This is a genomic window from Frondihabitans sp. PhB161 (genome assembly GCF_003814635.1).
In the GTDB taxonomy this organism is placed as follows: Bacteria; Actinomycetota; Actinomycetes; order Actinomycetales; family Microbacteriaceae; genus Frondihabitans.
Window position 1 is genome coordinate 1,525,187 of the sequence record NZ_RKQW01000001.1, and the last position, 112,303, is coordinate 1,637,489.

Consider the following 112,303-nt stretch of genomic DNA (forward strand, 5'->3'; position numbering starts at 1 on the left):
CCGCGCTCGCCGTTTCGAGCGGGACGAATGATGATGGACCGTGCCCTAGAGAGTTGAGTCATGCCTCGACTGTAAGACCCCATATTGGCCAAGTGGCCAAATGCCCCCAGCTCTGAGTGACCCCTCGGCATTTACCGGGCGAAAGCTCAGTTGGCCAACTGGCCACTACCTCGTATTCTCGATATATGACTGCTCCTCGCGAACACCGCCCGAGGAGCGAACGCCGCCAGCAGCTAATCGATGCCGCCGTGCTGGTCATGGCTGAGGAGGGTGTCGCAGCGGTCACTACGCGATCCGTCACGGGGCGCGCTGGTCTTCCTCATGGCTCGTTCGACTACTGCTTCGAGTCAAAGGCCGATCTGTTTTCGGCGATCCTTTCCCAAGAGATTCGCGTCACCATGACTGCGGCTTTCGATCCGCCAGCTGCAGCCGTGTCGGTCACCGAGCGAATCAGAGTCGGCCTCCAAGCACGTCTCGACCTCGTCACCGGCCGCCCCGACCATGCCCTCGCGTTGGCTGAGCTCTCCGCTTTCTCCTATCGCGACCCAGCCTTGAGCCACCTGATGCGATGGGAACAGGCGGAGTACTTACGCGAGGTGGCCCGCAATGTCGACGAATGGACGGCCGCGGCGAACATACGGTGGTCGGCTCCGACAGTGCAGGTTGCATCGCTGTTGATCGCCGTGGCTGACGGCATCGGTACCGCATGGCTCGCCGATCGCAACGACCAGGCGGCTCGCGACGCCGTCACCCTCGGGGCTAGGGCAATCGCCTCTCTTGTTGATACTGCTGAGCAGTAAGGCAGTGCCTGGAGCAGGGGGCTTCGGTTTCGTCTACTCAAGGCCGAAGTGGTGCAAGTAGTCACTTGGGCTGCCAGCCCCACCGAAAAAGATGACCTGGCTGAGTGCGCCGATGTCTCTCTGAAGGGCCCCGGCCGCCCTGAGCCCGTCGGACCTTGTTTGAGCGTTGCCGAACGGCGAGCCAGCGCGCTCCGTCAAGGCGCGCCATCGAATGATGGCCCTGGCTGTTCTCTCCCGACCGCCGGCTGACGCTGTTGTGATGCTCCGTGCGCGGCCACCGGTGTACTGCTCAACCGATGTTCCACGAGAATCAGCGGCCACGACGAGCGAGTCGCTCAGGTTGGGGAACAGGTCGACGCCTTCTCCGGCACCGCACCAGACGTGGGTCTCGTCTCCCAGTTCGTCCTGGACTCGAGCCGCGAGGTCGAAAGCCTCTGCGCGATGGTGGTCGTGTATCTCGGGGGAGGAAAAGTGGAATCCCGATCCGGCGATGGCGTCGAAGACGTCGTTCCAGACTTCGAGGTCACGGCGAAGGCCCGCGCTGAGCCCCAGCTCCCCTGCGTCGGCTAGCCCGATTTTGTCGTTTGAGAGGCGAAACCACAGGGGCGAGTCTTCGACCGAGTACTCCGCCATTACGAGAATGACCTGGCTCACCATGGATCGACATTAGCGTCGCTGGCCCTTATCCAGGGCTGAGGCGGATTCTCCACGGTTGGCGGGTGCAACCCGTCAGGCCGGGGCGCGGCGAAGACGTCGACCCAGCACGATAGCCCGTGCTGTGGCGAGGATGACGACGAAGGATCCGACGACCCCTACGACGAGGGCGGCAGTCGCCCCGATCGCCGGACCGGTCGTGCACGAGCTCTCGCCCTCACCCGGGGCGGCGTCGAGGCACGAGCCTCCCTGTAAGACGAACGCGAAGAAGACCGTGACGAGAGCGGCGAGGACTGCCGCGCTGATCCACCCGACGACCCTGGACATTCCCTCGGAAGTGTTCATGCCCGATCGTAGCTCTGGAGGGGAGTGAACGAGAGGAAGAGTGCGGTGCCCCGGATCCTGGGTTAGTTGCTGATTTGTTCCTGTGAAGCGCGACGAACGTGGCCGAGCGCCGCATCGATGAGGTTGCCGGCAGCTGTGGGGTCGACCCGGACGATGGCCATCGCGGCGAAGACGAGGCCGGTGCAAGTGGTGGCCAGAGTCTTCTGCTCGGCGGCGTCGAGATCGGCACGACGGGCGGCGACCCCGGTCGTGATCGCCGAGCGGAGACTGTCGCAGTAGGCAGCCACGACGGTTTGCAGGGCCTCCTCGCGCCCGAGGGGAGAGCCGGTCGCGTTGAGCAGCAGGCAGCCGTTGGCAGCGAGGGCTGTGTGCCCCTCCGTCATCGCGGCGCGGAGGCCGAGGAGGTAGGTCTCGAGAGCTCCAGTCTCGACGACCTCGGCGCGCAGAGGGGCGAGGCGGGGTCGGATGACCTCGTCGAGATAGCTCTCGACTGCCGCGTCGAACAGGCCGCGCTTGCTGCCGAACGAGTGATAGATGCTCGACCGGTTGAGGCCGGTGGCGCGCTCGAGGTCGGGCAGCGCGGTGTCTTCGTAGCCGTGATCCCAGAAGACCTGGCGCGCCGAACGAGCGACCTCGGCTTCGGTGAAGGTTCGAGTGCGACCCATGCTCTGCTCCTCGGGGTTGATCTGGACTGACCGTTTCAGTATATAGTGAAACGGTCAGTTCAAATCAGGAGGCTCTCGTGCTCGTCGTATCCATCGTGTTCGCGGCCCTGGCCGCTGCCCTGCACGTCTACATCTTCTGGATGGAGTCGCTCGCGTGGCGAGGTCCCCGAGCTCGCGCGACCTTCGGCCCGGCCACAGAGGCCGAGGTTGAAACGACGGCACCGCTCGCCTTCAATCAGGGCTTCTACAACCTGTTCCTCGCCGCGACCACCGTGATCGGCATCGTGTTCGCCCTCGCATCGTCGTCGGCGATCGGCGAGGCGCTGATCCTGGTCGGCACCGGCTCGATGCTCGCGGCAGCGCTCGTCCTGTTCGTCTCGACACCCGGCAAGCGCCGGGCTGCCGTCACTCAGGGCGCGTTCCCGCTGATCGCCGTCGTCACGACCTTGATTGCCCTGAACGTCTAGAAGCCCGACCCACCGTCCCATGAACACCCCACAGAAAGTCGAGAACGCCATGCGCGCAGTCATGCACCCCACATTCGGAGAGCCCTCCGAGATCCTCACGGTCGAAGAGGTCCCGACGCCTCAGCCCGGCCCCGGAGAGGTGCGCGTCCGCACCCTCCTGTCGCCGATTCACAACCACGACCTCTGGACGATCCGCGGCACCTACGGCTTCAAGCCCGAGCTCCCGGCCCGCACCGGCACCGAGGCCGTCGGCGTGATCGACGCCCTCGGCGAGGGCGTCACCGGCGTCGAGATCGGTCAGCGCGTCGCGACCGGCGGCACCTTCGGCGTGTGGGCCGAGTACTTCGTCGCCAAGGCGGCAGCGCTCCTGCCCGTCTCGGACGACATGTCCGACGAGGTCGCCGCACAGCTCGTCTCCATGCCCTTCAGTGCGATCAGCCTGCTCGAGTCGCTCGACCTCGCCGAGGATGACTGGCTCGTGCAGAACGCCGCCAACGGCGCAGTCGGCCGCCTCGTCGCCCAGCTCGGGGCTGCCCGCGGCATCAACGTGATCGGCCTCGTCCGCCGTGCCGAGGGCGTCGACGAGCTGAAGGCCCAGGGTATCGGCAACGTCGTGGCAACGGATTCGGCCGACTGGCGCGACCGCGTGAAGGCGATCGTCGGCGACGCCCGGATCCTTGCCGGTGTCGACTCGGTCGGTGGCCCCGCGAGTGGCGAGGTGCTGTCGCTGCTCAGCGAGAACGGCACCCTCGTCGTGTTCGGCGCAATGCAGTCGCCCGTCATGCAGATTTCGTCGGGCGACGTGATCTTCAAGCAGGCGACGGTCAAGGGCTTCTGGGGCAGCACAGTCAGCACGAGCATGCCGGCCGCCCAGCGCGGTGCGCTTCTCGCAGAGCTGGTGCGCAGGATCCAGGACTCCACGATCACCCTCCCCGTCGAGGCCACCTACTCGTTCGAAGAGGCCCGCCAGGCCGCCGCCGCGAACTTCACTCCCGGTCGCGCTGGCAAGATCCTGCTGCGTCCGTAGTCTGCTGCGCCCCTGAGTAAAGGCGCCACGAAAGCCGAACGGCCCGGGTCGATGAGACCCGGGCCGTTTCGCTTTTGTGTGATGTCAGTCGTCGGAGACGGTAATCGTCACGTCGATGTTGCCGCGGGTGGCGTTCGAGTACGGGCACACCTGGTGGGCTGCGTCGGCGAGAGCCTGTGCCTCGTCGTGCGGGAGCTCGGGAATGACGACCTCGAGGGTGACGGAGAGGACGAAGCCGCCCTCGCCGTTCGGGTGCACGCTGACCTGGCTGCCGACGGAGGTGTCGGAGATCGCGACCTTGCGCATGCGGGCGACACTCTGCAGAGCGGAGTGGAAGCAGGCAGCGTAGCCGGCGGCGAAGAGCTCTTCGGGGTTGGCAGCACCACCGGCGCCGCCCATCTCTTTGGGGATCGCGAGATCGAGGTCGACGGTGCCGCTGACCGTGGCGACGTGGCCGTTGCGGCCGGCGCCGGTCGAGAGTGCTTCGGCGGTGTAGATGCTGTCCATCAGGAGAGCCTTTCTGTGGGTGGTCGTGTTGCTCGAGTGGGTCGAACTCCGTTGTCCTCCACCCACCAGCGTGCCACGCGCACCACGGCACAGCGCACGGGTAGTTCGAAGCTAGAGGGAGACGAGACAACTCGAATGCCCGTCGTCGCCGCGATCAAGACAGGAGGAATGCTCGTGAATCATCCCTTTGGCTGATAGCCGAGCGCACCTTGCGGGTCTATCGTTCCGCAGCGGGGGATCTATTCCACCAGGGCGAGCATGACCGGCGACTCTGCAATACGGGATGCTGATGATCACTCTCCCGACGACAAGCCCACCGCCTCGATGACGAGGCGGCGGGCTTGTTCTGTTCCTGGGCGGCACCGACCGTGTTTCAGTCACCCGACCGTGTTTATTCGCGGTCCGGTGACGCTTTCGCGGTCGGTTCGGTGAGTCGCGAAGGGTTACCGAGGGCGGTCGAAGCGCGCACCCTCGGGCTTCGACGCGGTGGCGAGGTAGACGATGAGCAGAATCGGTCCGATCAGCGGGATGAGACCGAGGAAGAAGTACGGCCCGGGGTAGTTCGCATCGTGGAGGCGCCGCCAGGTGAGGGCGAGATACGGCAGGAGGAGCCCGAGACTGAGCACGACGAAAATGATCTGGAAGAGAACCTTGACGGCCGTGAAACCGGGGGGAGCCATCACGTTCTCGGCCATCGCCTGGTTGCCGAGCGAATTGGCGTTGATGACGCCGAAGATGATTCCGAGAATGCCGAAGATCGCGTACAGCACCACGACGACGAGCGAGTAGGCCAGAAAGAACCACCAGTATTCGCCCCGGCTGGCCCGCCCCGAGAAATCGGTGTACTTCGAGAACGGCCGCTTGACGGCGGCGAGAAGGCCGATTCCGTACCAGGGAGCCCAGAGCGGCGGCTCCTCGCCCGGCTTCGACGGCTGCGGCTGCGGCTGCTGACCTTGCCGTTCGGGCTTCCGGGAGCCGCGAGGCGGCAGGTGCGACGACATGGTGTTCCCCTCGAACGTGTCTGTCTTTCGGGCCCCTGGCGACGGTGTCGGCGCCCAGAGGTCAATCGGAGCCTAGCGATAAACCAAATGTCGGAGGCCCGGAGTACTCCTGGAGCATGACCGATGCGACCGATCCTCTCGCGAACCTCCACCTCGTGCCCCTGGCCGGCAGCGAGCGACCGCCTGCCCCGGGCGTGCGTCCGGCGGCACGGTCTGCGCGCACCGCCGACGAGATCGTCTGGGCAACACTCGTGCTGCGCCGTCGCAACGACGTTCCCGGTGCGCTGCTCAGCGGCGATCCGGTCGACGCCGCCACGTTCGCTGCCGAGCACGGCGCCGATCCGGCCGACGTCGACCTCGTCGTGGTGACGCTCCAGCCTCTCGGCGTGACCATCCTCGCGGCCGACGCAGCGAGCCGACGCGTACGCGTCTCAGGGCCGTCACGTGTGCTCCAAGCGGTCTTCGGCACTTCGCTCGAGATCGTCACGAGCGAGTCGCCCCAGCTCGGCGGCGATCCGGCCGGCGTGGCGGCACCGCGGGTCGAACACCGCCAGCGGTTCGGCTCGCTCAGCATTCCGGCCGCCCTCGACGGGATCGTCACAGCGGTGCTGGGGCTCGACGACAGGCCACAGGCACGGGCGCAATTCCGGTTCGAGCCCGCGGCTGCTGCCGGATCCTCGTTCACGCCCCTTGAGCTCGGCGATCTCTACGGTTTTCCCGAACAGACCGAAGGATCCCGCCAGACCATCGCCATCATCGAGCTCGGGGGCGGGTTCGCGCAGGCCGACCTCGACGCCTACTTTGCAGAGCTCGGCATCGAGGGGCCGAAGGTGACCGCGGTCGGAGTCGATGGCGCGACCAACGTGCCCGGCGGCGACCCGTCCGGCGCCGACGGCGAAGTGCTGCTCGACATCGAAGTCGCAGGGGCTCTCGCTCCGAAAGCCGACATCGTCGTCTACTTCGCGCCCAACACCGACGACGGCTTCGTCGACGCGGTGGCGACGGCCGCACACGCGACGCCGACTCCGACGGCCATGAGCATCAGCTGGGGCCAGAGCGAAGACCAGTGGACGGCGCAAGCGCGCGCAGCCTTCGACGACGCCCTCGTCGATGCGGCGGCACTCGGCGTGACCGTGACGGCCGCGGCAGGCGACAACGGCTCGAGCGACGGGGCGACCGATGGCGCCGACCACGTCGACTTCCCCGCCGCGAGCCCACACGTGCTGGCATGCGGCGGCACCAGCCTTCGCGCGAGCGGTTCGGCGATCGCGAGTGAGACCGTGTGGAACAACGGTGCTGGCCGCGGGGCCACCGGGGGCGGAGTCAGCCGAACGTTCGAGCGACCCGCCTGGCAGTCGGCGATCGTCGCGCCCGGGGGAGGGCGGGGCGTGCCCGACGTCGCCGGCAATGCCGACCCGGCGACCGGGTACGAGGTGCTGGTCGACGGCGTCCGCTCGGTGATCGGCGGTACCAGTGCCGTCGCTCCGCTCTACGCTGCGCTCGCGGCCCGACTCGCCGAGTCTCTCGGTGCGCCGCTCGGGCTCGTCCAGCCGAAGCTCTACGCGGCAGCCACGGCGTTCCGCGACATCACTGAGGGCGACAACGGCTCGTTCAGCGCCACACCGGGTTGGGACGCCTGCACCGGGCTCGGGTCGCCGAACGGACGGGCACTCCTGCAGGCGCTCAGCGGGGGCCCCGGAGAGCGCGGGCACTCCACCCAGGCGACGAATAGCATCGACGAATGACCGCCGCGAAGTCGACTCTGCTCATCCTCGGTGCATCGGGCGACCTCGCCGCCCGGCTCCTCATGCCCGGTCTGGGGGAGCTGCTCACCCACGAGCCGTCACGCCGAGTGCAGCTGATCGGGTCGGGTGTCGAAGACCTGACCGACGCCGAGTGGAAGAAGCGCGTGGGCGACTCGTTCGCGAGCTCAGGTTCTTCCGGCCCCTCCGTCGAAGCGGCCCTCGCGGCGACGACCTACATTCAGGCCGACGTGACGAGCGCCGACGGCTTGAAAACGCTTCTTGCCGCCTGCGACCACACCCCCGCGGTCTATTTCGCCCTCCCGCCGGCCATCACCGAGAAGGCCTGCCATCAGCTGGCCTCCCTCGAGCTGCCTAAGGGTCTCTCTCTGGCGCTCGAGAAGCCGTTCGGCACTGATGAGAAGAGCGCGATCGCGCTCAACGCCCTGTTGCTCACCCTCGTGCCCGAAGAGCGCATTCACCGCGTCGACCACTTCCTCGGTCGGGCCACCGTGCTCAACCTCCTCGGACTCCGGTTCGCCAACCGCCTCATCGAGCCGATGTTGACCAACCGCGATGTCGAGAGCATCGAGATCGTGTACGACGAGCAGCTCGCTCTTGAAAATCGCGCCCGCTATTACGACCACGCTGGCGCTCTGGTCGACATGATCCAGAGCCACCTCCTGCAGGTCATGGCCGTGTTGGTCATGGAGGCACCGGCGACTCTCGGTGCCGCCGACCTCCGCGATCAGAAGCAGCTCGCGCTCCGAGCCACCCACCTCTGGCACGACGACCCGACCACGAGCCGCCGCGCCCGCTACTCGGCCGGCACCATCGACGGTCGCAAGCTCCCCGCCTACAAAAACGAGGAGGGCGTCGACCCGTCGCTCGAGACCGAGACCCTCGCCGAGGTCGTCGTCGAGGTGCGCACCATGCGCTGGGCCGGCGTGCCGATCCGCCTCCGCTCCGGCAAGGCCCTGGCGTCGCATCGGCGCGAGATCCTGATCACGTTCAAGGCACCCGCCCACGTGCCGCCGGAGTTCCACACGCTCAAAACGGCCGACCGGCTCCGCATCTGCATCGCCCCCGACGTTATGAGCCTCGAGCTCAACGTGAACGGACCGGGCGACCCGTACGTCATCGACCGCGCCAGCCTCGAGGTCGACTTCAACCCCGGCGACCTGCCGGCCTACGGCGAAGTGCTCCAGGGGATCCTCGACGGCGATGCCTCGCTGTCGGTGCGGGGCGATGCGGCGGTCGAGGGCTGGCGGATCGTGGAGCCCGTGCTCGCGGCATGGCGCGACGGCTCGGTGCCTCTCGACGAGTACCGCGCCGGCAGCGACGGGCCGAAAGCGTGGCGCGCCTGACGGGTCGCCCCGAGCCCCTCTGCAAACGAGCTCCTTTGCAAATTTGAAGGAGATTTTCGCCGCGAGGCCCTCCGATCCGCCTCAGTTTTCGGTTTCAGCCCCGCTTCTCCTTCAAATTCGAAGGAGCGCCGCCGCCGTTGCTTGGGCGACGAAGCAAGCATCACAATGGTCAGATGGTCTTCGACAGCACCCCCTCCGCGCACCAATCCGCCCCGCTTCCGATTGCCCTCGTCACTGGCGCGTCGCGGGGGATCGGCCGCGCGATCGCCTTCGACCTGGGTCGAACGCACCACGTGATCGTGCAGGGGCGTGATCCCAGGGTGCTCGAGGAGTTGGCGGCGGAGCTGCCGTCCGCCTCCGTCTGGGCAGCCGCCCTCGACGGCGACGAACCGCTCGACGGGTTTCTCGCCGCCGGGCCGACCGGTTCGCTCGAGTCGCTCGACGTGCTGGTTCACTCGGCCGGCGTCATCGGCGGTTCGACGGTCGAGCTCACGCCGCGCGACGAGTGGCGTCGCATCCTCGAGGTCAACGTGGTCGCCGTCGCCGAGATCACGCGCCTCGCTCTTCCCGCCCTCCGTGCTGCGCAGGGAACGGTGATCGTCATCAACTCCGGGGCCGGATTCCGGTCATCGGCGGCCGGCAGCCTCTACGCCGCGAGCAAGTTCGCCGTCCGGGCCTTCGCCGACGGGCTTCGTGAGGAGGAGCGATCGAACGGTGTCCGTGTCAGTTCGGTGCATCCTGGGGCGGTCGACACCGATATGCAGCGCGAGATGCAGCAGTCCAAGGGCAACTCCTACGACGCAGAGAGCTACCTCGCTGTCAGCGACATCGCCGACGCGGTCCGTCTCGTGGTCGACCTGCCGCAGCGGGCCGTGGCCGAGACGGTCTCTGTCCGTCCGCTAGGACGAGGTTGACGCGTGGCGGAGACGTCGATGCCGAGCACGACCCCGACCCCCGTGCCAGCGCCGACCCCGGTGCCCGTGCCGTCGAGCTTCCTCCTCCTGCACGGCTACGAGAACCACCGCCCGCCGAGCCACTGGCAACGCTGGCTGTCGCTCGAGCTGACCGCGCGGGGCCACGACGTCCGCTACCCACAGCTCCCTGACCCCGATGCCCCCGACTTCGAGCGCTGGCGAGACGTCGCCCTCGCCAACCTCGCGACCCTCACCGAGGGCACGATCACGGTCATCACGCACAGCGCGTCGACGATGCTCTGGCTGCGCGAGCAGACATCCGGGACGGCCCCGCAAGTCGACCGGGTCGCCCTGGTGTCACCGGTGTCGGCGGACTTCTTGGAATCAGTACCCGAGCTCGCTGCCTTCGTCTGGCGCCCACCTGAAGGCGAGCACGAGGATCCTTCGGCTCGTCAGAGCGTCGGAGCCCCCGACGCGATCATCGTGGCGGGCGACGACGATCCGTACCGCCCCGAGGCGCTCGGCGCGGTTGCCGATGGGCTCGACGCACGGCAGATCGTGCTCGCGGGTGCGGGCCACGTCGTGCCCGCGACCGGTTTCGGGCCCTGGCCGGAGATGCTGGCCTGGTGCCTCGGAGAGCCTGCCTTCGACTGAACCGTCGCCGACGAGGGGGTGCCGGGCCGAGAGTGCCCGAATCGGGCCCTGGCCCGATGCGAGGCGTCCATTCGAGCACGCTCGGCCCGGCACGCCCGCGTCAAATCGGCAGAACCGAAGGATCCGGCCGCCCCGCCGCTCAGCTCACGTGCACGTCGGGCCGTCGGCCCCGATCGGACTCGGCCCGCCGCAACACCTCGCGCGTGACCGGTGCGACTTCGCCCACCCCGGTGATGAGGTAGCGCACCAGGTTGCGGAGCGGCGGAGCCTCGGTCCATTCGAAGTAGATGTCGGGTACGACGCCGGTGACGTCGCGAATTTCGAGCAGGATCGTGGCGATCGTGTTCGGCACGTTGCCGCTCCGCACCTTGAGTACCCGGTAGCCGTGGAGGCTGTGCCCGTGCACCTCGAGGTCTTCCTCGAAGTTGGAGGAGTCGTCGGGGTAGACCTCGAGGAAGATGATGGGCGACCGCATCGGGATGCCGCTGGCCCTCCGCTCATCGGCGAGTTTGGTCTTGTATTCGAGGCGACTTCCGTCGTCGGGTTCGTTGGCGACGATCCGGACGGCCCCGTATTCGTCGGCGTCTTCTTGCACGAACGACAGGGCGGCGTCGTCGAGCGACACGCTCGTGGCCCGCAGCTGGAACGAACGGCGCACCCGCGACAGCACGGATACGAGCAGCACGCCCACGATGAAGAGGGCGGCGATGCGCACACCCTCGGGCCGTTCGATCACGTTGAGCACGGTCGTATAGGCGAAGACGGCCACGACCACGCCGAACCCGATGGCACGTTTGCGCTGCTTCTTGTGGCGAGCAGAGAGGAACACCGCCACGGAAGCAGAGGTGATGAGCACGAGCACGCCGGTCGCGTAGGCGCCGCCCTGCGCGTCGACGTTCGCCTCGAAGACGATCGTGATGAGGAACGCGATCGCCGTGAACACGAGCACGAGGGGCCGCACGGCGGCTGCCCACTGCGGTGCCATGCCGTAGCGAGGGAGGTAGCGCGGCACGAGGTTGAGGAGGCCGGCCAGCGCCGAGGCCCCGGCGAACCACAGGATCGTGATCGTCGAGATGTCGTAGACCGTGCCGAAGCCGTTGCCGAGGTAGTCGTGGGCCAGGTAGGCGAGTGCGCGCCCGTTGGCGTCGCCTCCCGCCTGGAACTCTTTCTGCGGGATCAACAGCGTCGTGACGATGCTCGACGTGATGAGGAACGTGCTCATGATGATCGCCGCGGTCGTCAGGAGCCTCTTGGCACCCTTGATGCGGCCGAGGGGCCTCTCGGGGGTGTCGCCCGGCGCGCCCGAGATCTGCGGCATGACGGCGACGCCGGTCTCGAAACCGGAGAGGCCGAGCGCGAGCTTCGGGAACACGAGCAGCGAGATGCCGATGATCGCCAGGGGATTGGCGTGCTGCGTGGTCAGCGCCTGCCACCAGTTGTCGACCACCTGTGGGTTCTCGCCGATGTGCACGAACGAGACGATCACCACGACCGCGTTCAAGAGCAGGTAGATGGCGACGAGCACGACCGCGATGCCGATGGCCTCTTTGAAGCCGCGCAGGAACACCGCCGCCAGCAGCACGATCAAGAACAGCGTCAGCGGCACCTCCGCGCCGTGGAACCACTGCGGCGCGTAGGGGTTCTCGACCGCGTGGGCGGTGGCATCGGCGGCCGAGAGCGTCACGGTGATCATGAAGTCGGTCGCCGCGAAGCCGAGGAGGACGAGCACGAACAGCTTGCCGCCCCACCAGGGCAGAAGTCGCTCGAGCATGGCGATCGACCCGGACCCCTTGAAGCTCTCGCGGGCGACCCGTCGATAGACGGGCAATGCGCCGAGCAGCGTCAGGAGCACCAGCACGATCGTCGCGAAGGGCGAGAGGAGACCCGCTGCGACGGCGGCGATGGCCGGTTGATAGCCGAGTGTCGAGAAGTAGTCGACGCCGGTCAGGCACATGACCCGCCACCACGAGTGCGTCTTCTCCGGCTTCTCGGCGTGCGGGCCCGGGTGGCTGCCGGACTGCTGCGTCAGCCCGTCGAGCAGCCACGCTCGAAAGGAGTGTCGGGGAGCGTTTTTCAGAGCGTCGGGCTCGAGCGCGGAGCTCTGCCCGGTGCTGTCGGTGGTGGTCACGGATCAGGTCTACTCGACGTTGGTGGATTCGGGTGGTGACACGACCGGGGAAGCCTCGGCCCAGACCCCCGACGACCCGCGTCGATGGCTGTCGAGCAGGTGCGTGTCGACGATGCCGACGGCCTCCATCAGGGCGAACATCGTCGTCGGCCCGACGAAGCGAAACCCCTTCTTCTTCAACGCCTTCGACAGAGCCACCGACTCGGGTGAGGTCGTCGGCACCTCGGAGAACGTCGACGGCCTTGGAGTCTCGCTCGGGCTGAATGACCAGATGAACGCGCCGAGACCGCCCTCGTCTCGGAGGGCGAGGGTGGCCCGGGCGTTGTCGATGGTGGCGTCGATCTTCAGCCGGTTGCGCACGATGCCGGCATCGGCCATCAACCGGGCACGATCGTCGTCGTCGAACGTCGCGACGACCTCGGGGTCGAAGCCGCGAAAGGCGAGACGGAACGCGGGGCGCTTCTTGAGGATCGTCGCCCACGACAGCCCCGACTGGAAGGCCTCGAGGCTCAACCGCTCGAAGAGACCCTGCTCGTCGCGGATCGGCATGCCCCACTCGGTGTCGTAGTACGACTGCAGCAGCCCGTCGGTCGCTGCCCAGCGCGGCCGAGATAGCCCGTCGGCGCCCAGAATCACATCGGTCATGGCGCGAGTTTAGGGTCGACCACCGACGCCGCCCGATTTGCGCGGCCCTGCACTGCACGGTCTACTTGAGCCATGCGCGAATCGCCGCCCTCGGAGCTGTCTGCTCCGGTGGCGAACCCGGTCGCACCGCGTAACCTCAACCCGGTGGCGTCGAGGGTCGATCTGCACCAGCACCTCATGCCCCCGACGTTCGTCGAAGCGCTCCGGGCGCGTCAGACCCTGCCCCGACTCGTCGACGACTGGACCCTCCTCACCGAGGGCGAGTCGCCGTACTCGATCAATCCGTCCTCCCACGACGTCGAGAATCGAAGGATCCGCGAGCTCGCCGAAGGAAAAGGCGACGTGCTCGTGTCCTTGCCCGGCAACCTCCGCATCGAAGAGCTCCCGCACGACGACGCTCGCGACCTCATCGCCATCTGGCATCGGTCGGCCATCGCTCTCGGCGATCCGTTTCGCGTGTGGGCGGCGACCCCGCTCCTCCAATTCGACCTCGCCGGGCTCGAAGCGGTTCTCGCCGAGCCGCGGGTCGTGGGCCTGCAGATTCCGGCGACCAGTCTCGGATCCTCGTCTGACCTCGCTCGGCTCGAGCCGGCCTTGCGGCTCGTGGAGGCGGCCGGGAAACCCGTCCTCGTGCACCCGCGGCACGTCGTGGCCGCGCCCGTGCAGGGCGTTCCCGCCGCGTCGACCGCCCCTCGGGCCGAGCAGCTCAAGACGGCGTGGCAGGTCTGGTCGGACGGCGGTCACGAGCAGCACCCCGCACTGCGGATCGGCTTCATCGCTCTCGCCGGGCTGGCGCCCCTCGCGCAGGCGGCGGCAGCGACGCGTGGAGGCCGACCACCTAAGGCCGACCCCAACGTCTTCTACGAGACGAGCGCCTACGACGAGCGCGCGATCGACGCGATGGCCCGCATCGTCGGGGTGACGCCGCTCGTGCACGGGTCGGATCGGCCGTTCCGTCAGCCGCGCGATCCCGAGCTCGGACGTCGGTTCAACCACGCCGTCTTTTCGCGCAATCCGCGGGCGTTCCTGACCGGGCAGCCTGGCTGACGGGCGGTACTGCTGGCGGGCGGTTTTGCTTGCGGGCAGTCCGGGTGGCAGGCGGTACTGCTTGCGGGAGCCCCTCAGCGGGTCTCGAAGTCGGACGCTCCCGTGGGATCCTGCTCGTCGATTTCGACGCTGTCGACCCGCGCGCTCGATGGTCCGCCGTCGCGGAGCCAGGTCAGCAGCTTCTCGACGTCGTGGGGCTCGCCTTCGACCTCCACCTCGACCCGGCCGTCGGGGAGGTTGCGGACGAACCCTGCGACGCCGATGCGATCGGCTTCTCCTTCGGTCGAGAAGCGGAATCCCACGCCCTGGACAACGCCCGAGACGAGAGCGCGGCGACGAATGACATCGATCATTTCTCGACGGTAACCGACAGCCCGGCCGTTTGCCCGGCGGGCCGTCCGACATCCGGCGAGTCGAATGACAGAGGGTCCGGTTAGGGTGGGTGTGTTGGCGGTTGCCCCGCCAGCGCCCTGTGAGTGCTCATCGAGCACCTAGACAATCCGGGGCTGTGATGAGGCGGCTCCACCTTCACCCGAAGGAGTCGACTCATGTCTGACACCGCATCCATCCGCCTTCCCCGCACCGGCTCGATCGGCATTCGGCCCGCAAAGGCCAAGGCCCGTCGCGCCGAGCGTGCGGCTCGAACCGTTCGCGAACCTCGCTCACCCCGGGCAGCCTTCGTCGCCGGCACCTACGTGGTCGTCGACGCCGAGTACGCGGCACGCCCCGCCGGCACTTTCACCGGCGTGGCAAGCGACGCGCGAGCCGACGGCACGTTCGTGTCGGTCGACCAGGCTTTCGCGGGTCGTGTCGCCGGGTCGTACGTCGGCTAGCTGAGGCTTCGCCGGCAGCGCTTTCTGCTCGCTTGCGTCGCCCTCTCTTCGCGAGATGGCCGAACCTACCGCGGACCCACCGTCGCGGCCGGAGTTCGGGCCATCTCGCGAGACTGCGTGGGCGCGGCAGTCTCGACGTGCGTCAAATTTGATGCGGCGCGAAACGTCTCTGCGGGGGGGCCAACCTGCGCACGCGACCCCCACGGGCGGCGACCTCGCGTGAATCGCACAATCTCACAGCGCCGCGGCGCGCGAGGTTGGCCGATCCTCGTCGCCTCGCCCGCCCCTAGGGGTGGAGGTAAGCCAGGCCGCAGCCGAAGCACCCCCGGTTGGCCAAAGAACCCCCGGCTGCCAGGCCCGAACTGGCCATCCGGGGGTGCGTCACCAGCAGACGGGTCCGGGCCAGGCCGGGCCGGCTAGGCCAGGCCCGAACCGGGCTGGGCGGGCCCAACAGGCGGCCCGGACAACCCGAGCGATCAGCCCCGGCGCGACCGGCGTCGGTTGTGAACCACGAGAGCCGCACCGCCGAGCAGCAACAGCGCCCCGATGCCGAGGGGAACAGCCGCGTTGCTTCCGGTCTCAGCGAGCTCGGGCGCAGCAACCCCAGGATCCGCCCCAGCCCCGACCACAACCGGCGCCGCAGTGGCGGTCGGTGTGGGCGACGGCTGGGCGGTCGCGGGCGGCGTCGGTTCGATTGGCGGTGCGAGCGGATCCTCGATGGCTCCGCTCTGGGTCGGCGAAGTGAAGTCGCGTGTGATGGAGGCGTCGCCGTCGATCACGATGACGTACGGCTGGCCTGGGAGCAGGTCGGCCGTGAACGAACCGGTGTCGTCGGTGGTCGTGGTGGCCGTCGGCTCGTCGTCGCCCTCGCGAGTGATCTCGATCGGCGTGTTCGCGAGCGGTTCGCCGTCGTCGGACACGATCGTTCCGGTTGCCTCGACCGTGGGAATGGTGAACGCGAAGTCGAGGCGCGGCGTATCGGCGTCGAGCGTGTCGAGCGTGATCGGCTGGGCGGCGGCCGCACCCGGCGGCGTCTCGACCGAGACGGTGTAGCCGCTGGTCGATACGAGACCCGGAACGCTCCAGGATCCGTCGCCCCCGCTCGTCGTCGTCGCGACGATCGTGCCCGCGGCGTCGCGAATGGTCAGCGGTGCGTCGCCGTACGCAGCGCCGTTGACAGTGACCGTGCCGGAGGCCGCGAAGGTCTTCGTTGCAAACCAGGTTTGGTAGACGGGGAACCCGCTGCGCTGCTGGTAGCTGATCGTCAGCGTTTTGAGGGGCACGTTCGGGCTGAACCAGGCCGAGGCGCCCTCGGTGTCGGTTGCCGTCGCGTTGCCGATGAGCACGCCGGTCGCGGGGTTCCAGAACGGAACGTCGTTGAGGTTCGCGGAGTCGCACGACGGCCCCTGAGCGCGGTGGCAGTAGTTGTAGGTGCTCTGGAAACCGAGCCCGCTGAGGGGAACGGCGGCACCGGTCGCGTCGGTCGCCGTGACCGTCGCCTGGTCGGCATCGATGTCGCCGAGCACGAAGGACCAACCCGAGGCGGGCGTCGGCGTAGCGAAGGTGTAGGTCGTCACTGCGGGGGAGGTGGCGTTGTCGGCGCTCGGGCGCTGGTTGAGGTACGTCTCGCCTCGGCTGGATCCGTAGACGGTGCCGGGAGGTGTGGACGGCGCCTGCCAGGTGGAAGCACCCGAGACGGTCGTGGCCTGCCGAGACGTCGACGTGAAGGTGGTGTCGGGGAATCCGCCCGCAAGCGCCATCGTGCCCGTGTACGCGCGGGTCGAACCGGCGACGGTGAAAGTGCCCCAGGTGTTTGCTTCGGCGGCTGAGGCAGGAGCGGCCCCGACGAGAGCGAGTGTGAGAGCTGTCGCTGTCGCCGTCGCGAAGGCGAGTATCCGCCCCGTTGATCTGCCAGGTGTCGCTGTGATCATCGTATTTGCCTCACCGTTGAACCAGATTTATCGAGGCTAAATCACATCGGCCACTCGTGTTACGTGTTTTTCGCAGGGCAGACAAAGACGCCCGGTGCCAATAGGCTCCGGGCGTCGTCGAAATGGGTCGCTGTTGGGCGAGCCTCAGCGCTTCTTGACGTTCGAGACGGCGTCTTCGGAGTGCGACTTGCTCGAAGCCTTCTCCTTCTTGTCGAGACGCTTCTCTTTGAGGGAGCGAACGGCCGTCTTGGCCGTGCCTTTTTTCGCAGATTTCTCGGCCATGGTGGTGCCTCCTGTCGAAGCCGTGGCGGCTCCGTGGGCACCGAGGCTACGCGGTTTCCGGTCCGACCCCGGTCGGCGCAGGCCAATTGGCAGGTTGGGGCCGACCGTGTCGCAGTCGCATCGCCGGGGGCTCAGGCGTGATGCCCCGAGCGATGCGGCTTCGACGGCCACCAGAACGCATCCCGCAGGAGGAACACCAGCGCCGGCACGAGCACCGTGCGCACCACGAGGGTGTCGAGCAGCACGCCGATGCAGACGATCACGCCGATCTGGGTGAGCGCGACGACGGGTAGGACGCCCAGCACGGCGAAGACTGCCGCCAGCAGAATGCCCGCGCTCGTGATCACCGCACCGGTCGAGGCGAGAGCCCGAATCATTCCCTCCCTCGTGCCATGCAGGCCGGCCTCTTCTCGCGCTCTGGTCGTGAGGAAGATGTTGTAGTCGACGCCGAGAGCCACCAGGAAGAGGAAGGCGAAGAGGGTCACGTTCGAGTCGAGAGCATCGAAACCGAACACGTGCGTGAACAGGAACATCGAGGCGCCGAGGCTCGCGAAGAACGTAGCCAACACGCTGGCGATGAGGATCACCGGCGCGACGAGCGAGCGGAGCAGGATCAGGAGCACCACGAAGACGATGGCCAGAATGATCGGAATCACGAGGTCTTGATCGTGCTTGGCCGCGTTGTTCGTGTCGAGCGCGGTCGCGTCGCTGCCGCCGACGAGGCTCCTCGCTACCTGCCCACCGGCATCGGCGTAGGCCGTGCGGAGGGCCTCGACGCTGCGGAAGGCGGCGTCGCTCTCGGGTTCGGAGCTCAACGAGACGCTGATGCGAGTGAGACCGTCGTGTGCCTCGCCGAGCGTGGCTGATTCGACCCCGCGAGTGCCTTGGGCGATTGTCTCGGCCCGATCGGCCACGGCAGTCGGCGCGAGCACGGTCGTGCTGCTCGTGAGCCCCGCCGAGAACGACCGGTCGATCACGGTCTGCGCAGTGACGCTGTCGGGCTTCCCCAAAAGCTGCGCGGTCTGCGACAGTCCCACCGCATAGCCCGAGAGGCCGAGGCTGAGGACGCCGAGGCCCACAACCGCAGACACGGTCACGACGAGCGGGCGGCGCGACACCCGCCGCCCGAGGCCGGCCCAGAAGCCGTGGGTCTCTCGAGTTGTCAGGCCGCTAGCGCCAGCGCTAACGCGGGCACTGGAGCCCTCGGCCGCGCCCGTCGTGCCTGCGCGGTCGTCGGCGTGCTCACCGGCACGCGGTACGAACGGCCAGAAGAGCCCGCGACCGCAGACCACGAGAGCGGCGGGTAGCGCGATGAGCGCAAAGAGGATCGCGACGACGACGCCGACCGCACAGGCAAAGCCCAAGGCCCGGTTGTTCGAGAGAGACGCGAGCAGCAGCGTGATCAAGCTGAGGGCGACGGTCCCGCCGGATGCCGCGATCGCGGGCCCGGCGCTCGTGTACGCGGTCCGCATCGCGCGGAAGCGGTCGGGCGTGCGCGTGAGCTCTTCGCGGTAGCGGGCCACGAGGAGGAGGGCGTAGTTGGTGCCCGCTCCGAAGACGAGCACCGACAGGATTCCCGAGATCGACGCGTCCACAGTAAGGCCGAGGGGCTCGGCAAGGGCCCGCACGACGACGCCGGCGAGCCCGTCGGCGGCACCCACGACGGCGAGCGGGATGATCCACAGCACGGGGCTTCGGTACGTCACTATGAGGAGAACGGCGACCACGATCACGGTGACGAGTAGGAGGCGGAAGTCGGCTCCCGCGAAGCTGTTCGCGATGTCGTCTTGGAAGCCCACAGGCCCGGTCAGCTGCGTCGTCAGGCCGTTCGGCAGCCCGCGGGCAGCAGTGTCTCGCAGCTCGGTTGCGGCCGCCGAGACGTCTTTTTCGACTGTCGCGCTCGAGAGGGGTATCGCGACGAGAGCGGCCGTCCCGTCGTCGCTGAATTGAGGCCGAACCGCGTCGGGCACGGTCGAGCCACTCGCGAGAGCTGTTGCGCTGTCGGCAATGGCGGCCCGCTCTTGGGCGGTCAGGGTGGCCGCGCCATGCGAGTAGACCAGGATGCCCACGGTGGTGTCGGCCGACGGGAAGCCTTTCAGCAACTCTGCGACCTGGGCCGATTCGGCGGAGTCGGGGAGCCCGGAGGCGGGGAAGGAGTCGCTGGTCGGCTTCGGCAGGAAGGCGAACAGCAGCGCGACGGCGACGGCGGTCAGCGCGAGGACCAGCCACGAGGATCGGCGCGAACGGAAGGCGGAGGAGAGGCGACGGATGATTGTTCCTTAGATAAATGAAGTCTTAGTTACTAAGAGTTATAGTCCAATCGGCTAGATTGTGCAACGACGACGAAGAGAGGCGGTGGCGGTGCAGGGCCCACGCGATCACAGCAGCACAGACCAGGGCAGCACAGACGAGGGCAGCACCGACCAGGGCAGCAGCCCGGCCGAGCGCGCGATGCGCCGCGAGATGGTGTCGCGGCTCCAGGCGCTCACGGCCGACTCCCGCACAGTCGCGACGAACTTCTCCTCCGAGCACGGCCTCTCGTCGAATGACTTCGACGCTCTCCTCTTCGTCATGCAGCAGGAGCAGTCGGGTACGCCCGCCACCCCGGGGCGGATTGCCGACAACCTCGGCCTCACCTCCGGGGCCGCGACCGGTGTCATCGATCGGCTCGCCAAGCGGGGGCACGTCGAGCGTCGACGGGACGCGGAGGATCGACGCATCGTCCGGGTCCATTTCGCGCAGGCCGCTCGCGAGGTCGCCTCCGAGTTCTTCGCACCGCTGGGCGTGCTGACCGACGACGTCATGTCGCACTACTCGGCCGACGAATTGGCCCTGGTGAGTCGCTTCCTCGGCGAGATGTCGGCGGCGATGCGCACGCATGCCGGGCGCGACGCCTGACCCGCCCCCGACCCCTCGCGTACCCTCGAAGCATGAGCTCCTCGCGGTACGTCTCGGCCCTCGACCTCTTCTCCGTGGGGATCGGCCCGTCGTCGTCGCACACGGTCGGTCCGATGCGGGCCGCGAGCCGCTTTGTCGCCGAACTCCTCGGATCCTTCGCTTCGAACGGTCAGTCACCCGAGCAGATCGCGCGCGTCGAGGTCGTCCTCTACGGGTCGCTCGCCGCCACGGGCCTCGGCCACGGCACCCTCGACGCGGTCCTCGCGGGCCTGCAGGGGCTCGAGCCGGAGACGTGCGACCCCGACGACGTACGGGGGTTGCGAGACAGGATCGAGAGCACAGGATCCCTCACCCTCGCCAGCCAGATCACCGTTCCTTTCGGTCGCGACGACCTCCGCCTCGCGCCCCTGACCCGCTTGCCCGAGCACCCGAATGCCCTCTCGTTCGAGGCGCGCGATGCGGCCGGTGCGAGCCTCGGGCGCGACGTGTACTTCTCGGTCGGCGGTGGATTCGTGGTCCGCAAAGGAGAAGCGGATCGCGCCCTGCCCACTCGCGAGGCGCCGCTCGGCTTCGCCACGGCAGCCGAGCTGCTGGAGGTCTGTGATCGCGCCGGCCTCGCGATCGCGGATGTCGCCTGGCAGAACGAGGTCGCGCTCCACGGGGTCGACGCCCTCGAGGCGGGCCTCGAGGAGCGCTGGTCGGCAATGGAGGAGTGCATCGATGCCGGACTCACGACAACGGGAGTCATGCCCGGCTGGATGCAGGTGCCGCGTCGTGCTCATGACGTCGCCGCGCATCTCACGGCCGAGGAGGCCGGGGGAGCGGCTGTTCCGGACGCGCCGCACCGCTGGCTCCAGGCGTTTGCGCTCGCGGTCAACGAAGAGAACGCCGGGGGAGGCCGGGTCGTCACGGCGCCGACGAACGGCGCGGCCGGCATCATCCCGGCGGTCGGCAAGTACGCGCTGACCTTCCTCGGCATCTCGCGAGAGTCGATCGTGCGCGACTACCTGCTGACCGCGGCCGTCGTCGGATCCTTGTACAAGCGCAACGCGTCGATCTCTGGCGCGGAGGCCGGATGCCAGGGCGAGGTCGGAACAGCCGCGTCGATGGCGGCCGCCGGGTTGTGCGCGGTGCTCGGCGGAACAGTGCGCCAAATCGAGAACGCGGCCGAGATCGCGATGGAGCACCACCTCGGCCTGACCTGCGACCCGGTCGGCGGCTTCGTGCAGGTGCCCTGCATCGAACGCAACGCCATCGCGTCGGGGACCGCCGTGTCGGCCGCCCGCCTGGCGCTGCTCGGTGACGGCTCGCACTTCATCAGTCTCGACACCGTGATCGAGACGATGCGGCAGACCGGGCGCGACATGTCGGCCAACTACAAGGAGACGAGCGCCGCGGGCCTCGCGGTCAACGTCATCGAGTGCTGACCCGGCCCCGCCAACTGGTCGCCCGCGCCCCTGTGCAAATTTGAAGGAAAAACGCGCGCTCAGCCCGAAAATGAGGCGGATCCGGGGCCCTCAGCCCAGAAATCTCCTTCAAATTTGCAGGGCAAGCACCGCCTGGATCAGCGCGCCAGCAACCGGCCGACCGCAGCAGACGTGAACGCCGGATCCTGCGCCACCGCCTCGCCGTCGAGCGTCATCACCGGCGCAATCTGCCGTCCCGACGATGCCAGCCACAGCGCCGACGCCGCCCGCAGCTCGTCGACCGTAATCGAGCGGTACTCCGTCGCTGCTCCTCGCCCCTCGGCATCCGCGAAGAACGCCGCCTGCGTCGTCCCCTCCAACACCCCGAGCGACGACGGCGTCGTCACGTAGACGCCATCGATGAGCGCGATGACCGTCGAGTTCGGGCCCTCGAGCACGATGCCGTCGGTCGAGACAAAGATGACGTCGTCGGCTCCGCGCCGGCCCGCCTCGCGAAGGGCGGCCTTGTTCACGGCGTACGAGAGGGTCTTCGCGCCCTGCAGCAGCCACGGCGACGTGGTCGCGACGTCGCTCCGGTAGCCGCGGTCGAGCGTCACCACCGAGATCCCGCCCTCGCGTTCGTGGTCGTAGGGGCCCGACGAGAACAGGTGGACCCACCCGGTCGCCGTGTCGTCCCCGCCCTCGATACCACGCGTGTAGATCAGTTTGACGAGGAGCTCCTCGCCGGCATCATCGGGCCCGGCCAGCTCGATGCTCTGAAGCACGGCCGAGCGCCAGACGTCCAGCGGCGGCTCCGGCAGGTCGAGCATCGCCGCCGACTTCGCGAGTCGCTCGAGATGCGGTTCAAGGGCCTGCGGGCGTCCGCCGACCACTCCGATGCTCTCGAACACGCCGTCTCCGCGCGTCACCCCGAAGTCGAGCACCGACACCTGGGGAGCATCAGGATCCGCCGCCCGCACTTCGATATCACCCGACGAATCGGTGCGGAGCATCAGCAGAATTGGCTTCACTGTCATACCCCGACGGTACCGTTCTGGCATGGCCACTGCGCGACGACCGACGAAGAAGACCACCGGCGACGAGGTCGAGGCGCCTCGCGTCGACGATCCCGACCTGGATGCCGAATCACTGGTCTCCGGGTCGGCCGAAGACCTGGGGTCGCGCGAATCACACGACGGCGTCCGATTCGACGGCGGCGACCTCACCGACTACGACCTCGAGGGCTCGAGCTTCAGGGAGTGCGTCTTCGACGGCGTGAGCCTCGGGGGAGCGCGGCTCCGGGGAGGCCGGTTCGTCGAGTCGCGCTTCGTCGACTCGTTCGCGCCCGAGCTCAGGGCCGCTCGCACGACCTGGCGGGCCGTTCGACTCGATCGGCCGCGGTGGGGGTCCGCCGAGCTGTTCGACTCCGAGATCGAGTCGCTGCGCCTCTCGGGCGGCAAGATCGACTACCTGAATCTGCGCTCGTCGACGCTCACCGACGTGGTCATCGAGGGCTGCTCGATCGGTGAACTCGACCTGGGCGGGGCCGTCGCGACCCGGGTGTCGCTTGTCGACTGCCGCCTGGGCTCGCTCGATGTCACGGGCGCCCGTTTGGCATCCGTCGACCTCCGCGGTGCGACCTTCGACCGGGTCGACGGGCTCGAGGGGCTGTCGGGGGCCGTGATCGACGAGTTCCAGCTCGGCCTGCTCGCACCGCTGTTGGCCGCGCGGATCGGGCTGATCGTCCGCTGAGAGGCACGTTCCTGCGGCGGAGGTGGCGGATCCTTGGTCTTCCGGGCTTTTTGGCCGTGCGCGGGCGGCGAAATGTCGACGGACGTAATGCGTAAGACGGCCGAAACAATCCGGTGCTAACTTGAGAATTAAGCAACGCGCTCCGGGGTCAGTGAGATTCTGAACCGGCGGTATAGTCCGCGACCCGCCTGTGAACCGCGATCATCACGATCGCGGCGAGCAGTCGGCTGAACTGGTGTGATTCCAGTACCGACGGTGAAAGTCCGGATGGGAGGCAGCGCGTGCCCGTGCACACCTTTATTTCCTGGTGCGCGGGTGGCGGCCATCGGTCGACCGTTCCCCGGAGTGCTCTGTCATCACCATCGACATCACTGACCGGAGGCCCCACGTGTTCACGGGAATCATCGAAGAGCTGGGCGAGATCGTCCAGGTCGACGCCGGAGACGACTCCGTCCGCCTGACCGTCCGAGGGCCGCTCGCCGTCGACGGCGTCCACCACGGCGACTCGATCGCCGTCAGCGGCGTGTGCCTCACCGTGGTCGCCTCGACCGACGAGACCTTCACGGCCGACGTGATGCGGCAGACCCTCGTCATGAGCACGATCGGAGACCTGACCGCAGGATCCCGCGTCAACCTCGAGCGGGCAGCGCGCGTCGGCGATCGACTCGGCGGCCACATCGTGCAGGGTCACGTCGACGGCACCTCCGAGCTCCTCGAGATCCACCCGGGCGACGCCTGGCGCCGACTGCGCTTCAGCCTGTCGGAAGAGCTCGCCCCGCTTCTTGTCGACATGGGCTCGGTCACCCTCGAGGGCGTGAGCCTGACCGTGAGTGACATCTCGGAGCCCGGAGCCGCGGATGGGTGGTTCGAGGTGTCGTTGATTCCCGAGACCCTCGCCGCGACGACGCTGGGGCAGAAGTCCATCGGCGATCGGGTCAATGTCGAGACCGACGTGCTGGCGCGTCACGTGCGTCGCATGCTGCGGATCGACGAGATCCAGACGGTGGGGACGGCTCTGTGACCGTGACCACCTCGCTCGACACCATCGACACCGCGCTGGAGCAGCTGCGCCTGGGGCGCCCGGTGATCGTCGCCGACGACGAGTCGCGCGAGAACGAGGGCGACATCATCCTCTCGGCCGAGCTCGCCTCGAAGGAGTGGCTGGCCTGGCTGGTCCGCTACTCATCGGGATTCGTGTGTGCGCCGATGACGGCCGAGATCGCCGACCGGCTCGACCTGCCGCCGATGGTCGCCCACAACGAAGACGTTCGGGGCACGGCCTACACGATCAGCGTCGACGCGGCGTCGGGCGTGACGACCGGCATCTCGGCGCACGACCGAGCCCGGACCCTGCGGGTGTTAGCCGACCCCGAGTCGGTCCGATCCGACCTGCACCGGCCCGGCCACATCCTGCCGCTCCGCGCGGTCGCGGGCGGCGTCCGGGTGCGCAACGGACACACCGAGGCGGCTGTCGACCTCATGATCGCCGCGGGGCTTCAGCCGGTCGGCGTGATCAGCGAGATCGTCGCCGACGACGGCGAGATGATGCGGTTGCCGGCCCTGCGCGAGTTTGGTGCTCGTGAGGGCGTGCCGGTCATCACGATCGCCCAGCTCGTCGACTGGCTCGACGCACCAGCCCAGACCACCACGTCCGACAGCACGTCAGAATTTGAAGGAGAAACCGCATGAGCGGCGAGGGAGCACCCACCACCAGCGACATCGACGGCACGGGAGTCCGTGTCACGGTCGTCTCAGGCACCTGGCACACGGTCATCGCCGAAGGCCTTCTCGCCGGAGCGCTCCGGTCGCTCGAGGCCATGAACGCCACGGTCTCGGTCGTGCGGGTGCCCGGCAGCTTCGAGCTTCCGGTCGTGGCGAAGGCCGCACTCGAGAACGGTGCCGACGCGGTCGTCGCCCTCGGGGTCATCATCCGCGGCGGTACGCCCCACTTCGAATACGTCTCGGACGCCGCGACCTCTGGACTCACCCGAGTGGCGATCGACACGGGCAAGCCCGTCGGCTTCGGGCTGCTCACCCTCGACGACGAGCAGCAGGGAATCGACCGGGCCGGCTACCCCGACTCGAAAGAAGACAAGGGGGCAGAGGCCGCGTCGGCCGCGGTCGAGACGGTGCTGACGCTGCGTCAGCTTGCGGCGGCGTCGGTCAGCGTCGCCTGACCACTGTTCCACGGGCACGGACCCGCGTAGCCGGCACAGACCCGCGCAACCGGCACAGACCCGCACCACCGGCACAGACCCGCACCACCGGCCTAAACACCTGCCCTAGCCGGGCTGTTTATGCCGATCGTGCGGGTCTGTGCCGTTTAGGCCGGTGCACGCCCATCATGTGGGTGTAGATCGCACCCTCACGAGACGCCGGGCGCTCCGCTCGCCTACGCGAACACCTCACCGAAGAAGGTCTGCATCGCGGCCCACGACCGGCGATTGGCGGTGGCCTGGAAGGCGGCGCCGTGCTCGGGCGCGTCGGCATCCGGAACGGCGAACGCGTGAAGGGCGCCGGAGTAGGTGACGACCTGCCAGTCGTCGGATCCTGCGCTCTTCATCTCGTCTTCGAACGCGACCACGTCGCTCGGCGGAACAACCGGGTCGTCAGCGCCCGTCAGCACGAGCACCGGCGCGCTGACCGAGCCGGGCTCGGCAGGCGCGCCCGTCTTCAGGCCGCCGTGGAACGAGACCACGCCCGCGACATCCGCTCCGGCGCGCACCGCCTCGAGCGAGGCCGAGCCGCCGAAGCAGTAGCCCATGATCGCGATTCGCTCCGGGTCGACGCCCGGGGTCGCGCGGAGCACGTCGAGGTTTGCGAGGACGCGCTCGCGAAAGAGGTCGGTGTCGCCATAGAACTTGCCGGCGAGGGCAGCCGCTTCGTCGCCGTTGGCCGGACGATCGTCGGCACCGTAGATGTCGCCCGCGAGAGCGACGTAGCCGAGGCGGGCGAGCATCTCGGCGCGCACCTTCACGTGGTCGACGAGGCCGAACCAGTCGTGGATCACGAGCACGCCGGGGCGGAGGTCGTCGCCTTCGGGGCGGGCAACGTAGCCCTCGATGTCGGTGTCACCGGCGGTGTTCGTCACGCTTTCGGTGACGACGCCGGAGGTGTCGGGGACGCTGTCGAGCACGTCGCGGAGGGCAGGGGTCAGGGAGTCTCGGTCGAGGGTCACGAGGGGAGGCTACTCCCTGGCGGACCGGTGCTGTCAGTCGGTCACGGGCAGGGGATTACCGGCGATGAGCCGGGTCACGGCCTGGTGAATGACGGCTGCGCGGCGGTCGTCGTTGCGAAGGTGGAGGTTCGTCGTGCCGGGCGTCACGAACCACGAGAGAACGAGTCCGAAGACGAGGGTCAGCACCTCGTCGGGCCGCCAGTCCGGGCTGATGAGGCCCTCGTTCTGAGCGTCGAGCACGCTCTTTCGGCGGGCGTCGAGCTCTTCGTGGTCGATGACTCCGGGAGCGGCAAACGTCACGCCCTCGATCTGACCCCAGAGCAGAAGGCGCGCGTCGTCACGATGACCCGCGAAGTGCAGGTAGAGGCGCGAAGCCCACCCGGGCAGATCGCGAGCGTCCATCGGCACGGCTGCGACCCATCGGTCGAGCGAGTCGGCCAGAGCCGCGTCGAACAGGTCGCGCTTCGTCTTGAAGTGCGCGTACAGCCGCTCTTTGCTGGCCTCGGCCTGTCGGGCGATGGTGTCGATTCGCGCCCCGGCGAGCCCTCGCTCTGCGAATTCCGCGTGAGCGGCGAGAAGGAGTCGTTCGCGGGGTGGTGTGTCGCGGCGTGCCATTTTTCGAGTGTATTACCCGGGAGGCATCTGATTGACAGGTTTCCGAGAAGAATGGTTCGGTCGAGCGGCGGGGGCAGGATCCTGCGGTTCGTCTGCCAGGGGCAGCGTGCGGGGCGCACCTCCGGGTTCAGCGTGCCGGGCGCGCCATCGGGCTCAGCTTGCCGGCCGCGCCATCGGGCTCAGCTTGCCGGCCGCGCCATCGGCGCATGCACGATGTCATCCTCGAGAAAGTCGGCGCCGTCGCGCACGAACCCGAAGCGGCCGTACCAGCCCTCCAGGCGTGCCTGCGCATCGAGCCGCATCGCTCGCCCGCCGCTGGCATCGACCGCCTGCTGCATCAGCACGCCCGCGTGCCCCTGCCCGCGCGCGGCGACTGCGGTGGCGACGCGTCCGATACGCCGGACGGAGTCGCCGTCGTCGAGAAGGCGCAGCGTCGCCGTCACCTCGCCGTCGACCTCGGCCCAGAATTGGACGGTGCCTTCTTCGAGGTCGCGCCCGTCGAGTTCCGGGTAGGCGCACTCCTGCTCGACCACGAAGACGTCGACCCGCAGCCGAAGGATCCGATACAGCACGACCGGATCGAGCTCAGCGGTGGGTGCGCGGTGATACGTGACGGTCATCCTCCGAGCGTACCGATCGCCCCTGCGCCCCGCTTTCGCCGCTGGGATTCGAGACTCCAGTAGGTGTGGGTCGCTGGCGAGCGAACCCGCATCTACTGGACTCTCGCTGACGGGCGACGATCAGGCGTGCTCGGGGCGCACGGTCAGCGTCTGGATGCGCGGGGTTCCCTCGGGAGTAAGGCGGATCTCGACGCGAAGGGCGCCCCGGTCGCCGACGATTCGCCAGCGGAGGTGCGATGGGGCCTGGGATGATTCACCCGCGTCGGCGTCGACCGTGAGGCGGTCGGGCAGCGAGGCCGGCTCGAGCTCTCCGACCGCGGCGATCGCTTCGGCCCAGACGCGCCGCCGATGGGTGAAGGGGATGTCGAGCTCGACGTTGGGTGAGACGAGGGCCGGATCGAATAGGGAGCCCCCGCGCACAGCGGCATCGACGGCAGCCTGCGCGACACGGGTCTCGGGCCACACCTCGGCCGCGGGCACGGCGCCCACCTCGCTGAGGAGGGCGTGCAGAGTCGCCGCCGCGGGCACCGACACCTGCGCGTAGGTGGCGTTCTCGAAGGCCACAATACCTATGCCGGATCCGGCGTGCCAGCGCATGTGCGCCGAGAAGCCCGGATACCCGCCCGAGTGCGACACGACCGGCCCGAGCCCGGGCACCTCCTCGACGAACAGCCCGAACCCGTAGCCGGCGGGGCTGCCGGTGGAGGCCGACACCGACGGTACGAATCGCTGGAACTGCTGCATCTCGCGTCGCGACGATCTCGAAAGGATGTCGTCGTGGTCTGCCGAGCTGACAGATCGTGCGGCGTCGTCGGCACCGGCATCGCGAGCCGCACCGTCGAAGGCCGACGCCAGCCAGCGCGCCCACCGCGCAAGATCGGTCACCGTGCTGAAGAGGCCGCCGATCGATGAGAAGCCGCCCGGCCCGGAGAACGGCAGCGGTTGCCAATCGTCGTCGAGCCGCCGGTGGCCGATCGCGAGCCGGGAGTCGTCGTCCGGTCGAACGAAACCGGTCGATGTGAGGCCGAGGGGTCGGAGGATCGTGTCGGTGACGACATCGCGGTAGGGGCGCCCGGCGACGACGCTGATGATGCGGCCGAGAAGCGCATAGCCGAGATTGGAGTACGCGAAGGTCGTGCCGGGAACGCTGTCGAACCGGAGGCCCGTGCCGAGGAGCGCGTCGAGTTCGTCGTCGGTGATCGACTCCTGCCGGTCGCCCCAGGGGTCGTCGGTCGGGAAGCCCGCCGACATCGTCAGCAGCATCCGGATCGTCGGCACGGGGGAGTCGGCGGTCGGCAGACGAACCGCCTCGAACGCCGGGATGTAGCGCGTGATCGGGTTGTCGAGGCCCAGCTGCCCGGCGTCGCGAAGGGCGAGGACGACGGTCGCCGTAAAGCTCTTCGTGCACGAGGCGATTCGGTAGATCGTGTCGGCGGTGGGCGAGGATCCGGCCACGGCCCCGGTCGACCCGGTGTGCACCAGGCCGCCCGGCGTGAAGACCCCGTACGACGCGCTCGGGGCCCGCGTCTCGGTGGACCGCTGCTCGAACAGCCGGTCGACGCCGCGGAGTGCTTCGTCGAATGGGGTCACTTCAGCCCTGCCTTGGTTCGCATGTCGGCGTAGGCCGCGAGGGCCTGAGCTCGGCTGGCCTTGAGGTCGACCATCGGCTCGGGGTAGTCGTCGGTGCCGTATTCGGGCACCCAGTGGCGGATGTACTCGCCATGCTTGTCGAACTTGTCGGCCTGCAACACGGGGTTGAACACGCGGAAGTACGGCGCAGCATCGGCACCGGAGCCGGCGACCCACTGCCAGTTGCCGGGGTTGCTGGCCTCGTCGGCGTCGACCAAGCAATCCCAGAACCACTGCTCGCCGACCCGCCAGTCGATCAGCAGGTTCTTGATCAAGAAGCTCGCGGTCACCATGCGCACGCGGTTGTGCATGACTCCCGACGACCACAGCTCGCGCATACCGGCGTCGACCAGGGGGATGCCCGTTTTGCCCTGCTGCCACGCCTCGACCTCGCCGGGCTCGGGTGTCGCCCACTCGAACGCATCGAACTCGGGCCGGTAATTCGAGGTCGCGAGGTCGGGGTTCGCAAAGAGCACGGTGTAGTTGAACTCACGCCAGACGACCTCGCGGAGGAACCCGGCGGCCTGCGCACGCTGGGGGGCCGAGAGGTCGCCCCGCACCCGATGCCACACCTGGAACGGGCTGATCTCACCGAATCGCAGATACGGCGAAAGATGGCTGGTGGTGTCGTCGGCGGGGAAGTCGCGATCGTTGTACTGCGCGAGATCGTCGCCGATGAAGCGCTCGAGAGTGGCATGCGCCTCGTGCTCTCCGGGCACCCAGCGGTCACGCAGCCCGGACGCCCAGTCGGGCTTCGTGGGGAGAAGACCCCAGGATCCGAGGTCGTCACTCTTCGGCTCCGGCTTCAGGCCGTCGAGCTGCTTCGGCGCCGGGTAGGGGTGCCGCGGCTCCGGTTGCTCCAGGCACGCACGGTAGAAGGGAGTGAAGACCTTGAACGGTGTGCCCGAACCCGTCTGGATCGTCCATGGTTCGAACATCAGGCTGCCCTGGAAGCTGTGGGCTTCGATGTCTTGCTCGTGAAGACCGCTCTTGATCGCGGTGTCGATCTCGCGAGCGGCTTTGCCGTACCGACGGTTCCAGTAGACCGCGCCGGCTCCGATCTCGTCGACCAGATCGGGGATGACACTGACGGCATCACCCGTGCGCAACGTCAGTGCCGCGCCGCGTTTCTCCAGGTCGTCGCCGAGGGCGGTGAGGCTCTGATGCAGCCACCATCTCGAAGCGGCGCCGAGGGGACGAAGCCCGCGCGAGTCGTCTTCGAGCACGTAGACGACGACGATCGGCTCGCCGCGCTCGACTGCCTTGTGCAGTGCGGGGTTGTCGCCGATTCGTAGGTCGTCGCGCAACCAGACCAGGGTGGGGGAACCCATTCAGCGACCCACCGTCGTCGTCGCGGCCGTGCCGGGATCGGAGGGCTCGTCGAGCACATCGGCCGCGTCGCCGGGGAGGCAGACCCGGTCTTCGTCGGGAGTCTCGGCGATCTTCGGCCCCTGGCGGAGCTTCGTGCAGAGCGCCTGAAGCTGCATCAGTTCGTCGTGGTCGAGGGTGCCCCCGACGCGTCGCGAAATAGCGTCGGCATGCCGCACTGCCGTCGAGCGGAACACGTCGGCGCCGATAGTCGTCAGGGCCACGATGATGCCGCGACCGTCACCCGGATCGCTCTGCTTCTCGACGATGCCCTTGGCCGCTAGACGGTCGACCAGTCGACTGATGCTCGGCTGAGTAAGAAGCAGGTGCTGCGTGAGGTCTTTGATTCGCGCCCTGCGATCGGTTTGGTTCGACAGGTTGAAGAGCACGTCGTATTCGTTGAACGAGATCTCGCCGGTCGGAAAGCAGGCGGTCAGTTCGCGCATGATCGTGACCTGGGCTCGGAACAGGGCCTCCCAGGCGCCGACAGCGAGGGCTTTGTCTCCCTTAGCGGGCGCAGTGCCTTTGGCGGGCGCAGTGCCCGTGGCGGGCGCAGCGCCCTTCGCGGGCGCAGTCCCCTTTGCGGGCGTGCTGCCGTCCGCGGGCACCGTGTCTGTCGGGGACGCCGTTGTCATGTACTGCTCCTTGCTGGCGAGAGCCACCAGTCTAGGGAGGAGTCGCTGACAGCGACCGGATCTTTCCACAGGCCTTAGGCGACCCCGGTTAACGGACTGAGGGTCGGTCTCAGAGGCTTGAGACCGACCCTCTCCCTTGCACCAAGAGTGTCCTGCAATCACATTCCACTGGAGCCGCCACAGCAAACGACTTCAGTGACATCAATCTATAACGGCTTGGTAACGGGGTCTAGTTACCGAATCGTTATTTTTTTGGGAATGGGCTTACAGGAGTGTTGCCGGGAGATGAACCGGGGTACGCACGGTGGGTCGATCGGGGGACGCCCGGATCCTGCGCTCGGCCCCCTCTGCAAATTCGAAGGAGATTCCGGCGCAGACCGGCCCCGATCGGTATGATTTCGGCGGCGGCCGCGGGTTTTTCCTTCAAATTTGCAGACAGCCGAAGGCCGCTCGGATGCCGGTCGCTCTGGCGGACGGCCGAGGCTTGCATGAGGCCCGCCAGCGCGACCGGCATCCGACCAAGAGGGTTCAGAAGACGTCAGGGCTGGGAGTCGACGCCTGACGAATCGACACGTCGGCGTGACGGTCGAAGCGGTAGCCGACGCCGCGGACGGTGCGCACGATGTCTTCGAACGCCCCGAGCTTGGAGCGCAGGCGGCGCACGTGCACGTCGATGGTGCGCTCGTTCGGCACCTCGTCGTCGGCGGCCGACCACAGGCTCGAGATGAGCTCGGCGCGGTCGATGGTGCGGCCCTCCCGCAGCACGAGGTACTGCAGCAGCTCAAACTCCTTGTAGGTCAGGGGAGCGGCGTCACCGTCGAGAAGAAGGCGCTTGCGCGAGATGTCGACGACCACGCCGCCTCGTGCGCCGGGCTCCTCGTCGATCTCGGTTCCACGGTGCTTCGCGAGTGCTGCGGGGTCGTGCAGGGCGAGACGGACGACGTCGACGTCGCGCCCGCCAGCGCCCTCGGGGGCCAGGGCGACGGCCGCGTGGGTTTCGGCGCTGGGCGCGAGCTGCTGGGTCAGGGCCTTCAGCTGCGAGACGATCTCGCCGAGGCTGGTGCCGGCCTCGAGGGCCTTGAGCTCGTCGATGCCGACGTAGAGCACGAAGCCGCGGGCCTCGGTCCCGTCCGGGACGGCCCGAAGGCGAGGAGCCGAAGCCGGAGCCGAGGCCGATGCCGAACCCGAGGCCGGGGCCGGTGCTGGGGCCGCGGGTGCCGCTTCCGGAACAGCGCTGAGGTGGCGGGTGGGGGTGGTGTCGAGTGCGAGAGACATGGTGGGGGCGTCCTTGGACTGGAGAAGGATCCGTTCGTCCGCTGATGCAGCCCCGTGAAGTGCAGGGACGTGCGGAGAAGGAACGTGATGCCTTCGTGTGTGTGCCGCGAGGCGTCCACGTCGAGCGGAATGAGGCTCAAGATCGTGGAGCGGGAGGGGATGCGCCGCCGGGTGGGCGGGTGTGCATCCGGAGTCAACCTCGCGAGCGGATGTGCTCGCATTGAGGGTGCGGGTCGTGAGGCAGCTGTATCAGGCCTACGAACCCACGGAGACTCGGCGGGTCGACTGTCTTGTGAGACTTACAGGCGATTAAGCGTGCATTCGACAACACATAACTGCGGTCGGCATCATCATGCCGAGGTGCGCCAGGTGACCTCGGGAGGTCTGCGACTTCGAGAAGGCGCCTGCCTCTCGGGTGATCGGGGCGTACGCGTGTGCAGTCATAGGGCGATTGTTTCGCAGTGCGACGGCGCGTGTCAACCGCGCCGCGCTGCGAAGGGGCCATGGATCCGGGTGAACCGCCGCTCAGGCGAGGCCGTAGAGCCGATCGCCCGCGTCGCCGAGCCCCGGCACGATGTATCCGTTCTCATTCAGCTTTTCGTCGACCGCGCCGAGCACGATCGTCACTTCGCGGCCGTGCATGGCCTTCTCGACGGCGGCCAGGCCTTCCGGCGACGCCAGGATGCACACGGCGGTCACGTCGACGGCCCCGCGGTCGAGCAGGAAGTCGATGGCCGCGATGAGGGATCCGCCGGTGGCGAGCATCGGGTCGAGCACGAAGCACTGGCGGTTCGACAGATCGTCGGGCAGACGCTCGGCGTAGGTGGCCGGCTGCAGGGTCTCCTCGTCACGCACCATGCCGAGGAACCCGACCTCCGCCGACGGGATCAGCTTCATCATGCCCTCGAGCATGCCGAGCCCGGCGCGCAGGATCGGCACGATGAGCGGACGCGGCTTCGAAATGGCCAGCCCCTTGGCGGGGCCGACCGGGGTGGTGATGTCGATCGTCTCGGTGCGGACGTTCCGTGTGGCCTCGTAGGCCAGCAGGGTGACGAGCTCTTCGGTGAGGGCTCGGAAAGTCGGCGACTTGGTTTCCCGGTCGCGCAGCACGGTCAGTTTGTGGGTGATGAGGGGGTGGTCTGCCACGTGCACTCGCATAGGCTCGAGGCTAGCGGAGTCGACGAGCGGAGGTGTCCATGACCGCTCTTCCCGAGCAGTTCGACGCCTGGATGGCCGGAGCCCTCGACGAAGCCGCTCTCTGTGCCGAGTCAGGCGACGTGCCGGTGGGCGCGATCGTCGTCGATGCCGAGGGGCAAGTCATCGGTCGCGGTCACAACGAGCGAGAAAAACTGCAGGATCCGACGGCCCACGCCGAGGTCATCGCCCTTCGTGCCGCCTCAGCCGTCACCGGCGACTGGCACCTCACCGGGTGCACCCTCGTGGTGACCCTGGAGCCGTGCCCGATGTGCGCCGGGGCGATCCTTGCCGCGCGCGTGCCGCGCGTGGTCTTCGGGGCGTGGGACGACAAGGCCGGTGCCGCGGGCAGCCTCTACGACGTGCTCCGAGACCGGCGGCTGCCGTTCCGCTCCGAGGTCTACGCGGGTGCGCGCGAGCACGAATGCGCCGCTCTACTGCTCGACTTCTTCGCGACCCGTCGCTGACCTGCTCCGAGACACCGCTTTTCGGTCGCAACACCGTCGATGCGCGGTGTTCGCCCCGAAAGGTGGTGTTGCCCGCGACCCGACGAGCTCAGTCGGCGGCGCGGATGACGATCGCGTCGGTCGGCGGAGCGACGGCGTTGGGCTCGGCCCACACGTCGGGCTCGATGTAGATGACGCGGGCCACCGGGACGGCGGCGCGGATCCTGGTCTCGATCGCATTGATCGCTGCCGCCACATCAGAGAGCAGCATTCGCCCGCCGAGGGCGACCTTCACGCCGACGAGCAGCTCGTCCGGTCCGAGGTAGAGGGTCTTCATGTGGATGATCGTCTCGACCTCGGGGCCGGTCGTGATTGCCGAACGGATCGATGCGACGTCGGTCGCCGACGCTCCCTCGCCGACGAGCAGGCTCTTCGTCTCGATGCCGAGGATGATCGCCACGAGGATGAGCAGCGCGCCGATGAGCACGGTGCCGAGGGCGTCGAACAGGCTGTTGCCGGTCGCCGCCGTCAGGCTGACGCCGAGCGCAGCGAAGATGAGACCGGTGAGGGCTGCGGTGTCTTCGAGAAGGAGAACCGGAAGCTCGGGAGCCTTGGCCCGACGGATGAACTGGAACCAGCCCTGGTTGCCCTTGTGCGGGCGGGCCTCACGAAGGGCTGTGCGCAGCGAGAAGCTCTCGAGGAGGATCGCGATGCCGAGCACGACCAGCGGCAGCCACACGTTCTCGAGCTCGTGCGGGTGCTGCAGCTTCTCGATGCCTTCGTAGAGCGAGAAGACACCGCCGACCGAGAACAGGATGATCGACACGACGAAGGCGTAGACGTAGCGCTCGCGGCCGTAGCCGAAGGGGTGCTCCTCGTCGGCGGCGCGCTTCGAGCGGCGTCCGCCCAGCAGGAGGAGGAGCTGGTTGGCGGAGTCGGCGATCGAGTGGATGCCCTCGGCGAGCATCGAGGCCGATCCGGAGAAGGCCCAGGCGATCAGCTTGACGACGGCGATGCCGAGGTTGGCGCCGAGCGCGGCGAAGATCGCCTTCGTGCCGTGGCCGCCACCGTGGCCGGCCCCGGATTCGGTGGTCGCGGATCCTGATTCGCTCGCCATGGCTGTCTCGTTCCTTGTGCGCCCCGGGCCGCTGTCGCCCCTGTCGGTCTCGCCAATCCTAGGATGGGTCGCATGACGACGACCCTCCCCGCCACAGCGATTCTCGGAGCCGGTTCGATGGGCGGCGCGATCCTCGCCGGGCTCGTGCGGCCGGAGGTGACCGTCGAGGGCGGGCTCCGCGTCACCAACCGCACGGAGGCGAAGGCGGCGCCGCTTCGACACGGGGGAGTGCTGTCGCTCGCGACCGAGACCGATCCGTCGGCCAACGCGTCGGCGGTGACCGGGGCGAAGCTCGTTCTCATCGGCGTGAAGCCCTACATGGTGCTCGACCTGCTGCGCGAGATGGCGCCGGTGCTCGAGCGGGGCACGATCGTCGTGAGCCTCGCCGCCGGCATCACGATCGCCGCGATGGAGGCCGTCCTGCCCGACCACGTCGTCGTGCTCCGCTCGATGCCCAACACTCCCGCGGTCGTCGGAATGGGCGTGACCGGCCTCGCGGGCGGCAGCCGGTCGAGCGACGCCGACGTCGCGCTCGCTCGAAGCCTCTTCGCCTGTGTCGGCGAGGTCGTCACCATCCCCGAAGACAAGATCGACGCCCTGTCGACGATCTCGGGATCAGGGCCGGCCTACGTCTTCTACCTCATCGAAGAACTGACCCGCGCAGCTGTCGACCTCGGCTTCACCGACCATCAGGCATCGGTGATGGTGCAGGGCACCTTCCGTGGGGCGTCCGAGTTGCTCGCTCACGACGTCACGCCGCCCGAGGAGCTCCGCCGCCGCGTCACCAGCCCGAACGGCACGACCGAGAAGGCCGTCGAGGTACTCCAGTCGGCGGGCCTGAAAGACCTCTTCGACCGGGCGACGGCGGCGGCGCTTGCCCGCGCGAAAGAGATCGCGGCCGAATAACCGCGCGACCGCCACCTGACATCAAGTCGGCGAATCAGTGGGGCGAAGGATCCGCGGAGCCCCGCTCACCTTAACTCTCGAGCGCGCTGAACCGCTCGAGATCGGACTCGGTGCCGCTGACGATGATGAGGTCGTGATCGCCGACCACCGTGTCGGGGCGCGCCTCCATGAAGGCACCGCCGGGGCCCTTGACCCCGATGATGGTCACGCCGAACTTCGGCAGCACCTTGCACGAACCCAGGGTCTGCCCGCGCACCGATTTCGGCGGGTACATCTTGACGATCGCGAACTCGTCGTCGAACTCGATGTAGTCGAGCATGCGGCCCGAGACGAGGTGCGCGACGCGCTCGCCGGCCTCCGCCTCCGGGTAGATGACGTGGGTGGCCCCGATGCGGGTCAGGATCTTGCCGTGTGAGGTCGAGATGGCCTTCGCCCAGATCTGCGGGATACCGAGATCGACGAGGTTCGCCGTGATCAGCACGCTCGCTTCGATCGACGAGCCGACGCCCACCACCGCGATCGAGAAGTCGGTCGCACCGATCTGACGCAGGGCGTCGATGTCGCGGGCGTCCGCCTGCACCGCGTGCGTGACCCGGTCAGCCCACTTCTGCACGAGCGAGATGCTCGTGTCGACGACCAGCACGTCGCGATCCTGGCGCTCCAACTGGCCCGCGGTCGCGGCGCCGAAGCGTCCGAGTCCGATCACGAGGACGGGTGCGTCGTGCGAGATCCGCTCAACCAACGATGGGCCTTTCTTCGGGGCGGGTGAAGAGCTGTCGACGCTGACTGTTGGCCAGGGCGACGGCGAGCGTCACTGTACCAACGCGTCCCATCCACATCGTGACCGCGAGCACGTACTTGGCGGCGTCCGGCAGGTTGTCGGTGAGACCGACCGAGAGTCCGCAGGTCGCGAACGCCGAGATCACCTCGAAGAGCACTTCGGAGAGGCTCGCCTTGGTGATCTGCAGGATCACGACGGTCGCGACGGCGACGATGGTGGCACCCCAGAGCGCCACGCTGACGGAGAGCCGGAGGACGTCGGAGGGGATCCTGCGCCCGAAGACCTCGATGCTCCGGTTGCCGCGAGCCTCGGCGACTGCGGCGAGGAACAGCACGGCGAGCGTCGTCACCTTGAGTCCGCCGGCCGTCGAGGCGGAGCCGCCGCCGATGAACATGAGCATGTCGGTGACGATCAGGCTCGAGTCGTGCAGGTCGGAGATGTCAATGGTCGAGAACCCGCCCGACCTCGTCATCGTGCTCAAGAACAGCGATTGGAAGATCGTCGTGCCGGCGTCTTTGCTTCCGAACGTCAGCGGGTTGTCGAACTCGAGCACGATGTAGACGATCGTGCCGAGCACGAGCAGGATCAGCGTGGTGACGAGCGTCAGCTTGACGTGCAGCGACCAGCGCCTCGGATGCAGCGGGTTGCGGGTGATCGCGTAGATGACAGGAAACCCGATGCTGCCGAGGAAGACGGCCACCATGAGCAGCCCGAGAAAGTAGAAGTCGTCTTGGAAAGCCGACAGGCCTGCCTCGTTTGGCACGAATCCGGTGTTTGTGAACGCCATCGCCGCGTAGTAGAAGCTGTCGAGTACCGCCGTACCGACCGGGATCCCGTCGACCAGCATGCGCGGAATGAGCAGCAGGCCGATCACGAACTCGATCGCGAGAGCGCTGATGGCGACCGTGGTGAGCAGCCCGCCGACTTCGCCGAGCCGAACCGCCTGCCCCTCGGGCACCGGGCCCGCGTGACCGCGGAGGGGATTCGAGTCGCTCGCCGCGAGAAGCTTCGAGCGGAGCCCGAGTCGACGCGAGACGACGAGGCCGAGGATCGAGGCCACCGTCAGCACGCCGATCGCACCGATCTGCACGCCGACGAAGATCACGACGTGCCCAAAGGGCGACCAGTGCGTCGCCATGTCGACCGTGGCCAGTCCGGTGACGCAGATGACCGACACCGCGGTGAAGAGCGAGTCGGCGATCGGCGTCACCTCACCCGACGTCGAGGTGATCGGCAGCATGAAGATCGCCGTGAACAACAGGATGAGCGTGGTGAAGATGAGGATCGCGAACCGAGCGGGCGACTTTCGGCTGACGTCGTCGACGCCCTCGCGGAACGCCTCCCAGGGGGTGCGCGACGGGCGGAGAGCCTTGGCCGAACCTCGCGAGAACGCGCCTCCGGCGGGCTGCGTCGACTCCGGATTCGTCGACGGCGGTGCTGTCGCCACCTGGCCTCCCACCCCGCCGAATTCACCCGAAAACCGTCATGGTACTCCCGGCCCGGCATCGATAGCCTGAGCAGCATGGCCGACATCTTCGCTGTGATCGCCGACCCGACTCGTCGTGAGCTGCTCCGCGTTCTCCGAGGGGAGCCACTGGCGGCAGACCCTCTTCGTGAGCTTTCTCTGCGAGGCGACCCGAAGGATCCTGCGCTCCGCCCCCTCCCCGGCGCCGCGGGGCAACCCGGCCCCGCGACCGAACCCGGCCCCGCTGTCGAGCACAGCGTCGGCGAGCTCGTCGTCGCGCTCGGCCTCAGCCAGCCCACCGTGTCGAAGCATTTGCGCGTGCTCCGCCTCGCCGGCCTCGTGCACGTGCGCGAAGACGGTCAGCACCGCTACTACAGCCTCGACAGCAGGCCGCTCGAACGGGTCGACGCCTGGCTCGCGCCGTTCCTGCCCGAGGTCGACTTCGCCGCGGTCGTGCCGTTGCGCTCGGGCGTGGTCGGCGTGCCGGCGCCCCTCCGTCGGGCTGCCCAGAACCTCCCGGATGTGGGTGACGTAGGTGCGACCCTGGGGCGCGCTGTCGCCGGGGCGCGGAGCCGGATCCTCGACCCCGCCAAGAAGCGTCTCGGGCACCGCGAATAGGGGTGGAGCTGCGGCTGGACAGCGAGTCACATGCGCCTCTAAGGTAGCCACGGGGCACACGAGAAACACTCAGGCGGCCCCGAGTCGCCGATCGCTCCCGCCGGGAGCGAGCCTCTCCGGGGCAGTCGGCCCGAAACCTTAGGCAGGAACATGTCGGACGACCTGACGGACGTGCGTTTTCTCACGGTGGCCGAAGTGGCCGACATGATGCGCGTGTCGAAAATGACCGTCTATCGGATGGTCCATTCCGGCGAGCTGCCCGCCATTCGCTTCGGTCGCTCGTTCCGAGTGCCCGAGACGGCTGTCGCTGCCGTGCTTCGCGGTGGCATTCGCGACGTCGGCTGATCGGCTGTCTGCTCGCTCCGACGGCTCGGTTCGTTTTTCGCTGGCCTGACGAGTAGACTGACGCGAAGTATTTTTCCGCGGTTCTTGCAAATGGGGCCCGGTACTGCACGGTCTTTGAATCCCAAAGGTCCCGTTTCAAGAAATCTGTGAGGTCCCCTATGGGTTCTGTTATCAAGAAACGCCGCAAGCGCATGGCGAAGAAGAAGCACCGCAAACTGCTTCGTAAGACTCGTCACCAGCGTCGCAACAAGAAGTAGAGCGCTGAGCACGTCTTAGAGCTTCGCTATTCGGTCGTCACCCTCGGGTGGCGGCCGTTTTGCGTGCCGGGCTCGGGTGCGTGCCCTCTCCGCCCCGTGGTCGCATCGGCCACGAGCCCCTTGCCGAGTGCCGCCTAATGCCGCCGGTGCCGGGCTCGAGCGTGCAGTTGGCGGCACTCGGTGATCCGGGCACGGCGCTCGGGCTCTGGCTCGGGCTCGGCACTCGGGGCACGTGCCGGGCTCGGCACTCGGTGCTCGGGGCACGTGCCGGGCTCGGCGGTACGCTGGGGGAGTGCCCGTTCCCCACGTCACTCTGCTCACGAAGCCCGGCTGTCATCTCTGCGATGACGCCCGGCAGGCCCTCGAGGCCGTTCTCGACGAGGTCGAGTTCCGTGGGGCCCGCGACTACGACGAACTGTCGATCCTCGACGATCCGTCATTGGCCGAGGAGTACGCCGAAGAAATTCCGGTCGTGCTGATCGACGGCCGCGTCCACACCATCTGGCGGGTCGACCGCGAGCGGCTCCGTACCGCTCTTCGTGCCGCCGCACCCTCGTCTTCGTCTCCGGCGAACGGAAAGGCCGATTCATGAGTGTCAAGCACATCGTCATCTGGAGCATCGCCGCAACCGACGAGACGGAGAAGGCCGAAGCGATCGCGCGCATCACCTCGGCGCTCACCGGTCTCGTCGGTCGCATCGGGTCGATCCGGTCGCTGACCGTCGGGCTCAACGGCGCCTATCCCGACAAGAACGGCGACCTCGCCGTCGTCGCCGATTTCGACGACTTCGAGGGGCTCGACGAGTACCAGAACCACCCCGACCACCTCGAGGTCGCCGCGCTCGTGCGCTCCCTCGTGTCGGGTCGGGCCGCGATCGACTACGAGTACTGAGCGGCGCCGGCCGCTGAGGCCGCCAGCCCCGTTCCGAGATCGCACTTGGCGTCGGGTGCAGGCGACCTCCTCTGCGATCTCGGCGCCGGTTCAACTCGGCGCGACCCGCGAGCGAGGTGGCCTGAACTACCGGCCGCGGGCCGTATTCGCGGAGATCCGGCCATCTCGCGGCCCTGCGCCGCCGCGCGCGCCGCGGCACGCCAACCGAGAGCACGCAAAACGCCCTCCGCGCCGAAGCGGAAGGGCATTTCGTGCACTCTCGGCGAGCGAGCCGCCAGCGAACGAGCCGCCAGCGAACGAGCCGCCAGCGAGCGAGCCGCCAGCGAGCGAGCCGCCAGCGAACGAGCCGCCAGCGAACGAGCAGCGAGCGACCTACGGCTCGAGCCGCGTCGGCCCGCGGAACAGGAACGTCGTCTCTCGCAGGTTCGGCAGGTGCAGCATCAGCATGAGCACGCGCGCGAGGCCCATGCCGAAGCCACCGTGCGAGGGCACGCCATAGCGGAAGAAGTCGAGGTAGCCCGACAGCTCTTCGGGCTCGAGGCCCTTGGAGCGTGCCTGCTCTTCGAGCACGTCGATGCGGTGCTCGCGCTGGGCTCCCGTCGAGATCTCGGTGCCGTTGAAGATGAGGTCGTAGCTGTTGGTGAGCGACGCATCGCCCTCGTGCCGCATGTGATAGAACGGCCGGATGCTCGAGGCGTAGTCGGTGAGGAAGACGAACTCGTGCCCGTACGTCTCTTTCACGTAGGCCGCGATCTGACGTTCGCCCTCGGGGTCCATGTCGTCGTCGGCGCGGGGCACCTCGTAGCCGCGGGAGGCCACGATTTCTTTGGCCTCGGCCAGCGGGATGCGCGGGAACGGCACGGTCGGCACGACCAGGTCGATGTCGAACAGCTCTTTGATCGCGGCGCCGTGCTTGTCGGCGACAGCCTGGAAGCCAGCCACCATGAGCTCTTCGTGCAGCTTTATGACGTCTTCGTGCGACTCGATCCAGCTGACCTCGGTGTCGATGGAGGTGAACTCGGTCGCGTGGCGGCTGGTGAACGACGGGTCGGCGCGGAACGCGGGCCCGACCTCGAAGATTTTGCCGAAACCGGCCGACTGCGCCATCTGCTTGAAGAACTGGGGGCTCTGCGAGAGGAACGCGCTGCCCTCGAAGTACTCGACGCGGAACAGCTCGGCCTTCGACTCGCTCGCCGAGGCCATGAGCTTCGGGGTCTGCACCTCGACGAAGTCGTGCTCGACCCAGTAGGTGCGGAGCGCGTGGAGGAAGGTTGTCTGGATCTTGAAGATCAGGGCGTTCTTCGGCACGCGAAGGTCGAGAAAGCGCCAGTCCATGCGCTTGTCGATGCCCGAGTCGTCGGCGATCGGGGTCTCGGGGATCGCGAGGGCGGCCACATCGAGACCGTCGAGCTTGACCTCGACCCCGCCGAGCTTGACGCGCTCGTCGTGCTTCAGCTCGCCCGTGGCCGTGAGGAAGGTGCCCTGCGAGAGCGAGGAGATGGTCTCCGAGACGGCGGTGGCGATGGCCGCGCCCTCGTCGTCGAACGAGCGGGGCGACACCAGCTGAACGGCGCCGGACTCATCGCGGAGGACGACGAACTGCACCTTCTTCTGATCGCGGACCGTCTCGACCCATCCGGACACCGACACGGGCCCGTCGGAGGAGGCAGCAAGGTCTTTGATAAGGGTGCGTTCAGTCACGAGCCCTGAGTTTACGGTAGGGCTGACTCTCTCGACGCCGAGCAAGGTCCTCCCTGTGGAAAACCCTGGTGGGAGGTGTGACGAGTCACGCAATCTACACTGGATGCCGTGCCCGCGAACCAGATCCACCTCGTCCGTCATGGCGAGGTGTTCAACCCCGACGGCGTCCTCTACGGGCGTATCGAGGGGTTCGGGCTCTCCGAGCTCGGTCATCGAATGGCCGAGACCAGTGCCGAGGCGCTGAAGGCGGAGGGCGCCCCGGTCGCGGCGATCATCGCCAGCCCCCTGCAGCGCACGCAAGAGTCAGCGGCACCGTGGGCTCGGCTCTTCGACCGTGAGATCCAGACCGACGAGCGCCTCATCGAGCCGACGAACAAATTCGAGGGGCGGTCGGGCGGCTTCACGAAGGCCCTCACACGTCCGAGCGAGTGGCCCTGGATCGCGAATCCGCTCAAGCCCAGCTGGGGCGAGGCCTATGTGAGCATCGCCGCTCGCATGCTGGCGGCCGTCGACACGGCCTGGCGCTGTGTCGACTCCGGCGACGTCGTTCTCGTCAGCCACCAGCTGCCCATCTGGATGGTCCACCGAAGCCTTGCCGGCCAGAGACTCTTCCACGACCCTCGCCATCGCCGGTGCACCTTGTCGAGCATCACGACGCTCGAGCACCGCGACGACGCGTTCGTCGAGGTGGGCTACCGCGAGCCGGCCGCCGCCCTGCAGACTTCCGCCCTCGATTCTGGAGCCGTGTGATTCCGAAACGCCCCTCGACCCTCGTCCGTCTCTCCGTGGTGGCTGCTGCTCTCGCCCTGGGCCTGACCGGCTGCTCCTCGAGCAACCTGCTCTCGCAGTACCAGAGCGGGTCGAACAAGAACTACATCTCGGGCGACGGCACGATCACCGAGATCGAGCCCGCCGACCGCAAGCAGCCCGTCGAGTTCACTGCCACGACCGACGAAGACGCCTCGATCTCGCGCTCGACCTACGAGGGCAAGGTGGTCGTGCTCAACTTCTGGTACGCGTCGTGCCCGCCGTGCCGGGTCGAGGCCCCCGACCTCGAGTCGCTCAGCAAGAAGTACGCCGATCGGGGCGTGCAGTTCATCGGCGTCAACGTGCGCGACGAGAAAGACACCGCTCGCGCCTTCGCCCGATCCTTCAAGATGACCTACCCGTCCGTCGTCGACTCGGGCAACGCCACGGTGCAGCTCGCGCTGGCCGGAGCCCGGGGCAGCGCCAACGCCACTCCCACGACGATCGTCCTCGACAAGAAGGGGCGTGTCGCGTCGAGCATCCTCGGCGAGGCCGACAAGGGCGTCTTGAACACCCTGATCAGCGACACGCTCGCAGAGAAGAACTAGGTGTATCAGGGCAACCCCTTCTTCGAGGCGGTCACGAGCGGCCAGCTGCTGGTGGCGCTTCCCGTGGCCGTACTCGCGGGCATCATCTCGTTCGTGTCGCCGTGCGTGCTCCCGCTCGTGCCTGGTTACCTCGGCTACATCGGGGGTCTGCAGAGCGGAGCGCAGGATCCCACGGGTCGCCGAAAAGACCGTGGCCGTCTCGTGCTCGGGGTCGTCCTCTTCGTGCTGGGTTTTACGCTGGTGTTCGTGGCGTTCAATACCGCGGCGGGTGTGCTCGGATTCTGGTTTCTCGAGTGGCGAAACGTGATCACCCGGATCCTCGGTGTCGTCGTGATCCTCATGGGGCTCGTCTTCATCGGCAATTTCCCGTTCTTCCAGCGCACCGCGAAGCTCCAGATCAGCCCGAAGGTGGGCCTGGCGGGCGCGCCGTTGCTCGGTGTCGTCTTCGGCCTCGGCTGGAGCCCCTGCCTCGGCCCGACGCTCACGGCCATCACGGCCCTGTCGCTCAATTCCGGGTCGGCCGGGCAAGGGTTCCTGCTGGGGCTCTTCTACTGCCTGGGCCTCGGGCTCCCGTTCCTTTTCGTCGCGCTCGGCCTCGGCTGGATGACGCGCACGATCGCATTCGTCAAAAGGCACGTTCGTGCCGTCAACCTTGTGGGAGGCACCCTTCTCGTGGTCATCGGAGTTCTCATGGTCGCCGGGGTCTGGAGTGACCTCATGTCGCGCCTCGGGGTGGTGATCTCCAGCTATGGCACGGTCGTCTAATTCGAACGGGCCGGTCGAGCCCACGGAGCCTCAGGTCGACGGCATCTCCGACCGCACCGACGAGCGGGCCGACCCGCTCCGGCCGAGCGACCACATCGACTCCGTCGAGCAGGTCGACTCCGACTCCGGCATCACGCAGCCGAAGCTCGGGTTCGTCGGCTACCTCCGCTTCTTCTGGCGACAGCTCACGAGCATGCGCACGGCGCTGCTCCTGCTCATGCTGCTCGCCCTGGCGGCCGTGCCGGGTTCGCTGGTGCCGCAGACATCGTCCGACCCCAACGGCGTCGTTCAGTACAAGACCGACCATCCGCAGCTGTACCCGATCCTCGACAAGCTCGGGCTGTTCTCGACGTTCACGACGCCGTGGTTCTCGGCCGTTTACCTGCTGCTGTTCATCTCGCTCGTCGGCTGCATCATCCCGCGCGTGAAGCACCACCTCGAGGCGCTCCGCTCCGCGCCTCCGAAGACTCCGGCGCGGTTGTCGCGCCTGGCAGGATTCCAGACGCACCAGGCTCCGACTGTCACCGGCGACGCGGCACCCGTCTCAGCCGAGATCGCCGTCGCCACGGCCCGCCAGCACCTTCGCCGCGCCGGCTACCGCACCCGCGTCTACGGCGACTCGGTCAGCGCCGAGCGCGGTTACCTGCGTGAGACCGGAAACCTGGTCTTCCACACGGCTTTGCTCGGAGTGCTCGTCACGGTCGGTATCGGCGGCGGCTTCGGCTACACCGGTCAACGTGTGGTCGTTGAGGGGCAGACGTTCTCGAACGTGCTGGGCTCGTACGACTCGTTCAACCCGGGCCGCTTCTTCTCCGACTCCCAGCTCAAGCCGTTCAACATCGCGATCGACAAGTTCACCGTCAAGTACGAAGACAAGATCATCGACGCCATCGGTACGCCTACCGACTACACGACCTACGTCACGACCTCGCAGCCCGGCCAGGCGAGCAAGAAGACGACGATCAAGGTGAATGACCCCCTCTCTATCGGCGGATCGAACGTCTACCTGCTCGGCAACGGCTATGCGGTCGACGTGACGGTGCGCGATGGCGAGGGCAATATCGCCCTGAAAGACACGATCCCGTTCCTTCCGCAGGATTCCAACCTGACCTCGCTCGGTGTCATCAAAGTGCCGGACGCCAAACCGACTCAGCTCGGAATGATCGGGTTCTTCTACCCGAGCGCCACCAAGCTCTCGAGTGGGGCACTGGCCTCGAACTACCCGGACGACATCAACCCCAAGCTCACGCTCAGCGTCTATGCGGGCGACCTCGGCCTTGACGACGGGGTTCCGCGCTCGGTCTACGAACTCGACACGGTCGGGCTCAAGCCGATTGCCGCGACGGGCAGCAATGCAGTCGAGAAACCGCTCACCCTCGAGCCCGGCCAGACGGTCAAGCTCCCGAACGGCCTCGGCTCGGTGCAGTTCAACGACGTCAAGCGGTTCGTGTCTCTCGACATCCACCACGACCCCACGCAGATCTACGTGCTCGTCTTCGCGATACTCATCGTCCTCGGCCTGCTGACCGGGCTGTTCGTGCCGCGTCGGCGCGTCTGGGTCAAGGCCGTGCAGGGTGACGACGGGCTCCGAATCGAATACGCGGGTCTCGCCCGCGGAGAAGACCCGACTCTCGAGAGAGCAGTCGACGATCTCGCCAAGAAACATCTGGCCGCACTCACCCCGAAGACGGCCTCGGATCGACGTAAGGTGTCATCGTGACGTCAGCAGAATTCTCGACCCTGTGCCTCTACGCGGCCTACTCGGCGATCGCGATCTACGTGATCGCGTTCATCGCGTTCGCGCTCGACCTCGCCAAGCGCTCGGGCGACGCGCAGATCGCCGCGACGGCGGCACTCAAGGCACAGTCGCGTCAGTCGGCACTGGCCGGCGCTAGCGCGAGCGCAGGATCCACCGGCAGCGCCGGGGGCACCCTCCTCCTCGAGCGCACCGATGTCACCGAGCCCGGCGAGACGGCGCGCCGCTCGTCAAAGTTCGAGCGCATCGGCATCTCGATGATGGTGCTCGGGCTCGCCGTTCACATCGCCTCCGTGGTCTTCCGCGGTCTCGCCGCGGGTCGTGTGCCGTGGGCCAACATGTTCGAGTTCGGCCTCACCGGCACCGCTCTCATCGTCGGTGTCTTCCTGCTGGTCAACCTCTTCGTCGACCTTCGCTACCTGGGCGCCTACGTGATGGGCCTCAACCTGATCCTGCTGGGCGTCGCGGTCGTCAACTTCTACGTGACGGTCAGCCCGCTCGTGCCGGCCCTGCAGTCGTACTGGCTCGTCATCCACGTGTTCGTCGCATGTCTCGGCACGGCGTTCTTCGCCATCGCCGGTGGGCTCTCTGCGGCGCAGATCATCCAGGAGCGTCGCGAGGCCTCGAAGAACGCCGGCATCAAGCTGTTCGACACCCTCCCCGGGGCCGAGCGCCTCGAAGACCTGGCCTACCGCATCGCCCTCGTCGGCTTCGTGCTCTGGACCTTCACCCTCATCGCCGGCGCTGTCTGGGCCGAGAAGGCGTGGGGTCGCTACTGGGGCTGGGACACGAAAGAGGTCTGGACCTTCATCATCTGGGTCATCTATGCCGGCTACATCCACGCCCGGGCCACTCGTGGCTGGCGCGGCGCCCGGTCGTCGTGGCTGTCGCTGGTCGGCTTCGCCGCGGTGATGTTCAACTTCTCGATCGTGAACCTGTTCTTCAAGGGTCTGCACGCCTACAGCGGCCTGTAAGCCACTCCCGCACGATCGGCACACCCGTACGATCGGCACAGACCCGCACAGTCGGCAGAAACACCGCTCCTAGGGCAGGTGTTTAGGCCGACTGAGCGGGTTTAGTGCGTTTCGAGCACCTCATAAGCCGCCCGCACCCGGTCGAGCCACCACGCTCGGCGCTCGACCGGAGCGGCGGAGGCCCGCAGCAGGTCGATGTCAACGTTGACCCGTCGCACGTCGATGCCGCCGCTCTCCGGCAGCAGCGGCTCGCGCGAGACGTCGGCGGTGAGCATGGCCGCCGTGCCGAGCCCGCAGTCGTGGTCGAGGGTCGGCACGGCAGCAGCGAGGTGGGCCCCCATCGACAGCCCGACCGACGTGTCGATCGCACTCGAGACGACGACGGGCAACCCGGCCTCCTCGACGATGTGCGACGCTGCGGTCACCCCGCCCAGCGGTTGAGCCTTGATCACGAGCAGGTCGGCGGCGCCGGCGCGAGCGACCGCGAGCGGGTCGGCAGCTTTGCGCACGCTCTCGTCGGCGGCGACCGGGACGCCCGTTTCCGCGGCACGCACGGCGGCCAACTCGGCGATGGTTCGGCACGGCTGCTCCACGTACTCCAGGTCGAACGGCGCGAGCGCCTCCAAGGCGCGGAGCGTCTCGTCGACCGTCCAGTGCATGTTGGCGTCGACGCGCACGCGCCCACCGGGCCCGACGAACTCGCGCGCTGCTGCGACCCGTGCGACGTCGTCGGCGAGGGTCTGGCCGGGTTCGGCCACCTTGACCTTGACGGTGCGGCAGCCGGGGTAGCGGGCGAGGATCGAGGGCACCAGGTCGGCCGCTACGGCGGGGAGAGTGGCGTTGACCGGGATCCTCGTCCGCAGCGGTTCAGGCAGGTGGCCCCAGCCGAAGTCGACGGTCGCGGCGAGCCACGACGAGGCCTCGTTGGCGTCGTACTCGACGAACGGGCTGAACTCGGTCCAGCCGTTCGGGCCCTCGACGAGAAGCGCCTCGCGCACGTCGACCCCGCGAAAGCGATTGCGGAGCGGCAGGGCGACCACGAACGCGTCGCGGGTGAGGTCGCCGAGCGGGGGCAGCGGCGAAGGGGAGGGGAGCATGCCCCGAGTCTTCCACTCGGCCCCGGTCGATAGGCTGGCGGCATGAGCGACACCGTCTCCGACCTGTTCGATCCGACCGAGTGGCGAGAGGCGCCGGGAGCGGGTGAGCTCACCGACATCACGTACCACCACGACGTGAATGGCCAGGTCGCACGCATCGCGTTCGACCGCCCCGAGGTGCGCAACGCCTTCCGGCCGCACACGGTCGACGAGCTCTACCGCGCTCTCGACGACGCGCGCATGAACCCGAAGATCGGCGTCGTGCTGCTCACGGGCAACGGCCCCAGCGCGAAAGACGGCGGCTGGGCATTCTGCTCGGGCGGAGACCAAAGGATCCGGGGGCGAGACGGTTACAAATACGAAGGTGACGAGGCCCTCAAACCCGACCCCGCCCGCAACGGCCGCCTGCACATCCTCGAGGTGCAGCGGCTCATGCGCACCATGCCGAAGGTCGTCATCGCCGTCGTTCCCGGCTGGGCCGCGGGCGGTGGCCACTCGCTGCACGCCGTCGCCGACCTGACCATCGCCAGCCGCGAGCATGGCCGGTTCAAGCAGACCGACGCCGACGTCGGCTCGTTCGACGGCGGCTACGGCAGCGCCTACTACGCCCGGCAGATCGGCCAGAAGCTGGCCCGCGAGGTGTTCTTCCTGGCCCAGGAGTACTCCGCCCAGCGTGCCTACGAGATGGGCGCCGTCAACGCCGTCGTCGATCACAAAGACCTCGAAGTCGAGGCTCTCCGCTGGGCCCGGATCATCATGGGCAAGTCGCCGACCGCGATCCGCATGCTGAAGTTCTCGTTCAACGCCGTCGACGACGGCATGGTCGGCCAGCAGGTGTTCGCCGGCGAGGCGACGCGGTTGGCCTACGGCACCGACGAGGCGGTCGAAGGGCGCGACGCGTTCCTCGAGAAGCGCTCGCCCGACTGGTCGCCCTACCCCTGGCAGTTCTGACGTGAGCGCGGTTGCGCTGTGACGCACGAGCTTCGGGCGATCGACGCGCGCTCACCACAGGCAGTGATGGTCGCGCTGCGTGCCGCACTGTCGGGCGGACCGGCGATCAACCCCCGCATTGACGACTCGGTGCCGGTCGACCTTCCGGTGGAGGTCGAGAAGCGCGTCGCGGTCGTCATCGAGACGAGCGGCTCCACCGGGCAGGCGAAGCGTGTCGCCCTGTCGGCCGGTGCCCTGCTCTCCGGCGCCGCGGCGGCCGATGCTGCCCTGAGCGGCCCGGGGCAGTGGGTCCTGGCTCTGCCGGGGCACTACGTCGCGGGGCTCAACGTGCTGGTCCGGTCGATCGCTGCCAACACCGAGCCGGCGCTCCTGCCGGTGGGGCACTTCGATCCGCAGGCGTTCCTCGACGCGGCGGCGAGTCTCACTCACGCGTTCCGGTACACGTCGCTGGTGCCCGCTCAGCTCGGCCGTGTGCTCGATCTCGCCGAGGTCGATCGGGCGGGCCAGCGGATCGTCGGCCGCTTCGACGCGGTCCTCGTCGGTGGTCAGGCCACGCCCGCGGCGCTGCTTTCTCGTGCCGAGAAGGCCGGTGTGCGGGTCGTGCGCACCTACGGGTCGAGCGAGACCAGTGGCGGTTGTGTCTACGACGGCGTTCCGGTCGGCCAGACACTGGCCGCGGTGGTCGACGGCCAGCTCGAGCTCTCGGGGCCGACCCTCGCCGAGTACTACCTGCGCGATCCCGCTCGCACCGAGGCCGCCTTCGTCGAGCGCGAGGGGCGGCGGTGGTATCGCACCGGAGACGCAGGATCCGTCGGCCCCGACGGCAGGGTCACTGTGATCGGCCGACTCGACGACGTGATCATCTCGGGCGGTGAGAAGGTCTCGCTCGGCGTGGTCGAGCGCGCCGTCCGCGAGTTGCCGGGGTTCGCCGACGCAGTCGTGGTCAGGGCGCCGTCGGAGCGCTGGGGTGAGGTGCCCGTCGTGGTCGCGGTCGCGCCGCCGATCGACCTCGCTGCTCTTCGTGCAGCCGTGACCTCGGTCGTGGGCCGATCGGCTGCACCCGACCGTCTCGTCGTCGTCGACTCCATTCCGCTGCTGCCGAGCGGCAAACCCGACCGTGGACAGCTGGCGCGCTTGGCATGAGATAGGTGACATAATGCATACCCACTGGGCTGATCGAGCGCGAGGGGGATGGCATGCACCAGAGAGCGATGCGGCACGACATCACCGGCCTCCGCGCGCTCGCCATCGTCCCGGTCGTCGCCTTCCACGCCGGCGTGCCCGGGTTCACCGGCGGCTTCGTCGGAGTCGACGTCTTCTTCGTCATCTCGGGCTTTCTCATCACGGGGCAGCTCCTCCGCGAGCTCGAGACGACCGGCCGCCTCCACCTCGGCCGCTTCTGGGCCAAGCGCCTCCGTCGCCTCGTGCCCGCGGCCGCGCTGATGATCGTCTTGACCCTGCCCCTGGCACTGCTCTTTCTCCCGCCGGTCGACTGGCTGTCGATCGGCAAGCAGGCGGGTGCGGCTCTGCTCTTCGTGTCGAACTTCTTCTTCGCCCGTCAGCCAGACGACTACTTCACCCACGACCTGATGGTGCCGCAGCCCTACCTCCACACCTGGTCGCTGAGCGTCGAAGAGCAGTTCTACCTCGTGTGGCCCGTGCTGCTCGTCGCCGTGGTGAGCGTGGCCGTGCGGGCCGGATGCGGGCCACGAGTGGCTCTCGCGGCGGTGTTCGGGGTCGTCGGGGCCGGATCCTTGGCCCTGTCGGCTTTTGCGACGCCCTCCCACCCGCAAGCGGCCTTCTATCTGCTGCCCACCCGCGCCTGGGAGTTCGCACTCGCGGGCCTGCTCGCGCTCGTTCCCGTCGGCCTGATCGGGTCGGGCGTGGTTCGCGCGGTCTGCGGCGGCGCCGGGGTGCTCGGCCTCGTGGCGATCGTTGTCGGGCTGCCGTCTGATACTCCCTACCCGGGTGTGGCCGCGATGCTTCCCGTCGTGGCTACGCTGCTGGTGATCGTCGGCGGTCTCGGTCCGCCCTCGGGCTCGACCACGCTGCCCACGCGGGTGCTCGAGGCGCGACCGCTCCGTTTTCTCGGCACGGTGTCGTACTCCTGGTATCTCTGGCATTGGCCGCTCATGGTTCTCCTACCCGTGGCCCTTCGTTCCGAATCGCCCTGGATTCCCATCGCCGCGGGCCTTCTCGCTCTTGTCGTCGGCGCATCGGCCTATGCCTTCTTCGAGAACCCGGTCCGGTTCGCTCCGCCTCTCGCCCGCTCGGCACGGGTCTCGTTCGTAGCAGCCGGCGCCTTCGTGCTGGTGGCCGGCGTCTTCTCGGGCGCCACCTGGTTTCAAGGGCGATCGGCCGCTGAGGCGGCAGAGCAACTCGCCGCGACTTCGTCGGACGAGCTGCCGTCCGACGCGTGCCTCTCGACAGAGAAATCGGCGTCGGGGGTTCCTCTCTGCATCCTGGGCGATGTGACGAGCTCGACCGTGGTGGTCGTCGTCGGCGACTCCCACGCCGGCCATTTCGAGGCGGCTCTCGGCGAGGCGGCCCGGCGCGAGAAGATCCGCCTCGTCTACCGCTGGCGGAGCGCCTGTCCGGCGATCGACGTGACGACGGTCATGACGACCGGCAAGGCGCCCGCGGGGTGTCAGAAGTTCCGCGACGAGACGGCGCGTGTGGTCGCCGACCTGCACCCCACGGCGGTGGTGATCTCGCAGGCCGAGGCCTACCTCGGGCGGATTCGCTCGACGGAGGGCGCCGTGCTCTCCGACTCCGCGCAGAAGAAGGTCTGGGTAGACGCCTACGAGAAGTGGATCGACCAGACGTCGAGGTCGACCGGCGAGATCGCGGCGATCCGTGACAATCCCCGACTTCACTACGACCCCGGTGCGTGCCTGGCGGCGCCGGGCGGCACGGCGCGCTCCTGCGCCTCGCCCCGCGGCGAGGCACTCGACCAGATCGCACCCCTGCAGGCGCTCTCGGCGCGAGTTCAGGCGCAGCGCGGCGTCGCGCCGATCTTCACCACGACCGACCGCCTCTGCGACTACGACGCGTGCAAGGTCGAGGTCGATGGCGTCAAGGTCTACCGCGACTACAACCACCTCGCGCCGCAGTACGCCGCGACGCTCGGGCCCGCGCTCGGCCTCTTTCTGCGCGAGGCGGTCGACCGGGCCGAGGCTCGGGCGGCGTCGGGCGGCTGACCCGTGTCGGGCCGCCCCAGAGCCTGAATTCAGTGGCACCCGTAACGTCTGCGGCGCTTGCCTGCTACCCCGCGACGGTAAACTTCCGGCGTGTCCCAGTCGAAGTCGAAGAGCAAGTCCACGCGCAAACCCGCCGGTCGTCCGGGCGGCCGACCGGGCCGCGTTCCGGCGCGGAAGGCGACGGCAAGCGATTGGATCGCGGGAGCCCGCCCCCGCACCCTCACGCTCGCCATTGCGCCGGTCGCTCTCGGAAGTGCGGCCGCCAACCAGGCGAATGCGTTCGATTGGCCGCTCGCCGTCCTCTGCCTCGTGGTCGCGCTGTTCCTGCAGATCGGCGTCAACTACGCCAACGACTACTCCGACGGCATCCGCGGCACCGACAAGTACCGAGTGGGCCCAGCCCGTCTCACCGGGGGTGGGGTTGCCAATCCCAAGCGTGTCCGCAACGTCGCGTTCGTCTCGTTCGGCGTCGCCGCTCTCGCGGGCATCGCCATCGTGGTCGTCACCCAGTTCTGGTGGCTGCTCCTCGTGGGCGCCGTCTGTGTGATCGCCGCGTGGTTCTACACCGGGGGCAAGCGCCCCTACGGCTACAACGCAATGGGCGAGATCTTCGTCTTCGTCTTCTTCGGCCTGGTCGCGACTCTCGGCACCGAGTTCGTGCAACAACACCGTGTCGCCGAGCTTGGGTGGGTCATGGCGGTGATGATCGGCCTCTTCTCGTGCGCCGTGCTGATGATCAACAACATTCGCGACATCCCCCAAGACGCCCAGGCCGGTAAGCGCACGCTAGCCGTACTCCTGGGTGCGCGCGGCGCGCGGATCGTCTACGCGCTCTTCCTGCTGCTGCCTTACGTGCTGCTGACCTACTTCGTCGCACTCTACGTCGGTGGCGGCTACGTCTACTTCACATTGATCCTGACGCTTCCGGCGCTCATCATCGGCGTGACAGCGAAGACACCGAAAGAGATGATCCTCGCTCTGAAGCTGTCGTCGTTCTCAGCGCTGGCCTTCTCACTCGCGCTCGCGGCCGTGATCTTCTTCTTGCAGCTCGGCTGACCCGGAGCTCGACGCCGCTGCGCTAACCGTTCGACGCATTACTTACTGAATTTTCGGTAAGCGATGCGTGAAACGGTTAGCAAAGCCACACGGCAGAACCCGCGGCCGCTAGTCCTCTTCGGACGGCGCAGCGCGACGAGCGGGCTTGCGGTCGAGCCCGGCGTCTTCGGCGTCGGCGTCGTCATCGCGGGCGGGAGCCTCACGGCGCTTGGCGAGGTTCTCGGCGACGCCCGCGCGCAGCCGGCCGAAGAAGATGTACGAGATCAACAGCGCGAGCACTGCGGCGACGCCGGCGGCGACGTAGACGGTGAACACCGGCACGAGGCTCAGAACGGCGAAGAGGACCGCGAACAGCCCGATGCGGGCACCCGTGTAGAGAAGAGCAGCTTTCACGTGGGGCAGTCTAGGTCAGGCGATTCGGCGCCCCCTTCGAGCGACTCTCTCAGGTGCCCCGCCTAGGCTCACGGCATGGTCAAAGGGCTGATCGTTCTTCTGGTGGCTGCGGTCGCCTTCATCGTCTATGCCCTGGTCGATTGCGCTTTCACCGAGCGGCACCGTGTGCGTTCGCTGACCAAACCGATCTGGGCACTCCTCATCGTGGTTCTGCCGGTGATCGGCGCCGTCCTGTGGCTGTTGCTCGGCAAGGCGGGCCGCGCCGACAGCCCGCGCCTGATCGCCCCCGACGACGACCCCGACTTTCTCGGTCGGGCTGCGGCACCGGTGAGCGACCGTGAGCGGGAGTCGCTCGACGAACGTATCCGCAAGCTCGAAGAGGAGCTGGCCGAGCGCGATGACGACGGCCCGGGCAAGCCCACGCGCTGACCGTCCCTCCACCACCGGGTGGCACACTGAAGACGTGCCCACCCTCCCTGCTCCGAGCGGCAGCCCCGCGACCGATTTCGCCGTCCTCCTTCTGGCTGAGCTCGAATCCGCTGGCGTCCGCGATGTCGTGCTCAGCCCCGGATCCCGCTCTCAGTCCCTCGCTCTCGCGGCCGCAGAATTCGAGGCGGCGGGGCGTCTCCGCCTGCACGTGCGCATCGACGAACGGTCGGCCGGTTTTCTCGCGCTGGGTCTCGCCATCGAGAGTGGAATCCCCACGGCCGTGGTGACGACGTCCGGCACCGCGGTGGCGAACCTGCATCCGGCCGTCCTCGAAGCTCACCACTCGGGCGTCCCCCTCCTGCTGCTGACGGCCGATCGCCCCACCGAGATGCGCGGAATCGGCTCGAACCAGACAACCCACCAGCCGGCCCTGTTCGGCGAGGCGCTGCGGTTGCTCCGTGACGTCGAGGCCCCGTCCGACACCGGTGTCGACGCCGTCGCCGTCCGCCAGCTGGTGAGCGAGTCGATGTCGGCGGCCCTCGGGCGCTCGAGTTTGCCCGCTCACCCTGCAGCCCCCGGCCCCGTCCAGCTCAACATCGCCTTCCGCGAGCCGCTCTCCGCCCCGGTCACGACGCTTCCCGAGGCGCGAGAGCAGAGCCGGGCAAGCGACCAGACCCAGAAACACGGCCAGAACGCAGGATCCGCGCCCACCCTCCCCGCATCCCACACGCCCTTCGCGCTCGAGGTCGATGCAGACCCGGCCACCGTCGTGGTGGCCGGACACGCGGCCGGGCCCGTTGCCGAAGAGACCGCCCGCCTGCTCGGCGCCCCGCTCGTCGCCGAGGTCTCGAGCGGTGCACGATTCGGCCCGAACCTCGTTCCCGCCTACCGCCTGCTGCTCGATGACGTGGGCTTCGGCGGCGCCGTCCGGCGCGTGGTCGTCTTCGGGCATCCGACGCTGACGCGACAGATCCCGGCGCTGCTGAAGCGCGAGGGCGTCGAGGTGATCGTGGTGCGCGGCGGGGTGCCGGAGGCGTACGACCCGAGCAGGAGCGCGACGGTGATCGACGCCGTCGAGGTCACGAGCGGCGCGCACGACCCGGACGACCGTGCCCATCGCGGGTGGGTCGGATCCTGGGTTCACACCGGCCGGGCCCAGCTCGACGACGACGAGACCGCCCCCGACCTCGAGGCGGCTGTCGCCGACGACAGCGCCTCGCGGGCGGAGTTCCTTCGGGGTGAGGTGGAGGCGATCCGGCGGCCGGTCACGCGGCGTGCACTCGTCGAGGCGCTGTGGCGGCTCACCTGGCCGCACGACCGGCTCGTCCTCGGGGCGTCGCGACTGATCCGCGAGGCCGACCTGCACGTTGCCGGCAAGAGGATCGCCGTCCACGCGAACCGCGGCCTCGCAGGGATCGACGGCACCATCGCGACAGCCACCGGCATCGGTCTCGCGGCGCAGGCCGGCGGCACGAGTGGAGCTCCCGCGCAGGAGTGGGCCGATGGCGCGGGCGGGATCACGCGAGTGCTCGTCGGAGACCTGACGCTGCTGCACGATGCGGGGTCGCTCCTGTTCGGTGTCGGCGAGGCGAAGCCGAGGATCCAGGTGATCGTCGGCAACGACTCCGGCGGCACCATCTTCGACGGGCTCGAGGTCGCCGGCGTTGCCCCGGAAGCTCTCATGACCAGGGTGCAGCTGACGCCTCAGGTCGCCTCGTTCGACAAACTCGCCGAGGCCTACGGCTGGGAGTACGTGCGGGCATCCACCCGCGGCGAGCTGGAGCAGGCGCTGGCCGGGTCGCGCGGACCGGTGCTGATCGAGGTACCGCTCGCTCGGTGACGCTCATCGGATCCTGGTCTCTTCGTCGGTGGGGTTCGGCTCGCGTCGGGGCGCGGGCGGGTGCCGGGCATAGAGTCGCCGCATGGCAAAGACATGGAAGACCGAGCCGGCCGAGTCTCTTCGAGTGGGCGCCGACGTGCGCCTCGCCGATATCGATCCGGGCTCGACCCCGGGATTCGACGGCGACAAGAAGTACGGAGTGCAGGCTCTCGAATCAGGGGCCGAGCAGCTGTCCGAGCTCCAGGAGAAGCTGTTCGCGGACTCGCGCGCGGGCGGTCGGAAGAGCGTGCTGCTCGTACTGCAGGCAATGGATACCGCCGGCAAGGGCGGGATCGTCCGCCACGTTGTCGGAGCGGTCGACCCGCAGGGCGTCGCGCACCACGCCTTCAAGCGTCCGACCGAGGAGGAACTCGCGCACGACTTCCTCTGGCGCGTGCGCAACCAGCTTCCCGATGCCGGAATGATCGGCGTCTTCGACCGCTCGCACTACGAAGACGTGCTCATCGGGCGGGTTCGATCGCTCGTCGCCCCGGAGGTCATCGAGAGCCGCTACGACGAGATCAATGTGTTCGAGGCGGAAGTGGCGGCGTCCGGGACGACGATCGTGAAGGTCATGCTGCACATCTCATCCGACGAGCAGAAGGCACGACTGGGGGAGCGGCTCGAGCGCCCCGACAAGTTCTGGAAGTACAACCCGGGCGACGTCGATGAGCGGCTCGTCTGGAACGACTATCAGGAGGCGTACGAGATCGCCCTGCGGAAGACGTCGACCGAGGTGGCGCCCTGGTTCGTCGTACCGGCCGATAAGAAGTGGTTCGCTCGGGTCGCCGTTCAGCGGTTGCTGATCGGGGCTCTCCGCGGGCTCGACCTCGGGTGGCCGGCCGCCGACTTCGATATCGAGACCGAGAAGGTGCGGCTCGCGACAAGCTGAGGACGTGCTGCGTCGTCGACGACGTGTGACCGCTCCACAGTGGCGGACCGAACGACCACTAACCGAGGGCGTCGGCGATCGGCATGAACTTCATCGTCGTCTCGGCGACCTCGCGGCCGGCCTCCGACTCGGCGACGATGCCCGCACCGGCGAAGGCGCGAATCGTCGCCGTCTCGCCAGCGGGGGCGCGGACCACCTGGGCGCACCGCAGCGCGATCGCCCACTCGCCGTCGCCGTCGGCGCCGACCCACCCGACGGGGCCGGCGTAGCGGCCGCGGTCGAAGGGCTCGAGAGCGGCGATCAGGCGCAGAGCATCGGCCGTCGGCGTACCGGCCACGGCGGCGGTCGGGTGCAGCGCGTCGATCAGGTCGAGGCTGCTCGAGTCGCCCGTCAACTGGCCGGTTACGTCGCTCGCCAGGTGCCAGAGGTTAGGCAGCTTGAGGGTGAACGGCGATTCTCCGGTCAGGATCCGAGACGCGTACCCGTCGAGCGACATCAGCAGACTGCGGAGCGCGAACGCGTGCTCGTCGAGGTCTTTCTGCGAGGTCGCGAGGGCGAGGGCTGCGGCGGCGTCGGAGGCGGCGTCCGTTCCGCGGCCGGCGCTTCCGGCGAGAACTCGGGCGCTGAGCTCGCCCTTCTCGGAGCGGATGAGGGTCTCGGGGCTCGAGCCAATGAGGCCGTCGACGGCGAACGTGTAGGTGTCGGGGTAGGCGAAGGCCAGATCGCGGGCGATGCGACGCAGGTCGGCGCCCTCGGGTAGCTCGGCGTCGAGCGGTCGCGCGAGAACGACCTTGCTCACCTCGCCGCGCCCGATCGCCTCGACCGCCCTCTCGACGGACGCGGCGTATTCGTCGGCCGAGAACGACGGCTCGTCGAGCTGCAGGTGCACCTCGTCGCCGAGCGAGAAGCGCTCGCCGAAGTCGGCGCCGTCGACCCGGGTCAGCCAGTCGACGCCGTCGCGCCGCCCGAGGATGATCTTCGGCACGATGAGCACGCTCACCGCCTCCGAGTCGTCGGAGAAGGCGAAGGATCCGAACCCCACGAGGCCCGATCCCGCCAGTGCTACCTCGTCGTCGACACTCGCCTCGGCGGCGAGCCGCCTCCACGCCTCGGCCGCATCGCGCATCCGTTCCGGCCCGGAGAACTCGAGCCGGACGGCCTCGCCGATTCCGGCGATCCCGTCGCCCCGCCGGATGAACAGCAGGGGGTCGTGGGGGTCGATGTGGGCCAGGAAAGGGGCGATGTCGTCGATGCGGGTTGTCGACACGTGGAGCTTCACTCCCTCATCGTAACGACGCTCCCTAGGGCCGCTCGCGGAGTTCCGTCCGGTCGACCTGGGCGTTCGTCGTGCATCGGCCGTACGCCACCTGCACTCGGCCCGGGTGCAGGCCCTGCCGGTAAGATCGCAGCCGTGACCAAGGCCGATATGAACAAGCAACCGCAGCAGGTTGCCTCCATGTTCGATGGGGTGGCTGCGCATTACGACGTGACCAACGACATCCTCTCCGCGGGCAACGCCGTGCTCTGGCGTATTGCCACCGTAAAGGCGATCGGTGCGGGTGCGGGCGAGAAGGTGCTCGACATCGCCGCCGGCACCGGCACGAGCTCTGCCGCGATCGCCAAATCCGGGGCCGAGGTCGTCGCTCTCGACTTCTCCGCGGGCATGGTCGAGGTCGGGCGCAAGCGTCAGCCGCACCTCGAGTTCATTGTCGGCGACGCTGAAGAGCTCCCCTTCGCCGACGAGACTTTCGATGCCGTGACGATCTCGTTCGGCCTTCGCAACGTCAACCGCCCCAAGACGGCGCTGGCCGAGATGTACCGTGTGCTCAAGCCGGGTGGCCGCCTAGTCATCTGCGAGTTCTCGACTCCGCCCCTCGCCGGCCTCCGCTTCGGCTACCAGGCGTACCTGCGGCACGTCCTGCCCGGCATCGCCAAAGTCACCTCCAGCAACTCGCCGGCCTACAGCTACCTCGCCGAGTCCATCGAGAAGTGGCCCGAGCAGCAGGTGCTGAGCCAGTGGCTTCGCGGCGCCGGCTTCACCCGCGTGGCGTACCGCAACCTCACGGCCGGCATCGTTGCCCTGCATCGCGGCCGCAAGCCTGCCTCCTCGACCCGTCGCCCGTCGTCGGCTCCCCACGCCTGATCGACCGAAGGTGAACCCGTGAAACCCAGTGCACCGGCGGCCCGCCGCACCGCCGGCTTGAGCTCGTCGTTGGGCCTCGCCGAAAAACTCTTCTCCTCCGCGTCGGAGCGCCGTTTCGTCGCGGCGATCGACGCCGGTCTCGAGCGAGTCGAAGAGGGCCTCCTCGTCGAGATGGCCTTCGGTGACGATCTCGCCGACGTGACCAGCCGGTACCTTCTCGCTGCCGGCGGCAAACGTATTCGCCCCACGCTCGCCCTTCTCATCTCGCAGCTCGGCGACGGCGCCACCGACTCGGTCGTGTCGGCCGCGCAGGCCGTCGAGATCACCCACCTCGCGTCGCTGTACCACGACGACGTCATGGACGAGGCGACAATGCGCCGCGGAGTTCCGAGCGCTCAGTCTCGCTGGGGCAACAACGTGGCGATCCTCACCGGAGACCTGCTGTTCGCTCGTGCGTCGACCATCGTCGCCGACCTCGGCGAAGAGGCCATACGGCTTCAGGCCCAGACCTTCGAGCGCCTCTGTCTCGGTCAGCTCCACGAGACGATCGGCCCTCGCGTCGACGACGATCCCGTGGCCCATTACCTCGACGTGCTCTCTGACAAGACCGGTTCGCTCATCTCGATGGCCGCAAAGGTTGGCGTCCTGTTCTCGAATGCTCCCCGCGAGTACCTCGGTCCGGTCTCCGACTTCGGCGAGAAGATCGGTGTCGCCTTCCAGCTCATCGACGACGTCATCGACCTGTCGCCGCAGGCGGAGACGACCGGCAAGCGCGCCGGCACAGACCTGCTCGCGGGCGTCGAGACACTGCCGCTCATGTACCTCCGCGTCGAGGCGCAGACCGACATCGACTCGTCGGCACTCCTCAGCGAAATCGAGGCGAACGTCAAGGCCACCACGGCCGGGGGCGCGGTCAGCGAAGCCGATCTCGCCGACACGGTCCGCCAGCTTCGCGAGCACGACGTCACCCGTCGCACGCACGACGAGGCGAAGCGCTGGGCTGACGAGGCGGTCGCCGCACTCGCTCCGCTGCCGGAGGGGCCCGTCAAAAAGGCCCTGACCCGGTTCGCCCAGCGCGTCGTGGAGCGGACCGCCTGAGCCGAGCCGTCGGATCCTCGGCTCCGAACGATCAGCGCCAGCGCTCACGCGCTTCAGCACGCACACCTTTTCACCACCATCGAAGGACTCAATTCGTGACGACCCTCCGTCTTGCCATCGTCGGAGCCGGCCCCGCCGGTATCTACGCCGCTGACATAATCCTGAAGGCCGAACGGCAGTTCGACGTGCAGATCGACCTGTTCGAGCAGCTGCCGGCCCCCTACGGTCTGGTGCGCTACGGCGTCGCCCCCGATCACCCGCGCATCAAGGGCATCATCAACGCGCTGCGCGACGTGCTGGACCGCGGCGACATCCGCATCTTCGGCAACGTGCGCTATGGCGTCGACATCAGCCTCGACGACCTCAAGAAGCACTACAACGCGGTGATCTTCTCCACTGGTGCGATTGCCGACGCCGACCTCGACATCCCCGGCATCGAGCTCGAGGGCAGCTACGGCGCCGCCGACTTCGTCTCGTGGTTCGACGGCCACCCCGACGTGCCGCGCACCTGGCCCCTCGACGCGCACTCGATCGGCGTCGTCGGCGTCGGCAACGTGGCCCTCGACGTCTCGCGCATGCTGGCGAAGCATGCCGACGACCTGCTGCCGACCGAGATCCCCGAGAACGTCTACGACGTACTCAAGGCGTCTCCCGTCACCGACGTGCACATCTTCGGGCGCCGCGGCCCCGCGCAGGTGAAGTTCTCACCGCTCGAGCTCCGTGAGCTCGGTGAGCTGCGCGACGTCGACATGATCGTCTACGACGAAGACTTCGACTACGACGAGGCGTCTAAGACGGCGATCAAGACCAACAAGCAGGTCTTCGTGATCGACAAGGTGCTGAACCAGTGGCGCCAGCGCGAGACCGGCAGCGCCTCGCGTCGCCTGCACCTGCACTTCTACGCCAAGCCCGTGCGGGTCGAGGGCGCCGACGGCCGCGTGACCGGCTTCACCTACGAGCGCACCCGCCCCGACGGCGCCGGTGGCGTCGAGGGCACCGGAGAGATGCGCACCATTCCCATGCAGGCGATCTACCGTGCCGTCGGCTACTTCGGCTCACCACTCGACGGCATCCCGTTCGACGAGAAGCGCGGTGTGATCCCGAACCACGAGGGCCAGGTGCTCGACGACAACGACCAGCTCGTGCCCGGCGTCTACGCGACCGGCTGGATCAAGCGCGGCCCCATCGGGCTCATCGGCCACACGAAGAGCGATGCGATGGAGACCGTGGGCCACGTTCTCACCGACCAGGCGTCGTGGTGGACCCCGGCCGAGCCGTCGCTCGAGTCCGTCAACGAGCTGCTCGACTCCCGCGGGGTGAAGTACACCGACCTCGACGGCTGGCACCGTCTCGACGAGCACGAGATGGCGCTGGGCGAACCCCAGGGCCGTGCGCGCGTCAAGGTCGTGCCCCGCGACGACATGATCCAGGTGTCGCGCGGCGAGTAGCCGTCGTGACGGGGCCCGGACGATGACAGCGCAGGATCCGAACGCTCGCCCCGCGGTCATGCCCACCGCACCTCGACCGACGTCCCGGCTCGTGGGCATCGACGCCGCTCGCGGCATCGCGCTCTTCGGCATGTTCGCCGCGCACCTCGTCTTCGTCGAGGAGCCCGTCGACTGGACAGAACCCACGACCTGGTGGTCGATCGTCGCCGGTCGGTCGTCGGTGCTGTTCGCCACGCTCGCCGGAGTCTCCCTGGCCCTCGTGACCGGCCGGAGCCATCGCTTCACGGGTGCTGCGCTGTCGACGGCCCGGAAGCGGGTCGCGGTCCGCGGGATCCTGATCTTCGTGCTCGGGATCCTGCTGATGCTTCTCGAGACTCCGGTCGCGGTGATCCTCTCCACGTACGGGCTGCTCTTCGTCGTGCTGTTGCCGGCGCTCTCGTGGCCGCGTCGGGCGCTGCTGCTCGTCGCTGCCGGCCTGGCGCTGGTGGCGATGCCGATCTCGTTCGCTTCGCTTACTCCGCTCTATGCGACGGGGCCGATTCGGCAGCAGATCCTGCTGTACTACCCGCTCGCGACCTTCGCCGCCTACCTGCTCGTCGGCCTCGCCGTCGGGCGCTCCGATCTCTCGTCACTTCGCGTGCTCGGGCGACTGCTCGGCCTCGGCTTCGCCATGGCGCTGATCGCCTACAGCGTGGGCGAGGCCGTGCTGCCCGGCGGTCGGCTGTACGAATCCGGCGGCGAGCTGCGCCTTCGTGACTTCGTGTTCGCCTCCGAGCCGCACTCGTCCACCCTCGTCGACATGGTGGGATCCGCCGGTGTGGCTCTCGCCGTGATCGGAATCTGCGGGCTGCTCGCCCGGCTCCGGCTCGCATCGCCGGGGATGCTCCCGTTCCGGTTGCTAGCGCGTGTCGGCGCAATGCCGCTCACGATCTACTCGGTCCACCTCGTGGTGATCGCGTTCCTCTTTCACAGCGGTTTTCTCGACACGCTCACACGCACCGGAGACACCGTGGTCTGGGTGGGCTTTGTCGGCGGCAGCGCCCTCGTTGCCACGCTGTGGGGCGGTCGCACGGGCCCGTTCGAGCGCGCCATCGGGGGCGTGGCTAAGCGCGTCGCGCCTGCTCCGCGTGAGGTGGCGGCCCGACAGTGGGCGCCTCCGGCGGGGCCGCCGCTGGTGTGAGCGGGGCCTAGTTCGCCTCGAGTGCCGCAGGGGAGCTCGGCTGGGCCGGATCCTGGGGTTCGGCTTCTCGGTTGCTCCCCGCGGACGCGCTCAGCGGAAGTTGACGAACTGCAGCGAGACGTCGAGGTCGGCGCCCTTGAGTAGAGCCATCGTCGCCTGAAGGTCGTCGCGGCTCTTGGAGGAGACGCGCAACTCGTCGCCCTGGATCTGGCTCTTGACGCCCTTAGGAGCCTCGTCGCGAATGAGCTTGTTGATCTTTTTCGCGGCCTCCTGGTCGATGCCGTCTTTCATGGAGACCTCGATGCGGTACTCCTTGCCGCTCGCATAGGGGTCGCCGGCGTTGATGCTCTTGAGCGAGATGCCGCGCTTGATCAGCTTCGACTCGTAGACCTCGAGGACGGCTTTGGCGCGCTCCTCGGTGTTGGCCTTGATGAGCACCTTCTCGCCGCTCGTCTCGATCGAGGCGCCGACGTTCTTGAAGTCGTAGCGCTGCTCGACCTCTTTGCGGGCCTGATTGAGGGCGTTGTCGGCCTCCATCGAGTCGACCTTGCTGACCACGTCGAAAGTACTGTCTGCCATGCGTGCCAGCCTAGCGAACCTCCGGTCGGTGGCGGGGAGGAGGAGGAGACCGCGGGCAACGAGGATCCCAGTGGTCGAGACCACCCCGAACGCCATGTATTGTAGGTGCGCGCCTTCGGTTGCCCGAGTGGCACGAGAAGCGCATCTGGCAAGTTACCCAAGCGGCCAAAGGGATCTGACTGTAAATCAGCCGGCGTAGCCTTCGGGGGTTCGAATCCCTCACTTGCCACGATCAGAACGACCACACCCCGCGAGCCCCCGTGCCGCGGGGTGTCGTCTTGTGGAGGACGCCATGACCAACGCCACCAGCCCGACCAACGCCGATCTGCTGCAGACGGCCCGGTCGATCGCACGGGAGGCCGGAGCGCTCGCCGCCCGGCGCCGTGCCGAGGGCGTCGAGGTGGCGGCCAGCAAGTCGAGCGCCGTCGACATCGTCACCCACGCCGATCGCGAGGTCGAGGCGCTCATCAGGCGGCGTCTGGCGGCGGAGCGTCCGGGCGACGGTTTTCTCGGCGAAGAGAGCGGCGCCGAGCCGTCGACCACCGGCCTCACCTGGATCGTCGACCCGATCGACGGCACCGTCAATTTTCTCTACGGCATTCCGATGTACGCGGTGAGCATCGCTGTGGTGTCGGGGGAGCCGGATCCTCGGCACTGGACCGCCCTGGCGGCGTGCGTCGTCAACCCGGTGCTCGACGAGGAGTACAGCGCCACCCGTGGCGGCGGTGCGGCGCTGAACGGCGTCCCTTTGCAGGTCACGGGCCCGACCGATCTGTCGCAGTCGCTCGTCGGCACGGGCTTCTCGTACGATCCCGTCCGGCGCGTCGAGCAGGCGACTCGCCTCGTTCCTCTGCTCGGGCGTGTGCGTGACATCCGACGCATCGGGGCGGCGTCGCTCGATCTCTGCGCGGTCGCCGTCGGGCGGCTCGACGCCTACATCGAACGCGGACTCCAGCCCTGGGATCACGCTGCCGGAATCCTCATCGCCGAGGAGGCCGGTGCCTCGGTGCTGACCCCGGCCGGAGCTCCCGCGAGCCGCGAGCTCACGGTCGTGTCGGCTCCGGGCATTCGGGCCGAGTTGGCGAGCGCTCTGGCCGACTGCGGTTTCTAGGGCGTGAGAGTCGAGCGGACGACCCCCAAGGATCCGTACCTCACTCGTGCACGCGCCAGCAGCCCCTCGGCGTGCCCAACCTGACAAATCACAGAATGTGAATATCAGCGCCTCGCCAAACCGTCGATCTCTCTGTATGGTGGTGAAGTCGTCGTCGAAGTGAGTGTGTCCGTTCCCGCTCAATCCGGTCGATTTGATTTTACCTTGCCGGAGTCGACGTCACCGAACACCCGAAAACTACGCCGCCAATCGCTGCGCCAACTTCGATGGTTTTTCCCCCCGAAATCCGTCTGAGTGAGTCAGCGAGCGATAAAGGCACCGATCGAGTACGAGGAGAATCCACGCTGTGACGTCTCAGGGCCACGAAGCCAGTTCCTCGGCGACGCGACCCGTGACGGTCGACAACGAGGGTGGTGCTCTCACTCGACGCGAGCTGCGTGCCCGCGAGCGTGCCACCGGCTCGATGCCGGCCGTGACGCCTCTTCGCTCCGGCGCGGCCTCCGTCGAGTCTTCCGACGTCGTCACGGCGAGTGCACCTGCCGCTGCCGCAGCACCCGGCTCGCGCCGTGCGCTCCGAGAGGCACGTGAAGGGGCATCGTTCGTGCGGCCCTCGGCCGCCCAGCCTGTTCAGGCTCCGCTCGCAGAGGCACCCGTTCTCACGGTGTCGCCCGCCGCGGCCGATGAGGTGCCTGTCGTCCCCACCGTGATGCCGACGGCCCCCCAGCCCTCCGCTGCCACCCGCACGGCCCCCCGGGCTGCAGAGCCCCGTCTCGCGGCCCCACGCGCCTCCGTTCGTGCGACCGCTCGGGCTCGTCGTGCGGCAGCCGTGGCCGCGCCTGTCGTGGCACCCCGTCGCTCGCCGGCGCAGCTCCGAGGCCAGCGCACACGTCGCTTCGGAGTGCTCGGCGCGATGGTCTTCGTCGGCGCGACGATCGTCGCGACCTCGGTGCCGGCCAACGCCTACTTCGTTGATACCCCCGAGAACGTCGCACTCAAGCTGACCGCGGCCGCGCAGTCGGGAACAACCGTCGGCGGAGTCGCTGCGACCGGCGGCCAGCAGTACGTCGCATCAGGAGCCGTCTCCGACGCTTCCGTCGGCCGCGACGGGTACTCGGTGACCAACCTCAACACGACCGTCTCGTCGGCGAACGCGGGTGCGTTCACCAACGACTCCACGGCTGCAGTCCAGTGGCCGTTCGCGACCGGAGTGCCGATCTCGAGTGGCTTCGGCGCCCGTCAGGTCGCGAACTGCGGTTTCTGCTCCACGTTCCACCAGGGCCTCGACTTCATCCCCGGTGCCGGAACCCCTATTCAGATCGTCGCCGACGGCGTTGTGTCGAAGGTCGAGCAGGGCGGCGGCGCCCTTGGCTACAACGTGTGGATCGAGCACACGATCAACGGCCAGCAGGTCACGAGCGTGTACGCGCACATGGTCGCCGGGTCGATCAAGGTGACCCAGGGCGAGACGGTCAAGGTCGGCCAGCAGGTCGGAAACGTGGGCTCGACCGGCAACAGCACCGGGGCCCACCTCCACTTCGAGATCCACCTCAACGGCGTTCCCGTCGACCCGTACCCGTGGCTCATGGCCAACGCCGGCGCCGCCTGAGCCGCTCTTGCCGGTGTGCCTGCGATGCACTACCTACGTCTTACGGACAAAGCCACCTGCCGCGGCAGGTGGCTTTGTCCGTAAGACGTCTCGCGGACCAACGCTGGCGACGCCGGCCCGCGTCGACTACGACACGCGCAACCACACCGTCGCGTCGGCCGGCAGCGCTGCGCCCTCGAGCTCGACGGTCGCGAGGAGCTCGTCGGCGACGGGGAGCTCGACCGGCACAGAGCCGGTGTTCGCGATCACGGTGATCTGCCCGTTGCGGAACGCGACCACGTCGGGGCCGTAACCGGGCAGCCACTCGACCGTGCCGGATCCTAAAGCGAATTCGTGACGCAGGGCCAGGGCCAGACGGTAGAACTCGAGAGTGGAGCCGGTGTCGCCCTCCTGAGCGTCTCGCGCGTAGGGCGCCCACTCCTCGGGCTGCGGCAGCCACGACTCGCCGGTGGTGTTGAACCCGAAGGCGGGCGATGCGGCCTCCCAGGGCAGCGGCACACGGCAGCCGTCGCGACCGTAGCGCTCGCCCGCCGTGCGGAACCACGTAGGATCTTGGCGGGCTTCGTCGGGCAGGTCGATCGCCTCGGGCAGCCCGAGCTCTTCGCCCTGGTAGATGTAGGCCGAGCCGGGGAGGGCGAGCATCACGGCAGTGGCCGCGCGAGCCCGTGCCAGGCCGACCGCGGTGTCGGGCAGGCCCGAACTCTTCGGCCCGATGCCCGCACCCTGGGCGTTGTCGGCGGTGAGCGCGAGCCGGGAGGCGTGGCGCACGACGTCGTGGTTCGAGAGCACCCAGGTGCTGGGGGCGTCGACGCTGTCGAACACCTCGAGCGACGAGTCGATGACGCCCTTGATCGACGGTGCCGACCAGCCGCTCTCGAGGTACGAGAAGTTGAACGCCTGGTGCATCTCGTCGGGGCGAACCCAGTTGCTGAGCTTCGAGAGCGGCTCCACCCATGCCTCGGCCACAAGGATCCGGTCGCCCGGGTAGGTCTCGAGAAGGGCGCGCCACGAGCGGTAGATGTCGTGCACGCCGTCTTGAGCCCAATACGGAGGCGTCTGGTCTTCGGCGAGGCCGCCGCCCATGCTGCCGGCGTCTTTCGGGGGCGTGTAGTCGGGCAGCCCGTCTTTCTTGATGAGACCGTGGGCGACATCGATGCGGAACCCGTCGACACCGCGGTCGAGCCAGAACCGGAGCACGTCGAGGAACTGGTCGCGGACTTCGGGGTTCTCCCAGTCGAAGTCGGGCTGCGACGAGTCGAAGAGGTGGAGGTACCACTGGCCGGGCGTGCCGTCTTTTTCGGTGACGCGGCTCCACGCGGCGCCGCCGAAGACCGACTGCCAGTTGTTCGGGGGAAGCTCGCCGTTCTCGCCCTGCCCGTCGCGGAACAGATAGCGGGCGCGCTCGGGGGAGCCGGGTGCTGCCACCAGCGCGCGCTGGAACCAGTCGTGCGCGTCGGAGGAGTGGTTGGGGACGAGGTCGACGATCACTCGCAGGCCGAGCTCGGTAGCCCGGCGCCGGAGCGCGTCGAAGTCGTCGAGCGTGCCGAAGAGAGGGTCGACGTCGCAGTAGTCGGCGACGTCGTAACCGGCGTCTTTCTGCGGGGAGGTGAAGAACGGCGAGAGCCACACGGCGTCGACGCCGAGGTCGGCCAACGCCGAGAGGCGCGAGGTGATGCCGGGGAGGTCGCCGATGCCGTCGCCGTTGCTGTCGGCGAAGGAGCGCGGATAGACCTGGTAGATCACGGCCGTGCGCCACCACTCGGCCCCATCAAGTCGGGGGCCGTCGGTCTGGATGGTCTCGTCGAGAGGCATGACAGCCACGATACGACAGGTGCGTCGCTCTCAGCCGCACGAGTCCACAGGGGAGTACCGGGTCCGTTATGGTGGTGCGAACCGACCGGATTGGCTACCTCCTGGACTCCTTGCCCGACCTCTTCCCGCCCGACGCGACTCCCTTCCCGCTCGCGCTCGGAACAAACGTGTTCGGCTGGACGGTGGGTGCACCGACCGCCCTCGAGATCCTCGACGTCTATGCCGACGCCGGCGGACGGGTGCTCGATACGGCCGACGTCTATTCGGCCTGGCTCCCGGGCAACACGGGCGGCGAGTCGGAGGCGATCATCGGCCGGTGGCTCGCGCGCCCCGGAAACCGCGATCGCGTCATCGTCAGCACGAAGGTTGGTCAGCACCCCGACGCCCCGGGTCTCACTCGCACCAGCATCCGCAAGGCCGTCGAGGCTTCGCTGACTCGGCTGCGCACAGACCGGATCGATCTCTATTTCGCGCACTACGACGATGACGAGACTCCGCTCGACGAGACGGTCGCCGCCTTCAGCGAGCTGGTCGACGAGGGCAAGATCCGCTACCCGGCCGTGTCGAACTACACCGGCGCGAGGCTTCGACAGGCGCTCGCGATTGCCGACCGTGACGGCCTCCACCCCTTCGCGGCGGTCCAGCCGGCCTGGAACCTCGTTCGTCGCAACGAGTACGAGTCCGACATGTCGCCGCTCGTCGACCACTTCGGGCTCGCCGTCCTGCCCCATTCGACGCTCGCGAGCGGGTTCCTCACGGGCAAGTACCGCAGCCGCGACAACATCGGCGACTCGCCCCGGGGCAGTCGAGCGATGGGTCACCTCACGCCCGGTAACTTGCGCACCCTCGACGTCGTCACCGATATCGCATCGAGGCACGGGGTGACGCCGGCCGCCGTGGCGATCCGCTGGGTGGTCCAGCAGCAGAACGTCGTCGGCGCCCTCGCCAGCGCTCGCTCGGTGATCCAACTCGAGAACCTCCTCGGGGTGGCCCAGCTGACCCTCGACGACGCCGAGATGACCGAGCTGACGACCATCTCGCAGCACGCCGACGACTGAGAACGGCTTTGTCGGCTGCTTCGTCGAGGAGTAGCTCGACGCTGCGTATGCCTCGATCCGGGATCACCGGGATCCTCGGCTCTCGGAATTCCCGAGGCGAACGGGTGTTGCGTTAGAGAACATCCGATCAGAAGGAGTCACATGACCGACGCACCCCGCACCACTCTCGGGTCGAGCGACCTCAGCGTCTTCCCACTCAATCTCGGCGGCAACGTCTTCGGCTGGACGGCCGACGAGGCGACGTCGTTCGAGATCCTCGACGCCTACGTCGCCGCCGGTGGCAACTTCATCGACACGGCCGACGTCTACTCGGCCTGGAAGCCGGGCAACTCGGGGGGCGAATCCGAGGTCATCATCGGCAAGTGGATGAAGGCGCGTGGCAACCGCGACGACATCGTCGTGGCCACCAAGGTGGGCATGCTCACCGGCCTCGAGGGCACCTCGCGCGAGATCGTCCGTCGCGCCGTCGACGACTCGCTCGAGCGCTTGGGCACCGACTACATCGACCTCTACTACGCCCACCGCGACTTCACCGACCGTCCCGTCGAAGAGGCCGTCGAGGCCCTCTCCGAGCAGGTCGAGCTCGGCAAGGTCCGCGCGATCGGCGCATCGAACTTCTCGGGTCAGCGCCTCGAGCAGGCTCTTCGTTTCTCGGAGTCGGAGAACCTGCCGAAGTACGCGGCGATCCAGAACCAGTACAGCCTCGTCGAACGCGACAAAGTCGAAGGATCCGACGGCGGCCCGACGGTCGCGGGCGTCGCGGCAGCGGAGAACGTCTCCGTGCTGCCCTATTCGTCGCTGGCCAGCGGGTTTCTCACCGGCAAGTACCGCGACGGAGTCGACGTCGACAGCCCCCGCGCCGGAGGCGCCAGCGCCTACCTCGACGAGCGGGGTCGGCGTGTGCTCGCCGAGCTCGACCGCATCTCGGAGTCGACCGGCGCATCGGTCGCCACCGTCTCGCTGGCCTGGCTGATCGCGCAGCCTTCGGTTGCCGGCCCGATCGCATCGGCGCGCACCGTGGAGCAGCTGCCCGACCTCATCGCGGCAACGACGCTCGACCTCTCGGCCGACGATGTGGCCGCGCTCTCGGCCGCGTCGGCCTAGGTCGCACCGAGTTCTGCCGAGATCGCAGTAGTGGTCGACTTCACCCGACCACTCCTGCGATCTCGGCGGCGCGTCACGTGTCACGGGGCGGCTCGAACTCCTGCTATTCTCGTGTGGTGCCATTCGCGGGCCGGTAACGGGGTCGAATCAGAGTGGTCACGCCCCCTTAGCTCATTGGTAGAGCACTTCCTTGGTAAGGAAGAGGTAGTGGGTCCGATTCCCACAGGGGGCTCCACCGAACGCGAGTCCGGTGACGGCCCTCAGGTCGGCAGTGCGGCGGGGTAGCTCAGGTGGTTAGAGCACACGGCTCATAATCGTGGTGTCGCGGGTTCGAGTCCCGCCCTCGCTACAAGCAACAAAGGTCTTGCCCCCTCGGGCGAGGCCTTTTTTGCATGTTGGGGGTCAAGGTCGTGAGACCTCGAAATCGACGCCTCGAGTGCCCGCAGAGTCGTCGAATTTGAGGTCTCGGCTCGGCTCGGCGGGCCGAAAGCCTGGCGCGGTCGTACCATGACGCATGGCCGTCATCCGCTCGATCGAGACCGCGGTGCCCGCCGCAACAGTGCACCAGCCCGACTTGCGCGACCTCCTGCGAGAGCAACCCGGCTATGGGCGACTCGGTAAGCGCCTCGTCACCGCCGCCTTCGATGCGTCGGCCATCGACACGCGGCACTCCGTTCTCGCCGAGTTCGATCAACGAAAGTCGGCGTCGGATCCTTCGGTTGCCGCCGACCCGGGTCTCTTCGACATCGCCTCGGGCATCGTCGCGAACCCTGGAACGGCAGCCCGCAACGACGCCTACACCCTCTACTCGAAGCCGTTGCTCGTAGAGGCGGCACGGAAGGCGATCGCCGCGGTGCCCGACCTCGCGGTCTCCGAGATCACGCACGTCGTGACGGTCTCGTGCACCGGCTTCTACGCGCCGGGGCCCGATTACGTGCTCGTCCGCGAGCTCGGCCTTTCTCCGTCGGTGCAGCGCTTCCACCTGGGGTTCATGGGCTGCTACGCCGCGTTCCCCGCTCTCAAAATGGCCGCTCAGTTTTGCGACCTCGACCCCGACGCCGTCGTCCTCGTGGTTTCGGTCGAGCTGTGCTCCCTCCACCTGCACGTCGACGACGACCCCGACGCCATCGTCGCGGCGTCGGTCTTTGGCGACGGGGCTGCCGCAGCGGTCGTCGTCGGGTCGGCGCACGCCGGGCCTGACGAGTCACCGCGCCTCGATCTCGACGCGTTCGAGACCACGATCATCGCCGACGGCGCCGCCGACATGGCCTGGACGATCGGCGACCACGGTTTCGACATGGTGCTCTCGAGCTACGTGCCGCGCATCGTGGAGCAGAACATCGGCGCGGCGGTCGCGTCTCTTCTGGCGAGGTCGCCGGGGCTCGAGGTGGCCGACGTGCCCTTCTGGGCGATTCACCCCGGTGGGCGCAGCATTCTCGACCGTGTCGAGACCGCGCTTGCCCTCGACGGGCCGCAGGTCGCCGCCTCGCGGAAGGTGCTGCGCGAACACGGCAACATGTCGAGCGCGACCGTGCTGTTCGTGTTGCGCGAGTTGCTGGTGGGCGCCGAAGCGCCGGTGACACGCGAGCTCGTGGCGGTCGGGGCCGAGGCCGGAGCGCGAGCGGCTGAATCGGGCGATCGGGGCAGTGAATCCGGCAGCTGGACCCGTCGCGTCTGCGCCATGGCGTTCGGGCCGGGTCTCACCGTCGAGACGGCTCTGCTGACCCTGCGGGGCGGCGAGTGAGCTCCTCTCCCTCCCTTCGCGCCCGCGAGACGAGTGCGCTCGAGCTCATGGACGATCCCGACTGCGACGTCGTCGCCCTTGACCGCACCTATCGGCACTTCGCCCTCGTCAACTGTGTCGTGTCCGGCTGGCGACGCATCTACGAGCGCAGGATCCGACCGCTCGCCACCGCGAGCCCCTCACCCCTCACCGTCCTCGACATCGGTTCGGGTGGCGGCGACGTCGCTCGGGCTCTCGCGGCGTGGTCGCGTCGCGACGGCCACCCGATCTCGGTGACGGCCATCGACCCGGATCCTCGTGCCCACGCCTTCGCGCTGTCCCTGCCGCCTGACGACGGCGTCCGGTACGAGCGCACGGCGAGTCGTGCCCTCGTCGAGGAGGGTCGCGTATTCGATGTCGTCGTCTCGAACCATGTGCTGCACCACCTCGCCGGCGACGAGCTGACCGCGCTCCTCGACGACAGCCGAGTCCTGGCCCGTCGGCTGGCGATCCACAACGACATCGCGAGGAGCCGCACCGCCTATGCCGCCTACTCCGCGGTTACCCGGGTGGGCTTTGCCGGATCGTTCATCCGTCCGGACGGCCTGCTCTCCATCCGCCGCAGCTACACGCCCGCCGAGTTGCGGTCGCGCGTCAGCGGCGGTTGGCGTGTGGAGCGACTCCAGCCCGCTCGACTGTTGCTCACGCTGAGCCCGGGAGACGCCGATGCGTGACGTCGTGGTCGTCGGGGGAGGCCCGGTCGGGGTGTTCCTGGCCGCTCTGCTGGCCGAGGCCGGTCTCGACGTCGCCGTGTGGGAGAAGCGCACGCGGCCCGCACCGCTCTCCCGCGCCATCGGGATCCACCCGCCGTCGATGGAGGCGTTCGGCCGGATCGGGGTGGCCGACGCCATCGCCGCGAAGGCCGTGCACATCCACCGCGGGATCGCTCGGAGTGGCGGTCGCACCCTCGGCACGGTGTCGTTCGACGCCGTCCACGCCGAGTTCGACTACATCGCCTCCCTGCCGCAGCACGAGACCGAGGCGATCGTCGCAGATCGCCTGGCCGAGCTCGCCCCGAACTGCCTGCAGCGGGGTATGGAGCTCGTGGCCATCGACGACGTCGACCCGCATCACGTGCGGCTCCACGCGCGCCACGAGGGCCGTGATGTCTTCGAGGTGGCCCGATTCGTCGTCGGGGCCGACGGAGCCCGAAGCGCCGTTCGAAAGCTCCTCGGCATTCCCGCGGCTCTCCGGGCGTATTCCGACGCGTTCGTCATGGGCGACTTCCGTGACGACACCGGCGAGGGTGACGACGCGGTCATCCACCTCGAGCGCGACGGGGTCGTCGAGTCGTTCCCCCTTCCCGGCGGACGACGACGGTTCGTCGCCCATACCGGAAAACCTCTCGACCGGCCCTCGGCAGGCGACGTGGCCGCGCTCATCAGCGATCGGGTCGGCACGCGAGTCGACCCGGCGACGAACTCGATGCTGAGCGCATTCGTCACTCGCCGTCGACTCGCCGAGCGCCTCGTGCGGGGCAGGGTCGTCTTGATCGGCGACGCCGCCCACGAGATCAGCCCCATCGGCGGGCAGGGCATGAACCTCGGGTGGCTCGACGCCGCCGAGCTCGCACCGCTCCTCGTGAGCGGAGCCCGCCGCGAACTCGTCGACACCTCGTTGTTCGAGGCGCTGGAGGCGTTCGAGCAGAACCGGCTCCGCAGCGCACGTCGTGCAGCGAGGCAGGCCGAGGTGAACATGGCCATGGGCCGACCGTCAGCGGGAGTGCGGCGCACCGCCCGCGACGTCGGCCTCGGGATCCTGCTGGGCAGCCCCGCGAACCGGGTCTTGGCACGCACCTACGCGATGGCCTGGGCCTGAATCGCCCTCGAGTCACCGACGCGAGTCAGGCTGTCCCGCGACTCAAGCTGTCCCGCGACTCAGGCCGTGAGGCGACCGCCGCTCAGCACGAGCGAGACCGCGACGACGAGCGACATGACGATCACGAGCTGAAAGAGCAGACGGTCGGGCGGGATCGTCAGCACGCGCCGGATTCCGATCGCCGCGATCGCCAGCGAAATCACGAGGCCGAAGACGGCCGGGAGGGTGACACCCCGGTCGTTGTCGCCCGCGACCGGGCCGATCACAACCAGGACGGACGCGACCACGAGCACCGCGAACGCCACGACGCCCGAAACCCGAGCTCCGAGCCGGTGCGGGAGGCCGCGGACGTCGGTCTCGGCATCGTCGGCGAGGTCGGGCAGCACGTTGGTGAAATGGATGGCGACGCCGAAGAGAGCTCCGACCGCGGTCGCCCACCCCGCGGCGGGCACCCCCTCCTGACCGGAGAGCGTGACGACATCGGGGAGGATCCCGAAGGCGATGACGAACGGCACGACGGAGAAGGGGGTGCGTTTGAGGCCGGCGTTGTAAGCCCAGCCGGAGGCGATCAGCACGAGATGGCAGAGAGCTGCGGCGGGCCCGAGGGCGATCGAGACGGCAAGGGCGGCGACCAGGGTGACGATCGCGGCGCGGCGCACCATCGGCACGCTGATGCGGCCCTGCGCGACCGGCTTGTCGTGCCGTCCGGTCGCCCGGTCGCGACCGGAGTCGATCCAGTCGTTCGAGAAACCGATCGAGAGCTGCCCGAGCAGGACCGCCACGGCGAGGACGAGGATCCGGGCGGTCGGGTAACCAAGAGAGGCCGCCAGCAGCGCCGACAGCACTGTCACGGCCGCGGTCGGCCCCGGGTGCGAGGAGAGCGCGAGATCCCTCGCCCTGGAAAGCATGGGGATAACACTAGGAGGCCCCATCGTCTCGGAGGGGACGCCCTGCCGCACGGGGCGGATCCGGTCCGAACCAGGGTGCGCCCCGCCGGGGTAAACGGCGGTGCGCACCCTGTCGCATCCGGACGGTGTCGCAGCCCTAGTGGCTCGAGGTCGAGCCCACGGTGGATCAGCACCGAGGGAAACGCTGCGGCACCCTCTGAAACGGGTGCTTGCGTCGAGTTACCATCCCAGACGTGACGTCACTGTACGCCTGACCCGCCGCGGAAACCAGGGGTCCGACGATCGAATCCTCGTGCTTCGCTGGCGTCCATCTAGGCCGCCTAGAATTGTCGTCGTGTCTGTGAACCCCGATCTCCAAGGGCGGAGTTTTCCGCCGGTGGCTCCGTACCTCGTCGGTCGCGAGAAGGTGCGAGAGTTCGCCCGCGCCACCGCCTCGACGAGCCGCCTCTCTCTCGACCCCGAGGCTGCTCGCGCGGCCGGCTACGGCGACGTCGTTGCTCCGCCGACCTTCGCCGTGGTCGTGCAGGAGCACACCCTGCAGCAGCTGCTCAGCGCGCCCGATGCCGGCATCGACTTCTCGCGGGTCGTGCACGGCGACCAGCGTTTCAGCTACACGAGGCCGATCGTCGCCGGCGACGAGCTGACGGCGACGCTGACGGTCGCGAGCGTCAAGTCGCTCGGGGGCCACTCGATGGTCACCGCCGAATCGGTCATGCTCGATGCGGCGGGCGAGCACGTCGTCACCGCCATCTCCACCCTCGTCGTCCGGGGCGACGAGTGAGCGCCGCGCTCGAGGTGGGCCAGGTCGTCGCCGAACGCACCTACACGCTCACCCGCGACTCGCTCGTCCGGTACGCCGGTGCATCAGGCGACTTCAACCCCATCCACTACCGCGACGACTTCGCCCAGTCGGTCGGGTTGCCCGGGGTCATCGCCCACGGCATGCTCACGATGGCCACCGCCATTCAGCCGGTCGTTGACTGGCTCGAGGGCGACAGCGGCCCCGGTGCGGGTGCCTGGGTGAGCGACTACCAGGTCCGCTTCACCCGCCCCGTCGCCGTCGACGCCGAGACGGGTGCCGAGCTCGTCGTGTCAGCGAAGATCGGCCAGCTCGACGCCGAGGCGAAGAGCGCTCGCGTCGACCTGACCGTGACGTTCGCGGGGCAGACCGTCCTCGGCAAGGCGCAGGTGCGCGTGGCCTGGGCGTGACCGCATTCGCCGAGCTCACCACGATGCAGGTCGGGGGAAGCCCCGACCGCCTCATCGTGGCGACCACCCACGACGAGCTGCTGGCGGCTGCCCGCGAGGCGTTCTCCTCTCTCGAGCCCTGGTTCGTGCTCGGTGGCGGCTCGAACCTCGTCGTCTCTGACGAGGGCTTCCCCGGAACGGTCATCCAGGTTGCCACCCGCGGCGTCGAGGTCGTCTCCGAGACCTCCGACACCGTCACGATCCGGGTCGCGGCAGGCGAGCCATGGGACTCCCTGGTCGAGCAGACCGTCTCGAACGGCTGGGCGGGCTTTGAAGCGCTGAGCGGAGTGCCCGGCTCGACCGGAGCCGCCCCGGTGCAGAACATCGGCGCCTACGGCCAAGAGATATCCGAGACGGTCGTCAGCGTCGACTTCCTCGACGCCGACAGCCTCGAATTCGTCAGGATCCCACGCGCCAACCTCGGTCTCGACTACCGCAAGAGTGTCTTCAAGGCGTCCGGGCCGGATCCTCGTGCCGGTGTCGTCACCTCGGTCGAGTTCCAGCTGTCGCGGGGCGGCGGGCTCTCCGAGCCGATCGCCTTCCCGCAGCTCGCCCAGGCCCTCGGAGTCGAGCTGGGGGAGCGGGTTCCGCTCGCCGACGTCCGGGCGCGAGTGCTCGAACTGCGGGCCTCGAAGGGGATGGTCCTCGACCCGACGGATCGTGACACGGCGTCGAGCGGATCCTTCTTCACGAATCCGATCGTGTCGCGCCGCGCCCTCGAAGCGATCCCGGCCGTCGCACCGCGCTGGGAGACCGTGCCGGAGGCACGCGACGTCGCTGTGCCCCTCGGTGAGCAGCCCGCGCCTCCGCCGCCGATCGTCGAGGGCGGTATCAAGCTCAGCGCGGCCTGGCTGATCGAGCACGCGGGAGTGCCTCGCGGGTTCCGTCTGCCGGGCTCCGGTGCGGCGATCTCGTCGAAGCACACCCTGGCGATCACGAATCTCGGAGGCGCGACCGCTGCCGAGGTGGGTGAGCTGGCCCGGTACGTGCAGAGTCGGGTCTCGGCTGAGTTCGGGGTCGAATTGCAGCCGGAGCCGATCCTGCTGGGTGTGTCTCTGTAGGTCGGCCGCGGCTGAACCGGTCCGGGCAGGCCATCCCCCCGGGGCGGCTCACCCGCTCGGGGCTAGGCGAACAGTCGCTGGAGCCGCCGCACGCCCTCGAGGAGGTCGTCGTCTCCGAGCGCGTACGACAGTCGCAGATAGCCGCTCGGACCGAATGCCTCACCGGGCACCGTCGCCACCTCGGCCTGGTCGAGGATCAGGTCGGCGAGCTCGAGCGAGGTCGTCGGGGTGACACCGCCCCAGGTGCGGCCGAGGAGACCCGACACGTCGGGGTAGACGTAGAAGGCCCCCTCGGGAGTGGGCGTCACGACGCCGTCGATCTTGTTGAGCTCGGCGACGATCGTCTTGCGGCGCACGTCGAACGCCTGACGCATGGTCTCGACGGACTCCTGCGAACCGGTCAGCGCCGCGAGGGCGGCACGCTGCGAGATGTTCGACACGTTCGACGACAGGTGCGACTGCAGGTTGGACGCCGCCTTGGTGACGTCGGCGGGAGCGATCATCCAGCCCACGCGCCAGCCGGTCATGGCGTAGGTCTTGGCAACCCCGTTCACGAGGATCGTGGTGTCGGCCAGTTCGGGGACGGCCTCGGTGATCGAGACGGCCTTGACCCCGTCGTAGACGAGGTTCTGGTAGATCTCGTCGGTGATGACCCAGATGCCGTGCTCGAGCGCCCACTCGCCGATGGCTCGGGTCTGCTCGCGCGAGTAGACGGCGCCCGTCGGGTTAGAGGGAGAGACGAAGAGCAGCGCCTTGGTGCGGTCGGTGCGGGCGGCCTCGAGCTGCTCGACGGTGACCAGGTAGCCCTGCTCGGCACCCGCGAACACCTCGACCGGCACACCGCCGGCGAGCTTGATCGCCTCGGGGTAGGTGGTCCAGTACGGGGCGGGGAGAAGCACCTCGTCGCCGTCGTCGACGATCGCGGCGAACGACTGGTAGACGGCCTGCTTGCCGCCGTTCGTGACGATGACCTGCGACGCCGTGACGTGGGTGCCGCTGTCGCGCAGCGTCTTCTCGGCGATCGCCTGACGGAGCTCGGGAAGACCCGCCGCGGGCGTGTATCGGTGGTTCTTGGGATCGCGCGCCGCCACGACGGCCGCCTCGACGATGTGCTCGGGCGTGGCGAAGTTCGGCTCGCCGGCCGCGTAGCTGATGACGTGCTTGCCCTCGGCCTGAAGGCCCTTCGCCTTGGCATCGACCTTGAGAGTGGCCGATTCGGCGATCGCGGCGATGCGCGCAGAGAGACGGGGGAGGCGGGCGCTCTGGTCGGTGCTGTTCACGGCGTCCAGCCTACCGGGCGGCCCTTCGTCCATCGAGGGGGATACGCGCTGCCACGAGACCGCGAGGCGGCTCAACTTTACTTGCCCAGGGTGGGTCGCCTACACTTGTCTGCGGTGGTGGAATCCACCAAGCTCTTTCGTGCCCACGGCAAGCAGGTCCCGCAGCAATCAGGTGGAGTTCTGTTTCAGGGGGTCGAAGGAGCGCCATCGGGTTCCGTTATCCAAAGGGCGGTGGCTCAATTGGTAGAGCAGCGGTCTCCAAAACCGCAGGTTGCAGGTTCAAGTCCTGTCCGCCCTGCAGCCCTACTCGTGCAGACGCACGGGTCGGACGAACGATCCGGGTCGTGACAACCCGGGCGATGCTTGAAAGGCAAGTACGACACGTGGCGAGAAAAGACGTAGACGTCCCCGATGAGGACGTAGTCGCGATCGCGAAGGCAGACAGCTCCGTGAGCCGGGGCCGTTTCGCGCGCATCGTGCTGTTCCTCCGCCAGGTCATCAGCGAGCTCAAGAAGGTCGTCACCCCGACCCGCAAAGAGCTGGTCAACTTCACCCTGGTCGTTCTGGCCTTCGTCGTCATCATGATGGCGCTCGTGTTCGGCCTCGACACGCTGTTCGGCTTCGTCGTCCAGTACGTGTTCGGCAACGGAGTCAATCCCACTTAGCCGGCTCGGGTGGCAGTGCGTCTGTGCACACCGCCCTCAGCGACATCCTCGCCAACCGACCTCATTTCACGATCCGGGCGTCTGTGCAATCCGAAGACAGCCCGCACCATTCCAACGGAAGAAGAACCCTTGCCGAAGAACGAGCGCGACGACATCGACCTCGCCACCGCTGCTGAGCAGTCCTCCGAGGTCGAAGAGACCCAGGAGGGCTCGACCCAGACGGCTGACGAAGCGAGCGTCGACTCGGCCGAGCACGAGGCACTCTCGATCGACGACGAGTCCGGTTCGTCCGACGTGACCGAGCTCGACGAGCTGCTCGACACCCTCGACGAGGCGAAAGACGAGCAGGCAGACGCCATCGTCGAAGACGCCCTCCACATCGATTCACTCGACGAGGCCGAGGCCGCCGTTGAGGCGACCGACGACGAGGCCGAGCTCGACGCAGAAGAGCTTCAGGCCGAGGGCGACGCCGCGGGCACGTTCAACGCCGTGACCGAGTCCGAGCAGACCGTGCAAGACGCCGACGTCGAGGCCGCTTTCGGCGCCGACGAGAGCGACGTCGTTACCGAAGAGGTCGAAGACGAGGCCGAGGTCGACCCGTACGAGGCCTTCCGATACGACCTGCGCGGCAAGCCGGGCAAGTGGTACGTCATCCACTCCTACGCCGGCTTCGAGCGTCGCGTGAAGCAGAACATCGAGAACCGCATGGTCTCGCTGACGATGGAAGACTTCATCTACCAGATCGAAGTTCCCATGGAAGACGTCGTCGAGATCAAGAACGGTCAGCGCAAGCTTGTCACCCGCGTTCGCATTCCCGGCTACGTGCTCGTCCGCATGGATCTGAACGAAGACTCCTGGTCGGTCGTCCGCCACACGCCGGGCGTCACCGGCTTCGTGGGCAACGCCCACAACCCCACCCCCCTTCGTTTCGAAGAGGCCTTCAACATGCTGAAGAGCCTCGTCCAGGTGCAGGAGGCAGCTCCGGCCGCCAAGGGCTCCGGCAAGGCCGGCAAGGCGGCTCAGCGCGTCATCCCCGCCGAGGTCGACTTCGAGATCGGCGAGACGATCACGATCAAAGAGGGCTCGTTCGCGGGCCTCCCCGGAACGATCAACGAGATCAAGCCCGAATCGGGTAAGCTCACGGTGCTTGTTTCGCTCTTCGAGCGCGAGACGCCGGTCGAGCTCAGCTTCGACCAGGTGACCAAGCTCTAGAGCCGGTCACTCCCCAGATTTCTCAGCCACAGGATCCTGCACTCGCAGTTCCGGGAGAGCCCGATGCAACCGCACCGAGTTCGACACCCACAAGAAGGAAAAGAACATGGCACCGAAAAAGAAGGTCACAGGTCTGATCAAGCTTCAGATCAACGCCGGCGCCGCGAACCCCGCCCCGCCCATCGGCCCGGCTCTGGGTCAGCACGGCGTGAACATCATGGAGTTCTGCAAGGCGTACAACGCTCAGACCGAGTCGCAGCGCGGCAACGTCGTCCCCGTCGAGATCACCGTGTACGAAGACCGTTCGTTCACGTTCATCCTCAAGACGCCGCCGGCCGCCGAGCTCATCAAAAAGGCCGCTGGCCTCGCCAAGGGTTCCGCTACGCCGCACACCGTCAAGGTGGGCAAGCTCACGATGGAGCAGGTCCGCGAGATCGCGACGACCAAGCAGTCCGACCTCAATGCCAACGACATCGACGCCGCGGCGAAGATCATCGCCGGCACCGCCCGCTCCATGGGCATCACCGTCGACGCGTAAGCGTTCGACCACCCCCAAGACATTCAGTGGGAGAGCCCGCCAGGCTCGTTACCACGCTCTCGAAATCAGGAGATTTCACAATGGCTCAGAAGTCCAAGGCGTACCGCGCCGCTGCCGAGAAGATCGAGGCAGGCAAGTTCTATTCCACGACCGAGGCTGTCGCCGTCGCTCGCGAGACCGGCTCGAAGAAGTTCGACTCGACCGTCGAGGTCGCCCTCAAGCTCGGTGTCGACCCGCGCAAGGCCGACCAGATGGTCCGTGGCACCGTCATCCTCCCGCACGGCACGGGCAAGACCGCCCGCGTCATCGTCTTCGCAACCGGTGCTGCTGCTGAGGCCGCTATCGCCGCCGGCGCCGACGAGGTCGGTGGCGATGAGCTCATCGCCAAGGTCGCCGAGGGCTACACGGCTTTCGACTCCGCGGTTTCCACCCCGGAGCTCATGGGCAAGGTCGGTCGTCTCGGTAAGGTCCTCGGGCCCCGCGGCCTTATGCCGAACCCCAAGACCGGCACCGTCACCCCGAACGTCGCTCAGGCCGTGAACGACATCAAGGGCGGAAAGATCGAGTTCCGTGTCGACAAGCACTCCAACGTGCACTTCGTCATCGGCAAGGCCGGCTTCACCGAGGAGCAGCTCAACGCCAACCTCGACACCGCCCTCGACGAGGTCGTTCGTCTCAAGCCGTCCTCCTCGAAGGGCCGCTACATCACCAAGGGCACCGTCTCGACCACCTTCGGTCCTGGCATCCCCCTCGACATCAACGCCTTCTAAGCGCTGAATCTCAGAAGGGCCCTCGCCGTATGGCGGGGGCCCTTCGTCGTGCTCGGTGTGCGCCGAATAGTGAGCTCCATCCCGTCATCCGCGAGAGTGCCCATCTCGGGCTCTGGCTGCCTGCTGGGCCACGACCTGCACACGTTCGGCGCGAGCGGGTTGGTGTTGCGCGTCGATCAGGAATGTGGGCGCGGGTGGGCGCTGGATCCTTGTGTCTCTGGTTTTGCGCGGACTGGATGCCTGATTCGCGAGCGCAGGATCCGCGCCCGGCGGTTGGTCCGGGGCCATCGGGATAGCGCGTGCTTCAGGAATATGAGCGTGGGTGGGCGCCGGATCCTTGTGTTCTCGTCGTCGCGGGGCTGGGTGCCTGAATCGCGAACACAGGATCCGCAGGTCCGTCCCCGGGCCACCCGCGAGAGTGCCCATCTCGGGCTCCGGCTGCTTGCCTGGCCCCAATCTGAACACGTTCGGTGCGAGCGGGTTGGTGTCGCGCGTCGATCAGGAATGTGAGTGCGGGTGGGCGCTGGATCCTTGTGTTTTCGGTTTCACGGGGCTGAATGCCTGTTTCGCGAACGCAGGATCCGCAGCTCCGCACCCGGCCCACCCGCGAGAGTGCCCATTCCGGACTCCGGCTGCCTGCCGGGCCTTAACCTGGACACGTTTGGCGCGAGCGGGTTGGTGTCGCGCGCGTATCAGGAACGTGAGCGTGGGCAGGCGCTGGATCCTTGTGTCTCTGGTTTTGCGCGGACTGAATGCCTGATTTTCGAACGCTGGATCCGCGCCCGGCGGTTGGTCCGGCGGTACCAGCAAGCGCGTGCTTCAGGAATGTGAGCGCGGGTGGGCCCCGGATCCTTACGTTGTGGTTGTAGCGGCGCTGGATGCCTGAATCGCGAACGCAGGATCCGCAGCTCCGTGCCCGGCCCAGCCGCGAGAATGCCCATTCCGGGCTCCGGCTGCCTGCCGGGCCCAAATATGGACACGTTCGGCGAGAGTGGGTTGGTGTCGCGCGTTGATCAGGAATGTGGGCGCGGGTGGGCGCCGGATCCTTGTGTGTCCCGTCTCACGCGGACTGGATGCCTGATTCGCGAACGGTGGATCCGGGCCCGGCGGTTGGGCCGCGGCTATGGGGGTAGAGCGTGCTTCAGGAATGAGAGCGCGGGCGGCCGCCGGATCCTCGTGTTGTCGGCATCGCGGGGCTGGGTGCCTGATGCGCGAACGCAGGATCCGCAGCTCCGTGCCTGGGCCACCCGCGAGAGTGCCCATCTCGGGCTCCGGCTGCCTGCCGGGCCCCGCTTTGCGCACGCTCGCGGCCGACGACGCCACAGGCCTCAGAGCTCGCCCTCGCGCAACCGCTCAGTCGTCCTGCACCTTGAGCACGAGCTTGCCGCGCGTGTGGCCGCACTCGAGCAGGCGGTGGGCGTCGGCGACTTCCTCCAGGTCGTAGACGTCGTCGACGTAGACCGAGACGTCACCCGAGTCGAGGAGCCGGGCGATGATCGCGAGGCAGGTCGCATCGGGGGCCATCGAGTAGTCGGTGAAGCGCACTCCGGCGGCCGTTGCGCGACCGGCAAGGGCATCGCGCTTCGCTGTCGCACCGACGGGAACGTGCACGAGCAGGCCACCGGGCCGGACCACTCCAACCGTGCGGGCCGCGATCCCGTCGTCGTCGACCAGGTTAATCGCGACATCGACGAGGGACACGTGATCTTCGAAGTCGCCGGTCGTGTAGTCGATCGTCTGGGCGGCGCCGAGTTCGGTGAGCCAGGCGGTGTTGCGGGCGGAACTCGTCGTCACGACGTGGGCGCCGAAGTACGCCGCGAACTGCACGGCGAAGTGTCCGACCCCGCCGGCCGCGGCGTGGATGAGAATGCGCTGCCCCTCGTGGGCTTTGGCCACGTCGACCACGAGTCCCCAGGCCGTCAGGGCCGCAAGCGGCACGGCAGACGCCTCGGTGTGCGAGAGCGACTTGGGTTTGCGAGCCACTTGGAGCGACGGCACGCTGACGTACTCGGCGTAGGTTCCGGCCGACCGTGGCACGGAGGCGACGCCGTAGACCTCCACGCCCGGTTGGAGTGCATGCCCGAGGTAGGGGCTCTCGACGACGACGCCACTGAAGTCGCAGCCGAGCACGGCGGGGAGTTCGGGGGAGCCGCAGTGTCCGGCCAACCCCCGCCGGGCCTCGGCGTCGAACGGATTCACCCCCGCCGCGATGACACGGACGAGCACCTCGGATCCTTGTCGCCCGGGTACCGGAATTTCCCTCGGAACGAGGACGTCCGGGCCCCCGTTCTCGGTGATCACCACCGCGCGCATCGTGCTCGTCACCACGGCCTCTTCCGTTGTCGTCGTCGTCATCGATGGCCTTTCTCGTCGGGGTCGTGCGGCGTCCCTGATGAGGCACCCCCTGTTCCCTCAGTAAAGAGGCACGATGATTCCGCCGTGTTTCGAGAGTGTCACTGATGCGGAAACTATCGATACGCTCAAATGATGAAGGCTCTTTTCATCGTGCTGCGGCTCGCGGCCGCTCTCGCCGTCGTCGTCGCGGTGGTGGCTCAGCTGATCTCGTCGATGGCGGCACCCGATTTCTTCTTCTTCAACTTCTTCGGCTACTTCACGATCCAGAGCAACCTGCTGATCGCGGTGACATTCGTTCTCGGAGCCGGCTTCGTCGCGCGAGGCGGGACGCAGCCGCACTGGCTCGTCGTCTCTCGTGGGGCTACCGCGACGTATCTCGCGACCACCGGCGTCGTCTACAACCTCTTGCTCGCGAATGGCCCGGTCAGCGACTACAACGTGCCGTGGTCGAACGACATCCTGCACAAGTGGATCCCGCTGTTCGCGGTTCTCGAGTGGATCCTTTTCGGCGATCGCACCCGCATCGCCTGGGGGCGCCTCGGTCTGTTTCTCGTCTACCCGGTGATCTGGCTGGTCGCGACGCTCCTGCGAGGTCAGGGCTTCGTGCCCTACCCGTTCTTGAACGTCGAAGAACTGGGCTGGGGTGTGGTGCTGCTCTACTGCCTGGGCATCGCCGCGTTTATCGCCGGCATGTCGGCGCTGGTGATCTGGCTGAGTCGATTCAGAGTCATCGAGCCCACGGGGGCGGATACGACGCGTCTCGATCGGGCCGGCGTAGCTCGCTGACGACCTGATCGGCGAGCGAGACGAGGCCGTGGATCTGGTCGTCGTCACGTTCGACCCACTGACACTCGGGCGGCCCCGGCACCGGTACGAAGTCGACGTGGCGCTCCCAGACGACGAGCGTTCGCTCGGCGCCCAGCACGTACTGCTGCCACCACACCTGGCGGAGGTACGAGCGAGGGATCCTTCGCCAGGTCTTGCCGGTGGTCTTGATCTCGGCCAGGACGATCTCACCGGACGACCGTTCGCCGACACCGTCGGGAGTCGCGAGGTGGAGCGTCTCACCGCGCGCGTGGAAGAGCTTGCTCGACGGTTCGATGCCGTGGTTTCGAGAGACCCAGCGGGCGATGACGGGTTCGCGCGCTCGGCCGTGATCGGTGAAGGCGTTGCCTGAAAAGCTGTTGCCGTAGAGCTTGTCGAGCACGACGGCCCGCACGGCGGCGGCACTCGAGAGCCTCGCGACGTCGGTGGCGGTGATGCCGCGGGAGCGGGCGCGGAGCCAGCCGACGCGATCCGACGAGTCGGCGAGGATGCGGGCGGAGTGGTGGCGGGTGGGATCCTCGTCGTCCCAAAGGGAGAGGGGAGTCTGCACGAACGTCACCCCACTATTCTCCCTCGAATTCGAAGGAGAAACGGCCGACGCGCGACGAAGGCATCAGGATCCGACGCGGTCACCCGGGCAGATCTCCTTCGAATTCGAAGGGCGTGGGCGGCGTGATCAGTTGGCAGCCGCGAGCGTGTCGAGTGCCTCGGGGGAGAGCGCGTAGTGGATCGCGAGCATGCTCGCCCCCAGGATCGCCGCGCTGTCGGCGGCGCGCGACTGCACGATGGTGAGGTGCTCGGTGGCCAGCGGCATCGAGCGCGAGTAGACGACCTCGCGGACCCCGGCCAGCAGGTGCTCGCCGGCGTCGGCCATCGAGCCGCCCAGCGCGATCACGGACGGGTTGATGAGGCTCACGCAGGTGGTGAGCACCTCGCCGATGTCGCGCCCGGCTTGCCGCACTGCTCGCACCGCGTCGAGGTCGCCGCTGCGGACGAGGTCGAGCACGTCGGATCCTGATGCCGTGTCGTGGCCGTCCCGCCGCATCGCCGCAGCGATCGCCGGGCCGGAGGCTATGGCTTCGAGGCATCCCTCATTGCCGCAGCGGCAGAAGATGCCCGCGCCGCGGGCGACGGGGATGTGACCGATGTCTCCGGCGATGCCCTGGGCACCCCGCTGCAGCTGACCTGCCGAGATGATGCCGGAGCCGATGCCGGTGGCGACCTTGAGGAAGAAGAGGTGGTCGACGTCGGGCCAGGAATGAGTCCGCTCGCCGAGCGCCATAATGTTGACGTCGTTGTCGACATAGACGGGAAGGGGCGACCGACCCGGGCTCTCGGTGTGGCGTTTGACCCAGCCGGGAACGTCGAAGGCATCCCACCCCGGCATGATCGGCGGATTGACCGGTCGGCCGGTGCTGAACTCGACGGGGCCGGGCAGCCCGATGCCCGCGGCGATGAGATCGGCCCGGGTCTTGCCGAGTTGTTCGAGGAGGGCGTCGGTGTGCTCGACCATCCAGCCGAGCACCGCCTCCGGGCCGAGGCTGATCTCGAGGTGCTCGGTGTGGCTGGCGAGCTCGGCACCCATCAGGTCGGTGATGGCGACGTGGGCGTGGCTCGCACCCAGGTCGGCGGCGAGGACGACGCGGGCGCTCGGCAGGAGTGCAACGCGCGACGGGGGACGCCCGCCGGTCGAGATCGCATCGGCGACGGGGCCGACGAGGCCGAGACTGGTGAGGGCGTCGAGGCGCAGGCCGATGGTGGAGCGGGCCAGACCGGTGATGGCAGCGAGCTCGGCACGGGTGCGCGGGCGACCGTCGCGGAGGAGCTGGAAGAGGTCGCCTGCCCCGGTCGAACCGAGGACGGACGTCCGCGCGGCGTCTGACATAACAGGAGTAAACCACAGGTTTCGAGCGGCCACGAGCAAAGATGTCGAATGGAAGACACCTTTTGCTTGACGCTCGACAAAAGTGACCCTAGTGTGAGTTCCGGTCGAGGGAACGCCGGTTCAACCGGGCCCTCGAGATCAACTCCGCAGCGACAGATGCGGCGGAATTCGCCTCAAACCAGGCGAACACGTTTCGACGAGGAGACTCTTACGGTGACCAACGCACCCCTTTCGGTCCAGCTCTACACCGTCCGCTCGGCCATCGCCGACGACCTACCCGGCACCCTGGCCCGCGTCGCCGAGATCGGCTATACGCAGGTCGAGCCCTACTCGTTCGTCGAACGCGTCGACGAGTACGCCGAGCACCTTCCGGCCAACGGCCTGACCGCGCCGAGCGCCCACGTCAAGCTGATCGGCAGCGACCCCGAGCCGATCTTCGCCGCAGCCAAGCGGCTCGGAGTGACGACGATCATCGACCCGCACATCGACGAGACCCGCTGGATCACCCGCGAAGACGTCGAGGGCATCGCGAAGGAGCTCGGCGAGATCGCCGACAAGGCGGCCGCGCACGATCTCCGGGTCGGCTACCACAACCATGCGTTCGAGCTCGAGAACAAGATCGACGGCGTTCCGGCGCTCGAGGTCTTCGCCGCGGCCCTGCCCGCGAACGTCGTGCTCGAGGTCGACACCTACTGGGTCGAGGTCGGCGGCGTCGACGCGGCCGAGCTGCTCGCTCGACTGGGCGACAAGGTGCAGTTCCTCCACATCAAAGACGGCCCGAAGAACTTCGACGACAAGAAGCAGGTCGCTGTCGGCCGGGGCGAGATGCCCGTCCGCGACATCCTGCGCGCGGCTCGTCAGGCCCTGCCCGTCGTCGAGCTCGACGACCACGAGGGCGACATCTTCACCGCCCTCGCCGACAGCCTCGACTACCTCGAAGGGGTCCGCGCATGAGCGACGCTACGACCACAACGCAGAAGCCGGTCGCCTCTGAGGGCAAGACCGGCCCCGTGGGCGTCGGCGTGATCGGCGCCGGCGTCATCAGCGACCAGTACCTCGAGAACCTCACGAGGTTCCCCGACCTCAAGGTGCTCTTCATCGCCGACCTCGACGAGCCCCGCGCGGCCGCCCAGGCCGCTAAGTGGGGCGTCGAGGGCTCCGGCTCCGTCGACGACCTGCTCGCCCACGATGACGTCGAGATCGTCGTCAACCTCACCATCCCCAAGGCCCACGTCGAGGTGGCCCTGCGGGCCGTCGAGGCGGGCAAGCACGTTTGGGGTGAGAAGCCCTACGCACTCGACCGCGAGAGCGGAGCGCAGCTGATCAAGGCGGCGAAAGACCGCGGCGTGCGTGTCGCCGTCGCCCCCGACACGTTCCTCGGATCCGGAATCCAAACCGGTCTGCGCGTCGTCAAGCGCGGCGACATCGGCACGCCGCTCACCGGCCTCACCCTCTTCCAGGTCGCCGGCCCCGAGTCGTGGCACCCGAGCCCCGAGTTCCTCTTCGCCATCGGCGGCGGCCCGATGTTCGACGTGGGCCCCTACTACCTGACGACGCTGGTGCAGGTGTTCGGCCCCGTGGCTAAGGTCACCGCCACGGCGTCCAAGGCACGCGAGACCCGCGTGATCGGCTCGGGCCCCAAGGCCGGAACCGAGTTCCCGGTCGAGGTGCCGACGCACGTGTCGGCCTTGATCCAGTTCGAGTCGGGCGCCAGCGCCCAGAGCATCTTCTCGTTCGACTCGAAGTTGCCTCGCGCCGGCTTCGTCGAGATCGCAGGATCCGAGGGCACGGCCGTGTTCCCTGACCCGAACAACTTCGAGGGTGAGACGGTCGTCTACACCGGCGCCGACGAGCCCACGGTGGTCCCCTCCGAGGGGTCGACCTTCACCCGCGGTACCGGGGTGGCCGAGCTCGCCCAGGCGATCCGCGAGGGTCGCCGAGAGCGCGTTCCCGGAGAGCTCGCCTTCCACGTTCTCGACATCATGGTCTCGCTCGCCGAGTCCGCCGAGAAGGGGGAGAGCGTCGTCGTCGAGTCGACGCTCGAGCCCACCGACGAGCTCCCGGCCGACTGGGATCCCTCTGTCGCGACCCTGACCTGATCCTTTCGGGCCGACCCGCCTCGAGCGGGTCGGCCCGAGATTCTCTCGACCCCCTTACGGCACTACCGAAATACCGTCCCAGCTGCACGACACCACCGGAACGACAGGAACCATCCCACACAGCTCCAAGCTCCATCCCTCCCTCAACGAAGAGACACCAGGAGAAAAAATGCGCACCACAACGAAGTGGCTGGCGGCAGTTGCCGTCGGCGCCATGACTATCGGAGGCATGACGGCGTGCTCGTCGTCCTCCGGCGGCGATGCCAACTCGACTAAGACGCTGACCTACTGGGCCAGCAACCAGGCTCCGACGATCCAGGGCGATCAGAAGGTCCTCAAGGCCGAGCTGGCGAAGTTCACCGACGAGACCGGCATCAAGGTCAACATCGAGGTCATCCCGTGGACCAACCTCTACAACAAGATCCTCACCGCGGTCTCGTCGGGTGACGGGCCAGACGTGCTGTCGATCGGCAACACCTGGGCGACCTCGCTCCAGTCGAGCGGCGCGTTCGTGCCGTTCGAGGGCGATGCGCTGAAGGCCATCGGCGGCAAAGACAAGTTCGTCGCGTCGAGCTACGCCACCGGTGGTGCCGAGGGCAAGGCGCCCACGTCGGTGCCGCTCTACGGGTTGTCGTACTCGATGTACTACAACACGAAGATGTTCAAGGCCGCCGGCATCGACACACCGCCCGCGACCTGGGACGAGTTCGTGGCCGACGCCAAGAAGCTCACCAAAGACACCGACGGCGACGGGCAGATCGACCAGTGGGGTGTGACGATGGCCGGCTCGAGCGTCTCGAACAACGCGCACCAGGCGTTCGTCCGGGGTCTGCAGAACGGCGGAGCGCTCTACGACGCCGACGGCAAGCCGACGTTCGCCTCCGACGGCGAGGTCAAGGGCATCAAGCAATGGGTCGATCTGATCGGCGCCGACAAGGTGGTCAACCCCTCCGACGCCGAGAGCGTGAACGGCTCCGACATGGCCGCCACCTTCGCCGACGGCAAGGCCGCCATGTTCTTCGACCAGGCGCCGGGGGCTTCGCTTGCAGCGCGGAACTTCACGGACTACGCCGCGGCGCCGGTCCCGATGGAGACCGCGGATGCAACCGGGCTGCTGGGTACCCAGAGCCACGTCGCCGGCATCAACCTGTCGATCTTCAAGAACACGGGCAACCTGTCCGGGTCCGAGAAGCTCGTCAAGTTCATGACCAGCGTTCCCGCGCAGCAGTCGCTCAACAAGTCGTTCGCGTCCATCCCCGTCGTCACCGACGCCTATGACGACCCGGCGTTCAAGACCGACGCGATCAAGCTCAAGCAGGAGATCCTCAAGGATCACGCCCAGCCCATGCCGCTGCAGGTCAGCGAGGGCCAGATGGAGACGCTCGTCGGAACGGCCATTAAGAACCTGCTCGCGCAGGCCGCGCAGGGCAAGGACGTCAGCGAATCCGACGTCAAGTCGGCTCTCGAAGACGCCAACAGCCAGATGACGGCCAGCCAGTGATCTCGATCCGACTGACAGACAAGCATTAGAAGGGAACCGTCATGACCCTCAACGTCCTGCCTCCCGCGTCGACCGAGAGTGGTCTGCCGGAAGAGCCGCAGCGGAGCGTATCCGCTCCGCTGCGGCCCGCCCGCAAGAAGAAGCGCCCCTCGCTCCTGCCCTACGGGCTCATCGCTCCGGCCGCATTGGCCGAGCTCCTCATCCACCTCTTGCCGATGGTGCTGGGCATCTGGATCGCGTTCATCACGCTCAACCAGCTCAGCATCGCCAACTGGGTCGATGCCCCGTTCGTCGGTTTCCAGAACTTCGTCAACGGGCTCAACCCGAATTCCTCGATCGGGGCCGAGTTCTACTCGGCTCTGGGGCGCACCATCGGGTTCACCATCATCGTGCTGGCGATCGCGTGGAGCATGGGAATGCTCGGCGCGGTACTTCTTACCACCTCGTTCCGAGGCCGCGGGATCCTGCGCACGCTGTTTCTCGTGCCCTACGCCCTGCCCTCGTACGTCGGCACCATCGCCTGGGCCTTCATGTTCAACCGCTCCGACGGCGCGATCAACCACTTCCTGGTCGATCAGCTCCACCTGTTCGGCGGCGACCGGCCGTTCTGGCTGCTCGGCGGCAACTCCTTCTGGGCGATCGTCATCGTGACCGCCTGGCAGATGTGGCCGTTCGCCTTCCTGATGCTTCTGGCAGCACTCCAGAACATCCCCGGCGACGTCTACGAGGCGGCCGCTCTCGACGGTGCGAGCCTTTGGAAGCAGTTCACCCGCATCACGCTTCCGATGATCAAGCCGGCCAACGCCGTCCTGATGCTCATCATGGGCCTCTGGATCTTCAACCAGTTCAACGTGCCCTTCGTGCTGTTCGGCGCTGCGTCGCCCAAGGAGGCGACTCTCATCTCGCCCCTCATCTACCAGCAGTCGTTCTCGAACTGGAACTTCGGTCTCGGCGGTGCAATGAGCGTGCTGCTGCTGATCGTGCTCCTGATCGCCTCCGCTTTCTACATCCGTATGGTGCTTCCGAAGCCGAAGCCCGGAGAAGAGGACTAAGCCATGATCGTCACTCCCGGATTCAAGGTCTTCCGATTCTTCGGACTCGCCTTCCTCTCCATCGTCGTCCTGGTGCCGCTCTACGTGGTGGTCACGACGTCGCTCAAGCCCCTCGCCGACGTGCAGGGCGCCTTCACCTGGATCCCCTCGAACTTCACCATCAAGCCGTACTTCGACATCTGGGAGACGGTCCCGCTGGCGCAGTACTTCAAGAACAGCCTGATCGTGACCTGCTCGGCGACGATTCTCAGCGTGATCATGGCCGTTCTCGCGGCCTACGCTCTGGCTCGCCTACGGTTCAAGGGCCAGCGACCGTTCAGTCTGGTGGTGCTGTCGACGCAGATGTTCCCCGGCATCCTCTTCCTGCTGCCGCTGTTCCTGATCTTCGTGCAGATCCGCAACGCCTCCGGTCTTCAGCTGACGGGCTCGTATGCGGGCCTCATCATCACGTACATGACGTTCTCACTCCCGTTCTCGATCTGGATGCTGACCGGCTATTTCGCCAGCATCCCGAAGGAGCTCGAGGAGGCGTCGATGATCGATGGCACCGGCCGAATGGGTGCGCTCTTCCGCGTCATCATCCCGGTCGCGAAGCCCGGCATCATCGCGGTCGCGGTCTACGCGTTCATCACGGCGTGGGGAGAGGTGCTCTTCGCCTCGGTGCTCACGTCGAACGACACCCGTACCCTGGCGATCGGCCTGCAGGCCTATTCGTCCCAGCAAGACGTCTACTGGAACCAGCTCATGGCCGCTTCGGTCGTCGTCTCGCTGCCCGTCCTGATCGGCTTCATGTTCGTGCAGAAGCACCTGATCACCGGCCTCTCCTCGGGTGCCGTCAAGTAGCACCCGGAGCGCCTGGCCGACGAGCACCGAACCGAAGGATCCCGCACAGCGTCGATCGACCCGGCCCAGAAGGGCAGAGTGAGACCATGCCACGCACACTCCTCCCGGGTCAGGTCTGCCAGATCCTGATCGTGGATGCCGTCACCGGTGAGGCCGAGGTCGTCTTCGAGAGCGGCGAGGTGCTCGTCGAGGCTCCCAACTGGAGCCACGACGGGCGGTGGCTCGTCGTCAACGGCGACGGGCTCCTCTGGCGGCTCCGGGTCGACGGGGGCGCGGCACACAACGGGGGCGAGGCCGGCGACGGTGTGCTCGAGCCGGTCGAGATGGCCGGTGTGCCCGAGATCAACAACGACCACTGCATTGCGCCCGACGGATCGTCGATCGTGGTCAGCGCCAAAGACGGCCATCTCTACGAGGTGCCGTTCGACGGTGGCTCGGGCCGCCGGATCACCCGTGAGCACCCGGACGGCCGCGGCTACAAGAACTACCTGCACGGCGTCTCACCCGACGGCTCGACGCTCACCGTGATCGTCGGCGCGCGCCCGACGACGACGTCGCCGACGACGGACTGGCGCACCAACGTCGCCCTGGTGGCGGTGGCCGACGGAGCGACGACGTTCGTCACCGACGACGCCCACCCCGACGACGGCGCCGAGTTCTCGCCCGACGGCGCGTGGGTCTGGTTCAACACCGAACGGTTCACGACCGAGGCGGGGCACGCGCAGCTCGCGCGGATTCGGCCGGACGGATCGGACGTGTCGCGGATCCTCGTCTCTGACACGGTCGACTGGTTTCCGCACCCGTCGCCCGACCAGTCGCGGCTGGTCTACGTCGCCTACGGCGCCGGCACGCTCGGCCACCCGGAGAACCGTGACGTCGTGCTGCGCGTGATGGAACTCGACCGGGGCGAACCGCTGCCCGAGACGGCACGTGATCTGCTGCCGCTCTTCGGCGGCCAGGGCACGATCAACGTGGCCGGATGGGCGCCCGATTCGCGGCGGTTCGCTGCTGCCGCGTACCCCCTCGCTACGCGTCCCTGACCTGGCCGCCCTTGAGATAGAGCCGACGCTCGGCGCGACGGGCCACTGACGAGTCGTGGGTGACCATGATGAAGGTCAACCCCCGGTCGCGCCAGACGCCCTCGAGGAGCTCCATGATCTCGTCGCGGGTGGTCTCGTCTAGCGATCCGGTCGGCTCGTCGGCGAGGAGCACCTGCGGCTCTTTGACCAGCGCGCGAGCGATCGCCACGCGCTGCTGCTGGCCGCCCGAGAGCTCGGCCGGGAGGTGGTCGCCGCGCTCGCCGAGTCCGACGGATTCGAGGGCCGCCGCCGACTTCGCCTTCTGCTCGTCGCGCGACATCGACGACCTCGCGAAGGCGGTCTCGACGTTCTCGAGCGCCGTCAGTGTCGGAATCAGGTTAAAGCTCTGAAAGACAAAGCCGATCTCCTTAGCGCGGACGTCGGCGAGCTTCGACTCCACGAGGCCCGACACCTTCTTGTCGCCCAGCAGCACTTCGCCCGAGGTGGGCTTGTCGAGGGCTCCGAGCATCTGCAGCAGCGTCGACTTACCGCCGCCGGTGGGGCCCTGGATCGCGACCATCTGACCGGTCGGGATCTCGAGGGTGACCTTGTTCAAGGCCGTGATGGTGCGCTTCTTCTGCACGTACGTCTTGGTGACGTCTTTCAGCGTGTACATGGGGTTCCGTTCGGTTGAAGAGAGATCAGGATCCGCGGCCTACGCCACACTGCGAAGCGCCTCGGCCGGTCGCAGGCGCGATGCCCGCCACCCGCCGATCGCGCCGGCGAGGAGTCCGCCGATCACCGCGAGGGCGACCGCCACGACGATGATCGTCACGGCGATCGGGGCATGCAGGCTGACCTCGGTGGCCGTCGTCGCAACCTGGGCGCCGAAGGATCCCGCGCCGCCCGTGGTTCCGCCTTCGGTTCCCGTGCCGGTGCCGCCCGCGGCGCCGCCCGGGGGAGTGCCGCCGCCCATGCCGCCGGCGGTAGTAGATGCCGCACCGCCCGAGAGCGTCGGGGCGATGATGTTGATGATCACGACGCCGAGGATTCCGACGACGACGCCGACCACTCCGCCGATGAGGCCCTGCACGAGCGACTCGCCGGCCACCTGGCGCACGATGCGCCCGTTCGACCAGCCGATCGCCTTCAGAGTGCCGAACTCGCGGGTGCGGCGGGTGACGCCCGAGACGGTGAAGAGGATCGCGATCAAGAAGGCCGCGGCCAGCACGATGATCGAGAGCCAGGTGCCGAGGCTCGAGACGAGGCTCGACGCGGTCGAGAGCGAGCCGGAGACGCTCGAGGCCAGGTCGGACTCGGTCGAGACGGTGGCCTTGGGCAGCGCCTTCTCGAGTGCCGTCTTGACGGCGGAGACGTCGGTTGACGACTCGGCGCTCACGTAGATGGTGCTGATCTTGCCGTCGAGGTCGGCGACCTTCTGGGCGGTGTCGAGCGGCATGTACATGTCGGAGCCGGTGGTCGACGACGACGACGTCGAGGTGACGATGCCGACGACCTTGAAGGTCGTGTCGCCGATCTTCTTGGAGTCACCGACGGCGAGGCTCTCGGTCTTCGCGTAGGCGCTGTCGACGACGAGCACGTTCTTGCCGGCGTCGGAGGCGGCGAATGTCCGGCCCTTGGTCAGCTCGACGCTCGTGAGGGGGCCGACCGCGTCGGCGGTCACACTGACGCCCGAGACGGTGGTCTGGTCGAACGAGAACGAGCCTCCGCCGAAACCTCCGCCAGTGCCGCCACCGGGAGCACCCGTGGCCGTGCCCGTGGGCTCCTGCTGTGCGGCGCCCGTGCCTGATCCTTGGGTTCCGGTCGTGCCCGAATCTTGTTGCGTGGTGGTCCCCGAGAAGTCGTTGAGCTGCAGAGACAGCGTGGCGGCGGCGTTCTTGACGCCGGTCGTCTTCTCGACGGTGGTGAGGGCGGTGTCGGCGAAGGTCGCCGTGCCGCGGGCGGCAGTCAGACTCGACTGCGAGAGCGACGTGCTGTTGCCCGAGGTCGTGCCCCCGCCCGAGCCGAAGTTGAAGGTGGGGCGCCCGCCGGTCGACGACGGGGTCTGGGTCTGGCTGATCGTGATGTCGGTGCCGACGCCGTAGACAGATTCGAGAACGGTCGACTGCGCGGCCTTCACACCGCCCGCCACCGAGTTGACGATGATCACGAGCGCGATGGCAAGTGCCATGCCGGTCGCGATGATGGCCGTCTGCTTACGCCGGTTGCTCAGCTCCCGGAACAGATAGGTCAAGAACATGGGTCTCCTCTGGAGTGGTGCGGGGTCGTGGTGATCGTGCGAAGGGGGCGCACTCGCTCGCTGTGCGAACGTCAGAACCGTAGGGAGACGCGTTATGCCCGGACTATCGCGGGCCTATCAATCCCTGATGAGGCAGGTCGATTGCCCGTGTGGGAATTCCAGGGCTGGCTCATCAGGTCATCACAGACGGCTCATAGAAAACCCCAGATACTTGAAAACGTGACCACTTCAGCCCCCATCACCGCACCTGCCGCTCCGCGCCTGACTCGCGCCGACGGCTCGCCCCTCCGCGTGCTCGTCGTCGACGATGAGAACAGCCTCACCGACCTGCTCTCCATGGCCCTCCGCTACGAGGGCTGGGAGGTCAAGGCCGCACCCGACGGGCAGACCGCCCTGAACCTCGCTCGCGAGTTCAAGCCCGACGCGATCGTGCTCGACGTCATGCTCCCCGACATCGACGGCCTTCAGGTGCTGGGCCGCCTCCGCAACGGTGGAGACGACACCCCGATCCTGTTCCTCACCGCGAAAGACGCCGTCGAGGATCGCGTCACGGGCCTGACCGCCGGCGGCGACGACTACGTCACGAAGCCGTTCAGCCTCGAAGAGGTCGTCGCCCGCCTCCGCGGCCTCATTCGCCGCTCCGCCGCCATGGTGTCGGAGGGTGGCGACTCGCGCATCGTCGTCGGCGACCTCGTGCTCGACGAAGAGAGCTACGAGGTGTCGCGCGCCGGTCGCGAGATCGAGCTCACCGCCACCGAGTTCGAGCTGCTCCGCTTTCTCATGCGCAACCCCCGCCGCGTGCTCTCGAAGGCGCAGATTCTCGACCGCGTCTGGAGCTACGACTTCGGCGGCAAATCCAGCGTCGTCGAGATCTACATCTCGTACCTGCGCAAGAAGATCGACGCCGGCGAAGAAGCCATGATCCACACCGTCCGCGGCGTGGGTTACGTGATCAAGCCCCTCTCGTGAGCTCGTTCCACCCCGCCAGTGCCGTCCGCGGGTGGGCTCGCTCGTGGCGCGGCCCGCTGACGCTGCGGCGTCGGCTGGTGCTGAGTATTGTCGCGATCTCGGCGTTGCTGGCGATTGTGATCGGTGTGCTCTCCGTGCTCGTGTTGCAGAAGGTTCTGGAGTCGCAGCTCGACGCGAATGTGAAGTCGAGCCTCTCGCGGGCGCTTGTGCAGTCCGCTCCGACACAGCCCAGCGAAGGCTTTGGCTCGGAGGCGGGCCGCGGTCAGATCGTCGGGACCATCGCGATCGTCTCGCTCAAGGGGCAACTGCTGGACTCGCAGCAAGTTACTGAAGATGGGACGCCGGGTTCCGTAGGGGAGTCGGCTACAACCGCGCTGACCAACTTGGCCGTGAGTGACACGCCTCGGACAATGGATCTGGGCGGGTCGTACGGGCGCTACCGCGTTGAGGCCACGAACGTGCCGCTCACGAACAGGACGACCAACGAGACGGTGGTCGTGCATGTTGCTGTTGCGCTGCCTATGGACAGCGTCACCGGCCCCGTCTCCAAGCTGATCGCCGGAATCGCCATCATCGCCGCCGTCGGTATCGCCGTCGCCGTGTTCTTCGCGCTCGTCACCGTCCGCTACGCCCTTGCACCCCTCGAGCGCATCGCCAACACGGCGTCGCGCGTCTCTGAGATGCCGCTCGACCGAGGCGAGGTCGCCCTCGACGACCGCGTTCCCGACGAAGACACCGACACCCGCACCGAGGTCGGCCGCGTCGGCGCCGCCATGAACCGCATGCTCGGTCACGTCTCGCATGCGCTCACGGCCCGGCAGGAGTCCGAGAATAAGGTGCGGCAGTTCGTCGCCGATGCCTCGCACGAGCTCCGCACTCCGTTGGCTTCGGTCCGCGGGTATGCCGAGCTGACCCGCCGCATGGGCAAAGACCTGCCCGAAGACGTCGTCTACGCGATGAGTCGTATCGAATCGGAGTCGGTCCGTATGACGTCGCTGGTCGAAGAGCTGCTGCTGCTCGCCCGACTCGACGAGGGCACCGACCTGGTGAAAAAGGAGGCCGACCTCACCCGGATCGTCCTCGACGCCGTCCACGACACACACGTCTCGTCGACCGGCCACACCTTTGACGTCTCGGTCGACGAGAAGCCGATCACCCTCCTCGGCGATCCGATGCGCCTGCACCAGGTGGTCGCGAACCTTCTGACGAACGCCCGCACCCACACGCCGGAGGGAACCGAGATCTGGGTGAACCTGGAGCGCGACGACGGGACGCACGAGGCGGTCATCACGGTGACCGACAACGGACCGGGCATCGACCCCGCCGTCATGCCGGTGCTGTTCGAGCGGTTCGCGAGGGCCGACAGCTCGCGTTCGCGCAAGGCCGGCTCGACCGGGCTCGGGCTCGCGATTGTTCAAGCCGTCGTTCAGTCGCACGGCGGCACGGTCACGGCGTCCAACGCCGACCCCGGAGCCGTCTTCACCGTGCGCCTGCCCCTGGAGCGCGCCCCTCAGGGCGCTCCCGCCCCGCTTCCCGCGCCGACCTCCGCTCCCGCTGTCTCGTAGCTGCTCGTCCCTTGTCAGTTCGGCGAGACTCCGCAAATGGCCCATCCCGCTCACGGTGATGGGCCATTTTTGGAGTCTCACCGCCTCACCCCGCCGGGGCGCAGGATCCTGCGGGGTGCGTCGAGCGCGAGACTCCAGTAGGTGCGGGTGCGGCAGGCCTGCACCCACGACTACTGGAGTCTCGGCGCCCGGGCGGCCCGGGCGGCCCGGGCGGCCCGGGAGGGCGCCGGGGTGCAGGTGAGCGGGTGGCGTGAGCACGAGTTGCAGGATCCTGAACGGGCACCTATGCTTGTCGAAGCCCAAGACCGCTGGTTGTCGGTGCCCGCTGCAAAGCAGGCGTCGGCCGAAGGTTCTCTTACAAGAGACGTCCCGCGCAGGTGTGTGAAGCTTTCAAGCTCCGTGCGTCTGCGCGGAGCTTTTTTTGTGCGATAACCGGGATTCGTAAGAGTCCACAGGGGCTGCCAGCATTCACACGTTAGGAGCGACATGGCGAACAAGGAAGCTTCGGTCGCCGAGCTCACGGAACTCTTCCGTAGCTCGACCGCCGTCCTGCTCACCGAGTACCGCGGCCTCTCCGTTGCTCAGCTCAAAACGCTGCGCACCGGTATCCGTGAGGACGCCACCTACGCCGTCGTGAAGAACACGCTCACCAAGATTGCGGCGAACGCTGCGGGGATCTCGTTGTTCGACGACGAACTCGCCGGCCCGTCGGCTATCGCTTTCGTTCACGGAGACCCTGTCGCCGTGGCCAAGAGCATGCGTGAATTCGCGAAGGCGAACCCCGAGCTGATCGTGAAGGGCGGTTACTTCGACGGTAACGCTCTGACCGCAGCCGAGGTCAACCAGCTCGCCGACCTCGAGTCGCGGGAGGTGCTGCTGGGCAAACTGGCTGGCGCCTTCAAGGCTTCGCTGTTCGGTGCGGCGTACCTGTTCCAGGCCCCGCTCTCCAAGACCGTTCGCACGGTCGAGGCGCTGCGTGCCAAGCAGGACACCGCTGCGTAAGCAGCTCGGTACTCGTTACAAGCACCACCACCCCACTTTTTAGAAACGCAATAAGGAGAAAACAATGGCAAAGCTCAGCCAGGACGAACTGATCGAGGCTTTCAAGGAGCTCACGCTCATCGAGCTCAGCGACTTCGTCAAGAAGTTCGAAGAGGTCTTCGAGGTCACCGCTGCTGCCCCCGTCGCCGCTGCCGGTGCCGCTGGCCCCGCCGCCCCCGCTGAAGAGGTCGAGGAGAAGGACTCCTTCGACGTCGTCCTCGAGGCCGCTGGCGACAAGAAGATCCAGGTCATCAAGGAGGTCCGTGCGCTCACGAGCCTCGGACTCGGCGAGGCCAAGGCTGTCGTCGACGGTGCCCCCAGCACCGTCCTCGAGGGTGCCAACAAGGAGACCGCCGAGAAGGCCAAGGCTGCTCTCGAGGCCGCTGGCGCCACGATCACCCTCAAGTAACTCAGCTTCACCAGCACCATCGGGAAAGCCCCGGGCCGAGAGGTCCGGGGCTTTCTCGCGTCCTGCTGTCGACCGCGGGCTCTAGCCGTCGGCCAGCCCCAGCTGCACCGCGAGGGCGATCGCCTCGCGTCGGTTCGTCGCCCCGAGCTTGCGGTAGATGCTGCGCACGTGGCTCTTGACGGTGTTGACCGAGATGAACAGCTCGTTGCCGATCTGGTTCAGGGTCGCTCCGGTCGCCAGGTGGCGCACGATCACGAGTTCGCGCTCGCTGAGCGGGTCGGCCAGCACGACGGTCTCGGCGGGGGTCGTGCCCTGCAGACGTTCGAGCAGGGCTGCCACGCGAGCGGGTTGCTCACGGTCTGCGGCGCGCGTGAGCAGGCTGTCGAGCACCTCGTGGGGAAGCGGGCGATACGCCCAGGTCGTTCCGTTCGTCGCTGACATCAGCAGCGAGCGGTCGAAGGCGATGTTCGAGGCGACGCGATTGCCGAGGTCGTCCTGTGCGGCGGCGACGATGGCGAAGATCTGCGCTCGTACGCGGTCGGAGTGGAGGTCGCCGAGGGCGATGCAGTCGGCGAGGGTGTCGAGGGCCGCCTGCGGATCGCCCAGGAGGAACGAGGCGAGCGCCCCCACCCGTGCCGGGCATGTCACGTGGTGCTGCCCCGGCTCGAGATCTGCCATCGCCTGCCGTGCTTCGACGACTTCGCCGAGCGTGCGGAGCACTTCGGAGCGAAGGATCCGAGACGCCGAGTCGAGCACCTGATCCCCCGTGAAGGAGGCGAGAAGCCGCGTCACCCGGCCGAGCAGATCGAGCGCCTCGATCTCGCTGCCGGCCGCGTGGCGCGCGAGCGCCTCGGCGAACGCCGCGTGGGCTTCCCACTCGGTTCCGCGACTGGCGACGCGGACATCACGGAGCTGCGTCTCGAGGTCGTGGGGAACAGCGTCGCGCTCGATCAGCAGGTGGAACCGCGTGATCTGGGCGAGCGCGCCGAACCCGCTGCGGAGCAGCTCGGTGCCGTCGGCCTGCTGTGCGGCGAGTTCGATCTGCCTCTCGGCGCGGGCGAAGTCGCCGAACTGGAAGGCGACGTAGGCGAGTGCCGAGTGGCATTCGACGCGTTCGGCGGTCGGGAGGTGCTCGCTCGCCAGCCCCTCGGCGAGCGACAGGGCGAAAAGGGCTTCGTCGTAGGCGCCGAGGTGCACGCGCACGAGACCGAGTTGCAACGAGAACGAGGCGCTCAGGTCGATCCGTCGGCTGATCTCGAGCGAGGTGTCCTGCTCGATCATCGCCCGCGCGGTCTCGAGGTGCGTGCGGGCGGCATTCACGTCGCCGAGGGTGCGGAGCGTCGCTGCGAAGTGGACGAGGTAGCCCGCCCGCACGTCGATGGGACTCTCCGGGTCGGCCTTGATGTTCTTGTCGACGGCGCGGAACCAGGGGAGCGCGGCACTTCGGCTCGTCGACCCGATAGACCGGTGGCTGACCGCGAGCGCGAGCAGGATCCGGGCGCGACCGCGCCATTCGGATTCGGGCACGCTGCGCACGGCCTCGCGAAGCCTCGCCCCCTGGATCGGCGCGATCTGCGGCCACATCCTCTCGACGGTGTCGAGCATGGTGCGATTGTCGAGCTGGAGTGCCGTCGAGGTTTCGGGTTCGACGGTCGTGTCGTTTCGGGAATTCACGGGATTACCTCTGCCACATCGGGTAGTTCCCCGCTCGGGACGGGGAATGCGGCGGTCGGGAGGAGAGCGGAAGGTCGATCGTCGGGCGGACCGGGTGTCGGGAGGTCTTCCGTGAGTCCCCCCTGGCTTCCGTGCCCCTACCTGATCAACATCATAAACTGAGATTTCTTTTTCAACCGGGGAATTCGCAAGTCCACCCCAACTGGGGTCAGCCCTCTGCCGCCGCCTCGCCTCGTTCGACAGGCCTACAGTGACGGAATGAGCAAGGGCACGCCGTGAGCAAGATGGATTCAGTCGCTTCGGGCGGGGGCATGCGGGGCGCTCGTGGGGGCGGCGGTCGGCCGGGCGGGCCCGGCCGGGTATCCGGAGCCGATGCCAAGGCGCAGCGGGCCGCGAATGCCGAGGCCCCTCGGATCCCGGATCTCTTCGGGCGGATCCGGAGCCTGTTCTCGCCGTACCGTCGGGCGATCGTCGTCACCGTCGTTCTCGTGCTGATCTCGGCGGGCATCAGCGTGATCCCGCCACTGCTGACCCAGCAGGCGTTCGACCGCGGGCTCTTCCCGGCGGGCGGGCCCGACATCGCCGTGCTGACCAGGCTCGTCGGCGCGATGGTGGGGCTGTGGGTGCTGTCCGCCGGCATCGGAGTGTGGCAGACCTATCTCACGGCGACCGTCGGAAACAAGGTCATGGGAGCCCTCCGCATCCGCCTCTTCGGGCACCTGCAGCGAATGGAGCTCGCGTTCTTCACCCGGACGAAGACGGGGGTGATCCAGTCGCGGCTGCAGAACGACGTCGGCGGTGTGGCCAACGTGCTGAGCAACACGATCTCGAGCGTGCTCGGCAACACCGTCACGGTCATCGCGGCGTTCGTCGCCATGCTGCTGCTCTCGTGGCAGATGACCGTGGTCGCGGTCATCCTGCTTCCCCTTCTCGTCATCGCCCAGCGCCGGGTCGGTCAGGTGCGGGCGCGAATCGCGACGCAGACGCAGGAGTCGCTGTCGGATATGACCGCCATCACGCAGGAGACCCTCAGCGTCTCGGGGATCCTTCTCGCCAAGAGCTTCAACCAGCAGCGCACCGAGGTGGAGCGGTACTCGGCCGAGAACCGCACCCAGATCGGTCTGCAGGTTCGGCAGACGATGAGCGGGCAGGGCTTCTTCGCCGTGGTGAGCATCTTCCTCACGATCATCCCGGCAGTCATCTACGTGGTCGCCGCGTATCTGATCCAGGGCGGCGTCGACGTGACGGCGGGCACGATCGTGGCGTTCACGACCGTGCAGTCGCGGCTGACGTTCCCGCTCATGGCCCTGCTCCGGGTCGCCCTCGACATCCAGACCTCGGGGGCGCTCTTCGCGCGCATCTTCGAGTACCTCGACCTGACCCCCGCCATTCGCGAGCCGGCCGAGGCCAAGCGGGTCGACGAGGCGGGCCTCGGGCGAGTGGCGTTCGACGACGTCTCGTTCTCGTACCCCGACGCCGAGCCGGGGCAGAAGACGCTCGACGGTCTCACCTTCGACATCGAGCCGGGGCAGTTCGCGGCCTTCGTCGGGCCGTCCGGGGCGGGCAAGACCACGATCTCGTATCTGATCCCGCGGTTCTACGAAGCGTCGGGCGGGGCGGTCCGTTTTGCCGGGTCGGACGTCCGCGATCTCGACCAGGAGTCACTCGTCGGCAACATCGGCATCGTGAGCCAGGAGACCTACCTGTTCCATGCCACGATCGCCGAGAACCTGCGGTACGCGCGGCCCGAGGCCTCCGACGAGCAGCTGATCGAGGCGGCGCGCCAGGCCAACATCCACGAGACGATCGCCTCGTTCCCCGACGGGTACGACACGGTGGTGGGGGAGCGGGGGTATCGGCTCTCCGGTGGCGAGAAGCAGCGGATCGCCATCGCCCGGGTCCTCCTCAAGGATCCGGCGGTCCTCGTGCTCGATGAGGCCACGTCGGCGCTCGACTCCGTCTCGGAGCGCATCGTCCAGACCGCGCTCGACACGGCGACTCGGGGGCGGACGACGATTGCGATCGCCCACCGCCTCTCGACCGTGCGCAGCGCCGACGTGATCTTCGTCGTGCGGGCGGGTCGGATCGTCGAGCGGGGAACCCACGACGAGCTCGTCGCAGTCGGCGGCCTCTACTCCGAACTGTACGAGCAGCAGAGCAGCGCCATCGCCTGATCGATCGCTCGTGCCGCTCGGAGCGTGCCCGCCCGACCGGCGTCATGCTCCGGTGACGCGGAGGTGCGATCTATAGACTCGATGAGTGAAGTACGCGGAAACCGTCATCGACCTCATCGGCAACACACCTCTCGTCAAGTTGAACCGGGTCACGGAGGGAATCGCCGCGACCGTTCTGGTCAAGGTGGAATACCTCAACCCGGGCGGCTCGTCGAAGGATCGCATTGCGACCCGCATCCTCGATGCCGCAGAGCGCGACGGGCACCTCAAACCCGGTGGCACGATCGTCGAGCCGACGAGCGGCAACACGGGTGTCGGGCTCGCTCTCGTCGCCCAGCAGCGCGGCTATCGCTGCATCTTCGTGCTGCCCGACAAGGTGGGCGAAGACAAGCGCAACGTTTTGACTGCCTATGGCGCCGAGATCGTCGTGACTCCGACGGCGGTCGCCCCCGACAGCCCCGAGTCGTATTACAGCGTCTCCGACCGCCTCGTACGCGAGACGCCCGGTGCGTTCAAGCCGAACCAGTACGAGAACCAGAACGGCCCTCTAAGCCACTACGAGACAACCGGCCCCGAGATCTGGCGCGACACCGACGGAGCCCTCACCCACTTCGTCGCCGGTGTCGGCACCGGAGGCACCATCAGCGGCACCGGCCGATACCTCAAGGAGGTGTCGGAGGGTCGCGTCACGATCGTCGGCGCCGACCCGGAGGGCAGCGTCTACTCGGGCGGCACCGGCCGCCCCTATCTCGTCGAGGGCGTCGGCGAAGACTTCTGGCCGGGTGCCTACGACGGGTCGGTCGTCGACCGGATCATCGCCGTCTCCGACGCCCAGTCGTTCGACATGACTCGCCGCCTCGCCCGCGAGGAGGGGCTGCTCGTCGGCGGATCGAGCGGCATGGCGGTCGTCGCTGCGCTGGAGGCCGCGCGCGACCTCGGCCCGGACGACACCGTGGTGGTGCTGCTGCCCGACAGCGGGCGCGGCTACCTGGGCAAGATCTTCAACGACCGATGGATGCGCTCGTACGGCTTCAGCGACGAAGGAGCCGAGAAGACCGTCGGCGACCTGATCGCGTCGAAGAGCGGCGCCCTGCCCGACCTGGTGCACGCCCACCCCTCCGACACCGTCCGCGATGTCGTGCAGATCATGGCCAAGTACGGCGTCTCGCAGATGCCCGTCCTCTCAGCCGAGCCCCCTGTCGTCATCGGCGAGGTCGTCGGAGCCGTCGACGAGCGGGCGCTCCTCGAGCAGGTGTTCTCCGGCGCCGCGCAGATGACGGATCCCGTGGCGAAGTTCATTGGCGCGCCCCTCGCCCTCGTCGGACTCAACGAGCCCGTGACGACGGCGCGCCGCGCCCTGGAGAAGAACGACGCCCTCCTGGTCACCTCCGACGGCAAGCCCGCCGCCGTCGTGACCCGCCACGACCTGCTCGCCTACCTGTCGGAATGACCGAGAAAGCTCCCATGACCCACGACGAATCAGCCCACGCCTTCGAGACCCGCGCGATTCACGCCGGGCAGGAGTTCGACCCGACCACCGGCGCGATCATCCCGCCGATCTACCAGACTTCGACGTTCGTCCAAGACGGCATCGGTGGCTTTCGAGGGGGCTACGAGTACGGGAGGTCGGCGAACCCGACCCGCGACTCGCTTCAGACGCTCCTCGCGAGTCTGGAACAGGGATCCTCGGCTTTCAGCTTCGCTTCCGGTCTCGCGGCCGAAGACGCCCTGCTGAGGTCGGTGCTCACGCCGGGCTCGCGCGTGCTGATGGGGAACGACGTGTATGGCGGTACCCACCGTCTCGTCAATCGAGTCTGGGCCCCGTGGGGCGTCACTCTCGAGACGGTCGACATGAGCGACCTCGACGCGGTGCGCGCCGCCGCCCGACCGGGCGAGACAACAGTGCTCTGGGTCGAGACCCCGTCGAACCCGCTGATGAAGATCACCGACATAGCCGGCCTCTCCGAGATCGGCCGGGCAGCTGGCGCGCTTGTCGTCGTCGACAACACGTTCGCGTCTCCGTACGTCCAGCAGCCGATCACGCTCGGCGCCGACGCGGTGGTGCATTCCACGACGAAGTACCTCGGCGGCCACTCCGACACCCTCGGCGGCGCCGTGGTCGTGAACGATGACGAGCTCGCCTCGAAGGTCGGGTTCATGCAGTTCGGCGCGGGCGCCATCTCGGCGCCCATGGAGGCGTGGCTCACCGTTCGAGGCATCAAGACCCTTGGCGTCCGCGTCGACCGCCACTCCGACAACGCACAACTCATCGCCGACGCTCTGGTCTCGCACCCGGCCGTCGAGACCGTCTACTACCCGGGTCTCGAGTCGCACCCCGGGCACGCTCTCGCAGCGCGCCAGATGAAGCGGTTCGGCGGCATGCTGTCGGTCGGGCTCGCAGGAGGGCCTGCCGCGGCCAAGACGTTCGCCGAGTCGACGGAGCTCTTCCAGCTCGCCGAATCTCTCGGAGGCGTGGAGTCGCTCATCGGCTACCCCTCCGAGATGACGCACGCGTCGGTCAAGGGCACCGAGCTCGAGGTGCCGGAGAACGTGATCCGGCTCTCGGTCGGCATCGAGTCGGGCAACGACCTCCTGGCCGACGTGCTGCAGGCGCTCGACCGTATCTGACCCACCGCCGTCCGGCCCGAGGCCCCGGTTCTTTCCCTTCGCACAGAGCGAAGCGGAAGGATCCCGGGGCCTTCGTCGTTCCCGCCCCCACTCCCGACATATCAAGTATTGATTCACGCGCAGCCTCAAAGTACTATTGACATCTAGAATGTCAGCACCCTGGAGGCTGTTCCATGACCGTCATCACCCGCTCAGAGAGCCGACCCGCCCCCGGGCAGAACCTGGGTTGGGCCATCGGCGAGGCGACCAGTGGCGACGGGCTTCCGAGGTCGTCCGAATCGGTCCTGAAAAGGGGTGTCGACGTCGTCGGCGCGGCAATCGGGCTCGTCGTCCTCTTCCCGTTCCTGTTGCTCGTGGCCCTCGCCATCCGCATTTCAACCCCGGGAGCAGCGCTTTACCGTCAAGAACGCGTCGGTCTCGACGGGCGTCCGTTCTCCATCGTCAAGTTCCGCACCATGTACACCGACGCCGACGAGCGACTGGCCGCTCTCAAAGCCCAGGGCTCGTTCGCCGGCCCGCTCTTCAAGCTCGAAAACGACCCGCGCGTCACCCGCGTCGGCCGGTTTCTCCGCAAATTCTCGATTGACGAGCTGCCGCAGCTCTGGAACGTCCTGCTGGGTGACATGAGCCTCGTCGGCCCGCGCCCCGCTCTGCGATGTGAGGTCGACGCGTATTGCCCGCGAGCGCTCCGCCGTCTCGAGGCCGTTCCCGGGATGACGGGCGCATGGCAGGTCGGAGGGCGAAGCGATCTCACCTGGGAGCAGAGTCTCGATCTCGACGTCGGCTACGTCGATGGCTGGTCGCACCGGGTCGACGCCAAGATTCTGCTCGCCACGTTTCGAGCCGTGGTCCGACCCGTCGGCGCCTACTAGCCCCCCCCAGCGTTCTTCGATCCGTTCCGGGGTGCCGAGACCGCGCACCCCGATTGTTGGCACTCAACCCGAAAGCACCCGATGGCACCCGACCCCACCCCTTTCGACCGTCTCGTCTCTGCGGCCTCGTCGCCCGACGCCCCGCAGGGAGAAGACGGTCAGCCCTCCCGCAGTGCGGTACGGACGGCGGCTCGTCGTCGACGTCGAGCGCGCCGTCGACTGCTCGTGGCAGCCCTCGTCGTCGTGGCCCTGATCGGCGGATCCGTGGGCGGCGGGCTCTTCTTCGTCCATCAGATCGTCGGCAAGAACATCACGGCCCTCGCCGACGACCAGGTCTTCCCCGACGAGGCGGGGAGGCCACCCGCCTCCTCGACGGGCGAGCGCAACATCCTGCTCCTCGGCTCCGATTCCCGCCAGAAGGGCACCGAACACGACCTCGAGAAGCCCGGCTCGCAACGCGCCGACACGATGATGCTGGTGCACGTGGCCGCCGACCGCAAAACGGTCACGGTGATGTCGATCATGCGCGACCTCTACGTGCCCGTGCCCGGGCATGGCGAGGCGAAGATCAACGCGGCCCTCGCCTGGGGCGGAACCCCGCTCGCCGTGCAGACCATCGAGGGGCTCCTCGGGGCCCGAATCGACCATGTCGCCATCATCGACTTCGATGGGCTCGCGGCGATGACGACCGCGCTCGGTGGCGTCTGGGTCGACAACCCGCAGCAGTTCACGGCGAAACACGGCACCGACAGGTTCTTCGCCGCCGGGCCGATCAAGCTGCAGGGGGAGCGCGCGCTGACCTTCGCTCGCGAGCGCTACGCCTTCGCCACCGGCGACTTCCAGCGGGTCGCGAATCAGCAACTTCTGCTGAAAGGAATGCTGAGCAGGGTTCTCAGCCGAGACGTGCTCGGCGACCCCTCCAGCTTCGTCGACTTCGCGAGCGAGGCTTCGAAAAACCTCAGCGTCGACGCCCGGTTCACTCTGCGCGAGATGGCTTCGCTCGCCTACAGCCTCCGCGGCATCGACCTCGGCGACATCGACTTCTTCACCATGCCGACCGCGGGCACGGGCACGATCGGCACACAATCGGTGGTGAAGCTCGATGAGGGGCAGACTGCGGCGCTCCGAAAGGCTCTGGCCGACGACACCACGGCCCAGTTCGCGGCCGCGCTCACCGAGAAGAACGGCTAGAGCTCGCTAGTCCCACCACGCGGGGATCACCAGCATGATGTTGTCGAGCAGTACCTTGCGGCTGGTGCGCCTGCCCGTCAACCAGTTCTCGATCAGACCGACGAGGCCGTGTGCGATAAAGCCCGCCGCGAGCGAGGGCGACAGCCCCTCGGGAATCCTTCCCGAGATGCGTTGCTCGAAATGCAACATCGACGACGTCTCGAAGTGGCGAGCCAGCACGCGGTGCGTCGACGCATCAAGGGGATCGGGCAGGGCCAAGCGGTAGATGTCGCGGTAGCGGACCACATGGTCGATGACGCGATCCATGCCCTTTCGCGTGATCTCGGGGGGCTGGTGCGTGCCCGCGGTCCGCAAAGCGAGGTCGGCTTCGCGGATGGCATCGAGTTCAGGCGTCAAGACGTCGGTCAGCAGCGCCCCGGGTGAGGTCGCGTGGCTGTAGAAAGTGGCACGGTTGATGCCGGCCGCACGAGTGACGTCGGCGACGGTGATAGTCGAGACCGGTGCCACTGACGCCAACTCGATGATCGCGGCGTGCAATGACTTCGTCGTCTGCACAATTCGGGCGTCGACCATGGTTCCTCCCCATCCGGTGGTGTGCCCCGAGCCTAGACGTCGTGGGCCCCCTTCCGTCGCACGTCTCCGACCGCGACTTCGGCTAGGCGACACCTGCCGATCAGGGCTAGGGTGAAACGGTGTCGGCCGACGAGTCGACACCGATCACCCCTCGTCTCTGCGCGGCCTCGGCCCCGGGCCCGGTCTTCCGTTCTGCCCGGCACTGCCCTCTTCCGCGTCACCACACTCAATTCCGTCAAAGGAGCTCCGTGACCATCGTCGTGCACCCGGGCGACTCGCTCACCCGGCGACAGCGTCTCGTCTACATCGTCGTCCTCGGCGCCCTCACGGCGCTCGGCCCTGCCACCATCGACCTGTATCTACCGGCGTTCCCCGAACTGCAGGCCGACTTCGGAGTCAGCAAGGCGGTCGTCCAACTGACCTTGACCGCGACGACCATCGGCTTCGGTCTGGGGCAGCTCCTCGTCGGTCCGTGGAGCGACAAGGTCGGTCGCCGTGTGCCGCTCATCGTGGCGAGTTCCGTCCACGTGCTGGCGAGCGTCGGCGCCGCCACGGCGGTCAACGTCGAGGTGCTCGGGCTCTTTCGCGTGCTCCAGGGTATGGGCGCCGCCGCCGGGGGTGTCGTCGCGATGGCACTCGTGCGCGACCTCTTCGGCGGTCGCCCCCTGGTCAAGATGTTGTCGCGTCTCGCTCTCGTGAACGGGCTCGCTCCGATCCTCGCTCCCGTCATCGGATCCCAGCTCCTGCGCGCGACGAGCTGGCGGGGCATCTTCGTCGTCCTCGCTGCCTACGGCGTCTTCGTCGTGCTCAGTGCTATCTTCTTCATCGTCGAAACGCTGCCCAAGGAGCGTCGTCACGAGGCCGGCCACACGACCCTCCGCCAGCGATACCGCGTGTTGTTCCGCGACCGCATCTTCGTGGGAGTGGCACTGATCGGGGCGATGGTCTTTTCGGGCCTCTTCTCGTACCTCTCGTCGTCGTCGTTCCTGTTCCAAGATCTCTACGGCATGAACGCTCAGCAGTACGGGCTCCTCTTCGCGGTGAACTCGCTCGGCGTCGTGCTGGGCGTACAGATCAGCGCCCGTCTGGCTCAGCGGATCGGGCCTCAGTGGATCCTTGCCGGGTCGACCAGCGTGATGTTCCTGTGCGCCGTCGCGATCGTGTCGCTCGACCAGCTCGACCTCGGCATCGTCGGCCTGCTGGTGCCGCTGTGGCTGTTCATCTGCTCGTGCGGATTCTCGTTCCCGCAGGTGCAGGTGCTCGCCCTGGCGAATCACGGCAAAGAGGCGGGCACGGCGGCGTCGCTGCTCGGCGCACTCAACTTCGGCCTTGCCGGTCTCATCTCGCCGATCGTCGGGCTCATCGGCATCACGACTGCGGCCCCGATGGGAGCCGTGATGGTGTGCACGACGTCGGTCGCGATCCTCAGCCTCTGGTTCTTGGTCAGGCCCCGCACCGTGCCGGCGCTCGGGCACTGAATTCACTGAGAGTTAAGGATCCGACGGATCGGTACCGTAGGCGCATGACACCGGATCCCCACCCACCCGGGCAGGGCGAGCAGCGACTCGCCCTCCGCGTTCAGCGTCGCTGGCCCCTGGCGAGTGCCCTCGGAGGCGTCGGTCTCGCGCTCCTCCTGGGCTGGCTGATCATGACGCGGGGTGGCGCGACCTCCCTCGACGCCGAGTGGATGGAAGAACTCGTCGAGCATCGCTCGCCGCTCTGGGAGGTGCCGGCCCTCGTGATGGACTTCCTCGGCGGCGGATGGTTCGGCACGTTCGTCGTGCCTCTCGCGGTCCTCGCGGTGCTCCTGATCACTCGCCGACGCTGGGGAGCGGTGTACTTCCTCGCTGCGACGCTGCTCAGTGCCGGTCTCGTGCAGGTGCTCAAGCACACGTTCGCTCGAGCCCGGCCGCTTGAGATCCTCGTGCAGAGTGACTTCGGATCCTTTCCATCGGGCCATGTCGCGAACGCCGCGACGATGGCCGTGACGCTCGGCGTCATCATCCGCCTGCGAGGCGTGTGGATTGCCGGCGCCGTGTACGTCGTCGCCATGCTGCTCAGCCGCACCTATCTCGGTGCGCACTGGCTGACCGACACCCTGGGCGGGTTTCTGGTCGGAGCGGGCATCGCGGTGATCCTTTGGGCGCCCTTCGCGCACAGGCTCCTCCGCGAGCGACAGCGCCGCCGAGAGCAGTCGTCCGACACGGCGGCTTTGGCCGAATCACGCGCCTGAACGGTTCGGTGATTCGGCAGAGTTTCGTGGCGTCAGCGACCGGCTGACCACCTCCGGGTGAAACATACCCGGTGGTCGGATACCACCCGAACTGGGCTGTTCGTGGGATCCTGGTCTCCCCTAAAGTGGCAAGACGACGCAGTTCCTCCTCAGGGGTGAAGAGCACAGCGAAACCGACGTTCTAGGGGGAACGACTTGAGTACAACCACGCCCACGAGCGGCCGTCCACCGCGCGGTGGTCGAGACCGGGCGCGTGCCGACCTGGACGGCAACCCGATTCCGCGAAGTGCGCGCCTCGACTCTCACGTCGTCGAAGTGTTCGCTCAGCCTCACGAGTCTCTCGGCCGAACGGCACTCCTGTCGGGGGCTTTCAGCCTGGCCCCCGTCTTCGCCGCGGTGCTGCTGCTGACGCTGACATCGTCCTTCTGGCCTGTCATCGTGCTCGGCGAGATCATCGTGGCCTGCCTCTTCTTCGCTGTGTACATCCGATTTCGGCTCGTCCACTCGGCGATCACCCCCGATCGCTTCCTGAAACGGCGCATGCTCCTCTCGCCCGTGTCGGTCGATCTCGACCGAGTCGACCGAGTGCTGATCAACCGCGTGTACCGGACGTCGTCGACAGAAGCCCTCCTGCAACTGCTCGCCATCGACAACCGCGGGCACCGCCTGTTCGGCCTGAGCGCGCTGTTTTGGTCGGACGACGACATCCGTCGAGTGGCCGATCACCTCGGGATTCCGACGACGGTCGACAACGCGCCGCTGTCGCGCACCGAGTACTACGCCGCTTTTCCGATGGCCCGGGGATGGTACGCGCGGCGTCCGGCACGGGCCGTGATGGTGCTCGCGGCGACGGCTCTGGTGGCGGTCGGCGCTCTGGTGGTCAACGGGTGGGTGCACCCCGCCTGACGGGTGTTGCCGGGGCGCCGAGTGCCGCCTTCTGCTGGTTTCCGGGGGCCGCGGCCGACATTTGGCGGCACTCGCGGGCCCGCCACGACGGGGTCTACTCAGTCGTCGGGGTGGGACAGCGCTTGCTCGCGGAGGCGGTCGATGTCGCGGCGGTCGCGCTTCGTGGGGCGGCCGGTTCCGCGGTCGCGGATCGGAACGAACGCGCGCTCTTCGCGCGGCGGTGGCGGGGGAGTGAGGTCGGTCAGTGCGGTGGCCGCGACGGGGGCGCCGACGCGCTTGAGCAGGAGCGTGCGAACCACGACGATCCGGTCGAACCCCTCGATGCGCGTGCGGATCTCGTCGCCGGGGCGTATGGCCTGAGCGGCTTTCACGCGTTCGCCGTTGACTCGCACGTGCCCGGCACGGCAGGCGGCGGTGGCGGCCGATCGCGTTTTGAACACGCGCACGGCCCACAGCCACACGTCGACTCGTGCGCTGCTGATCTCGGCCATGCTCCCACCCTACGTCCCGCCGAATCCTCAATTTCGATGCTCCCCGCTTTCCCCGACCCGTCATTTCTGAGGTCTCACCCCTGCAGTGAGCCGCTGGGAGCGGGAGCGACCCAGCGGAACTAGCAATGCCCCTGCCCGGCTTCGAAGAAACCGGACAGGGGCAAAGCATTTCGCGGGAGCGAAGCGACCGCGGGGAGCGGAGCGACCCAGAGAAACTAGCGAGACCCCCGGCCGATTTCGTCAGAAATCGGACAGGGGTCTCGTTGAGCGGAGAATGGGGGATTCGAACCCCCGAGGGCGTAAACCCAACACGCTTTCCAAGCGTGCGCCATAGGCCACTAGGCGAATTCTCCAGTGATCGTCGCCCGGAGGCGGCGTTCGACCTTGAGAACTCTACCGGGTTCGCGGCGTGGTGACGAACCGGGTGGGCTGGATCCTTGTCGGTGTCGGTATCGCAGGCCGC

At 67.8% G+C, this 112,303-nt stretch carries 110 protein-coding genes, 5 tRNA genes, 1 pseudogene and 1 riboswitch (1 of these 117 only partly in view); of the genes and pseudogenes, 75 read left to right on the plus strand and 41 right to left on the minus strand.

The genetic code is table 11. The features are described from left to right. A protein-coding gene (locus EDF39_RS07330) for an N-acetyltransferase (RefSeq protein ID WP_123941762.1) crosses the window boundary here: on the minus strand, positions 1-62 show its beginning. Its footprint begins 577 nt before the window's first position; 62 of the gene's 639 nt are visible here — the first part of the coding sequence; its start codon is at positions 60-62; the stop codon falls past the left edge of the window. A 123-nt stretch (positions 63-185) separates the two neighbouring features. Here EDF39_RS07330 and EDF39_RS07335 point away from each other — a divergent pair, with 123 nt between their 5' ends. Further along, complete coding sequence (locus EDF39_RS07335) at positions 186-800, plus strand: TetR/AcrR family transcriptional regulator (RefSeq protein WP_084815983.1); 615 nt, start codon at positions 186-188, stop codon at positions 798-800. A 33-nt stretch (positions 801-833) separates the two neighbouring features. Here EDF39_RS07335 and EDF39_RS07340 read toward each other — a convergent pair whose 3' ends face one another. From EDF39_RS07340 to EDF39_RS07350, 3 genes are all read right to left on the minus strand, one after another. After that, complete coding sequence (locus EDF39_RS07340) at positions 834-1,457, minus strand: hypothetical protein (protein ID WP_123941764.1); 624 nt, start codon at positions 1,455-1,457, stop codon at positions 834-836. A 72-nt stretch (positions 1,458-1,529) separates the two neighbouring features. Continuing rightward, a complete protein-coding gene (locus EDF39_RS07345) occupies positions 1,530-1,799 on the minus strand; it encodes a hypothetical protein (protein ID WP_123941766.1) in 270 nt (89 codons plus the stop codon). A gap of 62 nt (positions 1,800-1,861) precedes the next feature. After that, complete coding sequence (locus EDF39_RS07350) at positions 1,862-2,464, minus strand: TetR/AcrR family transcriptional regulator (protein WP_123941768.1); 603 nt, start codon at positions 2,462-2,464, stop codon at positions 1,862-1,864. 77 nt (positions 2,465-2,541) lie between these two features. Here EDF39_RS07350 and EDF39_RS07355 point away from each other — a divergent pair, with 77 nt between their 5' ends. Together EDF39_RS07355 and EDF39_RS07360 are read left to right on the plus strand one after the other, a co-directional pair. Further along, a complete protein-coding gene (locus EDF39_RS07355; RefSeq protein WP_123941770.1) occupies positions 2,542-2,931 on the plus strand; it encodes a DUF1304 domain-containing protein in 390 nt (129 codons plus the stop codon). Between the two features lie 49 nt (positions 2,932-2,980). After that, a complete protein-coding gene (locus EDF39_RS07360; RefSeq protein WP_123942356.1) occupies positions 2,981-3,958 on the plus strand; it encodes a zinc-binding dehydrogenase in 978 nt (325 codons plus the stop codon). 84 nt (positions 3,959-4,042) lie between these two features. Here EDF39_RS07360 and EDF39_RS07365 read toward each other — a convergent pair whose 3' ends face one another. Together EDF39_RS07365 and EDF39_RS07370 are read right to left on the minus strand one after the other, a co-directional pair. Beyond that, positions 4,043-4,465 carry an organic hydroperoxide resistance protein gene (locus tag EDF39_RS07365; RefSeq protein WP_055959764.1) on the minus strand — a complete coding sequence of 141 codons (423 nt, stop codon included), beginning with the start codon at positions 4,463-4,465 and terminating at the stop codon, positions 4,043-4,045. A 443-nt stretch (positions 4,466-4,908) separates the two neighbouring features. Further along, positions 4,909-5,466: a DUF805 domain-containing protein gene (locus EDF39_RS07370; RefSeq protein WP_123941772.1), complete on the minus strand. Its 558-nt coding sequence runs from the start codon at positions 5,464-5,466 to the stop codon at positions 4,909-4,911. Positions 5,467-5,582: 116 nt separating this feature from the next. On the opposite strand from EDF39_RS07370, the gene EDF39_RS07375 reads away from it, so the two are divergent. The 4 genes from EDF39_RS07375 (at position 5,583) to EDF39_RS07390 (ending at position 10,143) form a co-directional block, all read left to right on the plus strand. Continuing rightward, the gene (locus EDF39_RS07375; RefSeq protein WP_123941774.1) at positions 5,583-7,211 is read left to right on the plus strand and encodes a S53 family peptidase; all 1,629 of its coding nucleotides are present in this window, start codon (positions 5,583-5,585) and stop codon (positions 7,209-7,211) included. After that, positions 7,208-8,575, plus strand: a complete 1,368-nt coding sequence (locus EDF39_RS07380) for a glucose-6-phosphate dehydrogenase (RefSeq protein WP_123941776.1) — start codon at positions 7,208-7,210, stop codon at positions 8,573-8,575. Before EDF39_RS07375 ends, EDF39_RS07380 begins: the two co-directional genes overlap by 4 nt. Positions 8,576-8,748: 173 nt before the next feature. After that, a complete protein-coding gene (locus tag EDF39_RS07385) occupies positions 8,749-9,489 on the plus strand; it encodes an SDR family oxidoreductase (protein WP_123941778.1) in 741 nt (246 codons plus the stop codon). Between the two features lie 18 nt (positions 9,490-9,507). After that, on the plus strand, positions 9,508-10,143 hold the full coding sequence (locus tag EDF39_RS07390; protein ID WP_123941781.1) for an alpha/beta hydrolase: 636 nt from the start codon (positions 9,508-9,510) through the stop codon (positions 10,141-10,143). A gap of 139 nt (positions 10,144-10,282) precedes the next feature. Here the strand turns inward: EDF39_RS07390 and EDF39_RS07395 are convergent, their stop codons facing one another. Both EDF39_RS07395 and EDF39_RS07400 read right to left on the minus strand, forming a co-directional pair. Continuing rightward, a complete protein-coding gene (locus tag EDF39_RS07395; RefSeq protein WP_370275162.1) occupies positions 10,283-12,271 on the minus strand; it encodes an amino acid transporter in 1,989 nt (662 codons plus the stop codon). A gap of 9 nt (positions 12,272-12,280) precedes the next feature. Next, the gene (locus EDF39_RS07400) at positions 12,281-12,916 is read right to left on the minus strand and encodes a DNA-3-methyladenine glycosylase I (protein WP_123941783.1); all 636 of its coding nucleotides are present in this window, start codon (positions 12,914-12,916) and stop codon (positions 12,281-12,283) included. Positions 12,917-12,988: 72 nt separating this feature from the next. Here EDF39_RS07400 and EDF39_RS07405 point away from each other — a divergent pair, with 72 nt between their 5' ends. Then, positions 12,989-13,963, plus strand: coding sequence for an amidohydrolase (locus tag EDF39_RS07405; protein WP_233573003.1), 975 nt, complete (start codon positions 12,989-12,991; stop codon positions 13,961-13,963). 74 nt (positions 13,964-14,037) lie between these two features. Here EDF39_RS07405 and yccX read toward each other — a convergent pair whose 3' ends face one another. Then, positions 14,038-14,316: an acylphosphatase gene (gene yccX, locus EDF39_RS07410; RefSeq protein ID WP_123941785.1), complete on the minus strand. Its 279-nt coding sequence runs from the start codon at positions 14,314-14,316 to the stop codon at positions 14,038-14,040. 195 nt (positions 14,317-14,511) lie between these two features. On the opposite strand from yccX, the gene EDF39_RS07415 reads away from it, so the two are divergent. After that, positions 14,512-14,796 (plus strand): hypothetical protein, encoded by a 285-nt coding sequence (locus EDF39_RS07415; RefSeq protein ID WP_123941787.1) that lies wholly within the window; start codon positions 14,512-14,514, stop codon positions 14,794-14,796. 476 nt (positions 14,797-15,272) lie between these two features. Here EDF39_RS07415 and EDF39_RS07420 read toward each other — a convergent pair whose 3' ends face one another. The 3 genes from EDF39_RS07420 to EDF39_RS07425 form a co-directional block, all read right to left on the minus strand. Next, a complete protein-coding gene (locus EDF39_RS07420) occupies positions 15,273-16,727 on the minus strand; it encodes a carboxypeptidase regulatory-like domain-containing protein (RefSeq protein WP_123941789.1) in 1,455 nt (484 codons plus the stop codon). A gap of 144 nt (positions 16,728-16,871) precedes the next feature. Further along, positions 16,872-17,009 (minus strand): hypothetical protein, encoded by a 138-nt coding sequence (locus tag EDF39_RS17495; protein WP_158613185.1) that lies wholly within the window; start codon positions 17,007-17,009, stop codon positions 16,872-16,874. 131 nt (positions 17,010-17,140) lie between these two features. Then, complete coding sequence (locus EDF39_RS07425; protein WP_370275173.1) at positions 17,141-19,282, minus strand: MMPL family transporter; 2,142 nt, start codon at positions 19,280-19,282, stop codon at positions 17,141-17,143. 88 nt (positions 19,283-19,370) lie between these two features. Here EDF39_RS07425 and EDF39_RS07430 point away from each other — a divergent pair, with 88 nt between their 5' ends. Both EDF39_RS07430 and EDF39_RS07435 read left to right on the plus strand, forming a co-directional pair. Further along, on the plus strand, positions 19,371-19,907 hold the full coding sequence (locus EDF39_RS07430) for a MarR family winged helix-turn-helix transcriptional regulator (RefSeq protein WP_123941793.1): 537 nt from the start codon (positions 19,371-19,373) through the stop codon (positions 19,905-19,907). A 32-nt stretch (positions 19,908-19,939) separates the two neighbouring features. After that, positions 19,940-21,334 (plus strand): L-serine ammonia-lyase, encoded by a 1,395-nt coding sequence (locus tag EDF39_RS07435; protein WP_123941794.1) that lies wholly within the window; start codon positions 19,940-19,942, stop codon positions 21,332-21,334. Between the two features lie 137 nt (positions 21,335-21,471). Here the strand turns inward: EDF39_RS07435 and EDF39_RS07440 are convergent, their stop codons facing one another. Beyond that, positions 21,472-22,350 (minus strand): aminodeoxychorismate lyase, encoded by an 879-nt coding sequence (locus tag EDF39_RS07440; RefSeq protein WP_123941796.1) that lies wholly within the window; start codon positions 22,348-22,350, stop codon positions 21,472-21,474. Between the two features lie 22 nt (positions 22,351-22,372). Between EDF39_RS07440 and EDF39_RS07445 the strand changes: the two genes are divergently transcribed. From EDF39_RS07445 to ribH, 4 genes and pseudogenes are all read left to right on the plus strand, one after another. Then, the gene (locus EDF39_RS07445) at positions 22,373-23,065 is read left to right on the plus strand and encodes a pentapeptide repeat-containing protein (RefSeq protein WP_158613186.1); all 693 of its coding nucleotides are present in this window, start codon (positions 22,373-22,375) and stop codon (positions 23,063-23,065) included. A 133-nt stretch (positions 23,066-23,198) separates the two neighbouring features. Continuing rightward, positions 23,199-23,350: riboswitch (FMN riboswitch) on the plus strand. 103 nt (positions 23,351-23,453) lie between these two features. Continuing rightward, on the plus strand, positions 23,454-24,086 hold the full coding sequence (locus EDF39_RS07450; RefSeq protein ID WP_123941799.1) for a riboflavin synthase: 633 nt from the start codon (positions 23,454-23,456) through the stop codon (positions 24,084-24,086). A 2-nt stretch (positions 24,087-24,088) separates the two neighbouring features. Then, positions 24,089-24,694, plus strand: a pseudogene (ribB, locus tag EDF39_RS07455) (3,4-dihydroxy-2-butanone-4-phosphate synthase); the annotation flags it as partial. A 56-nt stretch (positions 24,695-24,750) separates the two neighbouring features. Then, positions 24,751-25,242: a 6,7-dimethyl-8-ribityllumazine synthase gene (ribH, locus tag EDF39_RS07460; protein WP_055959718.1), complete on the plus strand. Its 492-nt coding sequence runs from the start codon at positions 24,751-24,753 to the stop codon at positions 25,240-25,242. A gap of 215 nt (positions 25,243-25,457) precedes the next feature. Here the strand turns inward: ribH and EDF39_RS07465 are convergent, their stop codons facing one another. The 8 genes from EDF39_RS07465 to upp form a co-directional block, all read right to left on the minus strand. Then, entirely contained in the window at positions 25,458-26,243 is a 786-nt protein-coding gene (locus tag EDF39_RS07465) for a dienelactone hydrolase family protein (RefSeq protein ID WP_123941801.1), read from the minus strand. A gap of 33 nt (positions 26,244-26,276) precedes the next feature. Continuing rightward, positions 26,277-26,858 carry a TetR family transcriptional regulator gene (locus tag EDF39_RS07470; RefSeq protein WP_055959715.1) on the minus strand — a complete coding sequence of 194 codons (582 nt, stop codon included), beginning with the start codon at positions 26,856-26,858 and terminating at the stop codon, positions 26,277-26,279. Positions 26,859-27,037: 179 nt separating this feature from the next. Further along, entirely contained in the window at positions 27,038-27,478 is a 441-nt protein-coding gene (locus EDF39_RS07475; protein WP_055959712.1) for a GNAT family N-acetyltransferase, read from the minus strand. A 120-nt stretch (positions 27,479-27,598) separates the two neighbouring features. Then, positions 27,599-29,068, minus strand: coding sequence for a serine hydrolase (locus EDF39_RS07480; protein ID WP_123941803.1), 1,470 nt, complete (start codon positions 29,066-29,068; stop codon positions 27,599-27,601). Beyond that, a complete protein-coding gene (locus EDF39_RS07485) occupies positions 29,065-30,438 on the minus strand; it encodes a deoxyribodipyrimidine photo-lyase (RefSeq protein ID WP_123941805.1) in 1,374 nt (457 codons plus the stop codon). Before EDF39_RS07485 ends, EDF39_RS07480 begins: the two co-directional genes overlap by 4 nt. Then, a complete protein-coding gene (locus EDF39_RS07490) occupies positions 30,439-31,110 on the minus strand; it encodes a MarR family winged helix-turn-helix transcriptional regulator (protein ID WP_123941807.1) in 672 nt (223 codons plus the stop codon). Between the two features lie 528 nt (positions 31,111-31,638). Continuing rightward, complete coding sequence (locus EDF39_RS07495; RefSeq protein WP_123941809.1) at positions 31,639-32,385, minus strand: winged helix-turn-helix domain-containing protein; 747 nt, start codon at positions 32,383-32,385, stop codon at positions 31,639-31,641. Between the two features lie 525 nt (positions 32,386-32,910). Then, complete coding sequence (gene upp, locus EDF39_RS07500) at positions 32,911-33,543, minus strand: uracil phosphoribosyltransferase (protein ID WP_055959705.1); 633 nt, start codon at positions 33,541-33,543, stop codon at positions 32,911-32,913. A 71-nt stretch (positions 33,544-33,614) separates the two neighbouring features. Here upp and EDF39_RS07505 point away from each other — a divergent pair, with 71 nt between their 5' ends. Next, complete coding sequence (locus tag EDF39_RS07505) at positions 33,615-34,046, plus strand: nucleoside deaminase (RefSeq protein WP_123942364.1); 432 nt, start codon at positions 33,615-33,617, stop codon at positions 34,044-34,046. An 88-nt stretch (positions 34,047-34,134) separates the two neighbouring features. Here the strand turns inward: EDF39_RS07505 and EDF39_RS07510 are convergent, their stop codons facing one another. Beyond that, on the minus strand, positions 34,135-35,142 hold the full coding sequence (locus EDF39_RS07510) for a cation diffusion facilitator family transporter (RefSeq protein ID WP_123941811.1): 1,008 nt from the start codon (positions 35,140-35,142) through the stop codon (positions 34,135-34,137). 72 nt (positions 35,143-35,214) lie between these two features. On the opposite strand from EDF39_RS07510, the gene proC reads away from it, so the two are divergent. Then, complete coding sequence (gene proC, locus EDF39_RS07515; RefSeq protein ID WP_123941814.1) at positions 35,215-36,048, plus strand: pyrroline-5-carboxylate reductase; 834 nt, start codon at positions 35,215-35,217, stop codon at positions 36,046-36,048. A 70-nt stretch (positions 36,049-36,118) separates the two neighbouring features. Here the strand turns inward: proC and EDF39_RS07520 are convergent, their stop codons facing one another. Both EDF39_RS07520 and EDF39_RS07525 read right to left on the minus strand, forming a co-directional pair. Next, the gene (locus EDF39_RS07520) at positions 36,119-36,790 is read right to left on the minus strand and encodes a TrkA family potassium uptake protein (protein WP_123941816.1); all 672 of its coding nucleotides are present in this window, start codon (positions 36,788-36,790) and stop codon (positions 36,119-36,121) included. Continuing rightward, positions 36,783-38,276, minus strand: a complete 1,494-nt coding sequence (locus EDF39_RS07525; protein WP_123941818.1) for a TrkH family potassium uptake protein — start codon at positions 38,274-38,276, stop codon at positions 36,783-36,785. Before EDF39_RS07525 ends, EDF39_RS07520 begins: the two co-directional genes overlap by 8 nt. A gap of 75 nt (positions 38,277-38,351) precedes the next feature. On the opposite strand from EDF39_RS07525, the gene EDF39_RS07530 reads away from it, so the two are divergent. The 5 genes from EDF39_RS07530 to EDF39_RS07550 all read left to right on the plus strand — a co-directional run bounded on the left by EDF39_RS07530 (position 38,352) and on the right by EDF39_RS07550 (position 40,405). Beyond that, positions 38,352-38,912 carry a helix-turn-helix transcriptional regulator gene (locus EDF39_RS07530; RefSeq protein ID WP_123941820.1) on the plus strand — a complete coding sequence of 187 codons (561 nt, stop codon included), beginning with the start codon at positions 38,352-38,354 and terminating at the stop codon, positions 38,910-38,912. A gap of 150 nt (positions 38,913-39,062) precedes the next feature. Continuing rightward, entirely contained in the window at positions 39,063-39,257 is a 195-nt protein-coding gene (locus tag EDF39_RS07535; RefSeq protein ID WP_055959696.1) for a helix-turn-helix domain-containing protein, read from the plus strand. A 158-nt stretch (positions 39,258-39,415) separates the two neighbouring features. Beyond that, complete coding sequence (locus tag EDF39_RS07540) at positions 39,416-39,514, plus strand: 30S ribosomal protein bS22 (RefSeq protein WP_003792170.1); 99 nt, start codon at positions 39,416-39,418, stop codon at positions 39,512-39,514. A gap of 292 nt (positions 39,515-39,806) precedes the next feature. Next, the gene (locus EDF39_RS07545) at positions 39,807-40,106 is read left to right on the plus strand and encodes a glutaredoxin family protein (protein ID WP_123941822.1); all 300 of its coding nucleotides are present in this window, start codon (positions 39,807-39,809) and stop codon (positions 40,104-40,106) included. Next, positions 40,103-40,405 carry a Dabb family protein gene (locus tag EDF39_RS07550; protein WP_055959692.1) on the plus strand — a complete coding sequence of 101 codons (303 nt, stop codon included), beginning with the start codon at positions 40,103-40,105 and terminating at the stop codon, positions 40,403-40,405. Before EDF39_RS07545 ends, EDF39_RS07550 begins: the two co-directional genes overlap by 4 nt. A gap of 372 nt (positions 40,406-40,777) precedes the next feature. On the opposite strand, the gene aspS is transcribed toward EDF39_RS07550, so the two are convergent. Then, positions 40,778-42,106 (minus strand): aspartate--tRNA(Asn) ligase, encoded by a 1,329-nt coding sequence (gene aspS / locus EDF39_RS07555; protein WP_123941824.1) that lies wholly within the window; start codon positions 42,104-42,106, stop codon positions 40,778-40,780. 108 nt (positions 42,107-42,214) lie between these two features. Between aspS and EDF39_RS07560 the strand changes: the two genes are divergently transcribed. The 5 genes from EDF39_RS07560 to ccsB are packed head-to-tail and all read left to right on the plus strand — an operon-like array spanning position 42,215 to position 46,956. After that, the gene (locus EDF39_RS07560; RefSeq protein WP_123941826.1) at positions 42,215-42,856 is read left to right on the plus strand and encodes a histidine phosphatase family protein; all 642 of its coding nucleotides are present in this window, start codon (positions 42,215-42,217) and stop codon (positions 42,854-42,856) included. Continuing rightward, complete coding sequence (locus tag EDF39_RS07565; RefSeq protein WP_123941828.1) at positions 42,853-43,461, plus strand: TlpA disulfide reductase family protein; 609 nt, start codon at positions 42,853-42,855, stop codon at positions 43,459-43,461. Before EDF39_RS07560 ends, EDF39_RS07565 begins: the two co-directional genes overlap by 4 nt. Then, positions 43,462-44,226: a cytochrome c biogenesis CcdA family protein gene (locus EDF39_RS07570; protein WP_055959687.1), complete on the plus strand. Its 765-nt coding sequence runs from the start codon at positions 43,462-43,464 to the stop codon at positions 44,224-44,226. Beyond that, positions 44,210-45,946 carry a cytochrome c biogenesis protein ResB gene (locus EDF39_RS07575; RefSeq protein WP_123941830.1) on the plus strand — a complete coding sequence of 579 codons (1,737 nt, stop codon included), beginning with the start codon at positions 44,210-44,212 and terminating at the stop codon, positions 45,944-45,946. The genes EDF39_RS07570 and EDF39_RS07575 overlap by 17 nt, the downstream gene beginning before the upstream one ends. Next, positions 45,943-46,956, plus strand: a complete 1,014-nt coding sequence (gene ccsB / locus EDF39_RS07580; protein WP_370275163.1) for a c-type cytochrome biogenesis protein CcsB — start codon at positions 45,943-45,945, stop codon at positions 46,954-46,956. Before EDF39_RS07575 ends, ccsB begins: the two co-directional genes overlap by 4 nt. A gap of 101 nt (positions 46,957-47,057) precedes the next feature. On the opposite strand, the gene EDF39_RS07585 is transcribed toward ccsB, so the two are convergent. Beyond that, positions 47,058-48,053 carry an o-succinylbenzoate synthase gene (locus EDF39_RS07585; protein ID WP_123941832.1) on the minus strand — a complete coding sequence of 332 codons (996 nt, stop codon included), beginning with the start codon at positions 48,051-48,053 and terminating at the stop codon, positions 47,058-47,060. 42 nt (positions 48,054-48,095) lie between these two features. On the opposite strand from EDF39_RS07585, the gene EDF39_RS07590 reads away from it, so the two are divergent. The 4 genes from EDF39_RS07590 (at position 48,096) to EDF39_RS07605 (ending at position 53,260) form a co-directional block, all read left to right on the plus strand. Further along, positions 48,096-49,004 (plus strand): 1,4-dihydroxy-2-naphthoyl-CoA synthase, encoded by a 909-nt coding sequence (locus EDF39_RS07590; RefSeq protein ID WP_055959681.1) that lies wholly within the window; start codon positions 48,096-48,098, stop codon positions 49,002-49,004. A gap of 18 nt (positions 49,005-49,022) precedes the next feature. Beyond that, positions 49,023-50,147 carry an AMP-binding protein gene (locus EDF39_RS07595; protein ID WP_233573005.1) on the plus strand — a complete coding sequence of 375 codons (1,125 nt, stop codon included), beginning with the start codon at positions 49,023-49,025 and terminating at the stop codon, positions 50,145-50,147. 53 nt (positions 50,148-50,200) lie between these two features. After that, a complete protein-coding gene (locus tag EDF39_RS07600) occupies positions 50,201-52,204 on the plus strand; it encodes an acyltransferase family protein (RefSeq protein WP_123941834.1) in 2,004 nt (667 codons plus the stop codon). Between the two features lie 90 nt (positions 52,205-52,294). After that, on the plus strand, positions 52,295-53,260 hold the full coding sequence (locus EDF39_RS07605) for a 1,4-dihydroxy-2-naphthoate polyprenyltransferase (RefSeq protein ID WP_123941836.1): 966 nt from the start codon (positions 52,295-52,297) through the stop codon (positions 53,258-53,260). 108 nt (positions 53,261-53,368) lie between these two features. Here EDF39_RS07605 and EDF39_RS07610 read toward each other — a convergent pair whose 3' ends face one another. After that, a complete protein-coding gene (locus tag EDF39_RS07610; protein ID WP_158613187.1) occupies positions 53,369-53,653 on the minus strand; it encodes a DUF4229 domain-containing protein in 285 nt (94 codons plus the stop codon). Between the two features lie 75 nt (positions 53,654-53,728). On the opposite strand from EDF39_RS07610, the gene EDF39_RS07615 reads away from it, so the two are divergent. From EDF39_RS07615 to EDF39_RS07625, 3 genes are all read left to right on the plus strand, one after another. Continuing rightward, complete coding sequence (locus EDF39_RS07615; RefSeq protein ID WP_123941840.1) at positions 53,729-54,082, plus strand: PLD nuclease N-terminal domain-containing protein; 354 nt, start codon at positions 53,729-53,731, stop codon at positions 54,080-54,082. A gap of 34 nt (positions 54,083-54,116) precedes the next feature. Beyond that, positions 54,117-55,922, plus strand: a complete 1,806-nt coding sequence (gene menD, locus EDF39_RS07620) for a 2-succinyl-5-enolpyruvyl-6-hydroxy-3-cyclohexene-1-carboxylic-acid synthase (RefSeq protein WP_370275164.1) — start codon at positions 54,117-54,119, stop codon at positions 55,920-55,922. 82 nt (positions 55,923-56,004) lie between these two features. Continuing rightward, entirely contained in the window at positions 56,005-56,853 is an 849-nt protein-coding gene (locus EDF39_RS07625; RefSeq protein ID WP_123941844.1) for a PPK2 family polyphosphate kinase, read from the plus strand. A 58-nt stretch (positions 56,854-56,911) separates the two neighbouring features. On the opposite strand, the gene EDF39_RS07630 is transcribed toward EDF39_RS07625, so the two are convergent. Next, positions 56,912-58,132: an isochorismate synthase MenF gene (locus EDF39_RS07630; RefSeq protein WP_233573006.1), complete on the minus strand. Its 1,221-nt coding sequence runs from the start codon at positions 58,130-58,132 to the stop codon at positions 56,912-56,914. 132 nt (positions 58,133-58,264) lie between these two features. On the opposite strand from EDF39_RS07630, the gene EDF39_RS07635 reads away from it, so the two are divergent. The 4 genes from EDF39_RS07635 to EDF39_RS07650 all read left to right on the plus strand — a co-directional run bounded on the left by EDF39_RS07635 (position 58,265) and on the right by EDF39_RS07650 (position 62,722). Next, positions 58,265-58,996, plus strand: coding sequence for a demethylmenaquinone methyltransferase (locus tag EDF39_RS07635; protein WP_199726158.1), 732 nt, complete (start codon positions 58,265-58,267; stop codon positions 58,994-58,996). 18 nt (positions 58,997-59,014) lie between these two features. Then, complete coding sequence (locus tag EDF39_RS07640) at positions 59,015-60,094, plus strand: polyprenyl synthetase family protein (RefSeq protein WP_055959660.1); 1,080 nt, start codon at positions 59,015-59,017, stop codon at positions 60,092-60,094. A 95-nt stretch (positions 60,095-60,189) separates the two neighbouring features. After that, on the plus strand, positions 60,190-61,542 hold the full coding sequence (locus EDF39_RS07645; RefSeq protein WP_055959658.1) for a hypothetical protein: 1,353 nt from the start codon (positions 60,190-60,192) through the stop codon (positions 61,540-61,542). Between the two features lie 58 nt (positions 61,543-61,600). Next, a complete protein-coding gene (locus EDF39_RS07650; protein ID WP_158613188.1) occupies positions 61,601-62,722 on the plus strand; it encodes a heparan-alpha-glucosaminide N-acetyltransferase domain-containing protein in 1,122 nt (373 codons plus the stop codon). 90 nt (positions 62,723-62,812) lie between these two features. Here EDF39_RS07650 and EDF39_RS07655 read toward each other — a convergent pair whose 3' ends face one another. Further along, positions 62,813-63,301 carry a YajQ family cyclic di-GMP-binding protein gene (locus EDF39_RS07655; protein WP_123941850.1) on the minus strand — a complete coding sequence of 163 codons (489 nt, stop codon included), beginning with the start codon at positions 63,299-63,301 and terminating at the stop codon, positions 62,813-62,815. 147 nt (positions 63,302-63,448) lie between these two features. Here EDF39_RS07655 and EDF39_RS07660 point away from each other — a divergent pair. From EDF39_RS07660 to EDF39_RS07670, 3 genes are all read left to right on the plus strand, one after another. Continuing rightward, positions 63,449-63,530, plus strand: a tRNA-Tyr gene (locus tag EDF39_RS07660). 63 nt (positions 63,531-63,593) lie between these two features. Then, the gene (locus tag EDF39_RS07665) at positions 63,594-64,412 is read left to right on the plus strand and encodes an inositol monophosphatase family protein (protein ID WP_123941852.1); all 819 of its coding nucleotides are present in this window, start codon (positions 63,594-63,596) and stop codon (positions 64,410-64,412) included. 346 nt (positions 64,413-64,758) lie between these two features. Next, positions 64,759-66,018, plus strand: a complete 1,260-nt coding sequence (locus EDF39_RS07670; RefSeq protein ID WP_123941854.1) for a M23 family metallopeptidase — start codon at positions 64,759-64,761, stop codon at positions 66,016-66,018. 126 nt (positions 66,019-66,144) lie between these two features. On the opposite strand, the gene EDF39_RS07675 is transcribed toward EDF39_RS07670, so the two are convergent. Further along, positions 66,145-67,830 carry a glycoside hydrolase family 13 protein gene (locus EDF39_RS07675; protein WP_123941856.1) on the minus strand — a complete coding sequence of 562 codons (1,686 nt, stop codon included), beginning with the start codon at positions 67,828-67,830 and terminating at the stop codon, positions 66,145-66,147. Between the two features lie 68 nt (positions 67,831-67,898). On the opposite strand from EDF39_RS07675, the gene EDF39_RS07680 reads away from it, so the two are divergent. From EDF39_RS07680 to EDF39_RS07710, 7 genes are all read left to right on the plus strand, one after another. Further along, complete coding sequence (locus EDF39_RS07680) at positions 67,899-68,888, plus strand: aldo/keto reductase (RefSeq protein WP_123941858.1); 990 nt, start codon at positions 67,899-67,901, stop codon at positions 68,886-68,888. Between the two features lie 141 nt (positions 68,889-69,029). After that, on the plus strand, positions 69,030-69,992 hold the full coding sequence (locus tag EDF39_RS07685; RefSeq protein WP_123941860.1) for an aldo/keto reductase: 963 nt from the start codon (positions 69,030-69,032) through the stop codon (positions 69,990-69,992). A gap of 160 nt (positions 69,993-70,152) precedes the next feature. Further along, positions 70,153-70,227: transfer RNA gene (locus EDF39_RS07690), tRNA-Thr, on the plus strand. Positions 70,228-70,267: 40 nt separating this feature from the next. Further along, positions 70,268-70,341: transfer RNA gene (locus EDF39_RS07695), tRNA-Met, on the plus strand. A 165-nt stretch (positions 70,342-70,506) separates the two neighbouring features. Continuing rightward, entirely contained in the window at positions 70,507-71,736 is a 1,230-nt protein-coding gene (locus EDF39_RS07700) for a type III polyketide synthase (RefSeq protein WP_123941862.1), read from the plus strand. Next, a complete protein-coding gene (locus EDF39_RS07705; protein WP_233573007.1) occupies positions 71,733-72,449 on the plus strand; it encodes a class I SAM-dependent methyltransferase in 717 nt (238 codons plus the stop codon). Before EDF39_RS07700 ends, EDF39_RS07705 begins: the two co-directional genes overlap by 4 nt. Beyond that, positions 72,442-73,593: an NAD(P)/FAD-dependent oxidoreductase gene (locus tag EDF39_RS07710; protein ID WP_123941864.1), complete on the plus strand. Its 1,152-nt coding sequence runs from the start codon at positions 72,442-72,444 to the stop codon at positions 73,591-73,593. The genes EDF39_RS07705 and EDF39_RS07710 overlap by 8 nt, the downstream gene beginning before the upstream one ends. 59 nt (positions 73,594-73,652) lie before the next feature. Here EDF39_RS07710 and EDF39_RS07715 read toward each other — a convergent pair whose 3' ends face one another. Beyond that, positions 73,653-74,501 (minus strand): UbiA family prenyltransferase, encoded by an 849-nt coding sequence (locus EDF39_RS07715; RefSeq protein ID WP_123941866.1) that lies wholly within the window; start codon positions 74,499-74,501, stop codon positions 73,653-73,655. A gap of 334 nt (positions 74,502-74,835) precedes the next feature. Here EDF39_RS07715 and EDF39_RS07720 point away from each other — a divergent pair, with 334 nt between their 5' ends. From EDF39_RS07720 to EDF39_RS07730, 3 genes are read left to right on the plus strand one after another with little or no spacing between them, the layout of a single operon-like run. Then, positions 74,836-75,282: a MaoC family dehydratase N-terminal domain-containing protein gene (locus tag EDF39_RS07720; RefSeq protein WP_123941868.1), complete on the plus strand. Its 447-nt coding sequence runs from the start codon at positions 74,836-74,838 to the stop codon at positions 75,280-75,282. Beyond that, positions 75,279-75,710 (plus strand): MaoC family dehydratase, encoded by a 432-nt coding sequence (locus EDF39_RS07725; protein ID WP_123941870.1) that lies wholly within the window; start codon positions 75,279-75,281, stop codon positions 75,708-75,710. Before EDF39_RS07720 ends, EDF39_RS07725 begins: the two co-directional genes overlap by 4 nt. Further along, positions 75,701-76,810 (plus strand): UDP-N-acetylmuramate dehydrogenase, encoded by a 1,110-nt coding sequence (locus EDF39_RS07730; RefSeq protein WP_370275174.1) that lies wholly within the window; start codon positions 75,701-75,703, stop codon positions 76,808-76,810. Before EDF39_RS07725 ends, EDF39_RS07730 begins: the two co-directional genes overlap by 10 nt. Positions 76,811-76,872: 62 nt before the next feature. On the opposite strand, the gene EDF39_RS07735 is transcribed toward EDF39_RS07730, so the two are convergent. Beyond that, the gene (locus EDF39_RS07735; RefSeq protein ID WP_233573008.1) at positions 76,873-78,090 is read right to left on the minus strand and encodes a pyridoxal phosphate-dependent aminotransferase; all 1,218 of its coding nucleotides are present in this window, start codon (positions 78,088-78,090) and stop codon (positions 76,873-76,875) included. Positions 78,091-78,315: 225 nt separating this feature from the next. Between EDF39_RS07735 and EDF39_RS07740 the strand changes: the two genes are divergently transcribed. From EDF39_RS07740 to rplA, 5 genes are all read left to right on the plus strand, one after another. Beyond that, a tRNA-Trp gene (locus tag EDF39_RS07740) sits at positions 78,316-78,388 on the plus strand. Positions 78,389-78,473: 85 nt separating this feature from the next. Next, on the plus strand, positions 78,474-78,755 hold the full coding sequence (gene secE / locus EDF39_RS07745; RefSeq protein ID WP_233573009.1) for a preprotein translocase subunit SecE: 282 nt from the start codon (positions 78,474-78,476) through the stop codon (positions 78,753-78,755). 129 nt (positions 78,756-78,884) lie between these two features. Further along, positions 78,885-79,967, plus strand: coding sequence for a transcription termination/antitermination protein NusG (nusG, locus tag EDF39_RS07750; protein WP_123941872.1), 1,083 nt, complete (start codon positions 78,885-78,887; stop codon positions 79,965-79,967). A 106-nt stretch (positions 79,968-80,073) separates the two neighbouring features. After that, positions 80,074-80,505, plus strand: a complete 432-nt coding sequence (gene rplK, locus EDF39_RS07755) for a 50S ribosomal protein L11 (protein WP_055959629.1) — start codon at positions 80,074-80,076, stop codon at positions 80,503-80,505. A gap of 80 nt (positions 80,506-80,585) precedes the next feature. Next, complete coding sequence (gene rplA / locus EDF39_RS07760) at positions 80,586-81,275, plus strand: 50S ribosomal protein L1 (protein ID WP_055959628.1); 690 nt, start codon at positions 80,586-80,588, stop codon at positions 81,273-81,275. A gap of 1,353 nt (positions 81,276-82,628) precedes the next feature. On the opposite strand, the gene EDF39_RS07765 is transcribed toward rplA, so the two are convergent. Further along, positions 82,629-83,630 carry an NADP-dependent oxidoreductase gene (locus tag EDF39_RS07765; RefSeq protein WP_233573010.1) on the minus strand — a complete coding sequence of 334 codons (1,002 nt, stop codon included), beginning with the start codon at positions 83,628-83,630 and terminating at the stop codon, positions 82,629-82,631. Between the two features lie 132 nt (positions 83,631-83,762). Between EDF39_RS07765 and EDF39_RS07770 the strand changes: the two genes are divergently transcribed. Further along, positions 83,763-84,416 (plus strand): Pr6Pr family membrane protein, encoded by a 654-nt coding sequence (locus tag EDF39_RS07770; RefSeq protein ID WP_123941874.1) that lies wholly within the window; start codon positions 83,763-83,765, stop codon positions 84,414-84,416. Here the strand turns inward: EDF39_RS07770 and EDF39_RS07775 are convergent. Next, positions 84,358-85,005 (minus strand): YqaJ viral recombinase family protein, encoded by a 648-nt coding sequence (locus tag EDF39_RS07775; protein WP_233573049.1) that lies wholly within the window; start codon positions 85,003-85,005, stop codon positions 84,358-84,360. The two genes, EDF39_RS07770 and EDF39_RS07775, sit on opposite strands and share 59 nt — an antisense overlap. A 126-nt stretch (positions 85,006-85,131) precedes the next feature. Further along, complete coding sequence (locus EDF39_RS07780; RefSeq protein ID WP_123941878.1) at positions 85,132-86,340, minus strand: ROK family transcriptional regulator; 1,209 nt, start codon at positions 86,338-86,340, stop codon at positions 85,132-85,134. Between the two features lie 213 nt (positions 86,341-86,553). On the opposite strand from EDF39_RS07780, the gene EDF39_RS07785 reads away from it, so the two are divergent. The 6 genes from EDF39_RS07785 to EDF39_RS07810 all read left to right on the plus strand — a co-directional run bounded on the left by EDF39_RS07785 (position 86,554) and on the right by EDF39_RS07810 (position 92,875). Beyond that, positions 86,554-87,294 (plus strand): sugar phosphate isomerase/epimerase, encoded by a 741-nt coding sequence (locus tag EDF39_RS07785; RefSeq protein ID WP_233573011.1) that lies wholly within the window; start codon positions 86,554-86,556, stop codon positions 87,292-87,294. Continuing rightward, the gene (locus EDF39_RS07790; RefSeq protein WP_055959618.1) at positions 87,291-88,439 is read left to right on the plus strand and encodes a Gfo/Idh/MocA family protein; all 1,149 of its coding nucleotides are present in this window, start codon (positions 87,291-87,293) and stop codon (positions 88,437-88,439) included. The genes EDF39_RS07785 and EDF39_RS07790 overlap by 4 nt, the downstream gene beginning before the upstream one ends. Positions 88,440-88,608: 169 nt before the next feature. Further along, the gene (locus EDF39_RS07795) at positions 88,609-89,940 is read left to right on the plus strand and encodes an extracellular solute-binding protein (protein WP_055959616.1); all 1,332 of its coding nucleotides are present in this window, start codon (positions 88,609-88,611) and stop codon (positions 89,938-89,940) included. A gap of 41 nt (positions 89,941-89,981) precedes the next feature. Beyond that, a complete protein-coding gene (locus EDF39_RS07800) occupies positions 89,982-90,992 on the plus strand; it encodes a carbohydrate ABC transporter permease (protein WP_123941882.1) in 1,011 nt (336 codons plus the stop codon). Positions 90,993-90,995: 3 nt separating this feature from the next. Continuing rightward, positions 90,996-91,835, plus strand: a complete 840-nt coding sequence (locus EDF39_RS07805; protein ID WP_055959613.1) for a carbohydrate ABC transporter permease — start codon at positions 90,996-90,998, stop codon at positions 91,833-91,835. 86 nt (positions 91,836-91,921) lie between these two features. Continuing rightward, positions 91,922-92,875, plus strand: coding sequence for a biopolymer transporter Tol (locus EDF39_RS07810; protein ID WP_123941884.1), 954 nt, complete (start codon positions 91,922-91,924; stop codon positions 92,873-92,875). Here EDF39_RS07810 and EDF39_RS07815 read toward each other — a convergent pair. After that, on the minus strand, positions 92,862-93,530 hold the full coding sequence (locus EDF39_RS07815; protein ID WP_123941886.1) for an ABC transporter ATP-binding protein: 669 nt from the start codon (positions 93,528-93,530) through the stop codon (positions 92,862-92,864). The genes EDF39_RS07810 and EDF39_RS07815 overlap by 14 nt on opposite strands. 39 nt (positions 93,531-93,569) lie before the next feature. After that, entirely contained in the window at positions 93,570-95,114 is a 1,545-nt protein-coding gene (locus tag EDF39_RS07820; protein WP_123941888.1) for an ABC transporter permease, read from the minus strand. Positions 95,115-95,321: 207 nt separating this feature from the next. Here EDF39_RS07820 and EDF39_RS07825 point away from each other — a divergent pair, with 207 nt between their 5' ends. From EDF39_RS07825 to rplL, 4 genes are all read left to right on the plus strand, one after another. Next, positions 95,322-96,083, plus strand: coding sequence for a response regulator transcription factor (locus tag EDF39_RS07825; RefSeq protein WP_055962145.1), 762 nt, complete (start codon positions 95,322-95,324; stop codon positions 96,081-96,083). Then, entirely contained in the window at positions 96,080-97,648 is a 1,569-nt protein-coding gene (locus EDF39_RS07830; protein WP_199726159.1) for a cell wall metabolism sensor histidine kinase WalK, read from the plus strand. Before EDF39_RS07825 ends, EDF39_RS07830 begins: the two co-directional genes overlap by 4 nt. Positions 97,649-98,134: 486 nt before the next feature. Further along, positions 98,135-98,650 (plus strand): 50S ribosomal protein L10, encoded by a 516-nt coding sequence (gene rplJ, locus EDF39_RS07835; protein WP_123941889.1) that lies wholly within the window; start codon positions 98,135-98,137, stop codon positions 98,648-98,650. A 64-nt stretch (positions 98,651-98,714) separates the two neighbouring features. After that, positions 98,715-99,098 (plus strand): 50S ribosomal protein L7/L12, encoded by a 384-nt coding sequence (rplL, locus tag EDF39_RS07840; protein WP_055959601.1) that lies wholly within the window; start codon positions 98,715-98,717, stop codon positions 99,096-99,098. 81 nt (positions 99,099-99,179) lie between these two features. Here the strand turns inward: rplL and EDF39_RS07845 are convergent, their stop codons facing one another. Then, entirely contained in the window at positions 99,180-100,772 is a 1,593-nt protein-coding gene (locus EDF39_RS07845) for a LuxR C-terminal-related transcriptional regulator (protein WP_055959599.1), read from the minus strand. A gap of 284 nt (positions 100,773-101,056) precedes the next feature. Here EDF39_RS07845 and EDF39_RS07850 point away from each other — a divergent pair, with 284 nt between their 5' ends. The 5 genes from EDF39_RS07850 (at position 101,057) to EDF39_RS07870 (ending at position 107,637) form a co-directional block, all read left to right on the plus strand. Next, positions 101,057-102,946 (plus strand): ABC transporter ATP-binding protein, encoded by a 1,890-nt coding sequence (locus EDF39_RS07850; protein WP_123942384.1) that lies wholly within the window; start codon positions 101,057-101,059, stop codon positions 102,944-102,946. Between the two features lie 85 nt (positions 102,947-103,031). Further along, positions 103,032-104,396 carry a cystathionine beta-synthase gene (locus EDF39_RS07855; protein WP_055959595.1) on the plus strand — a complete coding sequence of 455 codons (1,365 nt, stop codon included), beginning with the start codon at positions 103,032-103,034 and terminating at the stop codon, positions 104,394-104,396. Between the two features lie 14 nt (positions 104,397-104,410). Beyond that, entirely contained in the window at positions 104,411-105,574 is a 1,164-nt protein-coding gene (locus tag EDF39_RS07860) for a cystathionine gamma-synthase (RefSeq protein ID WP_055962142.1), read from the plus strand. Positions 105,575-105,747: 173 nt separating this feature from the next. After that, the gene (locus EDF39_RS07865; protein ID WP_123941891.1) at positions 105,748-106,446 is read left to right on the plus strand and encodes a sugar transferase; all 699 of its coding nucleotides are present in this window, start codon (positions 105,748-105,750) and stop codon (positions 106,444-106,446) included. A gap of 81 nt (positions 106,447-106,527) precedes the next feature. Continuing rightward, a complete protein-coding gene (locus EDF39_RS07870) occupies positions 106,528-107,637 on the plus strand; it encodes an LCP family protein (RefSeq protein ID WP_123941893.1) in 1,110 nt (369 codons plus the stop codon). 6 nt (positions 107,638-107,643) lie between these two features. Here the strand turns inward: EDF39_RS07870 and EDF39_RS07875 are convergent, their stop codons facing one another. Further along, positions 107,644-108,210 carry a TetR/AcrR family transcriptional regulator gene (locus tag EDF39_RS07875; RefSeq protein ID WP_123941895.1) on the minus strand — a complete coding sequence of 189 codons (567 nt, stop codon included), beginning with the start codon at positions 108,208-108,210 and terminating at the stop codon, positions 107,644-107,646. A 248-nt stretch (positions 108,211-108,458) separates the two neighbouring features. Here EDF39_RS07875 and EDF39_RS07880 point away from each other — a divergent pair, with 248 nt between their 5' ends. The 3 genes from EDF39_RS07880 to EDF39_RS07890 all read left to right on the plus strand — a co-directional run bounded on the left by EDF39_RS07880 (position 108,459) and on the right by EDF39_RS07890 (position 111,349). Beyond that, complete coding sequence (locus tag EDF39_RS07880) at positions 108,459-109,688, plus strand: multidrug effflux MFS transporter (RefSeq protein WP_123941897.1); 1,230 nt, start codon at positions 108,459-108,461, stop codon at positions 109,686-109,688. 44 nt (positions 109,689-109,732) lie between these two features. Further along, a complete protein-coding gene (locus EDF39_RS07885) occupies positions 109,733-110,443 on the plus strand; it encodes a phosphatase PAP2 family protein (protein ID WP_233573012.1) in 711 nt (236 codons plus the stop codon). A gap of 195 nt (positions 110,444-110,638) precedes the next feature. Next, on the plus strand, positions 110,639-111,349 hold the full coding sequence (locus tag EDF39_RS07890) for a hypothetical protein (RefSeq protein ID WP_123941899.1): 711 nt from the start codon (positions 110,639-110,641) through the stop codon (positions 111,347-111,349). 98 nt (positions 111,350-111,447) lie between these two features. On the opposite strand, the gene EDF39_RS07895 is transcribed toward EDF39_RS07890, so the two are convergent. Continuing rightward, complete coding sequence (locus EDF39_RS07895; RefSeq protein WP_123941901.1) at positions 111,448-111,840, minus strand: RNA-binding S4 domain-containing protein; 393 nt, start codon at positions 111,838-111,840, stop codon at positions 111,448-111,450. Positions 111,841-112,108: 268 nt separating this feature from the next. Continuing rightward, a tRNA-Ser gene (locus EDF39_RS07900) sits at positions 112,109-112,193 on the minus strand. Positions 112,194-112,303: the final 110 nt, after the last annotated feature.

Coding starts and splice junctions, on each gene's coding strand:
- EDF39_RS07370 (WP_123941772.1), bottom strand. CDS start 5,466: ATGTCGTCGCACCTGCCGCCTCGCGGCTCCCGGAAGCCCGAACGGCAA.
- EDF39_RS07380 (WP_123941776.1), top strand. CDS start 7,208: ATGACCGCCGCGAAGTCGACTCTGCTCATCCTCGGTGCATCGGGCGAC.
- EDF39_RS07715 (WP_123941866.1), bottom strand. CDS start 74,501: ATGCTTTCCAGGGCGAGGGATCTCGCGCTCTCCTCGCACCCGGGGCCG.
- EDF39_RS07765 (WP_233573010.1), bottom strand. CDS start 83,630: ATGACGACGACGACAACGGAAGAGGCCGTGGTGACGAGCACGATGCGC.
- EDF39_RS07585 (WP_123941832.1), bottom strand. CDS start 48,053: ATGCTCCCCTCCCCTTCGCCGCTGCCCCCGCTCGGCGACCTCACCCGC.
- ribH (WP_055959718.1), top strand. CDS start 24,751: ATGAGCGGCGAGGGAGCACCCACCACCAGCGACATCGACGGCACGGGA.
- EDF39_RS07780 (WP_123941878.1), bottom strand. CDS start 86,340: ATGTCAGACGCCGCGCGGACGTCCGTCCTCGGTTCGACCGGGGCAGGC.
- EDF39_RS07800 (WP_123941882.1), top strand. CDS start 89,982: ATGACCCTCAACGTCCTGCCTCCCGCGTCGACCGAGAGTGGTCTGCCG.
- EDF39_RS07710 (WP_123941864.1), top strand. CDS start 72,442: ATGCGTGACGTCGTGGTCGTCGGGGGAGGCCCGGTCGGGGTGTTCCTG.
- EDF39_RS07770 (WP_123941874.1), top strand. CDS start 83,763: ATGAAGGCTCTTTTCATCGTGCTGCGGCTCGCGGCCGCTCTCGCCGTC.
- EDF39_RS07445 (WP_158613186.1), top strand. CDS start 22,373: ATGGCCACTGCGCGACGACCGACGAAGAAGACCACCGGCGACGAGGTC.
- EDF39_RS07865 (WP_123941891.1), top strand. CDS start 105,748: ATGACCGTCATCACCCGCTCAGAGAGCCGACCCGCCCCCGGGCAGAAC.
- yccX (WP_123941785.1), bottom strand. CDS start 14,316: ATGATCGATGTCATTCGTCGCCGCGCTCTCGTCTCGGGCGTTGTCCAG.
- EDF39_RS07650 (WP_158613188.1), top strand. CDS start 61,601: ATGCCCACCGCACCTCGACCGACGTCCCGGCTCGTGGGCATCGACGCC.
- EDF39_RS07550 (WP_055959692.1), top strand. CDS start 40,103: ATGAGTGTCAAGCACATCGTCATCTGGAGCATCGCCGCAACCGACGAG.
- EDF39_RS07435 (WP_123941794.1), top strand. CDS start 19,940: ATGAGCTCCTCGCGGTACGTCTCGGCCCTCGACCTCTTCTCCGTGGGG.
- EDF39_RS07575 (WP_123941830.1), top strand. CDS start 44,210: ATGGCACGGTCGTCTAATTCGAACGGGCCGGTCGAGCCCACGGAGCCT.
- EDF39_RS07510 (WP_123941811.1), bottom strand. CDS start 35,142: ATGGCGAGCGAATCAGGATCCGCGACCACCGAATCCGGGGCCGGCCAC.
- EDF39_RS07485 (WP_123941805.1), bottom strand. CDS start 30,438: ATGGGTTCCCCCACCCTGGTCTGGTTGCGCGACGACCTACGAATCGGC.
- rplA (WP_055959628.1), top strand. CDS start 80,586: ATGGCTCAGAAGTCCAAGGCGTACCGCGCCGCTGCCGAGAAGATCGAG.
- EDF39_RS07600 (WP_123941834.1), top strand. CDS start 50,201: ATGCACCAGAGAGCGATGCGGCACGACATCACCGGCCTCCGCGCGCTC.
- EDF39_RS07470 (WP_055959715.1), bottom strand. CDS start 26,858: ATGGCACGCCGCGACACACCACCCCGCGAACGACTCCTTCTCGCCGCT.
- EDF39_RS07810 (WP_123941884.1), top strand. CDS start 91,922: ATGCCACGCACACTCCTCCCGGGTCAGGTCTGCCAGATCCTGATCGTG.
- EDF39_RS07335 (WP_084815983.1), top strand. CDS start 186: ATGACTGCTCCTCGCGAACACCGCCCGAGGAGCGAACGCCGCCAGCAG.
- EDF39_RS07685 (WP_123941860.1), top strand. CDS start 69,030: ATGACCGACGCACCCCGCACCACTCTCGGGTCGAGCGACCTCAGCGTC.
- EDF39_RS07795 (WP_055959616.1), top strand. CDS start 88,609: ATGCGCACCACAACGAAGTGGCTGGCGGCAGTTGCCGTCGGCGCCATG.
- EDF39_RS07625 (WP_123941844.1), top strand. CDS start 56,005: ATGGCAAAGACATGGAAGACCGAGCCGGCCGAGTCTCTTCGAGTGGGC.
- EDF39_RS07495 (WP_123941809.1), bottom strand. CDS start 32,385: ATGTCTCTCGCACTCGACACCACCCCCACCCGCCACCTCAGCGCTGTT.
- EDF39_RS07885 (WP_233573012.1), top strand. CDS start 109,733: ATGACACCGGATCCCCACCCACCCGGGCAGGGCGAGCAGCGACTCGCC.
- EDF39_RS07820 (WP_123941888.1), bottom strand. CDS start 95,114: ATGTTCTTGACCTATCTGTTCCGGGAGCTGAGCAACCGGCGTAAGCAG.
- EDF39_RS07390 (WP_123941781.1), top strand. CDS start 9,508: ATGCCGAGCACGACCCCGACCCCCGTGCCAGCGCCGACCCCGGTGCCC.
- EDF39_RS17495 (WP_158613185.1), bottom strand. CDS start 17,009: ATGGCCGAGAAATCTGCGAAAAAAGGCACGGCCAAGACGGCCGTTCGC.
- EDF39_RS07875 (WP_123941895.1), bottom strand. CDS start 108,210: ATGGTCGACGCCCGAATTGTGCAGACGACGAAGTCATTGCACGCCGCG.
- EDF39_RS07590 (WP_055959681.1), top strand. CDS start 48,096: ATGAGCGACACCGTCTCCGACCTGTTCGATCCGACCGAGTGGCGAGAG.
- EDF39_RS07350 (WP_123941768.1), bottom strand. CDS start 2,464: ATGGGTCGCACTCGAACCTTCACCGAAGCCGAGGTCGCTCGTTCGGCG.
- EDF39_RS07365 (WP_055959764.1), bottom strand. CDS start 4,465: ATGGACAGCATCTACACCGCCGAAGCACTCTCGACCGGCGCCGGCCGC.
- proC (WP_123941814.1), top strand. CDS start 35,215: ATGACGACGACCCTCCCCGCCACAGCGATTCTCGGAGCCGGTTCGATG.
- EDF39_RS07850 (WP_123942384.1), top strand. CDS start 101,057: ATGGATTCAGTCGCTTCGGGCGGGGGCATGCGGGGCGCTCGTGGGGGC.
- EDF39_RS07815 (WP_123941886.1), bottom strand. CDS start 93,530: ATGTACACGCTGAAAGACGTCACCAAGACGTACGTGCAGAAGAAGCGC.
- EDF39_RS07405 (WP_233573003.1), top strand. CDS start 12,989: ATGCGCGAATCGCCGCCCTCGGAGCTGTCTGCTCCGGTGGCGAACCCG.
- EDF39_RS07400 (WP_123941783.1), bottom strand. CDS start 12,916: ATGACCGATGTGATTCTGGGCGCCGACGGGCTATCTCGGCCGCGCTGG.
- EDF39_RS07535 (WP_055959696.1), top strand. CDS start 39,063: ATGTCGGACGACCTGACGGACGTGCGTTTTCTCACGGTGGCCGAAGTG.
- EDF39_RS07340 (WP_123941764.1), bottom strand. CDS start 1,457: ATGGTGAGCCAGGTCATTCTCGTAATGGCGGAGTACTCGGTCGAAGAC.
- EDF39_RS07860 (WP_055962142.1), top strand. CDS start 104,411: ATGACCCACGACGAATCAGCCCACGCCTTCGAGACCCGCGCGATTCAC.
- rplL (WP_055959601.1), top strand. CDS start 98,715: ATGGCAAAGCTCAGCCAGGACGAACTGATCGAGGCTTTCAAGGAGCTC.
- EDF39_RS07505 (WP_123942364.1), top strand. CDS start 33,615: ATGGCCGGAGCCCTCGACGAAGCCGCTCTCTGTGCCGAGTCAGGCGAC.
- EDF39_RS07475 (WP_055959712.1), bottom strand. CDS start 27,478: ATGACCGTCACGTATCACCGCGCACCCACCGCTGAGCTCGATCCGGTC.
- EDF39_RS07680 (WP_123941858.1), top strand. CDS start 67,899: ATGGTGGTGCGAACCGACCGGATTGGCTACCTCCTGGACTCCTTGCCC.
- rplJ (WP_123941889.1), top strand. CDS start 98,135: ATGGCGAACAAGGAAGCTTCGGTCGCCGAGCTCACGGAACTCTTCCGT.
- EDF39_RS07415 (WP_123941787.1), top strand. CDS start 14,512: ATGTCTGACACCGCATCCATCCGCCTTCCCCGCACCGGCTCGATCGGC.
- EDF39_RS07790 (WP_055959618.1), top strand. CDS start 87,291: ATGAGCGACGCTACGACCACAACGCAGAAGCCGGTCGCCTCTGAGGGC.
- EDF39_RS07700 (WP_123941862.1), top strand. CDS start 70,507: ATGGCCGTCATCCGCTCGATCGAGACCGCGGTGCCCGCCGCAACAGTG.
- EDF39_RS07655 (WP_123941850.1), bottom strand. CDS start 63,301: ATGGCAGACAGTACTTTCGACGTGGTCAGCAAGGTCGACTCGATGGAG.
- EDF39_RS07895 (WP_123941901.1), bottom strand. CDS start 111,840: ATGGCCGAGATCAGCAGCGCACGAGTCGACGTGTGGCTGTGGGCCGTG.
- rplK (WP_055959629.1), top strand. CDS start 80,074: ATGGCACCGAAAAAGAAGGTCACAGGTCTGATCAAGCTTCAGATCAAC.
- EDF39_RS07540 (WP_003792170.1), top strand. CDS start 39,416: ATGGGTTCTGTTATCAAGAAACGCCGCAAGCGCATGGCGAAGAAGAAG.
- EDF39_RS07440 (WP_123941796.1), bottom strand. CDS start 22,350: ATGACAGTGAAGCCAATTCTGCTGATGCTCCGCACCGATTCGTCGGGT.
- EDF39_RS07375 (WP_123941774.1), top strand. CDS start 5,583: ATGACCGATGCGACCGATCCTCTCGCGAACCTCCACCTCGTGCCCCTG.
- EDF39_RS07615 (WP_123941840.1), top strand. CDS start 53,729: ATGGTCAAAGGGCTGATCGTTCTTCTGGTGGCTGCGGTCGCCTTCATC.
- EDF39_RS07490 (WP_123941807.1), bottom strand. CDS start 31,110: ATGACAACGGCGTCCCCGACAGACACGGTGCCCGCGGACGGCAGCACG.
- EDF39_RS07675 (WP_123941856.1), bottom strand. CDS start 67,830: ATGCCTCTCGACGAGACCATCCAGACCGACGGCCCCCGACTTGATGGG.
- EDF39_RS07870 (WP_123941893.1), top strand. CDS start 106,528: ATGGCACCCGACCCCACCCCTTTCGACCGTCTCGTCTCTGCGGCCTCG.
- EDF39_RS07345 (WP_123941766.1), bottom strand. CDS start 1,799: ATGAACACTTCCGAGGGAATGTCCAGGGTCGTCGGGTGGATCAGCGCG.
- EDF39_RS07420 (WP_123941789.1), bottom strand. CDS start 16,727: ATGATCACAGCGACACCTGGCAGATCAACGGGGCGGATACTCGCCTTC.
- EDF39_RS07805 (WP_055959613.1), top strand. CDS start 90,996: ATGATCGTCACTCCCGGATTCAAGGTCTTCCGATTCTTCGGACTCGCC.
- EDF39_RS07530 (WP_123941820.1), top strand. CDS start 38,352: ATGGCCGACATCTTCGCTGTGATCGCCGACCCGACTCGTCGTGAGCTG.
- EDF39_RS07665 (WP_123941852.1), top strand. CDS start 63,594: ATGACCAACGCCACCAGCCCGACCAACGCCGATCTGCTGCAGACGGCC.
- upp (WP_055959705.1), bottom strand. CDS start 33,543: ATGCGAGTGCACGTGGCAGACCACCCCCTCATCACCCACAAACTGACC.
- EDF39_RS07360 (WP_123942356.1), top strand. CDS start 2,981: ATGCGCGCAGTCATGCACCCCACATTCGGAGAGCCCTCCGAGATCCTC.
- EDF39_RS07385 (WP_123941778.1), top strand. CDS start 8,749: ATGGTCTTCGACAGCACCCCCTCCGCGCACCAATCCGCCCCGCTTCCG.